This is a genomic window from Streptomyces sp. CA-106110, from assembly GCF_050936285.1.
GTDB lineage: Bacteria > Actinomycetota > Actinomycetes > Streptomycetales > Streptomycetaceae > Streptomyces.
This window is the reverse complement of record NZ_JBNJNB010000001.1, coordinates 5117598-5232940: the sequence shown is the minus strand read 5'-3', so window position 1 is coordinate 5232940 and position 115343 is coordinate 5117598. Positions and strand designations below refer to the sequence as shown.

The window sequence follows — 115343 nt, the reverse complement described above, 5'->3', positions numbered from 1 at the left end:
GGTACCAAGGCGTCCGAGCTGCGCGAGCTGGGCAACGAGGAGCTTCTGGACAAGCTCCGCGAGGCCAAGGAAGAGCTGTTCAACCTCCGCTTCCAGGCGGCGACGGGCCAGCTCGAGAACCACGGCCGTCTGAAGGCGGTCCGCAAGGACATCGCGCGGATCTACACCCTGATGCGCGAGCGTGAGCTGGGCATCGAAACGGTGGAGAACGCCTGATGAGCGAGAAGAACGTGACTGAGAACACTGAGGCGCGCGGCTTCCGCAAGACCCGCGAGGGTCTCGTCGTCAGCGACAAGATGGACAAGACCGTCGTCGTCGCCGTCGAGGACCGCGTCAAGCACGCGCTGTACGGCAAGGTCATCCGCCGTACGAACAAGCTCAAGGCGCACGACGAGCAGAACGCCGCGGGTGTCGGCGACCGCGTCCTCCTCATGGAGACCCGGCCGCTGTCCTCGAGCAAGCGCTGGCGCGTCGTCGAGATCCTCGAGAAGGCGAAGTAACAAGCGGGGCTGCAAAGCCCCGGCTGACCACCGCTGGGGGCCGTACCGTCAGGTTCCCGGCCCCCGGCGTGGGTTTCCGTCTGAAGAGGCGTAAGTAATTCCTGCGGGGCACCCCCCGCAGGACAGTTCCGCCAGGCTCTCCGGCCGCAACACCCGGAGGGAACCGGCAGACGATCAGGAGATAGACGTGATCCAGCAGGAGTCGCGACTGCGCATCGCCGACAACACTGGTGCGAAGGAGATCCTTTGCATCCGTGTGCTCGGTGGTTCCGGTCGCCGCTACGCGGGCATCGGTGACGTCATCGTCGCCACCGTCAAGGACGCGATCCCCGGTGGCAACGTGAAGAAGGGTGACGTCGTCAAGGCGGTCATCGTTCGCACCGTTAAGGAGCGCCGCCGTCCGGACGGCTCGTACATCCGCTTCGACGAGAACGCCGCCGTCATTCTGAAGAACGACGGCGACCCTCGCGGCACCCGCATCTTCGGCCCGGTCGGCCGTGAGCTGCGCGAGAAGAAGTTCATGAAGATCATCTCGCTCGCGCCGGAGGTGCTGTAAGCATGAAGATCAAGAAGGGCGACCTGGTCCAGGTCATCACCGGCAAGGACAAGGGCAAGCAGGGCAAGGTCATTGCCGCTTACCCGCGCGACGAGCGTGTCCTGGTCGAGGGTGTCAACCGGGTCAAGAAGCACACCAAGGCCGGTCCGACCGCCAGCGGTTCGCAGGCCGGCGGCATCGTGACCACCGAGGCCCCGATCCACGTGTCCAATGTTCAGCTGGTCGTGGAGAAGGACGGCAACAAGGTCGTCACGCGTGTCGGCTACCGCTTCGACGACAACGGCAACAAGATCCGCGTTGCCAAGCGGACGGGTGAGGACATCTGATGGCTACCACCACCACTCCGCGTCTGAAGCACAAGTACCGCGAGGAGATCGCGGGCAAGCTGCGTGACGAGTTCAAGTACGAGAACGTCATGCAGATCCCCGGTCTCGTCAAGATCGTGGTCAACATGGGTGTGGGCGACGCCGCTCGCGACTCCAAGCTGATCGAGGGCGCCATCCGCGACCTCACCACGATCACCGGTCAGAAGCCGGCCGTCACCAAGGCCCGCAAGTCCATCGCGCAGTTCAAGCTGCGTGAGGGCCAGCCGATCGGTGCCCACGTCACGCTGCGTGGCGACCGCATGTGGGAGTTCCTGGACCGCACCCTGTCGCTCGCGCTGCCGCGCATCCGCGACTTCCGCGGTCTGTCCCCCAAGCAGTTCGACGGCCGTGGCAATTACACCTTCGGTCTCACGGAGCAGGTTATGTTCCACGAGATCGACCAGGACAAGATCGACCGCGTCCGGGGTATGGACATCACCGTGGTCACCACGGCGACCAACGACGCTGAGGGCCGCGCGCTCCTTCGTCACCTCGGCTTCCCGTTCAAGGAGGCGTGAGCGAGATGGCGAAGAAGGCTCTGATCGCGAAGGCTGCTCGTAAGCCCAAGTTTGGTGTGCGCAGCTACACCCGCTGCCAGCGCTGCGGTCGTCCGCACTCCGTGTACCGCAAGTTCGGCCTGTGCCGCGTGTGCCTTCGTGAGATGGCTCACCGTGGCGAGCTGCCGGGCGTGACCAAGAGCTCCTGGTAACAGCCCTATTGGGTTGATGCAGGGCTCTCGGTAAGCATCTGGGTCGGCAGGCGGCCCAACTCACATGCATTAAGCTTGTGGGGTTGGGCGTCTGCCGCCCGTACGACTTACTACGCCGTAGGTCCACCGCGCCGCACCCGTCCCGTCTCGGATCGGGGAGAGGGATGGCGCACCAGGAAACCCCGGCGAGAGAGGCCGAAGGCCAATTCATGACCATGACTGATCCGATCGCAGACATGCTTACGCGTCTGCGGAACGCGAACTCGGCATACCACGACTCCGTGACGATGCCGGCATCGAAGATCAAGTCGCACATCGCGGAGATCCTCCAGCAGGAGGGCTTCATCACGGGCTGGAAGGTCGAGGACGCCGAGGTCGGCAAGAACCTCGTTCTCGAGCTGAAGTTCGGCCCCAACCGTGAGCGCTCCATCGCGGGCATCAAGCGGATCTCCAAGCCCGGTCTCCGGGTGTACGCGAAGTCCACCAACCTGCCGAAGGTGCTCGGCGGCCTCGGCGTGGCGATCATCTCCACGTCCCACGGGCTCCTCACCGATAAGCAGGCCGGCAAGAAGGGCGTAGGCGGAGAAGTTCTCGCCTACGTCTGGTAACGGAAGGGAACGGAGGAAACAGCTATGTCGCGCATCGGCAAGCTCCCCATCGCGGTTCCCGCCGGCGTGGACGTCACCCTCGACGGCAACACGGTCTCGGTCAAGGGCCCCAAGGGCACACTGACCCACACCGTCGTGGCGCCGATCGAGATCGCCAAGGGTGAGGACGGCGTTCTGAACGTCACCCGCCCCAACGACGAGCGTCAGAACAAGGCCCTGCACGGCCTGTCCCGCACGCTGGTGGCGAACATGATCACCGGCGTGACCCAGGGTTACGTGAAGAAGCTCGAGATCAGCGGTGTCGGTTACCGCGTGACCGCCAAGGGCGCGAACCTTGAGTTCGCGCTCGGCTACAGCCACCCGATCACCGTCGAGGCCCCCGAGGGCATCACCTTCAAGGTGGAGGCCCCCACCCGTTTCTCGGTCGAGGGCATCGACAAGCAGAAGGTCGGCGAGGTTGCGGCCAACATCCGCAAGCTGCGCAAGCCCGACCCGTACAAGGCCAAGGGCGTCAAGTACGAGGGCGAAGTCATCCGCCGCAAGGTCGGAAAGGCGGGTAAGTAAGCCATGGCATACGGACAGAAGATCCTCAAGGGCGACGCCTACAAGCGCGCCGCGATCAAGCGCCGTCACCTCCGGATCCGCAAGCGGATCTCGGGTACGGCGGAGCGTCCGCGTCTGGTCGTGACCCGCTCCAACCGGCACATCGTGGCGCAGGTGATCGACGACCTCAAGGGCCACACCTTGGCATCGGCGTCCACGCTGGACACCTCGGTCCGTGGTGGCGAGGGCGACAAGTCCGCGCAGGCCAAGCAGGTCGGCGCCCTGGTCGCCGAGCGCGCCAAGGCCGCCGGTGTCGAGGCTGTCGTGTTCGACCGTGGTGGCAACCAGTACGCCGGGCGTATCGCCGCCCTGGCGGACGCCGCCCGCGAAGCCGGGCTCAAGTTCTGAGCCTGCCGTAGCTAGCGGAAACAGAGAGAGGTAATTCCAATGGCTGGACCCCAGCGCCGCGGTGGCGGTGCCGGTGGCGGCGAGCGGCGGGACCGGAAGGGCCGTGACGGCGGCGCAGCTGCCGCCGAGAAGACCGCGTACGTTGAGCGCGTCGTCGCGATCAACCGTGTCGCCAAGGTTGTTAAGGGTGGTCGTCGCTTCAGCTTCACCGCGCTGGTCGTGGTGGGCGACGGTGACGGCACCGTGGGTGTCGGATACGGCAAGGCCAAGGAGGTGCCGGCCGCCATCGCCAAGGGTGTTGAGGAGGCCAAGAAGCACTTCTTCAAGGTCCCCCGGATCCAGGGCACCATCCCGCACCCGATCCAAGGTGAGAAGGCTGCCGGCGTCGTGCTGCTCAAGCCCGCGTCCCCGGGTACCGGTGTTATCGCCGGTGGTCCGGTGCGTGCCGTGCTCGAGTGCGCCGGTATCCACGACATCCTGTCGAAGTCGCTCGGCTCCGACAACGCGATCAACATCGTGCACGCGACCGTGGCGGCCCTGAAGGGCCTGCAGCGTCCCGAGGAGGTCGCGGCCCGCCGTGGTCTGCCGCTCGAGGACGTCGCTCCCGCGGCCCTGCTGCGTGCGCGTGCCGGGGCGGGTGCGTGATGGCTCAGCTCAAGATCACGCAGGTCAAGTCCTACATCGGTAGCAAGCAGAACCACCGTGACACCCTGCGTTCCCTGGGCCTCAAGCGCCTGGGTGACGTGGTCGTCAAGGAGGACCGCCCCGAGTTCCGCGGCATGGTGCACACCGTCCGCCACCTCGTGACGGTCGAGGAGGTCGACTGATCATGGCGGAGCAGAACCCGCTCAAGATCCACAACCTCCGTCCCGCCCCGGGCGCCAAGACCGCCAAGACCCGTGTGGGTCGTGGTGAGGCGTCGAAGGGTAAGACGGCCGGTCGTGGTACCAAGGGCACCAAGGCGCGCTACCAGGTTCCGGAGCGCTTCGAGGGTGGCCAGATGCCGCTGCACATGCGTCTCCCGAAGCTGAAGGGCTTCAAGAACCCGTTCAAGACCGAGTTCCAGGTCGTGAACCTCGACAAGCTGGCCGCGCTCTACCCCGAGGGTGGCGAGGTCACGGTCGAGGACCTGGTGGCCAAGGGCGCCGTTCGCAAGAACAGCCTGGTCAAGGTCCTGGGCCAGGGCGAGGTCTCCGTGGCGCTGCAGGTGACGGTCGACGCCGTCTCCGGCTCTGCCAAGGAGAAGATCACCGCCGCCGGCGGTACCGTCACCGAGCTCGTCTGATTCCCTCGGACGCCTCGATGACCTGAACGATCCCGCCGGGGATATCCCACATGGGGTATCCCCGGTTGGTCGTTCCAAGGGGGCAGTCTCGCCGGTAAGGTGGCCAGCACTGCCAACTTTCACAGGGCGCCGCAGTACGGGCACTCTGGGCGGTAGTCGACCGTTACTCATGTCGTTGTCCAGTCGGAATCTCAAGACCGTCACCCTTGACGCAGTCGCGCGGGGGTCGCAGGAGGCACCGTGCTCACCGCGTTCGCCCGGGCGTTCAGGACGCCCGACCTGCGCAAGAAGCTGCTCTTCACGCTCGGCATCATCGTGGTGTACCGGGTCGGTACGCACATCCCGATCCCGGGCGTCGACTACAAGAGCGTCCAGACTTGTATCGATGTCGCCAAGGGCAACCAGGGCCTGTTCGGTCTGGTCAACATGTTCAGCGGCGGCGCGCTGCTGCAGATCACGATCTTCGCGCTGGGCATCATGCCCTACATCACGGCGAGCATCATTCTCCAGCTGCTGACCGTGGTCATCCCCCGTCTCGAGGCCCTGAAGAAGGAGGGCCAGGCGGGTACGACGAAGATCACGCAGTACACCCGTTACCTGACGGTGGCGCTGGCGATCCTCCAGGGCACCGGCCTGGTGGCCACCGCCCGCAGCGGCGCCCTGTTCTCGGGCTGCCCGGTGGCGACCTCGATCGTCCCGGACCAGTCGATCTTCAGCACCATCACGATGGTCGTCTGCATGACCGCCGGTACGGCCGTCGTCATGTGGCTCGGCGAGCTGATCACCGACCGCGGCATCGGCAACGGCATGTCCATCCTGATGTTCATCTCGATCGCCGCGACCTTCCCCTCCGCGCTGTGGGCCATCAAGAAGCAGGGCACCCTGGCCGGCGGCTGGATCGAGTTCGGCACCGTCATCGCCGTCGGCCTGGTCATGGTCGGCCTGGTGGTCTTCGTCGAGCAGGCGCAGCGGCGCATCCCGGTCCAGTACGCGAAGCGCATGATCGGCCGGCGTTCCTACGGCGGCACGTCCACGTACATTCCGCTCAAGGTGAACCAGGCGGGTGTGATCCCGGTCATCTTCGCCTCGTCGCTGCTGTACATCCCGGCCCTGATCGCGCAGTTCGCCGGGGGCGGTTCCGGGTGGAAAGCCTGGATCCAGCAGAACCTGACCAAGGGCGACCACCCGATTTACATCACGATGTACTTCTTGCTCATTGTTTTCTTCGCGTTCTTCTACGTGGCCATCTCGTTCAACCCCGAGGAAGTCGCGGACAACATGAAGAAGTATGGTGGCTTCATCCCGGGCATCCGGGCCGGTCGGCCCACCGCTGAGTACCTCTCGTACGTGCTCAACCGGATCACCTGGCCGGGATCGCTGTACCTGGGCCTGATTGCTCTCGTACCGACAGTGGCGTTGGTTGGTTTCGGGGCGAGCCAGAACTTCCCGTTCGGTGGCACCAGCATCCTGATCATCGTGGGTGTCGGTCTCGAGACGGTGAAGCAGATCGAGAGCCAGCTCCAGCAGCGCAATTACGAAGGGTTCCTCCGCTGATGCGAATCGTCCTCGTCGGACCGCCCGGTGCCGGCAAGGGAACGCAGGCCGCGTTCCTCGCCAAGAACCTGTCGATCCCGCACATCTCCACGGGCGACCTGTTCCGCGCCAACATCAGCCAGCAGACGGAACTCGGCAAGCTGGCGAAGTCCTTCATGGACAAGGGCGAACTGGTACCGGACGAGGTCACTATCGGGATGGCCAAGGACCGCATGGAGCAGCCGGACGCGAAGAACGGCTTCCTGCTGGACGGCTTCCCGCGCAATGTGCAGCAGGCCGAGGCGCTGGACGACATGCTCAAGAGCGAGGGCATGAAGCTGGACGCGGTCCTCGACCTCGAGGTCCCCGAGGAAGAGGTCGTCAAGCGCATCGCGGGCCGCCGGGTCTGTCGCAACGAGCCGTCGCACGTCTTCCACGAGTCGTACAAGCCGCCGAAGCAGGCGGGCCTCTGCGACGTCTGCGGCGGCGAGCTCTACCAGCGCGACGACGACTCCGAGGAGACCGTCCGCAAGCGGCTGGAGGTCTACCACCAGCAGACCGAGCCGATCATCGACTACTACAAGGCGCAGGGCCTGGTAGCCACGATCTCCGCGCTCGGCAAGGTGGAAGAGGTCACCCGCCGCGCGATGGAGGCGCTCAAGCAGAAGGTCGACGCCAAGTAGTCGCCCTCACCGCTCACCGGCCGCGGTCCCCTCTCGGGACCGCGGCCGTGGTGTGCGGTCCCTCGGACGCGGCCGCGGCTTAAGGCCCCGGATCCCGGCCGACCCGAGCGGACCCCGGCACCGAGCGCGGCCGGGCAGGATCGGCCGCCCCTTATCGTTGATGGTGTCCGTCATCTCCAGGTCCAGAAAGGCCGCAGCCCCCATGGTGCAGATCAAGACCCCCGAGCAGATCGCCAAGATGCGTGAGGCGGGACTGGTCGTCGCCGCCGTGCATGCGGCTACCCGCGAGGCGGCCGTTCCGGGGGCCACGACGAAGGACCTGGACGAGGTGGCGCGCAAGGTCCTCGCCGAGCACGGGGCGAAGTCGAACTTCCTGGGCTACGGAGGCTTCCCCGCGACGATCTGCACCTCGGCGAACGAGGTCGTCGTCCACGGCATCCCCTCCGACGAGGTCGTACTCAAGGACGGGGACATCATCTCCATCGACGCCGGCGCCATCGTGGACGGTTGGCACGGGGATGCCGCGTACACCGTCTTCGTGGGGTCCGGTCACGCCCCGGAGCTGATCGAGCTGTCCCGGGTGACCGAGGAGTCGATGTGGGCCGGGATCGCGGCGGTGAAGCAGAGCAACCGGCTCGTCGACGTCTCCCGGGCGATCGAGACGTACATCCGCCGGCAGCCGAAGCCGGGCGGCGGCAGGTACGGGATCATCGAGGACTACGGCGGGCACGGCATCGGCACCGAGATGCACATGGACCCGCATCTGCTGAACTACGTCGACCGGCGCCGGGGCAAGGGCCCCAAGCTGGTTCCGGGCTTCTGCCTCGCCATCGAGCCGATGGTGTCGCTGGGCACGCCGAAGACCGAGGTGCTCGAGGACGACTGGACCGTGATCACCACGGACGGCACCTGGTCCTCGCACTGGGAGCACTCCGTCGCCCTGACGGAGCAGGGCCCGTTGGTCCTGACGGCCCCGGACGGCGGTAAGGCGAAGCTCGCCGAATACGGCATCACGGCGGCCCCGGACCCGCTGGCCTGAGTCCGGCGGCCCGAGGGGCCCCGCGCGCATGATGATCTCGCGCATGGGGCAGACTCCCACGATTCGTCTTTCCGAAAGGCCTGGCGTAGACTGACTCGTCGGCTCTCGTGTATCCGCATGTCCGCATGCGGGACCCTGAGTCGATCAAGGTAGTCGATTCGAAGGGCGAAGCGTGGCCAAGAAGCAAGGTGCCATCGAGATCGAGGGCACTGTCGTCGAGTCTCTTCCGAACGCCATGTTCAAGGTCGAGCTCCAGAACGGCCACCAGGTCCTGGCACACATCAGCGGCAAGATGCGTATGCACTACATCCGCATCCTCCCTGACGACCGGGTCGTGGTGGAGTTGTCTCCCTACGACCTGACGCGTGGACGGATCGTCTACCGATACAAGTAGATCTTGCCCGCACTCCGCTCCGGCGGGGTGGTGGCACTGACCCGGAGAACCTCAATCCCATGAAGGTCAAGCCGAGCGTCAAGAAGATCTGCGACAAGTGCAGGGTGATCCGCCGTCACGGTCGGGTCATGGTCATCTGTGAGAACCCGCGCCACAAGCAGCGCCAGGGCTGACGCACGACCGCACCTCTGCATCCGCAGAAATTCGCGCGACGCAAGCTGAATATGTTCATACGCAGTGCCCGGAGCCATGCGGCTCCGATACCCCCGGTTCGGAGGCCGGGGACCCGGTTCGTACCTCGTACGGCGGCCGGGAGCCGGCTCTGCGGAAGACCTCCGAAGATCACCAGGAGCCATTGAATGGCACGCGTTTCCGGTGTTGACATCCCGCGCGAAAAGCGCGTGGAGGTCGCCCTCACCTATGTGTTCGGCATCGGCCGGACGCTCTCCCAGCAGACGCTGGCGGAGACCGGCATCGACCCGAACACCCGCGTTCGCGACCTCTCCGAGGAGCAGCTCGTCGCGATCCGCGAGTACGTCGACAACAACATCAAGACCGAGGGTGACCTCCGTCGTGAGATCCAGGCCGACATCCGCCGCAAGGTGGAGATCGGCGCCTACCAGGGTCTCCGTCACCGTCGCGGTCTGCCCGTCCGCGGTCAGCGCACCAGCACCAACGCCCGTACCCGCAAGGGCCCGCGTCGCGCCATCGCCGGCAAGAAGAAGCCGGGCAAGAAGTAGTCCGCAGCGGACATCCGTCCACGGTCTTCGCTGTAGGACCGACCACCTCCCGTAGGAGTTAGTAGATGCCCCCCAAGGGTCGTCAGGGCGCCGCCAAGAAGGTGCGCCGCAAGGAAAAGAAGAACGTCGCTCACGGCCACGCGCACATCAAGAGCACGTTCAACAACACGATCGTCTCGATCACGGACCCGTCCGGCAACGTGATCTCCTGGGCCTCCGCCGGCCACGTCGGCTTCAAGGGCTCCCGGAAGTCCACGCCGTTCGCCGCGCAGATGGCCGCCGAGTCGGCCGCCCGCCGCGCCCAGGAGCACGGCATGCGCAAGGTCGACGTGTTCGTCAAGGGCCCGGGTTCCGGTCGTGAGACCGCGATCCGCTCCCTGCAGGCCACGGGCCTCGAGGTCGGCTCCATCCAGGACGTCACCCCGACCCCGCACAACGGCTGCCGTCCGCCGAAGCGCCGCCGCGTCTGACGCACGGCCGCTTCGCAGGACAGCGGTTACGGGCGGTACGGCTCCTTGGGGTCGTACCGCCCGTACCCTTGCAGTACCCGCACCCTGCCAGGTGCGGCTTGGTCGGGCGTCATATAGCGGGCGTCCACGACTGAAGGATCTGATCCACACATGCTGATCGCTCAGCGACCCTCGTTGACCGAGGAGGTCGTCGACGAGTTCCGCTCCCGGTTCGTGATCGAGCCGCTGGAGCCGGGCTTCGGCTACACCCTCGGCAACTCCCTCCGCCGCACCCTCCTGTCGTCGATCCCCGGCGCTGCTGTCACCAGCATCCGCATCGACGGCGTCCTGCACGAGTTCACCACCGTGCCGGGCGTCAAGGAGGACGTCACCGACCTGATCCTCAACATCAAGCAGCTGGTCGTCTCCTCGGAGCACGACGAGCCGGTCGTGATGTACCTGCGCAAGCAGGGCCCGGGTCTGGTCGCCGCCGTCGACATCGCGCCCCCGGCCGGTGTCGAGGTGCACAACCCCGACCTCGTCCTGGCCACGCTCAACGGCAAGGGCAAGCTGGAGATGGAGCTGACCGTGGAGCGCGGTCGCGGCTACGTCTCCGCCGTGCAGAACAAGCAGGTGGGCCAGGAGATCGGCCGTATCCCGGTCGACTCCATCTACTCGCCGGTTCTCAAGGTCACCTACAAGGTCGAGGCGACGCGTGTCGAGCAGCGCACCGACTTCGACAAGCTGATCGTCGACGTCGAGACCAAGCAGGCCATGCGTCCCCGTGACGCGATGGCCTCCGCCGGCAAGACCCTGGTCGAGCTGTTCGGTCTCGCCCGCGAGCTGAACATCGACGCCGAGGGCATCGACATGGGCCCGTCCCCCACGGACGCCGCCCTGGCCGCCGACCTGGCGCTGCCGATCGAGGAGCTGGAGCTCACGGTCCGCTCCTACAACTGCCTCAAGCGCGAGGGCATCCACTCCGTGGGTGAGCTCGTCGCCCGCTCCGAGGCCGACCTGCTGGACATCCGCAACTTCGGTGCGAAGTCCATCGACGAGGTCAAGGCGAAGCTGGCCGGCATGGGCCTGGCCCTGAAGGACAGCCCGCCTGGATTCGACCCGACCGCCGCCGCCGACGCCTTCGGTGCCGACGACGACGTGGACGCCGGGTTCGTCGAGACCGAGCAGTACTGAGAGCTCGGGCTCGACGGTCCGACACAGGGTGCGGGTGGACTGCCGCTTGTCGCGCAGTTCCCCGCGCTCCTTCCGGGAACGCCCCTCGGGGTGCTCGCGGATCTCCGACGGGCAACCGCTCGCTCGGATACTGACTCCGGTACCTGACACGGCCGGGGCAGATGACTAGGAGATCAACCATGCCGAAGCCCGCCAAGGGTGCCCGTCTGGGCGGCAGCGCCGCGCACGAGAAGCTGCTCCTCGCGAACCTCGCGAAGTCGCTGTTCGAGCACGGCCGTATCACCACCACCGAGGCGAAGGCCCGCCGCCTGCGCCCGTACGCGGAGCGTCTGATCACCAAGGCGAAGAAGGGCGACCTTCACAACCGCCGCCAGGTGCTCCAGGTCATCACGGACAAGGACATCGTCTACACGCTGTTCTCCGAGATCGGCCCGCGCTACGAGAACCGTCCGGGTGGGTACACCCGCATCACCAAGATCGGCAACCGCCGTGGCGACAACGCGCCCATGGCTGTCATCGAGCTGGTCGAGGCGCTGACGGTGCAGCAGAAGGCGGTCGGCGAGGCCGAGGCGGCGACCAAGCGCGCCGTCAAGGAGGCCGAGACCAAGGCCGAGGACACCAAGGTCGAGGACGCCACCGAGGCTCCGGCCGAGGAGGCCGCTGAGGAGTCCAAGGACGCCTGAGCCCGACCTCACCGGAAGCGGGTCCGTCCCTCGGGGGCGGGCCCGCTTCCGCGTTGCTGAGAGGATCTAGGGGTGAGTGACGAAGTACAGCCCGGACATGTCCGCATCCGGCTCGACCTCTCCTACGACGGAACCGACTTCCACGGCTGGGCCAAGCAGGCCGGTGGCAAGCGCACCGTGCAGGGGGAGATCGAGGATGCGCTGCGTACGGTCACGCGGTCCACACAGACCTACGAGCTGACCGTCGCCGGACGTACGGACGCCGGGGTGCACGCGCGGGGCCAGGTCGCCCATGTCGATCTGCCCCTGACGGTCTGGGGCGAGCACCGCGGGAAGCTGCTCAAGCGGCTCGCCGGCCGACTGTCCAAGGACGTCCGCGTATGGGCCCTCAGGGAGGCGCCCGACGGCTTCAACGCCCGTTTCTCGGCCGTCTGGCGGCGCTACGCCTACCGGGTCACGGACAACCCCGGCGGTGTCGACCCGCTGCTGCGCAACCACGTGCTGTGGCACGACTGGCCGCTCGACGTCGACGCCATGAACGAGGCGGCTCAGCGGCTCCTCGGGGAGCACGACTTCGCGGCCTACTGCAAGAAGCGTGAGGGCGCGACCACCATCCGCACGCTCCAGGAGTTGAGCCTGTTGCGCGGCGACGACGGGATCATCACGGCCACCGTGCGCGCGGACGCCTTCTGCCACAACATGGTGCGCTCGCTGATCGGGGCGCTGCTGTTCGTGGGGGACGGGCACCGGGCCCCGGACTGGCCGGGGAAGGTGCTGGCCGCGGGGGTGCGGGACTCGGCCGTGCATGTCGTACGGCCGCACGGTCTGACGCTGGAGGAGGTCGGCTACCCGGCCGACGAACTGCTCGCCGAGCGGAACAGGCAGGCGCGGAACAAGCGGACCCTGACCGCTTCGGGCGGCTGCGAAACCTGTTAGCTCCATCCAATGTTCAATGACGTTTCCCTCACATATATCCCTACCGGGACGTAATCCCCTTGTTGCCTCTTACATATTTTTCACCGTTCGACTACTCTTTCGACGCTTGGCCATTGGTTCGAATGGGGCGGCTGAGCACACGTGGGGGTGACGGGCCTTCTGTGGCCCGGGGCTGGATTGGTGATGAGTTCAGTTGGTCCCGTGCGGACCGGGGGACGCCGTACCGCACGTCAGGGCGGGGGGCGACGTAGGGCGGGACGTGGCGGCAACGCCGCGTTGGGACTGCTGCCGGTACCACCGACGCAGCGGGAGAAGTACGCGTATGTGAAGCGGCGCCTGTGGGTGCTGACGCTCGCGTCAGTCGTCAGCTTCGGCTGCCTGACCGTGAGCCAGGTGGCGCTCACCCAGGCCAGCCCGCTGATGTGGATCTTCGCGCCGCCGCTCGCCTTCACGGTGTTCTACTACCTCGTGTCGCTGAGGGTGAACGGCTTCACGCGGGACTTCGACTTCGCCCACCACCAGCAGTTGGTGCGCACCTGGCGACCGGCGGTCTATCCGAGCGTCGACGTCTTCCTGCCGGTGTGCGGGGAGCCGATCGAGGTGCTGCACAACACCTGGACCCATGTGAGGCAGCTCGCCGACCACTACCCCGGGCAGTGTGTGCCCTTCGTCCTGGACGACGGCGCCAGCCCTGAACTGGAAGCCATGGCGCGCGACTTCGGGTTCCGCTACGGCACCCGGGAGAACCGCGGGTGGTTCAAGAAGGCCGGCAACCTGCACTTCGGGTTCGGGCAGTCCGACGGCGAGTACATCCTGATCCTGGACGCCGACTTCACGCCGCGCGCCGACCTGCTCGAGGAACTGCTGCCGTACATGGACGCGGACCCGCGCATCGGCATCATCCAGTCACCGCAGTACTTCCGCGTGCTCGACTCGCAGAACTGGATCGAGCGCGGCGCGGGGGCCGTGCAGGAGCTGTTCTACCGGTCCGTACAGGTGTCGCGGCAGGGCAGCGACGGCGCGATCTGTGTCGGATCGTGCGCGATCTACCGGCGAGCCGCGCTGGAGACCAACGGTGGTACGACGCTGATCGAGCACTCGGAGGACGTGCACACCGGGTTCGATCTGCGAGGGCTCGGCTGGGACCTGAAGTACGTGCCCGTCGCCCTGTCGACCGGTGTGTGCCCGGACACGGCCGGGGCGTTCTTCAACCAGCAGTACCGCTGGTGCTCGGGCTCGATGTCGCTGCTCGGCAGCAAGAAGTTCTGGGACGCGCCGATCAGGTTCTCCAGCCGGCTCTGCTACCTCTCCGGGTTCTTCTACTACATCCACACGGCGCTGTTCACGTTCGTGGCACCGCTCCTGCCCATCCTGCTGCTGGTCACCAGCCCTGAGATGCTCCAGGTCAGGCATCTGGTGTGGGTGCTGCCGAGCATCGTGTACACGACCGTGATCTTCCCGATGTGGCACAAGTCGCCGTACCGGCTGGAAGCCTGGTCGGCGCGGATGATGTACGGCTGGGCGCACGTCTTCGCCATCTGGGACATCCTGCGCAAGCAGCGCATGGGCTGGCAGCCCACCGGGTCCAAGGGAGCGAAGAAGAACAAGACCCGACGGTTCTGGCTGGGGCTGTGGCTCTGGAGCGGCGGTACGGCCGTGGTCTGGGTCGGCGCCGCCGTGTACCGGCTGTTCACCGGCTATCCGCCGGACTTCGCCCTCATCCTGTCCTCCGGGCTGTTCTACGCACTCGTCGTCGCCCGCGCGCTGATCCAGCCCAAGGAGCACCACGCCGTGGTGGCAGTCGCATGATCCGCAGGTCCCTTGTCCGCCCGGCCGTGGCACTCTTCCTGGTCCTCTTGACGGGGGTCTCCGGCTGCGGTGTGTTCCAGAGCAACGACCCCGCCGACTCCGCCGCTCGTGCGCCTTCCGCCGACAGCACCGCCGGCAGCACCGAGCAGCAGGCGTCGTACGACGTGACACCGTTGCTGCATCCCGCGAAGAAGTACTTCGGGGTCGCCGTGGAGGGTGCGCCCAGCTCGATGGCGCCGGTCGACGCTTTCTCGAAGACCGTCGGCAAGAAGCCGAACATGGTCGGGTCGTACTCCTCGTGGGGCGACGGCTTCAATGCCGAGGGCGCCAAGAACGTCTTCGCGGACGGCGGACTGCTCTACGTCTCGTGGGAGCCGTTCAAGCCCGGCCTCGACAAGATCGCGGACGGTTCGCAGGACGCGTACATCACGAAGTTCGCGGCGAGTGTCCGGAAGACCAACGTGCCGGTCGCGATCAGCTTCGGGCACGAGATGAACGGCAACTGGTACCCGTGGGGGACCAAGAACACGACGGCGGCGACCTTCGTGAAGGCGTGGCGGCACATCCACGACGTCTTCGGGGAGGAGGGCGCCACCAACGTCATCTGGGTGTGGAGCCCCAACGTCGTCAACCCCGTCCCGGACGTGAAGCTCAAGCCGTACTGGCCCGGTGACGCGTACGTCGACTGGGTCGGGGTCGTGGGCTACTGGGCACTCACCGGAGCCCACACCTTCGACACCCTGTACGGGCCGACACAGCGGCAGGTGGCGTCGTTCACCGACAAGCCGGTGTTGATCAGCGAGACGTCGTCGGAGCCCGGCGAACGCCGGCGGGCCGATGTGCGCGGGCTGCTCCAGGGGATCGAGCAGGACAAGAACGTCCTCGGCTTCGTGTGGTTCAACATTCCCAAGCGGGCCGACTGGCGCATCCAGAGCAGCCCGCTCGCCCTGGCCGAGTTCAAGAAGCTGATCGCCCACGACGCCTTCGGATTCGAGGTGCCGCGGTCATGAGCAACGGTCAGCGAGGTCAGTACGGCGGCGGCCAGTACGACGGCGGTCAGTACGGGGGCGGGGGCGGCTGGTTCGAGGCCCCCGCCGCACCCCCGGCGGCTAGTCCCCAGCCGTACGGCCGACCCCAGTACGGCGGCGAGCCCGAGCCCGAGGCCGAGTACGCCGACTACTACGTGCCGCAGTACACGGTCCTGGACCCCGAGCCGGATCCCGAGCCCGAGCCCGGCTATGTGCTGCCCGAAGTCCCCGTCTCCGCCTGGTCGGTCGACAACAGCCGCTCGGCGTGGATCAGCCGTGGTGTGCTGGTGCTGATCCTGCTGGTGCAGGCGGGCCTGTCCTACCGACTGGACGGGAGCGCCTTCCCTCAGGAAGCGAAGTTCCTGATGTCCGACGGCAGGCTGTCCGGGCTGATCGCCGGTACGGGACTGACCGGGGCCCGCACGCTCAGTCTGGCCTGGGCGCTCGGTGCCACGGCGCTGCTGTTCGGGGCGACCCGGATGCTGTTCAACGAGCGCGCGGCCCTCGCGGCCGCCGCGATGTACTCCGTTCTGGAGTCGACCGCCTTCACCGGCCGGTACGCCTCCCTGCACTCCCTGTCCCTGTTCCTGCTCGCCGCGACCTTGTGGCTGCTGGCCAGGACTCGCCAGTCGAACCCCGCCGCCGTGCTGGTGGCAGCGCCCTTCGCCGCGGTCGCGCCCTTCGCCGCGTACTCCGCGGCGCTGTACCTGCCGACGCTCACCGTGCTCGCCGTGCTGACGGCGTACCGCTTCCGCGGGACCGGGGCCTTCCTCAGGGGTGCCCTCTTCGTGGTGGCCACCGGTGCTCTGTGCTTCGTGGGCGTCCAACTGAACGGCACGCCCACCGGGTGGAACACGCACGGCACGGACAGCGCGGCGCACCTGCTGAAGGAGAGCGCCGAGTGGGGTGGCGTCGTCCTGCTCGTCGCCCTGATCGGTGCCATCGGCTACATCCGCCGGGCCCGGATGGGTGAGATGCCCTGGGCCGAGGGCTCCGCGCCGGGCGCGATCCGTCGCTCTGCGCTGGGCCTCGCCCTGTGCGGTACCGCGCTGCTCGCGCCGCTGTACCAGGCGTACCTGGGCAACGGCAGTTCGCTGCACATACACGTCGGCTTCGGCCTGCTCTTCGCGGTTCCGATGGCGGGCCTCGGCATCTCCCGGCTGATGGGCGCGCACTTCCGGTATCCGCAGATAGGCATCATGATCTACGTCATCGCGCTGGTCGTGGGCATGGCGCAGACGCAGAACCTGTACCGGCCGCCGAACTCGGCCGGCATGATCGGCGCGCTGCGCGGGGTCATGGAGAACCGAGGAAGCAAGGGGAACTACCTCACCGACGAGCCCGAGATCTCCGCGTACTACCTGCGCGCGACGACCGAGCCCGGCCAGTGGCACCGGGCGCAGCACGGCGCCCCGCTGACGGCGGCTGTGAAGAAGGGCACCTACGACGCGATCGTGCTGCGGTCCGCCTCCGTGCCCGAGGTGCTGCGCGGCTCCACGCGCTACCGGCAGCTCACCGTGGTGAAGGCGGAGAGCGGGCAGGCGCCGTACCGGATCTGGGTGAAGCGATGACGGCGTACACATCACCGGTCGACGAGGCTCAGGCCCCGGACGCGGTCGAGAGCGAACACGTCCACCGGCGGCGGACCGAGCCCGGAAAGGGTACCGGGGTCCTGGTCTTCGTTCTGCCCCTGCTGGCCGCGCTCGCCTGCGTCCTGCCGGGGCTCGGCCACCGACAGCTGTGGCGCGACGAGCACGCCACCTGGTGGGCGTCCTCGCTGTCGTACCACGATCTCGGGCGGCTCATCGAGCACGTCGACGTCGTCTTCACGCCGTACTACGCGATCATGCACCTGTGGATCGCGGTGGCCGGTGACTCGCCGGCGGCATTGCGGCTGCCCGGCGCCGTGGCCATGGCGGTCTCGGCCGGTGTGGTCGGCCTGCTCGGGCGCCGGATGTTCACCGTGCGGACCGGGCTGCTCGCCGGGCTGCTGTTCGCGGTGGTCCCGGCCATCACGCGGTACGGGCAGGAGGCACGGCCGTACGCCTTCGCGTCCCTCTTCGCGCTGCTGGCGACGCTGATGCTGCTGCGCGCTCTGGACAGGCCGAGCCTGAGGGACTGGACGCTGTACGCCCTGGCGCTCGCGGCGACGGGCTTCGGGCACCTGGTCGCGATGTCGGTCGTCGCCGGGCACCTGGGACTGGTCGTGGTGGTGAAGAAGCGCGGCGACCGCATCGTGCACTGGGCCTTCGCGGGAGCCGCGGCGCTCGGCCTGTCCATCACGTTTCCGATGGTCGCGAGTGGGTCCGGGCAGACCGGGCAGATCGCGTGGAACGTGACCACGACCCAGGACCTGCTCGACTACCCGCAGGAGCTGTTCGGTTCGTGGATCACCGGTGGGGTGGTGCTGGGTCTCGGCGTGCTCGGGTTGCTCGCGGCCCGTCGCTATGCGCTGCTGCTCGGCACCTGGGCCGTCCTGCCGCCCGTCCTCACCTTCCTCACCGCCAACCAGCTCCACATGTTCTTGCCGCGCTATCTCCTCTTCACGATCCCTGCTTGGGTGCTGCTGGCCGCCGCCGGCATCACCCGTCTCACCGGGCGGCTCGACCCCGAGGCCCGACCGGGCGCCGCGGCCAAGGCCATGGGCGGCCTTCTGGTGGCGGCCGTCGCTGCCGGATACGCCTTCGTGGCGTGGCCCGCGATCGGCGTCGCCAAGCAGGACCTGCCCGACGAGCCGGACTACTCGGCCGCGGCCCGTGTGATCGTGTCGGGTGAGAAGCCCGGGGACGGAGTGATCTTCAACGGCCAGCTGTCGGAGCGCCGCGCCATGGCGTACGAGCTTCGGGACCGGAAGGCCCCCAAGGACGTCCTCATGGAGTGGACACCGCAGCAGAACGGGTCGTACGGCGCCAGCGAGTGCAAGTACACGGCGCGCTGTCTCCAGGGTGTCGACCGGCTCTGGCTGGTGTCGACGGTCGGCGACGGCCGGCCACCGCTCGACGGGGCGGAACCGAAGAAGGCCACCGCCATCGAGAAGTACTTCAAGGCCACGCGCACGGTGAAGCTGCACCGGGTCACCGTGCAGGTGCTGGAGCGCAAGTAGGGCCTACTCCGAAGAAGGCCGGAAGAACGGCCGGAGGAACCGGCCGGAGGAACCGGCCGAAGAGACAGGTCGCAGAAACGTAAGGAGGCCGCCCGCATGCGGCTCACCGTCATCGGCACCGGCTACCTCGGTGCCACTCACGCCGCCTGCATGGCGGAGCTCGGGCACGAGGTGGTCGGGGTCGATGTGGACGCCGACAAGGTGGCCGCGCTGAGCGCCGGCAGGGTGACGTTCCACGAGCCGGGGCTGGCCGAGCTGATCGCCCGCCACACAGCGAGCGGCCGGCTGCGCTTCACGACCTCGTACGAAGAGGCCGGTGCCTTCGGGCAGGTGCACTTCGTGTGCGTCGGCACTCCGCAGCGCAAGGAGTCCGGCGCCGCCGATCTGACGTACGTCGACGCTGCCTTCGCGGCGATCGCGCGGCACGCGGCGAAGGACGCCCTGCTGGTGGGCAAGTCCACCGTGCCGGTCGGCACGGCCGCGAGGCTCGCGGACGCCTGCGACGCCGAGGTCGCCTGGAATCCCGAGTTCCTGCGGGAAGGTTTCGCCATCGAGGACACCCTGCGGCCGGACCGGCTGGTGTTCGGGGTGGAATCCGAGCGGGCGGAGACCCTGCTGCGCGAGGTGTACGCCCCCGTCCTCGCCGCCGGAACCCCGCTGGTCACCGCCGACTTCGCGACCGCCGAGCTGGTCAAGACGGCCGCCAACGCCTTCCTGGCCACCAAGATCTCCTTCATCAACGCGATGGCCGAAGTGTGCGAGGCGGCCGGCGGTGATGTGCGGACGCTTGCCGAGGCGCTCGGCTACGACGACCGGATCGGCAAGAAGTTCCTGCGCGCGGGGGTCGGGTTCGGCGGCGGCTGTCTGCCCAAGGACATCCGCGCCTTCGCCCACCGGGCCGGCGAGCTGGGCGTCGACCTGGGCTTCCTGCACGCGGTGGACGCGATCAACATGCGGCGCCGCGACCGGGTGATCGAGCTGGCCCGGGAGCTGTGCGGGGGTGGACTGCTGGGGGCCCGCGTGGCCGTCCTGGGCGCGGCCTTCAAGCCCGACTCGGACGACATCCGCGACTCGCCCGCGCTGAACGTCGCCGCCCGCCTCGACCTCGACGGCGCCGACGTCACGGTCTACGACCCGGAGGCCATGGACAACGCCCGCAAGGCGTTCCCGCTGCTCGGGTACGCGATGTCGCTCGAGGAGGCCCTGCGTGGGGCCGATCTCGTACTGCACCTGACCGAGTGGCCGCAGTTCCGTGAGATCGACCCGGAGTGGGCCGGATCACTGGTGTGCCGTCCGCGGATCGTGGACGGCCGGGGGGTGCTCGACGCGGACCTGTGGACCGCGGCGGGCTGGCAATTCCGGGCGCTGGGGAGATCCGCGTCCCATAGGGGAGGGGTAGGGAGATGACGGACCAGGAGGCGTACGGCGACATACGGGTCACCGTGGTGATGCCGACGTACAACGAGGCGGCGAACCTGCCGCGCATGGCCGAGGCGGTGCTGGGACTGCCGCTCGACGGGCTGCATCTGAAGATCGTCGACGACTCCAGCCCGGACGGCACCGGGCGGATCGCAGAGGAACTGGCCGAGAAGTACAACTGGGACGGCCGGTGGCGGATGAGTGTCCTGCACCGCACCGAGAAGGACGGCCTGGGGCGGGCGTACATGGCGGGCATGAGCGCCGCGCTCGCCGAGGGCGCCGAGTACGTCGTCCAGATGGACGCCGACGGCAGCCACCCGGTGGAGGCGGTGCCGCGGATGCTCGGCACGGCCGTGGCGTCCGGGGTCGGCCTGGTCATCGGCAGCCGGTACGTCGAGGGCGGCTCGCTGGACGAGGAGTGGGGCAAGCACCGGGTGCTGCTGTCGCGCTTCGCCAACCGGTACGCCCGTACCGTGCTCGGCACCAAGATCCGGGACATCACCGCCGGCTTCAACCTGTGGTCCGCGCAAACCCTCCGGGACGTCGACCTGGCCACCCTGGACAGCGCCGGATACAGCTTCCAGGTGGAGTTGAAGTTCAAGGCCGTCCGCGCCGGTCACAGCGCGGTCGAGATCCCGATCCGCTTCGAGGAGCGCACCGAGGGCGTGTCCAAGATGAACCTCGGGACGCAGATCGAGTCGGCGCTGGTGCCGCTGCGACTGCGGCTGCGCAACCGGCGGAGTTGAACCGGAGCGCGTCGCCCAGCGGCCCGCCCGGAGGCCGGCCGGTGGGCGACGACCAGGACGACGAGTCACCAGAATCCCGAGACAAGGACAGGACTTCACCATGAGCGGACGACACGCGCTTCCCTCGCGGTTGGGGAATCTGTACCGCGAGATCGCGAAGTTCGGCCTGGTGGGGCTCTCGGGATTCGTGATCAATCTGGTGGTCTTCAACCTCATCAGGAATCTCGCCCACTGGCAGACCGTCAGAGCGAGCGTGGTGGCGACGGCTGTCGCCATCATGGGCAACTACCTCGGCCTGAGGTACTTCGCCTACCGGGACCGCGGCCAGGAGGACCAGCTCGACAAGAAGAAGGAGATGGGTCTCTTCCTCTTCTTCAGCGCGATCGGTCTGGTCATCGAGAACTCGGTGCTCTACCTGACCACGTACGGATTCGGCTGGGACGGCGCGCTCGCCAACAACGTCTGGAAGTTCGTCGGCATCGGCGTCGCGACCCTCTTCCGCTTCTGGTCGTACCGGACATGGGTCTTCAGGACCACCGGCCCTCAACCGGAACAGCCCCCGGTGGCCGTGCCCGGTGAAGCGCCGACCTACCGGGTGCCTGCGGCCGCGCCCACGGAGCCCCCTTTTTGGGGCGCGCCCGCGGCCGCGCCCACGGAGCCCTTCTGGAACGTCTCCTGGGAGCAGACATGACCGACCTGGCGTACCTGGCGGAGGCCGGCTGCTTCGGCGCCGTCTCGGCTGCGCACTGACGGCCTTACTGGAAGACAGAACACAGAGATCATGAGCGAAGCCATTCTCCTCGTCGGTGGCAAGGGCACCCGGCTGCATCCGCTGTGCACCTTCACGCCCAAGCCCCTGCTGCTCGTCGCCGGGGTGCCGCTGCTTACGCACCAGCTGGCCCGTGCCGCGGCGGCGGGGGTGACCCGGATCGTCTTCGCCACGTCCTACCTGGCGGAACTGTTCGAGCGGGAGTACGGGGACGGGTCCGGACTGGGCCTGGAGCTGGTCTATGTCACCGAGACCGAGCCCCTGGGCACCGGCGGCGCGATCCGCAACGCCGCCCGCCATCTGACCTGCGGCCCCGACGAACCTGTCCTGGTCTTCAACGGCGACATCCTCAGCGGCGTCGACATCCGGGGCCTCCGGGACGGTCACCGGGCCTCCGGCGCCGACGTCACCCTGCATCTGACCCGGGTCGCCGATCCGCGGGCCTACGGGCTGGTCCCGACCGACGAGCACGGCAGAGTCCTGTCGTTCCTCGAGAAGCCCGAGCGGCCCGAGGAGATCGTCACCGACCAGATCAACGCGGGCTGCTACGTCTTCACACGCTCCGTCATCGACGCCATCCCCGAGGGCCGGGTCGTCTCCGTCGAGCGGGAGACGTTCCCGGGGCTCCTGGCCGCGGGCGGCGTCCTGCGCGGCGTCGTCGACCAGACGTACTGGCTGGATCTGGGCACTCCGTCGGCCTTCGTGACGGGGTCCGCCGACCTGGTGCGCGGATACGTGTCCTCCCCGGCGCTCCCCGGCCCGGCCGGTGACGCCGTGGTCATGCCGGGTGCGCGCGTCGACCCGCTGGCGGTGCTGACGGCGGGGACGGCCGTGTGCGCGGGCGCCGTGGTGGAGGCGGGGGCCGTGGTCGAAGGCAGTGTCGTGCTGCCCGGGGCCGTCATCGGCCGGGCGGCGCTGGTCCAGCGGTCCGTGGTGGGCCGGGAGGCGGTCGTCGGCGAGGGCACCAGCGTCGTCGAAGCGGTGGTCGGTGACCATGCGCATGTCGGGCCGCACAATGAGCTCCCCGCGGGCGTGCGCGTCGACTGCGGCGTCCGCCTTCCCGAGCGGGCGGTCCGCGTCTCCGCTCCCACGTATCTCGTCTGACGTCCGGGAGGGCACCGGCCCACGAGTCTCAGGGCCGCGCAGGTCCGGGCCGGGCGGCGCTCCGGCCCTTCTCCGCCCGGCCCTGGACGTCGTACGTCCAGGGGTCCTGAAGCGGCACCGTCAGGACAGCGGTCGACCGCCCACCGTCACTGGGCCGAGGCGGCGGCCGCCTGTGCCTCGCCGCGGCGGCGGATCTGGCGGAAGGTGAACTCGGCCAGGTCGTCGCCGGCCGTGAAGACCTTCGTGTCCTTGGCCGTCACGTCCTTGCCGTTGGTGAAGCCGGCGAGCGTGAAGTAGGCGTAGCGGCCGTAGGAATTGGTGGTCGAGCGGCAGATCGTCGTGCGGCAGAAGGTGGGCACGCCCTTGCCGAAGAGCGACGTGAGGATGCTCTTGCTGTTCGCTTCCTGTTTGACCTTGCTCGCCTGGGCGGCGGTGTCGAAGAGGGCCACGCCGACCGTCACCGCGACGCCGTTCTTGGTGTAGGTGGCGCGGAAGACGTCGGTGCAGTCGTTCTTGGTCAGCACCGCGGGCAGCGTGCCCTGGACGGCCGACGCGCACTTCTTCGTGGCGGCCGCGGGACCCCGCTTGTAGATGTTCGTGCCCACGGTCAGCTGGGTGCCGGGGAACAGGGTGTCCGCGCTGACCGGGGCCGTGTCCTTCTTGGCGCTGGAGATGAAGTCCATCGGGTCCAGCGGGGGAGGGGCCGAGGTCGGGGCGAACGACGGGGCGGTGGCGGCGCTCTCGCTCGGGATGTCCGGGGTGCCCGGCAGGGCGCCGGCCGGCTTGTTCGAGGCCCCGGGGCTCCCGTCAGCGGACACGACGGCCACGGCGACGGCGGCGCCCACGGCCACCGTGGCCAGGGCACCGCCGAAGATCAGCAGCAGCCGGCGGCGCCTGTTGCGCGCCTCCGAGGCCTCGGCCAGCGCGGCCCAGTCGGGGGTGCCGCCACGGCCGTCCCACTGGGGCTGCTGGGAAGTCGGTTTCCAGGGATCCCACTGGGGCTCCCCCTGCCCATAACTCATGCGGCGCATCTTAGACGTGCCGTGGACTGTCATGTTCCCCCTCAGTAGGCACCACGGCGACGGCACAGCGAAGGCGGGGCAACAAAACGTCCCAGCCTGGGTGCGACCGGCCGGCACCCGAACGGCCGAACCCGCGGCGGCTCCCCGGTGGCGGCCCCGTTTTGACCCGTGTCGGTGCCGCCGTTATCCTGGCTGTTCGTTATGTGTATTGGCTTGCTCATTCTCACGTGAGGGGCCCTTACACCGGTCCGCCGGGCCGATGACCAGCGACCAGCACGCGGCTTGCGTCACCGCGGTGCGGTCAGGGCTGTCGTGATCGTCTTCGGTGACCTTGTCAGGATCCTCACTGAAGAAGCGAAGGCTACGAACCGTGCGTACGTACAGCCCCAAGCCCGGCGATGTGACGCGCCAGTGGCACGTCATCGACGCTCAGGACGTTGTCCTGGGTCGTCTCGCCACCACTGCCGCCACCCTGCTGCGCGGCAAGCACAAGCCGATCTACGCGCCCCACGTGGACGCCGGTGACTTCGTCATCATCATCAACGCGGACAAGGTCCACCTGTCCGGCAACAAGCGGACCCAGAAGATGGCGTACCGACACTCCGGCTACCCGGGTGGTCTGCGCTCCGTCCGCTACGACGACCTGCTGGCGAACAACCCGGAGAAGGCCGTCGAGAAGGCCGTCAAGGGCATGCTCCCCAAGAACTCCCTGGGCCGTCAGATGCTCTCGAAGCTGAAGGTCTACAAGGGTGACCAGCACCCGCACGCTGCCCAGCAGCCGGTGCCGTTCGAGATCACCCAGGTCGCGCAGTAAGTCCGGCCACCCCCTAAGACTGAAGAGAATCTGAGGAGAATCGTGGCCGAGACCACTGCCGAGCAGCCGCTCGAAGAGCTTGACATCGACAGCTACACCACCGAGACCGAGGTCCCGGTGGAGGGTGAGTACACCTCCGAGTCCCTCGCGTCCCGCTTCGGCGAGCCCCAGCCGGCCGCCGGCCTGGGCCGCCGCAAGAACGCCATCGCCCGCGTCCGGATCGTTCCGGGCACCGGGAAGTGGAAGATCAACGGCCGCACCCTCGAGGACTACTTCCCGAACAAGGTGCACCAGCAGGAAGTCAACGAGCCCTTCAAGGTGCTCGAGCTCGAGGGCCGTTACGACATCATCGCCCGCATTGCGGGTGGCGGCGTCTCCGGTCAGGCCGGTGCGCTCCGTCTGGGTGTCGCCCGTGCGCTGAACGAGGCGGACGTCGACAACAACCGTGGCCCGCTGAAGAAGGCCGGCTTCCTGCGCCGCGACGACCGCGCGGTCGAGCGGAAGAAGGCCGGTCTGAAGAAGGCCCGCAAGGCTCCGCAGTACAGCAAGCGCTGATCGCGTCCGCTGGTCGCGGCAGGCGTCGCACCGCCTGAAGCACGCACGCATCGCCCCGGCAGCACGCTCTGTGCAGCCGGGGCGGTTCGTTTCGGGGGGAGTCGCTTATCACAGGCTTATGGAGCAATCCCGACAGGCGCGGGAGAGCTGCGGGGGATAAGCCTGAAGAGGGGCCCGAGGGTGTACGCATCCCGTCCCCGTCTGAACACTCGGCAAGAGCCGCACATAGGCAGCAAGGTTCGGAGGACACCACAGTGGGACGACTCTTCGGCACGGACGGCGTGCGCGGCGTCGCCAACGCGGATTTGACGGCCGAGATGGCGCTCGGTCTCTCCGTCGCGGCGGCGCACGTACTCGCCGAGGCGGGTACCTTCGAGGGCCACAAGCCGACGGCGGTGGTCGGACGGGACCCGCGTGCGTCCGGGGAGTTCCTGGAAGCCGCGATGGTGGCCGGGCTCGCCAGCGCCGGCGTGGACGTGCTGCGCGTCGGTGTGCTGCCCACCCCGGCCGTCGCGTACCTGACCGGCGCGCTCGGCGCCGACCTGGGCGTGATGCTCTCCGCCAGCCACAACGCCATGCCCGACAACGGCATCAAATTCTTCGCCCGCGGCGGGCACAAGCTCGCCGACGAGCTCGAGGACAAGATCGAGGCCGTCTACGAGGAGCACCGCACCGGCGCTCCCTGGGACCGGCCCACCGGCGCCGGGGTCGGCCGGGTGAAGTCCTACGACGAGGGCTTCGACCAGTACGTGGCCCACCTCCTGGACGTCCTGCCGAACCGGCTCGACGGCATCAAGGTCGTCCTCGACGAGGCGCACGGCGCGGCCTCCCGGGTCTCGCCGCAGGCCTTCGCGCGGGCCGGTGCCGAGATCGTCACGATCGGTGCGGAGCCGGACGGGCTCAACATCAACGACGGGTGCGGCTCCACCCACCTGGACAAGCTGAAGGCAGCCGTGGTCGAGCACGGCGCCGACCTCGGCATCGCGCACGACGGCGACGCCGACCGCTGCCTCGCCGTGGACCACACGGGCGCGGAGGTGGACGGCGACCAGATCCTGGCCGTGATCGCGCTGGCGATGCGGGAACGTTCCGCACTGCGCTCCGGCACCGTCGTCGCGACCGTCATGTCGAATCTGGGCTTCAAGCTGGCCATGGAGCGCGAGGGCATCCACCTGGTGCAGACCGCGGTCGGCGACCGGTACGTGCTGGAGGAGATGAAGGAGAAAGGCTACGCCCTCGGCGGGGAGCAGTCCGGCCACGTCATCATCCTCGACCACGCCACCACCGGCGACGGCACACTGACCGGCCTGATGCTGGCAGCCCGGATCGCGCAGACCGGCCGTACGCTCAGGGACCTCGCGTCCGTGATGGAGCGACTGCCGCAGGTCCTCGTGAATGTCCCGGACGTCGATAAGTCCCGGGTCGCCACCTCCGCGGAGCTGGCCACCGCCGTCACCGAGGCCGAGCGTGAACTGGGCACCACCGGGCGGGTGCTGCTCCGGCCGTCGGGCACCGAGCCGCTCGTCCGGGTCATGGTCGAGGCCGCCGACATCGAGCAGGCGAGGTCCGTGGCGGGCCGGCTCGCGGACGCGGTGAAGTCGGCGCTCGGCTAGAACTGCCCGGCCCTGAGGGTACGTTCGCGCTGTCTGGCCCAGAACAACTTCTGGGCCAGCAGGGTGAGCGTGCCGGCGAGCACGATGCCCAGCAGGTTCAGCAGGAGCTGTTCGCTCGATCCCCACGCCTGGCGGTACTCGTCGTAGGTGAAGGCGACGGCGGCGTTCGCGGCGGCCGGGACCGTGGTCACCGAGATCGCCACGCCGACCAGCGCCCCCGACTTCGCCGACGTCAGCGAGAGCGTGCCGGCGATCCCGGCGAGGACCGCGACGACGAACGAGAACGCGTCCGGCCGGTAGATGAAGTTGGTGTTGGGCCGCTCGGCGTCCAGCTTGACCCGGCTGAACAGATCCACGGCGTCCATGAAATACGTGAACCCGACGGTCACCAGCATGGCCACCGCGAAACCGACCAGGAGCGCGTTCATCGAGCGGAGGGCCAGTCGGGGCGCCCGCCGCACCAACGCCGTGCTCAGCCCCGCCAGCGGGCCGAACTCCGGGCCCACCGCCATCGCGCCGACGATCAGGATCGCGTTGTCGAGGACGACACCGCAGGCCGCGATCATCGTGGCCAGCGTCAGGAAGGCGACATAGGTGACCGAGAGCGTCGACTCCTCGTGCGTGGCGTCCGCGAGGTGCTCCCAGAGCACCGCGTCGGCGCCCTCGCCGGGGGCCTCCTCCTCGGCCTTCTCGCCGCGCTTCGAGATCGACAGGTCGATGTTCTCCACGGCGATCGAGCCGGTCCCGTCCAGCCCCGATCCCCGTAGTGCACCGATCAGTTCGTCGCCCGCCTCACGGGCGACGTCGCACATCACGACGTCGCCGGCAGGATTGCGGGCGGCGCCCGGTATCACGACGAGGTGCGTGGTGCCGACCGTCCTCTCGACCAGACGCACCACGTCGTCCGTACGCTCGGCCGGGGTGATGAGACGCAGATGCAGCATGACGCCTTTTTAACAGGCTCCGGCGAACCGGTTCACCGGGTTCCTCCGAGGATGCCCCGGCCTTCAGGCCGGGGAGGAATGGGACTCCTGCGGAGCAGGGCGGGGAAAGGGCAATCGCCGCCAGGGTGATTGGCCGTCCACCACGGGGCGGGGTGAGTAGGCCCGCTTTGATCAAGAGCTCTCAACTGTCAGTCCTCCCGGATAGATTCGGGTTCATGACGACGGACGCGACGACGGATGGGGATGCCGGGCATGCCCGGTACACGTATCGTCTTCGTGTGTCCGCCGGCGCGCGGGCTGCGCTCGAAGCGGAGTGGGACCGGTGCCGCTGGATCTGGAACGAGTGCGTGGCCAAGTCCAAGGCCGTGTACCTGCACAACAAGGTGCGTTCCGCGGACAAGCTGACGTGTGGTCCAGCGCAGCTCGACAAGATGCTGACCCAGGCGCGTCGGGTGACGCCGTGGCTCGCGCAGGGCACGAGCGTGCCGCAGCAGCAGGTCATACGCGACTTCGCGACATCGCGGGCGAAGGCGCTGGGGGACATCAAGGCCCGGCTGCCGATGCGGCAGCGTGCGGGGATGCCCCGCTGGAAGAAGAAGCGGGAGGCCGATCCGTCGTTGAACTACACCCGGCGTGGGTTCCGTTTCAAGGACGGGCGCCTGTACCTGGCGGGCGGGATCGTGCTGACGGTGGTGTGGTCGCGCCGGCTGCCCAAGGCGCCGTCCTCGGTGCGCGTGTACCGCGACAGTATCGGGCATTGGTATGCGTCCTTCGTGACCGCCGCCACCACTGAGCACCTGCCAGAGACCGGCCGCGTGATCGGGATCGACTGGGGCGTCAAGGAGAGTGCGACCACCACGAGCGACGATTACGACCTTCCCCACGCCCAGCATGGGAAGAAGGCCCAGGCGAAGCTCTCGCGCTATGACCGGATGATGGCCCGACGCCGACCGGCCAAGGGGCAGGCCGCCTCGAAGGGCTACCGCGAGGCGAAGAAGCTGCGCGCGAAGGCGTACGCCAAGGTCGCCGGGCAGCGTCAGGACACCGGCCGCAAGTGGGCCAAGTCCGTGGTCTGCGACCATGACCGGATCGCGGTGGAAGACTTCCGCCCGAAGTTCCTCGCGAAGACCACCATGGCCGAGAAGGCGGCCGACGCCGCTATCTCGGCAACCAAGCGCGCCCTGATCGAGATGGGCCGCAAGCATGGGCGGGATGTGCGCCTGGTGCATCCCGCGCACACCACGATGGAGTGCGCAGACTGCGGAGCGAGAACCAAGCACGCGCTGCTTCTCTGGGAGCGAACGTATACCTGCACGCGATGCGGAGCCGTGCGCCCTCGGGACAAGAATTCCGCGTTCGTGATGCTGGTCCGGGCGGGTTGGTGCCCGGCAGGTGCTGAGGGCGTAAGACCTTCCGGGCCGCCGGCCCGGAAGGCTGCCTGAGCCTGGAATCCCCACACACGCCCGAAGGCGCCCCGCAAGGGGCGTCCGGCCGCAAGGCCGGACGGGAACCCCCCGCCTTCAGACGGGGGAGCCTTCAAAGCTTGCGCAGGCTGAGCCGCTGCACCTTGTGGTCCGGGCCCTTGCGCAGCACCAGGGTCGCGCGGCCGCGCGTGGGAGCGACGTTCTCCACCAGGTTCGGCCTGTTGATGGTCCGCCACATGGTGCGGGCGTAGTCGAGGGCCTCCTCCTCGGCGACCTGGGTGTACTTGCGGAAGTACGACGACGGGTCCTGGAAGGCCGTCTGACGCAGTTTCCGGAACCGGTTGAGGTACCAGCTCTCGATGTCCTCGGTGCGGGCGTCGACGTACACGCTGAAGTCGAAGTAGTCCGCGAGGGCGACGCGGGTGCGGCCGTCCTTGCCGGGGAGGGCGGGCTGGAGCACGTTGAGGCCCTCGACGATGAGGATGTCCGGGCGGCGGACGGTCAGCTTCTGGCCGGGGACGATGTCGTAGATCAGGTGGGAGTAGACCGGGGCCGTCACCTCGTCCTTGCCGGCCTTGATGTCGGCGACGAAACGGGTCAGCGCCCGGCGGTCGTACGACTCGGGGAAGCCCTTGCGCGACATGAGCCCACGGGCCTGGAGTTCCTTGGTGGGCAGCAGGAAGCCGTCGGTGGTGACGAGTTCCACGCGCGGGTGTTCGGGCCACCGGGAGAGCAGGGCCTGGAGCAGGCGGGCGACGGTCGACTTGCCGACCGCCACGGAACCCGCCACGCCTATCACGAACGGGGTACCGGACTGGGAGCCCTGCTCACCGAGGAAGGTGTTCAGGGCACCTCTGAGGCCGTCCGTGGCGCCCACGTAGAGGTTGAGCAGCCGGGACAGCGGCAGGTAGATGTCCCGCACCTCGTCGAGGTCGATGACGTCGCCCAGACCGCGCAGCTTCTCGACCTCCTCGGCGGTCAGCGGCAGCGGCGTCTTGTCGCGCAGCGCGCTCCACTCGGCACGGGTGAGGTCGACGTAGGGAGTCGCCTCCGGCTTGGGCCGGTGGGCGCTCCGGGGCATCGAGGAGACCGGAGAGATCACAGTCCATTGTTAACGGAGTTTGAACTGGACTGTGGGTGGGGTGCGTCACGTGGGCGCCAGGGATCCGTAAGCGATCACGGCCGAGCTGCTGGAGAAGAAGCAGCGGTCCTTCGGGCCCCGCTCTTCTGCTCACGTGGCGGAAGGCAGGTCGGGCCGGTGTCGAGGGCCGATCTCGCGACTGCGTCTGGCTCAGGCGGGGGCCTCGCCATCGCGGGATTCCTGCGCTCGCACCGCGAGAGATGACGATCTTAGATCGAAGTGTGCGCAAGTGGTGTGGTAATCGGCCATTCGATGGTATGAACAACCACTTGTTCTTCACGTTTGTGTCGTGCCTGTGACCACTCCGGGCGCGAATATCGGAGGGGGTCCGGTTTGGCCGGGTTTTTTGCGTCCGCACGCCGCGGGCGCAATCGCGAGCGGCGACACAGACGGCTGTTCGCCATGGCAGCTGTGGCTGGTGCGGCACTCATCGGAACGTTGATCGGTCCGGCGATACCTTCGGCCCAGGCCGACCAGACCACGCAGGGCGTCGAGAACTTGCGCACCAACTGGGACCAGAACGAAGCCGGGCTCTCCCCGGCGGTTGTCCAGTCGTCTGCCTTCGGCCAGCTCTTCGCCACCAAGTTGGACGGGCAGATATACGCCCAGCCGCTGGTGCTGGGTGACCAGGTGATCGCGGTCACCGAGAGCAACACGGTGTACGGCCTCGACCGCACCACCGGGGCGATCAAGTGGAGCAAGAACTACGGACCGGCGTGGCCGGCCTCCGCGATCGGCTGCGGTGACCTGGTGCCCAATGTGGGGGCGACCGCGACCCCCGTCTACGATCCCGCCACCCATGCCCTCTACTTCACGACCAAGGTGGACGACGGGACGTCCACGCACCGCCATCCGAAGTGGCTGATGCATGCGGTGGACCCGACATCAGGAACCGAGCTCTCGGGGTGGCCGGTCACCATCAGCGGGAGCCCGAGCAATGACCCGAGCAACAGTTTCGACGCCTACTACGAGCAGCAGCGCCCCGGCCTGCTGCTGATGGACGGTGTTGTCTACGCGGGCTTCGGCGGCCACTGCGACGCATGGCCGTACCGTGGATACGTGGTCGGCGTGAGCACCACCGAACACCACATCACCTCGATGTGGGCCTCGGTGACCGGTGCCGGCACGGGTGGCGCCGGCATCTGGCAGGCGGGCGGCGGCCTGGTCTCCGACGGTTCCGGCCGGATCTTCTTCAGCACCGGAAACGGCATCAGCCCGGCCCCTGGGTCGGGCAAGACCGTGCAGGGAACCCTGGCCGAGTCCGTCGTCCGCCTCCAGGTCAACGCGGACAACAGCCTCAGTACGGCTGACTTCTTCAGCCCGAGCAACGCCTCCACCCTGGACCTGAACGACCAGGACATCTCCTCGGGCGCCCCGATGGCACTGCCGGACGGCTTCGGCACCAGCGAGCACCCCCACCTGCTGGTCCAGCAGGGCAAGGACGGCCGGGTGTTCCTGCTCGACCGCGACAACCTCGGCGGCATGGGCCAGGGAGGCTCGGGCGGCGACGCTGCGGTAGGCGTGTCCGGCCCCTACCAGGGAATGTGGGGGCATCCCGCGTTCTGGGGCGGTGACGGCGGCTATGTCTATGTCGTCGGCAACTACGGACCTCTGCGCGCACTCAAGTACGGCGTACGCAACGGCGGCACGCCCGCGCTCACCCTCACCGGCCAGAGTCAGGACACCTTCGGCTACACCAGCGGCTCTCCCCTCGTCACGTCCAACGGCAGGGACGATTCCAGCGCCCTGGTGTGGGTGGTCTCCGCGAGCAACGCTTCCGGGGCCAACGGCACCCTGCGCGCCTACAGCCCCACCCCGGACGGCAACGGCCTGCTGCAGCTGCTGTGGTCCGCACCGATCGGCACGGCAACGAAGTTCAGCACTCCGACCGCCAACAACGGCAAGGTCTACGTCGGCACCCGCGACGGTGTGCTCTATGGTTTCGGCAGCCCGGCCAGGACCGCCCTGACCGCGGCCTCTCTCGACTTCGGCCAGATCGGTGTGGGCAGCAGCAACTCGGCCGACATGAAGCTGACAGCCACGCAGGACGTCAGTATCACCGGCCTCAAGGCCTCCAACGCGTTCTCGGTCGACCCGTCCGCCGTGCCCACGCCTGAGCAGCCCACGGCGCTGGCGAAGGATGCCACGCTGGATGTACCGATCAGCTTCGCTCCCACGACCACCGGCGGCATCAACGGCACACTGACAGCGAATCTGTCGGACGGCCAGAAGCTGGTCTTCGCACTCCACGGCGTCGGCACCAGGCCCGGTCTCGGGGCGGCACCAGGCGCCATGGACTTCGGGGAAGTGCCCACCGGCAGCACCTCGACGCTGAACCTGCAGATCACCAACACCGGTACCGAAGCGGAGTCGATCGACTCGATCGCCCCGCCCACCGGCTCGTTCGCCGCCTCGGGCCTGCCGAGCGCGGGCACGCTCGTCCCAGCCGGTGGTTCGTTCGTGCTCTCGGTCACCTACAGGCCGGTCGGCAGCCAGGATGACAGCGACGCACTCGTCGTCAGCAGCAGCAGCGGCGGCGCCGCGCACACTCTGAGCGTGCCGGTCAACGGAACGGCCATCACGGGACAGGGGCACCTGGAGTTCTCCACGAGCTCGCTGGACTTCGGTTCGGTCCCGATCGGCAGCTCGAAGTCGCTCTCGTTCACCATCACCAACACCGGCAACATCCCGGTGACCGTGACCAAGGCCAAGGCGCCGACGGGTGACTTCAACAGCCCGATGCAGCTGTCCGAGGGCCTGGTCATCGGTCCCGAACAGACCGCCGTGCAGAGCGTGACGTTCACTCCGCGCTCGGCCGCGGATCTGAGCGCCTTCTACGAGGTCACCGGAACCGGCGTCGACGCGAACGGAACCGCCCAGGGCGCCATGTACGTGTCGATCAAGGGCACCGGCACCGGTACCGCCACGAGCACCTCGGCCAAGGACGGGCTGTGGCAGGCCAACGGCTCGGCGGTGCCGGCCGACGACGGCAGCGTCCAGCTGACCCCGGCCACCGGCAACCAGGCGGGCACGGTGGTGTACACCAAGCCGCTGCGCACCGAGGGCCTGCGGGCCACCTTCACCGCGAAGTTCGGCCCTGGTAGCGACGGGAACGGCATGACGCTCTCCCTCCTCGACCCCGCCCAGAACTCCGCCTCGGCACTGGGCGCGGCCGGCGGCGGCCTCGGCATCGCGGGGCGGCCGGGCGTGGTGATCGCGCTCGACACCGCCTGGAACAGCACGCTGCGAACGATGAACTTCGTGGGTGTCGGCTACAGCTCAGCGAACTCATCGGCGATCGACTACCAGTCGGTGGCGAAACTCAGCACCTCCCTGCGCCAGGGCACGCACCAGGTGGACGTCCAGGTCGACGCCGGCCATGTGTACGTCTGGGTCGACGGGACGCAGGTACTGGACGCAACACCGAAGCTGACCTCCAGCGCACTCGTCGCCTTCTCCGGCGCCACGGGCGACAGTGCTGACGCGCAGACCGTAAGCGGCCTGGTCGTCAGCGAGGCGCCTACGGCACCGCAACCCAAGGCGGCAACCTCGCTCAACCTCACCGCCCCGAGCACGGGTGTCCCGGGCCGGCCGTTGACCGTCGGCGGCACGCTGACGTCGTCCGCGGCGCTTCCCGCGGGTCAGGTCGTGCACATCACGCGGAACGGAGCGGCACTGAGGGATGCGACGACGGCGACGAACGGCTCCTTCACGTTCAGCGACATTCCGCCGGCGGAGGGCACCTACACCTACGCTGCCGGTTACGCGGGGGACGCGACCCACGAGACGGCAAGCGCTGCGAGTCTCGTCCAGGTGTCCAAGCTGACCACCTCGGTCACTCTGACGGCTCCGGCCACGGCGACCCGCGCGCGCGCACTTACCGTGTCCGGGAAGCTCTCCGGCTCGCCCTTCGCCGCCGGTGGGGTCGTCAAGGTGACGAAGACCGACCTCGCCCACTCGTCCGGTGTCGCACTCGCCGACGCGAAGGTCGCCGCGGACGGTTCGTTCAGCTTCTCGGACACCCCGCAGGTCGGCGGCGCCAACACCTACAAGGTGGCCTACAACGGCGATATTTCACACAAGCCGAGCAGCCGCAACGCCACCGTCCAGGTCTCCCGGGCCTCGACGTCCCTGACCATCGCCACCGACCACTCGACGTACAAGTACGGCCAGTACGGGAAGGTCACCGCCCACCTGGGCACGACCAACAACCTGCGTGCGGTGGCGATCTACGCCCAGCCGTACGGCGGCAAGACGGTCCTGGTGAAGTCGGGCACGGTGGACTCCCACGGCAACTTGACGGGGTCTTACAAACTCACTCGCAACACCACGTTCAGCGTGGTGTTCGCCGGCGACTACCGCTACGCCCCGAAGACCGTCGCCCGAAGCGTGCACACCTCTGTGGGGATCTCGGAGAAACTGTCCGGTTACTACACGAACACGCACTACGGCAGCACCCTCTACCGGGTGTACCACCACACGGCCAAGGAGCAACTCGCCGTCACCGTCTCACCGAACAAGGCCGGCCAGTGCGTCGTCTTCCGCGTGCAGCGGTACTACAGCGGCGCCTGGCACACGCAGAGCACCACCCCCTGCTCCTCCCTCAGTTCCACCAGCACCGGCCACCAGCAGATGTCCCTCACCAAGGCCGTCAACAGCAGGTTCCGCGTGGCTGCGGAGTACGTCCACAGCAGCAAGGACAACACCAACCTCACCACCTGGGGCGCCTGGCAGTACTTCACCGTCAGGCAGTGAGCGGCGAGTCCGGTCCAGTGAAAGCCCCGCCCTGGTACAGCAGTACAGGGCGGGGCTTTCACTTGTCCGCCAGAGCCGGTGGGCTCGCGCGGGCGCCCGGCGAAGGCGTCGCGTAGGCCGGGCGTGGTCATGCCGCATGGGCTCCACGCATACGTGCCGGCCCACGACCGATCGGAACAAACCTGTGTTCGAAACCGTGGCTCGCCGAGCGCGGCCGGCCGCAGTTCCCGCCCGAGCGTTCGTACCCCGGTGGGAATTTCCGATTTCGGGCAAGTTCCGGGAGGTCCGGGCGCCACTCGGACCGTAGGCTGCGGCACATGTGCGGAATTGTGGGATACGTGGGACCGCAGTCGGCTCTCGACGTTGTCGTGGCGGGACTGAAGCGGCTTGAGTACCGGGGTTACGACTCGGCGGGCGTCGCCGTGCTCGCGGACGGGGGCCTGGCCGCCGCCAAGAAGGCGGGGAAGCTGGTCAACCTGGAGAAGGAACTGGTCGACCGGCCGCTGCCGACCGGCACCACGGGCCTCGGGCACACCCGCTGGGCCACCCACGGCGCTCCGACCGACGCCAACGCCCATCCGCACCTCGACAACGCGGGCCGCGTCGCCGTCGTCCACAACGGGATCATCGAGAACTTCGCGCTCCTGCGGTCCGAGCTGGAGGAGCGGGGCCACGCGCTCGGCTCGGAGACGGACACCGAGGTGGTCGCGCATCTGCTGGCGGAGGAGTTCTCCGCGACCGCGGACCTCGCGGAGGCGATGCGGCTGGTGTGCCAGCGGCTGGAGGGTGCGTTCACGCTGGTCGCGGTGCACGCCGACGAGCCGGATGTGGTCGTCGGCGCGCGCCGGAACTCGCCGCTCGTGGTGGGTGTCGGGAAGGGCGAGGCCTTCCTCGCCTCGGACGTGGCGGCCTTCATCGCCCACACCCGGTCGGCGATCGAACTGGGCCAGGACCAGGTGGTGGAGCTGCGCCGGGACGGCGTGACGGTCACCGGCTTCGACGGCCGGCCCGCCGACGTGCGCTCGTACCACGTCGACTGGGACGCCTCGGCCGCCGAGAAGGGCGGCTACGACTACTTCATGCTCAAGGAGATCGCCGAGCAGCCGAAAGCGGTCGCCGACACGCTGCTGGGCCGGATCGACACCGCAGGTTCGCTAAGGCTGGACGAGGTGCGGATCTCCACCGCGGAACTGCGCGAGGTCGACAAGATCGTCGTCGTGGCGTGCGGTACGGCCTTCCACGCCGGGATGATCGCCAAGTACGCCATCGAGCACTGGACCCGGATCCCCTGCGAGGTGGAGCTGGCCAGCGAGTTCCGCTACCGCGACCCGATCCTCGACCCGCGCACGCTGGTCATCGCCATCTCCCAGTCCGGCGAGACGATGGACACGCTGATGGCGCTGCGGCACGCCCGCGAGCAGGGCTCCAAGGTGCTGGCCATCTGCAACACCAACGGCTCGACGATCCCCCGGGAGTCGGACGCCGTGCTGTACACGCACGCGGGTCCGGAGGTCGCGGTCGCCTCCACCAAGGCGTTCCTGACCCAGCTCGTCGCCTGCTACCTGGTGGCCCTCTACCTGGGCCAGGTGCGCGGCACCAAGTGGGGCGACGAGATCCACGTGGTCATCCGCGACCTGTCGCAGATCTCCCGCCAGGTGGAGAAGGTCCTCGAGACCATGGAACCGGTACGGGAGCTCGCACGCTCGCTCGCGGGCAAGAACACCGTGCTGTTCCTGGGCCGGCACGTCGGCTACCCGGTGGCCCTCGAAGGCGCCCTCAAGCTCAAGGAACTGGCCTACATGCACGCCGAGGGATTCGCGGCGGGCGAGCTGAAGCACGGGCCCATCGCACTGATCGAGCAGGACCTGCCGGTCGTCGTGGTCGTACCCTCGCCGAGCGGCCGTTCGGTCCTGCACGACAAGATCGTCTCCAATATCCAGGAGATCCGGGCGAGGGGTGCGCGCACGATCGTGATCGCGGAGGAGGGCGACGAGGCGGTGGCTCCGTACGCCGACCATCTGATCCGCATCCCGGTGACACCGACGCTGCTTCAGCCGCTGGTCGCGACGGTGCCGTTGCAGGTGTTCGCCTGCGAGCTGGCAACGGCCCGCGGGAACGAGGTGGACCAGCCGCGCAACCTGGCGAAGTCGGTGACGGTGGAGTGAGCTTCTAGTCCTTCGACGAAGGTGCTGAAGGCTCCGGCCGGGAAGGAGAGAGTGGCCCTGGCCGGGGCCTTCTAGTCGCGGATGGCTAGGTACAGCGAGGCTCACCGTCGACCCCGGTCAGCGGCGTCGGACATGGCCTGCCTTGTACAGCGCCCAAGTCACCAGAACCAGCGGCGCCTCGGGGATGAGGACGGCGATCACGATGTCCTACTCCGGCTGAGGGTCGATGAGTTCGTCGGCGAGGACCATTCCGGCGACGAGGCCCCACACGGTGGCCATCGCCCCGATGAGCCCAGCAGATGCCGAGGGTCCAACCGTTGCCGAGACCGTAGTCAGGTCTCGGCCTTCCGGGCATTCCTGCCCGGAAGGTCCGTCACATCACCAAAGCGTGAGAGCTTCGGCGTGAGTACGGTCTCTCGTTTCTGTCTGCCGCTGGTGCGGCAGGGGTGCGCCACCTGCCCGCCCCGCCCCGGCCTTGCGGCTGCGGCGGGTGGTGCGGGTCTTGTGGTCGGCTCCACGAGGCTTCGACACCCGAGGGGCGTCCTGGTCTCCGGCCACTCCGGTACCAGTTGCTGCTGCCGCGAGGGCGGCGAGATTGCGGGCCGCGTTCTCGTCCCGGTCGAGGACCAGGCCGCAGACATCGCATCGGTAGGTCCGGACGTGCAGCGGCAGCTTGGCTTTCACCGCGCCGCAGCCGGAACAGGTCTTGGAAGAGGGGAACCAGCGGTCGGCGGCCACGATGCGGCAGCCATCCCGGCGGGTTTTGTAGGTGAGCTGGCGTCGGATCTCGCCGAATCCGGCGTCGGCGATGTGGCGGGCGAGGTGCCGGTTGCGGAGCATGCCGGCGACGTTGAGGTCTTCGACCACGACGGTGCCGTACTCGGCGGCCACGGCGGTGGTGAGCTTGTGCAGGGCGTAGGCACGGAGGTTTGCCACCCGGTGGTGTACCCGGTTGCGGGCCGCGTTGGCCTTCTCCCACCGCCTGGACGCCTTCTGTCCGGTGCGGCGGTCAGGGCCGCGGCGGCGGGAGACGACGCGGGATGCCCGGCGCAGCCGCTTCAGCGCGGCATCGAGGTGCCGGGGGTTGGGGACGGTGCGGATCTCTCCGTGGCTGTCGGCCATCACGGCGAGCGTCTTCACTCCAAGATCGACACCGGCTGCCGCACCTGGGCGGGCCACGCGCTGGATGTCCCGCTTCACCTCCACCTGGAAGGCGACGAACCACCGGCCACGCTCGTGCCGCGCGGTCGCCGACAGGATCCGGGCGGTCCCGGCCTGCACGCGAGTCAGGAGCTTGTGCGTGGGCTCGTGGGTGCGGATTGTGCCCAGCCGCGGCAGCGTCACATGCCTGCCATCGCCCTCGACACGGATCGTGCCGGTGGTGAATCGGCACGCCAGACCGCCTTCCGCTTCGACTTGAACCGGGGCATCTGGACCTTCTTGCCGCGCCGCTTGCCCTGCTTGGACTTGGCGTAGTTGTCGAACGCCACCGAGGCGTTGGCCAGGCCGGTGTTGTACGCCTCTTTGGAGTTCTCCTCCCACCACCCGGCGAACCTAGGGTCGGTGTGCTTGGCGGTGTTGAACGCCTTCCGCAGGGCGGGAAGCGACCAGGGCCGCCACTGCGTCAGCCCGGCCTCGGGCACGCCGTAGGTCTCCTCAGCCTTGCGCTGCCACCACGAGGCGCTCACCCAGCCCACCGCCCAGTTGTACGCGGCACGCGCCGCGCCGCAGTGCGAGACCAGCGCGGCCTGTTGGGCGGCGTTCGCATCCAGCGCGAATCGGAACGCCTGCACCACGAACCCGGGCTGCGGCTGGAACTTCTTCACTCCGCGGCCTCGCCCACCGCCACGGCCACCGCGCGTTCAGCACGGTTCTTCGCCGCCCGGCGCCCGTACAGGGGCGCGCACATCCAGGTCAGCACCTCGGTGATGTCGCGCACCAGGTCCTCGGTGGTCTCGGAAGCCTCGAGGACGAGCAGGCGCCGGCCGGACGCCGACAGGGCGGCTTCCAGGTGCTCGACGCCGAACCGAGCGAGGCGGTCGCGATGCTCGACCACGATCACGGCCGCGCTGGTATCCGCCAGGAGCCGGTGCAGCTTGCGGCGCCGCCCGTCCAGCCCGGACCCCACCTCCCTCACGACCTCGGCCACGGCCAGACCCTGCTGGTTCGCACCGGCCACGACGCGGGCAGCCTGCCGATCCAGATCCGCCTCCTGGTCGGCGGACGACACACGGCAGTACGCCACTACACGCCCGGACAGCCGGGCAGCGGGCTCGTCGACCAGCCACGTCCCCGACGGCGCCTGACGGACAGGAACGGGCATCTTCCCGTCCTTCACCCAACGCCAAGCCGTCTGGTAGCTCACACCCTGCTGACGCGCCCACTCCGAAAGCTTCACCCGGCCAAAGATAGACGACCAGAGATGACAACAGATGACTAGAAAATCTGTAGCAGTGGCTCGACCGGGCCAGCACCGTCGCGCAGGCGGAGGAGCTGTTCGGTGAGGACCCGGAGGGTCCCGGGTCCGCCGTGGGCTGACCGGATCCACGCACCGTCGATCGGTCGGACGCAGGCAGTCACCCAGACCTTAGGGTGCTCGGCATGAGCATCATCGGGGTCGGAATCGACGTGGCCGAGATCGACCGGTTCGCGGCGTCCTTGCGGCGTACGCCAGGGCTGGCCGAACGGCTGTTCCAGGAGAGCGAGTTGTTGCTGCCCAGCGGCGAGCGTCGGGGTATCGCCTCGCTCGCGGTCCGGTTCGCCGCGAAGGAGGCGCTCGCCAAGGCCCTCGGCGCCCCGGGGGGCCTGTACTGGACGGACGCCGAGGTGTTCGTCGAGGACAGCGGCCAGCCCCGGCTGCGGGTCACCGGGACCGTGGCGGCGCGGGCGGCCGAGTTGGGGGTGCGGTCCTGGCATGTGTCGCTCAGCCATGACGCCGGGGTGGCGTCGGCCGTGGTGATCGCGGAGGGCTGACGCCGAAATCGCGGCAACCCGTGCGCATCCGGGGCAGACTCGACCGCATGCGTACTGCTTACAGCGTCGACACCGTAAGGACAGCCGAACGAGAGCTCATGGCGCGGCTTCCGAAAGGCGCGCTCATGCAGCGCGCCGCCGCCGGACTGGCCGCCGCCTGTGCGGACTTGCTCGGCCGGGTGTACGGCAGCCGCGTCGTGCTGCTGGTGGGGAGCGGGGACAACGGCGGTGATGCCCTCTACGCCGGAGCCCGGCTCGCCCGGCGGGGCGCCGGGGTCACGGCCGTGCTGCTCGCCCCCGACCGTGCACACCCCGGCGGGCTGGCGGCGTTGCGCCGGGCGGGCGGGTCCGTGGCGCAGCCCGGGGCGGCCGAGGAACTGATCGAGCACGCCGACCTCGTCGTCGACGGAATCGTCGGGATCGGCGGCAAGGGCGGCCTCAGGCCGGACGCCGCACGGCTGGCCGCACTTGCCGGGGAGTCCGGCGCGGCCATCGTCGCCGTCGACCTGCCGAGCGGCGTGGAGGCCGACACCGGCGAGGTGCGCGGCCCCGCCGTACGGGCCGATCTGACGGTGACGTTCGGCACCCACAAGCCGGCCCTGCTCATCGACCCGGCCCGGGAGTACGCCGGTTCCGTACGGCTCGTCGACATCGGGCTCGCCTTGCCGGAGGAGCCCGAGCTGGAGGCGCTGCAGCACGCGGACGTGGCGGCGCTGCTGCCGCTGCCGCAGGCCGAGAGCGACAAGTACCGGCGCGGGGTGGTCGGGATCGCCGCCGGATCCGCGCGCTACCCGGGGGCGGCCGTGCTCGCCGTGGCGGGGGCGCTGCGGGGCGGCGCGGGAGCCGTGCGGTATGTGGGGCCCGCCGGGGGCGCGGTGATCTCCCGTTTCCCGGAGACCCTGGTCTCCGAACGGGGGCCCGCGAAGGCCGGCCGGGTGCAGGCCTGGGTCGTGGGGCCGGGCGCCGGGGACGACGCGGCGACCGTGGCGGAGGTGCTGGAGGCGGAGGTGCCGGTGCTCGTCGACGCGGACGGGCTGCGGCTGGCCGACCGCGACGCCGTACGCGGCCGGGGTGCGCCGACGCTGATGACCCCGCACGCCGGTGAGGCCGCCGCGCTGCTCGGGGTCTCGCGCGAGGAGGTCGAGGGGTCCCGGCTCACGGCGGCGCGGGAGCTGGCGTCGCGCTATGGGGCGACCGTGCTGCTCAAGGGGTCCACCACGCTGGTCGCGGACCCCGGCGGCGGCCCGGTGCGCGTGAACGCCACCGGCACTCCGTGGCTCGCGACCGCCGGCAGCGGGGACGTGCTGTCCGGGTTGTCCGGCTCGCTGCTCGCCGCGGGCCTGTCGACGCGGGACGCGGGAAGCGTGGCGGCGTATCTGCACGGGCTCGCGGGCCGGTACGCGGCGGACGGCGCCCCCGCCGGGGCCCATGACGTGGCGGACGCGCTCCCGGAGGCATGGCGGGACGTACGGGACTGAACAGGCGCGGCACGCCCCTTTCTTGGTGCCGCGGCGCTGCGTACGGGGGACCTGTCAGCGCGGCGCCCGGGCGTCCGCCGGACTCCGCGTTTTGCTGATCGCGTGCGCGCCCGCGGCACCCGCGGTGGCGCGGGCCCTGTACGCGGAAGGCCACGGGCGGGACCGGCGCCGCAGCCGCGTCGGACCCCTCTGAGACACTGGGGGCGCGATGACAAGTTCTGAGACAGCACCCCTGCGTGCCTGTGCCGAAATCGATCTGGGGGCCCTGCGGGCGAACGTCCGTTCCCTGCGCGCCCTCGCGCCCGGCGCCGCCCTGATGGCCGTGGTGAAGTCGGACGCGTACGGCCACGGGGCGGTGCCGTGCGCCCGCGCCGCGCTCGAAGCCGGTGCCGAGTGGCTCGGCACCGCCACGCCCGAAGAGGCGTTCGCGCTGCGTGAGGCCGGCCTGCCGGGGCGCGTTCTGTGCTGGCTCTGGACCCCCGGCGGCCCCTGGCGCCGTGCGATCGAGGCGGACGTCGACGTGTCCGTGAGCGGCATGTGGGCGCTGGAGGAGCTGCGCGAGGCGGCCGCCGCCGCGGGCGCGCCCGCCCGCGTCCACCTCAAGGCCGACACCGGCCTCGGCCGCAACGGCTGCCAGCCCGCCGACTGGCCGGAACTCGTCGCCGAGGCCCTGCGGGCCCAGGCGGACGGTCTGCTCACGGTCGTCGGACTGTGGTCGCACTTCGCCTGCGCGGACGAGCCAGGGCACCCCTCCGTACAGTCCCAGCTCGCCCGCTTCCGCGAGATGGTGGCGTACGCCGAGGAGCAGGGCGTACGGCCCGAGGTGCGCCACATCGCCAACTCGCCCGCCGCGCTGACCCTGCCCGAGTCCCGCTTCGACCTGGTCCGCACGGGCATCGCGATCTACGGTCTCTCGCCCAGCCCCGAGCTCGGCACCCCGGCCGACCTCGGGCTGCGCCCGGTGATGACGCTGAAGGCTTCGCTCGCCCTGGTGAAGCAGGTGCCCGGCGGTCACGGCGTCAGCTACGGACACCGGTACACCACTCCCGGCACCACGACTCTCGGCCTGATCCCCGTCGGCTATGCGGACGGCATTCCGCGCCATGCCTCGGGCGCCGGACCGGTCCTCGTCGACGGCAAGCTGCGCACGGTCGCCGGCCGGATCGCCATGGACCAGTTCGTGGTGGACCTGGGCGGCGATCAGCCCCCGCCCGGCACGGAGGCCGTCCTGTTCGGCTCCGGCGACCGCGGCGATCCCACCGCCGAGGACTGGGCGCAGGCGGCCGGAACCATCGCTTACGAAATCGTGACCCGGATCGGAACCCGAGTTCCCCGCGTCTACGTGAATGTGGATGCGGAACAAGTTGGGTAGCCCACACGGGTGAACCTGGGTAACCGAAGGCCGGACGGGCGGAGCCCCCGGCGGGGAGGAAGCGGGACGTGAGCGAGAGCAGTGCCGAGGCCGTGGAGGCCGTCGCCGGCGCCACTGCCTCTGGCTTCGGGAGCTGGCGTGTGGCCGGCCTCGCCGGCGCCGCGATAGGCGTGGTCGCGGCAGGCGCAGCCGCCGGAGTCGCGATAGAGCGGATGACGGTCGGCCGCGGTATGCGCCGCAAGGCGCGGCTCGCCCTCGACTCCGCGGGACCGTACGGCACACTCCGCGGCACCCCGGGCAAGGCGTACGCGGACGACGGCACCGCTCTGTACTACGAGGTCGACGACGTCGAACCGGAGGGCGGCCCCGCACCCCGCCGCCGCCGGCTCTTCGGCCGCAAGACCCCCGCCCCGGTCACCGTCATCTTCAGCCACGGCTACTGCCTGAACCAGGACTCCTGGCACTTCCAGCGCGCGGCGCTGCGCGGCGTCGTCCGCACGGTGCACTGGGACCAGCGCAGCCACGGCCGTTCGGCGCGGGGAATGGCCCAGGCCGAGGGCACGCCCCTCACCATCGACCAGCTCGGGCGCGACCTCAAGGCCGTGATAGACGCGGCCGCTCCCGAGGGACCCCTCGTGCTCGTCGGCCACTCCATGGGGGGCATGACGATCATGGCCCTGGCCGACCAGTACCCCGAACTGATCCGCGACCGGGTCGTCGGCGTCGCACTCGTCGGCACGTCGTCCGGGCGGCTCGGCGAGGTCAACTTCGGACTGCCGGTCGCGGGCGTCAACGCCGTCCGGCGCATCCTCCCCGGTGTGCTCAAGGCGCTGGGGCAGCAGGCCGAGCTGGTGGAGAGGGGGCGCAGGGCCACCGCCGACCTGTTCGCGGGGATCATCAAGCGGTACTCGTTCGCCTTGCGGGACGTCGACCCGGCCGTCGCCCGGTTCGCCGAGCGGATGATCGAGAGCACTCCGATCGACGTGGTCGCCGAGTTCTATCCCGCGTTCGCCGACCACGACAAGACGAACGCGCTGGCCTGCTTCGCGGACATGCCCGTGCTGGTGCTCGCGGGCATCAAGGACCTGGTCACGCCCAGCGAGCACAGCGAGGCGATCGCCGGTCTGCTGCCGGACGCCGAACTGGTGCTGGTGCCGGACGCCGGGCACCTGGTGATGCTGGAGCACCCGGAGGTCGTCACCGACCGCCTCGCCGACCTCCTGATGCGCTCGGGAGCGGTTCCGGCAGGGGCTACCGTGGGTGGCTATGGAAGCAGCAGCACCGTACAGCCCGGCTGACGCCCCGATGCCGGGCGTCACCATCGAGTTCACCGTCACCTCCCCCGAACAGATGCAGGAGCTGGGGTGCCGCCTGGCCAAGCTGGTGCGCGCCGGCGACCTCGTGATGCTGAACGGCGAGCTGGGCGCGGGCAAGACCACGCTGACCCGAGGGCTCGGCGAGGGGCTCGGAGTGCGGGGCGCGGTCACCTCGCCGACCTTCGTGATCGCCCGGGTGCACCCGTCCCTGGGGGACGGACCGCCGCTGGTCCACGTGGACGCGTATCGCCTGGGTGGCGGCCTCGACGAGATGGAGGACCTGGACCTCGACGTCTCGCTGCCCGAGTCCGTGGTCGTCGTGGAGTGGGGCGAGGGCAAGGTCGAGGACCTCACGGACGACCGGCTCCACGTGGTCATCCACCGTGCCGTCGGGGACACCACCGACGAGGTGCGGCACGTCTCCGTCACCGGAGTCGGACGGCGCTGGGCGACCGTGGATCTGACGGTGCTGTCGGCCTGACAGCCGTCACCGGGCGCCGCCCTGAGCCCCGGGACACCGCGTGCGGTCCCGGCGGTCGTTCCCTTCCGGGCCGTCTGCGCTGGTCGCACCGTCCCGGGCCGCTTGATGCCCCACGTCCCGACAACGCGTCGGGAAAATCTTGCGCCGCAGGTGCCGGGCATGGTCCCATGGACATCAGTCCATGGTTAGGCCTACCTAACCATGCCGCCCCCGCGACATCAGGAGGCGTCCATGTCGGCTTCAGAACGAGACGAGGCGCTGCCGCGCGTGGTGGCAGGGGCGGCCGGAGTGTCGATGCGGGACCTGCTGGCGTCGTGCGCCGCCGCGAAGGCGGTCTCGACACCGCCGCGGGACCCGGCTCCCGAGGTGCCGGCTGCGGCGCGGGGGCCCGAGAAGGACCGCAGGGCCGCGTAGCCGCCCCGGTACTGCGCAGCCCGGGGCTACTTGACGACGACGACCTTCTGGTCGCTCGTCGCGAACTCCCACATCGCGGTGCCGTCCGCCCGGGACTCGCGGATACCGCCCAGCTTCTTCGAGGTGTCGGGCTTGGGCGTCGAGCCGTCGATCGCCGCGCTGAAGCCGATCACCACGCCCCCGTTGCTCGCGAACCGCACGATGTGCTCGACCGGCGTCCCGTCCGAGCCGGGGCCGGAGGCGGTCCGCGAGGTCACCGGGTACGTGCCCGGCAGCGGGTCCACCGTCCCCGGGGTGACCTTGAAGGTGCGCTGCACCTTGTTGCCCGCGCCGACCAGCCACACCCGGTCGTCGCCGATCGAGTACACGACCCGCTCGCCGGTGCCGGAGCCGCCGGGCAGGACCGCCGGCTTCTTCTTGTTCTGCTGCGGCCCCTTGGACGTGGTGACCGGCGCCGACTTCTTGGCCTGCGGCTTGCCCAGCGAGTCGGGCACGTTCGCCGACGCCTGGTAGGCCAGGAAACCGACCACGGCGATCGCCGCCACGGTGAGCCCGGCCACGAATCCCGAGCTGCTCCTAGCCACCTGTGCCCACCTCTCGTCCCCGTACGCGGAAGGACTCGTCACCCGTATCCGTCCGTACGACCTTCCGATCGGTCCACCGGTCGCGTCGTACGTCTTCGCTGTGACGGTAGCAGCAGGCCCGGGCCGCATCGGGTCGGCCGTGTGTCGGGCGTGGGCGCCGTACGCTGTTTGCGTGCTCTTGCTCGCTCTGGATACCGCCACCCCCGCCGTCACGGTCGCCCTGCACGACGGCACGTCCGTCGTCGCCTCGTCGAGCCAGGTGGACGCGCGCCGGCACGGGGAACTCCTGCTGCCCGCCGTCGACCGGGTCCTCGCCGAGGCGGGTACCCGGCTCGACGCCGTCACCGGCATCGTCGTCGGCGTGGGCCCCGGCCCCTACACCGGACTGCGGGTCGGCCTGATGACCGCCGACACGTTCGGGCTCGCGCTCGGCGTCCCCGTGCACGGCGTGTGCACGCTCGACGGGCTCGCGTACGCCTCCGATCTCCATGTGCCGTTCGTGGTCGCCACGGACGCGCGCCGCAAGGAGGTCTACTGGGCGCGGTACGACGACTCGCGCACCCGCGTGACCGGGCCGGCCGTGGACCGCCCCGCCGACATCGCGGAAACGGTCTCGGGCCTGCCCGCCGTCGGGGCCGGCGCGCTGCTCTACCCGGACACCTTTCCGCAGGCGCGGGAGCCCGAGCACGTCTCGGCGGCCGCGCTGGCGTCCCTGGCGGCCGAGAAGCTCGCGGCCGGCGAGGAACTGCCCGCTCCCCGTCCGCTGTATCTGCGCCGCCCCGACGCGCAGGTGCCCAAGAACTACAAGGTGGTCACCCCCAAGTGACGGCCGCACCCGTGACGCCCACGCTGCGCGAGATGCGCTGGTGGGACATCGATGCCGTACTCGAGCTGGAGAAGGACCTGTTCCCCGAGGACACCTGGTCCCGGGGCATGTTCTGGTCCGAGCTGGCGCATTCCCGGGGCTCGGAGGCGACGCGGCGGTATGTCGTGGCCGTCGAGGGCGAGCGGATCGTCGGGTATGCGGGGCTGGCCGCCCAGGGCGACCTCGGTGACATCCAGACCATCGCCGTCTCCCGGGACCACTGGGGCACGGGGCTCGGCGGACAGCTGCTGACCGAACTGCTGCGGGCCGCGACCGCGTTCGAATGCGCCGAGGTCATGCTCGAGTGCCGGGTCGACAACGTGCGCGCCCAGAAGCTCTACGAGCGCTTCGGATTCGAGCCCATCGGCTTCAGGCGCGGCTACTACCAGCCGGGGAACGTGGACGCCCTGGTGATGCGGCTGACCACAGCGCCCGACGGCGGCTCCGCCGCGGGCACCTCCTCCCTACAAGGAACCGAGAACAATGGCTGACGAACCCCTGGTTCTGGGGATCGAGACCTCCTGCGACGAGACCGGTGTCGGCATCGTCCGCGGCAACACCCTCCTCGCCGACGCCGTCGCGTCCAGTGTCGACGAGCACGCACGCTTCGGCGGCGTGGTGCCGGAGGTCGCCTCCCGCGCGCACCTCGAGGCGATGGTGCCCACGATCGACCGCGCGCTGAAGGACGCAGGGGTGAGCGCGAGGGACCTGGACGGCATCGCAGTCACCGCCGGGCCCGGTCTCGCGGGCGCGCTGCTGGTCGGCGTCTCGGCGGCGAAGGCGTACGCGTACGCGCTGGGCAAGCCGCTCTACGGGGTCAACCACCTCGCCTCCCACATCTGTGTGGACCAGCTGGAGCACGGCGCGCTGCCCGAGCCGACGATGGCTCTGCTGGTGAGCGGCGGGCACTCCTCGCTGCTGCTGTCCACGGACATCACCTCCGACGTCCGGCCGATGGGCGCGACGATCGACGACGCGGCCGGCGAGGCCTTCGACAAGATCGCGCGCGTACTGGACCTCGGTTTCCCGGGCGGTCCCGTCATCGACCGGTACGCGAAGGAGGGCGACCCGGGGGCGATCGCGTTCCCGCGCGGTCTGACCGGTCCCCGCGACCCCGCGTACGACTTCTCCTTCTCCGGCCTGAAGACCGCCGTGGCCCGCTGGATCGAGGCGAAGCGCGCGGCGGGGGAGGAGGTGCCGGTGCGCGATGTGGCGGCGTCCTTCCAGGAGGCCGTGGTGGACGTGCTGACCCGCAAGGCGGTGCGGGCCTGCAAGGACGAGGGCGTCGACCATCTGATGATCGGCGGCGGTGTGGCGGCCAACTCGAGGCTGCGTGTGCTGGCCCAGGAGCGCTGCGAGGCGGCCGGGATCCGGCTGCGGGTGCCCCGTCCCAAGCTGTGCACGGACAACGGTGCCATGGTCGCGGCGCTCGGCGCGGAGATGGTCGCGAGGGGACGGTCCGCGTCCGACTGGGACCTGTCGGCGGACTCTTCGCTGCCGGTCACGGACCCGCATGTGCCGGGCACTTCGCACTCCCACGACCACGTGCACGAGGTGAGCCGGGAGAACCTGTACTCATGACGGTCGCGCTGATGTGGGAGGCCCGGGCGGTCGCCGGACGCGGCGAGGAGCTGCTGTCCTGGGCGCTGGCCCAGGAGTTGACGCCGTCGCCGCTGCGCCGTGAGACGTTCCGGGCGCCCCAGGACCGTGTGCTCGTGATCACCTGGTGGGACGCGGACGACACCGCCGACCTTCCTGAACTCCCCCAACCAGGTGCGGAGTTCGTCACCCGGGCGGTGCACCGCTGGCGCTTCGAGTCGGTGGCCACGGCCTGATCCCGGGCTGAGACCCCGGCGAGAAAGGTGAGATTTTCTGAAGAATGGTGCTCAGGAATCCCTGCTCACCATAATTCGGATTTACGTTCCTCCGCGTGACTTCAGAAGACGAGCGCGGGGACGGCAACGGGGACACCGAGGGACACAGCGGCCGGCGGCCGCGTCTGGTCAAGGCCGTCGGCGCCGTACTGGCCTGCGGCCTCGTGCTCGCGGTGGCGGGCGCGGGCTGGGCGTATTGGCACCTGAACGACAACATCCGAAGCGTCGACATCGACGGCGCGCTGGGCACCGGCCGTCCGGTGCGCGCGGCGGCGCCCCCGGCCGCCTCGGCCTCCGCGTCCGCCTCGCCCCTGCCCGGCGGCGCCCTGAACATCCTCGTCCTCGGATCGGACTCGCGCAGCGGCGAGGCCAACGCGGCACTCGGCGGCGGCCACAGCTCCGGTGCCCGCTCGGACACGGCGATGGTCGTGCACATCGACGCGGGCCGTACCGCGGCGACGGTGGTGAGCATCCCGCGCGACACCCTGGTCACCCGGCCTTCCTGCCCGCTCGGCTCGGGCGGTGCGACGGCGGTGACGTACAACGCCATGTTCAACAGCGCCTACTCGGTGGGCGGCCCGGTCTGCGCGGTCAAGACGGCGGAATCGATCACGGACATCCGGATGGACCACTACCTGGAGATCGACTTCTCGGGTTTCGCGAAGCTGGTCGACGCGGTCGGCGGGGTCACGGTCACCACCGGCCAGGACATCGACGACGACAAGAGCCATCTGCATCTGAAGGCGGGCACCCACCACCTGGACGGCGAACAGGCCCTGGCCATGGCCCGTACACGCCACGGCATAGGCGACGGCAGCGACCTGGGCCGCATAGGGCTCCAGCAGCAGCTGGTGAAAGCGCTGCTGGAACAGATCGCCTCGAGGGACCTGCTGACCGACCCCGGCAAGCTCTACCAGGTCGCCGACGCCGTCACGGGCAGCCTGACCACCGACACCGGCCTCGACTCGCTGCCGGAGCTGATACGCCTCGGCGAGAGCCTGAAGGGCCTGGCGGCGAAGAACGTGAAGACGGTGATGATGCCGGTGGTGACGGCCCCCTCGAACCCCAACCGAGTGGTCGCGAAGGAGCCCACGGCGAGCGAGCTGTGGGCGTCGCTGCGGTGAGGAGCCGACCGCAGACGCGCCTCTGACCTGGACGAACAGCTCCGGGAAAAAATTCTTCGAAAAAGTCCCCGGGTCGTGTCGATCCGCGTCGCCCTCGTTCGACGCACTGGGTGAGAGGCCGGAAGGAGCCCGGCCGTCACACCTGAGGAGACACCAATGCCGCGCTATCTGTCGCTTGTGCGCATCGACGAGACCACCGCGCCCGCCGAGGGCCCGAGCCCCGAGCTGATGCAGCGGATGGGCGAGCTCATCGAGGAGGTCACCAAGGCCGGGGTGATGCTCGACACCGCCGGTCTGACGCCGACCGCGCAGGGCACCCGGGTGCGCTGGGAGGGCGGGAAGATCTCCGTCACGGACGGCCCGTTCACCGAGTCCAAGGAGGTCGTGGGCGGTTACGCGATCATGCAGTGCAAGGACAGGGCCGAGGCCATCGAGTGGACGACCCGGTTCCTGAAGGTCCACGAGGAGTACTGGACGGTGACCTGCGAGGTGCGGGAGATCGCCGAGGGGTGACACCGCCTTGGCGCCCGGCCGCCGGGGGTGTTGCATGGTGGGTTGTGGAACAGCAGCCCACCGCCGCCCCGCCCCCCGACGGCCCCGCCGGTGCCATCGAGACCGTCTTCCGGATCGAGTCGCCCCGTGTGATCGCCGGCGTCGCCAGGATCGTCCGGGACGTCGGCATCGCCGAGGAACTCGCACAGGACGCGCTGGTCGCCGCGCTGGAGCAGTGGCCGCGGGACGGAGTGCCCGACAACCCAGGCGCCTGGCTGATGGCCACCGCCAAGCACCGCGCGATCGACCTCGTCCGCCGTCGCGAGCGGTACGCGCGCAAGCTCGCCGAGGTCGGGCGGGAACTGGAGGCGGCGCCGTACCACATCGACGAGCCCGCCGACCCCGAGGACATCGACGACGATCTGCTGCGGCTCGTCTTCACCGCCTGCCACCCCGTGCTGTCCGCCGAGTCCCGCATCGCGCTCACCCTGCGTCTGCTCGGCGGCCTGACGACGGCCGAGATCGGCCGGGCGTTCCTCGTGCCGGAGGCCACCGTCGCCCAGCGCATCGTCCGGGCGAAGCGGACGCTGGCCGCACAGGGCGTGGCCTTCGAGGTGCCGTACGGGCCCGAGCGGGAGGCGCGGCTCGGGTCCGTCCTCGAGGTCATCTACCTGATCTTCAACGAGGGGTACGCGGCCACCGCCGGCGACGACCTGCTGCGCCCCGCCCTGTGCGAGGACGCGCTGCGGCTGGCCCGGGTGCTGGCCGAGTTGATGCCCAAGGAGCCCGAAGTGCACGGCCTGGCCTCGCTGCTGGAGTTCCAGGCCTCCCGCGCGGCCGCCCGCACCGGACCGGACGGCGGGCCCGTGCTGCTCGAGGACCAGAACCGGGCCCGCTGGAACCGCCTGCTCATCGCCCGCGGCATCGCCGCCCTGGGCCGCGCCGACACGGTCGCCGCCGGCGCCCCGGGCCCCTACGTTCTCCAGGCCGCGATCGCCGCCTGCCACGCGCACGCGTACGCCTACGAGGAGACGGACTGGGCGCGCATCGCCGTCCTGTACGGCCTGCTGGCCGCGCGGACGCCCTCGCCGGTCGTCGAGCTGAACCGGGCCGTCGCCGTCTCGATGGCCGAGGGCCCCGGCCCGGCGCTGGAGATCGTCGACCGTCTCACCGCAGAACCGGCCCTGCGCGACTACCACTTGCTGCCGAGCGTCCGCGGCGACCTGCTGGCCCGCCTGGGGCGCACGGCCGAGGCCGGCGCGGAGTTCGAGCGCGCCGCCGGCCTCGCCCGCAACGAACGGGAACGGGAGCTGCTGCGGGCACGGGCGGAGGCATGCCGCCGGGCAGGGGACTCCGGCTAGACCGGGTGCCCCAGGAGCATCGTCGGCGCGCCCGCCACCCGGGTCAGGAACACGGTCAGCGCGTGGGGCCCGTGCGGCTTGGGCAGGACCTTCCTGCGGAGTTCCTCCGGCTCGACCGCGGAACCGCGCTTCTTCACGGTCAGGACCCCGACCTCCCGCTCCCGCAGCAGCGCCTTCAGCCTCTTCACGTTGAAGGGGAGCCGGTCGGTGATCTCGTACGCGGTGGCGTACGGCGAGTGGCGGTGCTCGTCCGCCGTCACATACGCGATCGTCTCGTCGATCAGCCCGCCGTCCAGCTCCTTCGCCACCTCCGCCACCAGGTGCGCACGGATCGCCGCGCCGTCGGGTTCGTAGAGGTAGCGGCCGGGCGTGCGCACCGGCGGATCGGGCAGCCCGCGGCCGTGCAGCACGCGCGGACCCGGCAGCAGGGTGGCCCGTACGTGGCCCGGCTGTGTGCCGAACCAGAGCACCGCCTCCTTCACGTCCCCGCCGTCCGAGATCCACTCGGCCTCGGCACCGGCGGGCACCGCCTCGTGCGGAATGCCCGGGGCGACCTTCAGCGCGGCGTGCGGCGCTTTCTCGGCCGTCGCCACGGCCCAGGACAGCGGGGGCGAGTACGCCTCCGGGTCGAAGATCCTGCCGCGCCCGCCGCGCCGCGCCGGATCCACGAAGACGGCGTCGTACGGGGACACGTCCACCTCCGTGACGTCCGCCTCGCGCACCTCGATCAGCGCGGACAACCCCAGCGCCACCGCGTTCGCCCGTGCCACCGCCGCCGTCAGCGGATCGCGGTCCACGGCCAGGACCCGGATCCCGGCCCGGGCGAACGCGATCGCATCACCGCCGATGCCGCAGCACAGATCGGCGACGGAGGCCACGCCAAGGGCCCGCAGCCGCTCGACGCGGTGGCTCGCCACCGCGGCCCTGGTGGACTGCTCCACGCCGTTCGGGGTGAAGAACATCCGTTGCGCGTCCTCGGCGGCGAACTTCGCCGCCGCACGTTCGCGCAGCCGCGCCTGTGCGAGGGCCGCCGAGACGAGCTCGGCGGGGTGCGTACGGCGCAGCCGGGTCGCGACGGCCAGCTCCTGCGCGGGGTCGGTGCCGCGCACCTCGTCCAGGAGAGCGCGGCCCTCGGGGGTGAGAAGGGAGGCGAAGGAGAGGTCGTTCACGGGATCATTGTCGGCCAGTCGGTGGACGGCGTGCGTCCGGCCGCGGTGTCGGCCCGCCGCGGCCGTCCGCGGCTGGAAGGATCCGACACCATGCGGCCCGTACGACAAAAGTACAAAAAGCGCGTAAAGCGCCTCTGCGGACCAGTGAAGTTGCCGCTGATCGAGTCCCCGCTTTCGGCGAGGAAGGTGCGGCCCCTGATCGCCGGGGCGCTCGCCGTCGTGCTCCTGTCCGGCTGCGCCCAGTCCGTGGACCCCATCGAGCGGCTGGGCAGGAAAGCGGCGCAGAAGGTGCACCGGCCGCACAGGCGGATCGACCGTACGTTCCGCCACTGGGGCCTCACCGCCCCCCTCGCCCCGGCACCCCGGCCGGCTCGTCCCCGGGCCGGCAGTGCGGGCCGGCCCGGAGCGGGGCTGCCAGAGGTCCTCGACCATGTCCCCACTGATGACAGGGTCGTCTTCCTGACGTACGACGAGGGCGTCCAGGACGATCCCCGGTTCGCCGACATGGTCCGTGAACTGCGGCTGCCGGTCAGTGTGTTCCTCACGGACCGCGCCGTGGAGCCGGGGCTCGCGCACGTCGCACGGCTCCGGGAGGCCGGTGCGGCCATCCAGAACCAGACCCTGGACCACACTCCGCTGCGCGGCCGCATCTACGACGAACAGCACACCGAGATCTGCGGCCAGCGGGACCGGCTGGAGGCGCGCCTCGGCCTGCGCCCGCACCTGCTCCACCCGCCCTACGGCGCCTACGACCGCACCACGCTCCGCGCGGCGGCGGACTGCGGCATCACGGCCCTGGTCCTGTGGCGCACGGCATCGGAGCGGCACGGCCGGGGCAGGTTCGTCTGCGCGGGCGACATCGTCCGGCCCCACGAGCCGGGCCGTCCCCTCGCCTCCGTGACCGTAGAGACGAGCCATCTCCTGCGGCGCATCCAGGCGAGGGGGCTCACGGTGGCCCGCCTCGAGGACTACGTGTAGTCCGCTCGCGCGCCGCGCCGAGCCCGCGTGCCCCGGAGACCCGGGCGGTACGGAGCCGGGCATTCCGCGGACCTGTCCGGCGTTCGAGGACAAGGTGGTTCAGGCCGATGAAGAGGGTCAGGCGGCGCCGTCGCCGTCCGGGAGGCACCGCCCCGGGACGCCGGACACAGGCCCGGCGACCCCGGCCGGCCACGCCGCGACGCGGGCGACTGGCACTCCGCTTGACCGAGTGCTAATCGCGGTCATAGTCTCGGCCCTGGCACTCGCCACTGGAGAGTGCCAACAAAGCGACGGGCAGGTCCGGCACCCGCGACGACGGATCGACCTGGTCGCCACCTCAGACAGTTGACCCCGTGAGATCTCCGAAGGGGGAGGTCGGATCGTGACGACCACCAGCTCCAAGGTTGCCATCAAGCCGCTTGAGGACCGCATCGTGGTCCAGCCGCTGGACGCCGAGCAGACCACGGCCTCTGGCCTGGTCATTCCGGACACCGCCAAGGAGAAGCCCCAGGAGGGCGTCGTCCTGGCCGTGGGCCCGGGCCGCTTCGAGAACGGCGAGCGCCTTCCGCTCGACGTCAAGACCGGCGACATCGTGCTGTACAGCAAGTACGGCGGCACCGAGGTGAAGTACAGCGGCGAGGAGTACCTCGTCCTCTCGGCTCGCGACGTGCTCGCGATCATCGAGAAGTAATTCACCGAAGAAGACTGCTTCGAGCTGCGCCCCTGGCCCCCGCGACCGATGATCAGCCGGGCGCCGGGGGCGCGGTTCGTTCTTCACCGCGATGGCGGCCGTCCTGCGGGGGCGGCCGATGATCGCATTCGAGAGGACTGAAACGCTCCATGGCGAAGATCCTGAAGTTCGACGAGGACGCCCGTCGCGCCCTCGAGCGCGGCGTCAACAAGCTTGCCGACACGGTCAAGGTGACGATCGGCCCCAAGGGTCGCAACGTCGTCATCGACAAGAAGTTCGGCGCGCCCACCATCACCAACGACGGTGTCACCATCGCCCGTGAGGTCGAGGTCGACGACCCGTACGAGAACCTCGGTGCCCAGCTGGTGAAGGAGGTGGCGACCAAGACCAACGACATCGCGGGTGACGGTACGACCACCGCCACCGTGCTCGCCCAGGCGCTGGTGCGCGAGGGCCTGAAGAACGTCGCCGCGGGTGCCTCCCCGGCCGCCCTGAAGAAGGGCATCGACGCCGCCGTGGCCGCGGTCGCCGAGGACCTCCTCGCCACCGCGCGCCCGATCGAGGAGAAGTCCGACATCGCCGCCGTCGCCGCGCTGTCCGCTCAGGACCAGCAGGTCGGCGAGCTCATCGCCGAGGCGATGGACAAGGTCGGCAAGGACGGTGTCATCACCGTCGAGGAGTCCAACACCTTCGGTCTGGAGCTGGACTTCACCGAGGGCATGGCCTTCGACAAGGGCTACCTGTCGCCGTACTTCGTGACGGACCAGGAGCGTATGGAGGCCGTCCTCGACGACCCGTACATCCTCATCCACCAGGGCAAGATCGCCGCCATCGCGGACCTGCTGCCGCTGCTGGAGAAGATCATCCAGGCCGGCTCCTCCAAGCCGCTGCTGATCATCGCCGAGGACGTCGAGGGCGAGGCCCTGTCCACCCTCGTCGTGAACAAGATCCGCGGCACCTTCAACGCCGTCGCCGTCAAGGCCCCCGGCTTCGGCGACCGCCGCAAGGCGATGCTGCAGGACATGGCGGTCCTCACCGGCGCGACCGTCATCGCCGAGGAGGTCGGCCTCAAGATCGACCAGGTCGGCCTGGACGTGCTGGGCTCCGCCCGCCGCGTGACGGTCACCAAGGACGACACGACCATCGTCGACGGCGGCGGCAAGTCCGAGGACGTCGTGGGCCGCGTCGGCCAGATCAAGGCCGAGATCGAGACCACGGACTCCGACTGGGACCGCGAGAAGCTCCAGGAGCGCCTCGCCAAGCTGGCCGGCGGCGTGTGCGTGATCAAGGTCGGCGCCGCCACCGAGGTGGAGCTGAAGGAGAAGAAGCACCGTCTGGAGGACGCCATCTCCGCGACCCGCGCCGCGGTCGAGGAGGGCATCGTTTCCGGTGGTGGCTCCGCGCTGGTCCACGCCTCCAAGGTGCTGGCCGAGGGCCTTGGCAAGCAGGGCGACGAGGCCACCGGTGTCGCGATCGTCCGCCGCGCGGTGGTCGAGCCGCTGCGCTGGATCGCCGAGAACGCCGGGCTCGAGGGCTATGTCATCGCCTCCAAGGTCGCCGAGCTCGAGAAGGGCCAGGGCTACAACGCCGCCACCGGCGAGTACGGCGACCTGATCAAGGCCGGCGTCATCGACCCGGTCAAGGTCACCCGCTCCGCCCTGGAGAACGCCGCCTCCATCGCCTCCCTGCTGCTGACGACCGAGACCCTGGTCGTCGAGAAGAAGGAAGAAGAGGAGCCGGCCGCGGCCGGCCACGGCCACGGTCACTCCCACTGATCCAGGCGCCAAGCCGTACTGAGCGAGGCCCGGCACCCCTTCGGGTGCCGGGCCTTCGCCCTGTCTAGGTCTCCAGCGCGTCCAGCGCCCCCAGTTGTTCCATCAGTCCCAGCCGGTCGTACTGCCACCAGCCCTCGACGATCTTCCCGTCGGCTCCGCACCGGAAGACGGTCGTACCGGTCATGGTGACGTTTTTGCCCGTGGGCGGGATTCCGAGGAACTCGCCGGTGTGCCGGGCGTTCCAGGTCCACCGGGTGCACACCTGCTCGCCCGCGGCGATCTGGTCCTCGATGGTGAACGCGAAGTCGAAGCCGTCCCGCCACACCCGTATCTCACGGCGCATCGCGTCCATGCCGAGGGCGTCCTGCTCGTTGGCGGGATCGTGGTCGTGGTAGTGCTCGGTGAGCAGCCCGTCCAGCGGCGGCAGATCGCCCTTGGTCGCGATGACCTCGAAGAACCGCCGTACGGTGGCCGCGTACAGCTGCTCGTCCTGCACCACGTCCAGATCCGTGAAGGTGGGCATCCCGTCGCAGAGGGCGGTCATGTCACGGAAGATCTGGTCGGTCTCCGGAAGGCGGGAGGTCCGCATCGCGTACTCGTACGAGGGGAACTCCACGATCTCCACGAAGTGCGAGGCGTCGGACCTGTCCTTGCCGATCAGACTGTGTCTCGCGCTCCGCTTCCCGCCGGTCTGCTCCAGCCATGTGTCCACGAGCTGGTTCATCTCGTCGAACCGGCTGGTCTTGCAGTCGATGAGCTGCACAAATGTCATGACGCCGCCTCCGGCCCCCCTGGGTCCGGCAGATACGCCCAGTTTCCCACCCGAGGGGCGGCGTCACCCGTCCTGCCGCGACCCGCACCCGGGCCGCCCGCTGTGCCGACCGGGCACTACTGCGGCCCGTACTTGCGTCCCGTGCGCGAGCTGATCCCACCCAGCAGCGCGCGCGGCGTCACCTTCACCACGCCCATCAGCGCCTTGTACCGGGGGTCGGGGATGGAGACCGTCCTGCCCCGGGCCAGGTCCGCGAGGGCGGCGGTGACCACATTGTCCGCGTCCAGCCACATCCAGCCCGGGATGTTGTCCGTGCCCATTCCGGCGCGCTCGTGGAACTCCGTACGGACGAATCCCGGGCACAGTGCCATCAGCCGTACGCCCGACCCGGCCAGATCACGCGCCGCGCCCTGCGTGAACTGCACGACCCACGCCTTGGACGCGCCGTACGTGCCGCGCGGGACGAACGCCGCCACCGAGGCCACATTGACGACCCCGCCGCGGCCGCGGGTGCGCATCGACTCCGCCGCCGCGCTCGTCAGCCGCAGCACCGCCTCGCAGTGCACCTTGAGCATCCGCAGCTCGTCCGCCATCGGCACCTCGAGATAACGGCCCTTGTTGCCGAAGCCCGCGTTGTTCACGAGCAGGTCGACGGGGTTCTTGAGATCGGACAGACGCGTGGCCACCGCCTCGATGCCCTCGTCGGTGGCCAGGTCGGCGGTCAGCACCTTCGCCTCGATGCCGTGCCGGTCGTGCAACTCGGTCGCCTGTTCCCCCAGTCGCTTGGTGTCGCGTGCCACCAGGACGAGGTCGTGGCCGTCGGCGGCCAGCCGCCGTGCGAACGCGGCGCCGATGCCCGCGGTCGAACCCGTAATCAGAGCCGTTGTCATGGGCCAACGATAGTGACCCGGAACGACCGAGTCCGCCTCCCGGACCGGGCATCGCCAAGGCTCCGCGACCGGTCTCCGCGAACCGGGGCTACTTCCCCGCGGGGTGCTTCAGGGCGTACTGACGTGCAGCGACCGCGACCTCCGTGTGCAGCGCGTCACCCGCCGTCAGCAGCCGGGGCAGGAGATGCCGTTCCGTGGTGGACGCACGGAACTGGAGGGCCACCGTCACATCGTGATCGGGGCGGTGCACGATCGTGACGGGGTCTCCGGCCCGGATCTCACCCGGCTCGATCACGCGCAGGTACGCGCCGGGCGCTCCTTGGTGCGTGAACCGCTTGACCCAGCCGCGCTCGCCCAGATGTGCCTGGAAGGTGCGGCACGGGATACGCCCGGAGGTGACCTCCAGGACCAGGTCGGACCCGATGCGCCAGCGCTCGCCGATGCGCGCGCCGGACACGTCGAGGCCCACCGTGGTGAGGTTCTCGCCGAAGGAGCCGCTCGGCAGCGCGCGGCCCAGCTCGCGCTCCCAGGCGTCCAGGTCCTCGCGTGCGAACGCGTACACCGCCTGGTCGTCGCCGCCGTGGTGCCGCAGATCGCACACCGCGTCCCCCGCCACCCCGCTCGCGCCGGTCCCCTTGGGCCCGGGCGCGGCCACCCGCACCGGTCCGTCCACCGGCCGCTTGTCGATGCCGGTGACTCCCTCCGCCTGGTCGGTGTAGTCGACGGCCACGGGCCGGCCCACGTTCAGTGACAGAAGCTTCATGCCGGCACGGTAGGCGACCGAAGGTCAAAGCGGCGACGCAATATTCGTCACGGTACCCAAGGTTCGCTTATGCTCACGGCGTGATAGAGGCCCGACATCTCCGTGTGCTGCGCGCCGTCGCCACCACCGGCTCCTTCTCGGCGGCCGGCCGCGAGCTGGGCTGCACCCAGCCCGCGGTCAGCCAGCAGATGAAGGCGCTCGAGACGTCGGTCGGCACGCCGCTGCTGGTCCGCACCGGCCGCGAGATGCGCCTGACCCAGGCCGGTGAGGCGCTGGTGCGGCATGCGGCCGGCATCCTCGCGGGGCTGACCGCCGCCGAGGAGGAGGTCGCCGCCATCGCCGGTCTGCGGGCCGGCCGTGTCCGCCTCGTCTCCTTCCCGAGCGGCAGCTCCACATTGGTCCCCACCGCTCTCGCCGCACTGCGCGCCGCGCACCCCGGCACGCGGGTCTCCCTCGAGGAGGCCGAACCGCCGGAGTCGGTGGAGAAGCTGCGTGCGGGGGACTGCGACATAGCCCTCGCGTTCCGCTACGAAGGGGCGGCCGGCGCCGAGGAGTGGGACGACCTGGTGGTCCGTTCGCTGCTCGTCGACCGGCTCGTCGGCCTCGTCCCCGCCGCGCACCGGCTGGCCGGCGCGGAGTCGGTGGCCATCGGCGAACTCGCCGGGGAGTCCTGGATCGCGGGGTGCCCGCGCTGCCGCGGTCAGCTGGTGGAGGCGTGCGAGAGCGCGGGCTTCACGCCCCGTATCGACTTCGCGACGGACGACTATCCGGCGGTGGTGGGCCTGGTCGGCGCCGGTCTCGGCGTGGCGGTGCTGCCGCAGCTCGCCATCGAGTCCGTACGGCCGAGGAGTGCCCGCCCGGTCACGCTGGAGCCCGCGGTGCGGCGGGAGATCGTCGCGCTCACCCTGCCCGACCTGGCGCATGTGCCGGCGGTGGAAGCGACGCTGGAAGAACTGGCGCGAGCGGCCGCGCGATAGGTCACCGGAGCCCGATCCTGGGCGGATCACCGGCCCGAACCCCCTGGCCTCTGCCGAACCCCCGAAGCCGTCCCCCTGTGTGTTCACACCCCCCGAGCGACCCCCTGTGGTGTGCTGCCCACCTCAAAAAGGGCACACACATGCGTGCCCGTGGTGAAGAAACGTTCCTTCAGTTGTTCGAGGTGGCGCTGCCCCCGCTACTCGTGGACGCCGGTACCAGCCGGTTCCGTGCTCGTCCCATGAGCTCTTCTCGTTCGTCCTCGGTCAGACCGCCCCACACGCCGTACGGCTCGCGCACCGCCAGTGCGTGGGCCGCGCACTCCGCGCGTACGGGGCACCTCATACAGACCTCTTTGGCCGAGTTCTCGCGAGCGCTCCGGGCCGCACCGCGTTCGCCCTCCGGATGGAAGAAGAGCGAGCTGTCGACCCCACGGCAGGCCGCATGGAGCTGCCAGTCCCACAGATCCGCGTTCGGACCGGGAAGGCGGGAGAAATCTGCCATTGCGTGTCCCCTTGTTGCCGTTCTGGGCGGATACCTGAGTCTTTGACCGTACAACGACGATCTTAGGAGATGAAAATATGACTCATTGCGAATCTAGCTCCAGACACCAGCAAACGGGAAGAAAAGCGGCTAAATGGGGCATAGGTTGTGATGAAAGTTCGAGGGTCCGCCGCGCATGTATGCACCGTGTCCGGACCCTCACGTACAGTGCCGAAGATGGCTTGCTGCACCGTAACTCTTTCGAGTGACCATCGTTGAGAGTGCGGAGGCGGTTGAAAGAACAAGCGCTCGGGCAGGCGTCCGAGGGCGTCGACCGCACAGGTGACGATTCGTACCAGCCTGGAGGCTCAAGGTGACGCGCATCAGCTGCGGAGGGCGGTCATGACATCCGTCCTCGTCTGCGACGACTCCCCGCTTGCCCGAGAGGCGCTCCGCCGCGCGGTGGCGACCGTGCCCGGTGTCGAGCGCGTGACGACGGCGGCCAACGGCGAGGAAGTCCTCCGCCGCTGGGGGGCCGACCGTTCGGACCTGATTCTGATGGACGTACGCATGCCCGGTCTGGGCGGCGTCGAGACCGTACGGCGCCTGCTGTCCGCCGACCCCGGTGCGCGCATCATCATGCTCACCGTCGCCGAGGACCTCGACGGTGTCGCGCTCGCGGTGGCCGCCGGCGCCCGCGGCTATCTGCACAAGGACGCCTCGCGCGCCGAACTGCGGGCGACCGTCACGCAGGCCCTCGCCGACCCGACCTGGCGGCTCGCCCCGCGGCGGCTGCGCTCGGCCGAGATGGGTGCCGCGCCCACGCTCACCGCGCGCGAGATCCAGGTCCTCGAGGGCATGAGCCACGGCCGCTCCAACGCGGAGATCGGCCGTGAGCTGTTCCTCTCCGAGGACACGGTGAAGACGCACGCCCGGCGGCTGTTCAAGAAGCTCGGCGCCTCCGACCGCGCGCACGCCGTGGCGCTCGGCTTCCGGTGGGGCCTGGTCCGCTAAGTGGGTCGTCGCGGGGCTACGCGGATCCCCGCCTACCGCACGGTGGGCGGGGTTGGCAACGGGACCCGCCGGGTGCCCGCTGCTCGTTTCGCCGCGGATGCCGCATCCTTGGAGGTGTGGAGTTCCTCGGGGACGAGTCGATCGAGCGGAAGGGGAGGGCGCAGGAGATGAGTTCCGGCGCACCTGCTCATAACGCTTCGGTGCACAACTACGGACGCGGTGCCACGGACCGGACTACGCCAAGGCACCATGGACCGATGCGCGACGACGAGACAACGGTGATCGGTGCGCTCGTCCATCGTGCCGTCGACGGCGACGAGCAGGCGACCCATGACCTGCTCGCCCGCGTTCACCCGTTGGCGCTGCGCTACTGCCGTACCCGTCTGTCCCGACTGCCTGGCGACGCCCGGCACTTCGTCGAGGACCTGGCGCAGGAGGTCTGCGTCGCCGTCCTCCTCGCCCTGCCGCGCTACAAGGACACCGGGCGGCCCTTTGAGGCGTTCGTCTTCGCGATCGCCGCGCACAAGGTCGCGGATCTGCAGCGCGCGGCGATGCGGCACCCCGGCTCGACGGCGGTCCCGTCGGACGAGATGCCGGAGCGCCCGGACGACTCCCTGGGGCCCGAGGAGCGGGCGCTGCTCAGCAGTGATGCTGAATGGGCCAAGAAACTCCTGGCCAACCTCCCGGAGAACCAGCGAGAGCTGCTGCTGCTCCGGATCGCGGTGGGCTTGACCGCGGAGGAAACGGGTCAGATGTTGGGAATGTCACCGGGCGCGGTCAGGGTGGCCCAGCACCGGGCCCTGAGCAGACTGCGGGCGCTCGCGGAGCAGTAGGCGCGTCCTGCCGCCGGCCGGGGCGATCAGTGGCGTCGGCGCGTTCGCGCGCTGCCGTCCCGGTGGTTCCGGGTTCCGTGCCCGCGCCGGCCGGTCACGGCGACCTGTCCACCGGCCCTCATATGAACAGGCGGAACCTCCTTTTCGTACGAACATATGAAGCCGGAGGGCATCGCTAACTGTGGAATGAGACGCCCGTGCTTCCCGTTAGCATGGACATCCGCACCGATCAAGGCCATTTGGGGAAGGTGTCATGACTGCCAACGTCGACGGAGTGCCCGAGAAATTCGCGACACTCGGGCTGACCTACGACGACGTGCTGCTGCTGCCGGGCGCGTCCGACATGGCGCCCGACGAGATCGACACCACCTCGTACGTCTCCAAGAACGTCCGGGTCAACATCCCGCTTCTGTCCGCCGCCATGGACAAGGTGACCGAGTCGCGCATGGCGATCGCGATGGCCCGCCAGGGTGGCGTCGGCGTACTGCACCGCAACCTGTCGATAGAGGACCAGGCCAACCAGGTCGACCTGGTCAAGCGCTCCGAGTCCGGCATGGTGGCCAATCCGATCACCATCCACCCGGACGCGACGCTCGCCGAGGCGGACGCCCTGTGCGGCAAGTTCCGCATCAGCGGTGTCCCGGTCACCGACGGCGCCGGCAAGCTGCTCGGCATCGTCACCAACCGCGACATGGCCTTCGAGAACGACCGCTCCCGCCAGGTGCACGAGGTCATGACCCCGATGCCCCTGGTCACCGGCCACGTCGGCATCTCCGGCACCGAGGCGATGCAGCTGCTGCGCCGCCACAAGATCGAGAAGCTTCCGCTGGTCGACGAGGCGGGCATTCTCAAAGGTCTGATCACGGTCAAGGACTTCGTGAAGGCCGAGCAGTACCCGAACGCCGCGAAGGACGCCGAGGGCCGTCTTATCGTCGGCGCCGCGGTGGGCGTCGCGGGCGACTCGTTCGAGCGCGCCCAAGGCCTGATCGAGGCGGGCGTCGACTTCATCGTCGTCGACACCGCGCACGGCCACTCCCGGCTGGTCGGCGACATGGTCGCCAAGATCAAGTCGAACTTCTCGGGCGTCGACATCATCGGCGGCAACATCGCCACCCGCGAGGGCGCCCAGGCGCTCATCGACGCCGGCGTCGACGGCATCAAGGTCGGTGTCGGCCCGGGCTCCATCTGCACGACCCGTGTGGTCGCCGGCATCGGCGTACCCCAGGTGACCGCCATCTACGAGGCGTCGCTCGCCGCCCGGGAGGCCGGTATCCCGGTCATCGGCGACGGCGGCCTGCAGTACTCGGGTGACATCGCGAAGGCCCTGGTCGCGGGCGCCGACACGGTGATGCTGGGCTCGCTGCTCGCGGGCTGCGAGGAGTCGCCGGGCGAGCTGCTCTTCATCAACGGCAAGCAGTTCAAGTCGTACCGCGGCATGGGCTCCCTCGGCGCCATGCAGTCCCGTGGCGACCGCAAGTCCTTCTCCAAGGACCGCTACTTCCAGGAGCGCATCGCCTCCGACGACGAGCTGATCCCCGAGGGCATCGAGGGCCAGGTGCCCTACCGCGGCCCGCTCGCCTCGGTTGTCCACCAGCTGGTCGGCGGTCTGCGCCAGTCCATGTTCTACGTCGGCGGCAGGACGGTCCCCGAGCTCCAGGCGAAGGGCCAGTTCGTCCGGATCACGTCCGCGGGCCTGAAGGAGAGCCACCCGCACGACATCCAGATGACGGTCGAGGCGCCGAACTACAGCGGGAAGTGATCCACGCGCGCGTGAAGCGCGCGGAAAGCTCGTCCGAGGGCGGTCCCGGAACGTCCGGGGCCGCCCCCGAAGTGCGTCCCGGCGCCCCCCGGCACGGCGGTCGGCGATACTGGAAGACGCTGAAACGCATCAGGGAAAGGCCACAGACGTGACTGAGATCGAGATCGGGCGCGGCAAGCGCGGCCGCCGGGCGTACGCCTTCGACGACATCGCCGTCGTCCCCAGCCGCCGTACGCGGGACCCGAAGGAGGTCTCGATCGCCTGGCAGATCGACGCCTACCGCTTCGAGCTGCCCTTCCTGGCCGCCCCCATGGACTCGGTCGTCTCGCCGGCCACCGCCATCCGCATCGGCGAGCTCGGCGGCCTCGGCGTGCTGAACCTCGAGGGTCTGTGGACGCGGTACGAGGACCCGCAGCCGCTCCTCGACGAGATCGCCGGGCTGCCCGCCGAAGCCGCGACCCGCCGCCTCCAGGAGGTCTACGCGGCCCCCATCAAGGAGGAGCTGATCGGGCAGCGCATCAAGGAGGTGCGCGACTCGGGCGTCGTCACCGCGGCCGCACTCTCCCCGCAGCGCACGGCCCAGTTCTCCAAGGCCGTGGTGGACGCGGGCGTGGACATCTTCGTCATCCGCGGCACCACGGTGTCGGCGGAGCACGTCTCCCACTCGCACGAGCCGCTGAACCTGAAGCAGTTCATCTACGAGCTCGACGTCCCGGTCATCGTCGGCGGCTGCGCCACCTACACCGCCGCCCTGCACCTGATGCGCACCGGTGCGGCCGGCGTGCTGGTCGGCTTCGGCGGCGGCGCCGCGCACACCACGCGCAGCGTGCTGGGCATTCAGGTCCCGATGGCCACGGCGGTCGCGGACGTCGCGGCGGCCCGCCGCGACTACATGGACGAGTCCGGCGGCAGGTACGTGCACGTGATCGCGGACGGCGGCGTCGGCTGGTCCGGCGACCTGCCGAAGGCGATCGCCTGCGGCGCCGACGCCGTGATGATGGGCTCCCCTCTCGCCCGCGCCACCGACGCGCCCGGCAAGGGCCACCACTGGGGCATGGAGGCCGTCAACGACGAACTCCCGCGGGGCATGAAGGTCGACCTCGGTACGGTCGGCACGATCGAGGAGGTCCTCACCGGCCCCTCGCACACTCCGGACGGTTCGATGAACTTCTTCGGCGCCCTACGCCGCGCGATGGCCACCACCGGCTACAGCGAGCTGAAGGAGTTCCAGCGGGTCGAGGTGACGGTGGCGGACTCGCAGCACCGGCGGTGACGTGACCCTGCGCGCGGCTTGAGCCGACGAAGGGGCCCGTTCACCCCGATGGGTGAACGGGCCCCTTCGCGTGCCCAAGTTCCCAGGTAGGGGCGCTCTTTGCGATACGGGTGCACACGGTTGCCTTCGGGGTGAATGCGCGTCGTACGGCAGTTGCGAGCCGATGGCGTCCGTGTCCGGCGACCCCGTTCTCTGGGGCGCCCCCTTCCAAGGACAAGGTTCCGGACCCCGGCCGTCGGGGCCCGGCCCGAACTCCGATGGACCGTCCACCGGGTACTGGGCGGTGTCATGGAAGGGGGGGCGTGCCCATGGGCCGTCACCGCAAGCCCACCCGCTGGGACCGGATCCGTCTGTGGACGGTGAAGTGCCGGAGGAAGTGGATCTTGCGGATGTTCGGATGGTGAGCGGCCACCCCTACAGAGACTAGGGGTGGACACTCCGTTCACCGTTCGGGAGCGTCTCTGACTGGCTTAGCGAGCCTGAGCGTTGCTCAGCCTTGGGAGCCAATCGCCTTCGTGCCCTGGTGCTGAACGACAGGAGTCGCCAGTCCGCGTGGCACGTCCCTCCGGATGCTGGTCGACCGGGCCGCAAGACCCGACCGAGGAGGGTGCCCGACGTCGCTTGGGCGCCGGGCGTGCGCGTAGCACTCTGCCACAGGTTCACTACGCTTCGCTAATCCAACTGGTGAGCCTGCCGCAGTACCCGCTGCAGTGGACTCCACCTGCTCGTACGGTAGCGGCGCGGCCGCCCCGTACGCCACCGGCCCCGGAGGTCAGGCCATCCCCATGCGCCCCCTTCACAACCTGTGCGCCGCCCCGGTAGGCGTGGCGCCCCGTGTGTCCAGCAACAACTGTGCCTTCACCGACAGGCCCTGCAGGTCGTACGTGCGGTGGTGCTGGAGCAGGATCGTCAGGTCGGCGCCCGCCGCCGCCTCGTAGAGGGAGTCCGCGCGCGGGATCGGGCGGTCGAGGACGCTCCACGCGGGGACGCGCGGGTCGTGGTAGCTGACGGACGCGCCCAGTTGCATCAGACGCAGCGCGATCTCGTGCGCGGGTGAGCCCTGCTGGTCGGCGACGTCCGGCTTGTAGGTGACGCCCAGCAGCAGGACGCGGGCGCCGCGGGCCGACTTGCCGTGCTCGTTCAGGAGGGTCGCGGCACGCTGGACGACGTACCGGGGCATGTTGCCGTTCACCTGCTCAGCCAGTTCGACCATGCGGAGGCTGCGCCCGGTCAGGCCCGCCAGGTCCTGGGGGACGGCGTGGCCGCCGACACCCGGACCGGGACGGAAGGCCTGGAAGCCGAACGGCTTGGTCTCCGCGCAGCGGACGACGTCCCAGAGGTCGACGCCCAAGTCGTGGCACAGGACCGCCATTTCGTTGACCAGGGCGATGTTGACCTGCCGGTAGTTCGTCTCCAGGACCTGTACGGTCTCCGCCTCGCGGGGTCCACGCGCGCGTACCACCTTGTCGGTGAGGCGCCCGTAGAAGGTGGCCGCGGACTCGGTACAGGCCGGGGTGAGGCCGCCGATGACCTTGGGAGTGTTGGCGGCGCCGAAGGCACGGTTGCCGGGGTCGACGCGGCTGGGCGAGTAGGCGAGGTGGAAATCGCGGCCCGCGCGCAGACCGGACCCTTCTTCCAGGAGGGGGCGCAGGAAATCCTCCGTCGTGCCGGGGGGCACCGGTGACTCCAGGATCACGGTGGTGTGCGGGCGCAGCCGTTCGGCGAGGGTGAGGGCGGCGGCCTTGACCTGGGTGAGGTCGAGCGCGCCGTCGGCCCCGCGCGGGACGGGGGCGCAGATGACGGCGGTGCGGACGCGGCCGAGTTCGGCGGGGTCGGTGGTGGGCCGGAAACCCCGCGCGAGCATCCGGCGCAGTTCGGCGGCGGTGAGGGGACCGGCCTCGGGTCCCGTCCGGTACCCGAGGGTCGAGACGCCGGCCGCGACAGCGGCCTGGGCCAGGGGCAGGCCGAGATGACCGAGTCCGATGACGGCGAGATCTGCGGGCATGGAGTGGGCCGTCCTTCCCAGTAGCCGAAGCGGGACAGGTGCGCAAGTTCTGTGGACAGAAAGAGCGAGCGCAATGTCACACTAGGAGTAAATATGACCTACTTGCGGGATTGACTGAGGGAATTTCCGCGAGTGTTGTCCACAGGCTGCGGGTGCGTGGTGGCCGAAGTCGGGCATCCCGGTCAGACTTTGGGAATGGGGGAGACGAACCGGGCTTCGCCGGAAAGGTGTGGCCAGCGCGACTGACCGGGAGGCAGCGGTGAGGACAGGGACACTGGGGCCGGCGCAGCGCGCCGAGTCACTGGCGGCGATGACCGAGCGTGAGCTGGACGTGCTGGTGGTGGGCGGAGGCGTGGTCGGCGCGGGCACCGCGCTGGACGCGGCGACCCGTGGTCTGTCCACGGGCCTGGTGGAGGCCCGTGACTGGGCGTCCGGCACCTCCAGCAGGTCCAGCAAGCTGATACACGGCGGACTGCGCTATCTGGAGATGCTCGACTTCGCGCTCGTGCGCGAGGCGCTGAAGGAGCGGGGGCTGCTGCTGGAGCGTCTGGCACCGCACCTCGTGAAGCCGGTGCCCTTTCTGTATCCGCTGCAGCACAAGGGCTGGGAGCGGCTGTACGCGGGCTCGGGCGTCGCGCTCTACGACGCCATGTCGATGGCCCGCGGCCACGGCCGCGGACTTCCGGTGCACCGTCATTTGACCCACCGTCATGCCCTGCGCATCGCTCCCTGCCTGAAGAAGGACGCGCTGGTCGGTGCGTTGCAGTATTACGACGCGCAGATGGACGACGCCCGCTATGTGGCCAACTTGGTGCGCACGGCCGCGTGGTACGGCGCGAAGGTCGCCAACCGCGCCCGGGTGACGGGCTTCCTGCGCGAGGGCGAGCGTGTCGTCGGCGCCCGGGTGCAGGACGTGGAGGGCGGCGGGGACTACGAGATCCGGGCCCAGCAGATCGTCAACGCCACCGGGCCGTGGACCGACGACACCCAGGCGATGGTGGGCGAGCGGGGCCAGTTCCACGTCCGGGCGTCCAAGGGCATCCACCTGGTCGTGCCGAAGGACCGGATCCACTCGTCGACGGGCCTGATCCTGAGGACAGAGAAGTCCGTCCTCTTCGTCATCCCGTGGGGCCGACACTGGATCATCGGGACGACGGACACCGAATGGAACCTCGACAAGGCACACCCCGCGGCCTCCAGCGCGGACATCGACTACCTGCTGGAGCACGTCAACTCGGTCCTCGCCGTGCCCCTCTCGCGCGACGACGTCGAGGGCGTGTACGCGGGCCTGAGGCCCCTGCTCGCCGGGGAGTCCGACGCCACCAGCAAGCTGTCCCGCGAGCACATAGTGGCGCATGCGGCGCCCGGTCTCGTGGTCGTGGCGGGCGGCAAGTACACGACGTACCGCGTGATGGCCAAGGACGCCGTCGACGAGGTGGTACACGGCCTCGACCGGCGGGTCGCCGAGTGCGTCACCGAGGACGTCCCGCTGCTGGGCGCCGAGGGATACCGGGCGCTGTGGAACGCGCGGGCGCGCATAGCGGCCCGCACCGGGCTGCATGTGGTGCGGGTGGAACACCTGCTCAACCGCTACGGGTCGTTGGCGGAGGAGGTGCTCGACCTGATCGTGGCCGACCCTTCGCTCGGCGAACCGCTCCGGGCGGCCGACGACTACCTGCGGGCCGAGGTCGTCTACGCCGCCTCGCACGAGGGCGCGCGGCACCTGGACGACGCGCTGACCCGGCGGACGCGCATCTCGATCGAGACGTTCGACCGCGGCACGCGCAGCGCCCGGGAGGCGGCCGAGTTGATGGCGCCGGTGCTCGGCTGGGACGCGGACCAGATCGAGCGCGAGGTCGAGCACTACGAGAAGCGGGTGCAGGCGGAGCGGGAGTCGCAACGCCAGCCCGACGATCTGACCGCGGATGCCGCGAGGCTGGGCGCGCCGGACATAGTGCCGCTCTAAGAGCCATCACGTAATGCTGTGATGTCCGCCCGATGTCTGTGCGGAGCCGGCATGGCTGGGTGGCGTGCCGGCTCCGTGCAGCCGGCTGTTCCGACGTGGGCCTTGTGCCGCTCGTTCGCGGGTCGGGTCTCATTCGGGGTAAGTCCGGTACCGGGTGGTGGTGTTTTGTCGAGCAGAGGCCCGTGGCGGGAAGCATCCGGCTTGTGGGCTGCCGCGTGGGTGCGGCCCCGGCTGGGGCGGGCACCGCGCTGCGGTTGACTCGACAGGGCTTCTTGCAGCCCTTCATGGAACGCGATCTGTGTGTGGCGCGCCTGGACTGTGTCCAGGCGTGCGGTGCTTGGGTGGTCGGGGTCGGTGAGGTGGACGTGGGCGCAGAGGGCGGCGGAGACCTTGTCTCGGTCGCCGGTCAGCCCGCAGGCGGGGCAGTGGTGGATGCGGTCGGCGAGGGTTTTAACGACCTTTTCGCCGCAGAAGCAGGTCTGGGAGAGTGTGGTGGTGAAGGTGGAGGCCCGGAGCATCCGCCCGCCGGTCTTCTCGCATTCCCGGCCAAGAGCGGTGATGAGCCGTCCGGGTGTGGTGGCCTGCAGTGCTTTGCCCCACCTGCGGTACCAGGTGCGGATATCGCAGTCCTCGACGATCAGGTTCGCGCCGTGCTCGGCGGTGATCTCTTCGGCGATGCGGCGGGCGCGGTGGTCTTTTGCCGCAGCCTGGGTGGCGGCGGCTTCGGCAAGGCGAGCCCGGTCGAGCCGGAAGCCGGCTGACAGGCTGTCGCGCCGGTAGGGCTGCTTGGGCACCCCAGCCTTGTTCGCTGCCCTTGCCCCGCCGGGCGTTTCGACGATCCGTTGGGGAAGGCCCGCGGCCTGGCGCCTTTCGGCCCGGGCCTGTTGGCGTTTCGACGGCCGGTACTGGCCGGGGTTGGACGCTCGGCGGGAGCGGTCCAGGGCACGTCTGCGGCCGCGGTCCTTGCGCCGGGCTTTCGCCAGCGCGGCAAGCTCCGCGTCGCTTGGCTCGATGCGGGTTGTTTCGACGTCGCCGTCGGCGGGGTCGAAGGTGTGGGGGAAGGAGACGATGGAGAGGTTGGAGACGTTGCCGTCGATGCCACCGACCCGCTCGAGTGCGGCCGCCGCCGCACGCCGGGCCTTCGTGGCGGGGGACGCGTAGCCGCCGCTCAGGACCATCAGGTGGGCTTCGTAGGCCCACCCGCCCGGCGCTGAGGTGTCGCGGCGGCGCACGAGGTCGATCTTGTGCCAGGTAGCGGGATTGGTCAGGAAGTGCACCAGGCGCGGCCAGCGGCCCGAACCCGAGGGCAGCCGGACGGACAGGACCAGGTCACCACGACGTGAACCGGCGCCGCCGGTGAACACGACGGCCAAAGGCCCGGTGTGGTCCCACCACGTCGCGGCCCGCGTCTTCGTCGTGTCCTTCGCCGTCACCTCGCCCGTCTGAATACGTCCCGTAGGGCGCATAGGAGCAGGCAGGTGCCGAGGCTGCTCGAGCACCCCGGTCCCTGCAGGAAGCGCGGCAGCCTGCTCCGGGGTGGTGACCGTACGGTCGAGGTTGCGGTTGCGGTAGGTGTCCAGGTGCCCGGCCAGGGTGCCGTGCAGCCGGAAGGTCTCCCACTTCCGCGAGATGGTGTGGGAGCGAGCGCGGCCTGGGATGCGGGTGTAGTCCCACCACCGGCCCGCGCGGGGCCGGCCGTGCCTGCGGCCGGAGGCATCCGGGAACAGATGCCGGCTCACGGACGTCTCGAAGACCTCGTCGGCCTGGTGCATCACCAGTGCTTTGGTGACGTGATGGGCGAGGTGCCTGGAGTTTTCCATGTGCCGGTAGGCGCGGCGTTCCATCCCTTCCCGGGACAGACCCAGCTGAAGCCGCCAGGCTTTCGCGTCCCTCTCGCGGCGGACATCGCCGGCCCAGTACGCGTCGACGGCGTCCCGCGCGTCACGCTGCAGTGCGCGTTTGACGGACCACATCGCCGAGAACAGACCCTCGGTCCGGTGCCGGGCGCCGGGGTCGTGGACATCGAGCGGCAGACGGATCACCGCAACGTCGATGTCCTTATCCCGCGTCCAGCGCTTCCCCTTGTTCTTTCCCCGGTATCGACGGGCAGGAGGCGCACCGCCGGAGGCGGACACGGGCTTGCCCAATGCTGTGCTCACCGATGCTCCACCTCCTTCTTTGGCTCATGCCGGACGCCGTCACCTGTCCGCAGTTTGACCAGCACGGCAACCAACGCCAAAGCTACAAAACCCCACTGACAACGCCCCGTGCCATGAGGGGACTTCGGCCTCTGCGATGGCCGTCATGCGCCTGCGTCTTGCCCGCCGCACGTCGGCCGACCTTCGTGCCCGGACAGCACAGACCGGGCCGCACATGCAGCACCTCATCGAGCAGCTGTGGGAGCTCGCACCCGATACGGGCCGCGGTAGGCCCTGGTCACCGCCGTTCGCCGACCGGACCCTCCTCGTCCTCGCGTACCGGACCAACCTCACCATGCAGCAACTCGGCTCCCTCTTCGGCGTCTCCCACACGCCGGCCACCGGGTGATGACTCGGCTCGCCGAACCGCTCGCCGAGCTCCTCGGGCCACCGCCCACCGACCGGCGGGAGCTGTGGATGGTCGACGGAACGCTGATCCCCGTCCACGACCAGCAGCGCACAGCGAAGAGCAAGAACTACCGGCGCAGCGTCAACGTGCAGATCCTCTGCCGGGCCCCGCGACCGGAGAGTCGTCGCCGTCAAAGACGCCTGGCCCGGCAACCGCAACGACAATGTCGTTTTCCGCGAAACCCTCCAGAAAACACTCCCTGACCATCCCCGCCCGTCGGGCGACGGCGGCTACCGAGGCTGCGACCGCATCCGCACGCCACGCCGAGGCCTCGACGGTCGCCTCATCAAAGACCGCGCCTACCGCCGGTTCCGCAAACGCCGGGCCGTCGCAGAACACACCATCGCCCGGCTCAAAGACCACCAGATCCTCCGCCAACGCAGGCGCCGCGGCGAGGCGGTCCACCACGCCGTCGCCGGCGTCGCCGCACTCCACAACCTCAAGATCGACATCCCGTAAACGAAGCACCCCTGGCGGGGCAGCAGGCCCCGACCCGCATTACGTGATGGCTCTTAGCCCGGACGTCGCCTGCCGCCGGACGGAGCGTGCGGCGGACGTCGAAGGAATGTGCCGCCTGCCGCTGGAAGGAGGCCTCGCGGGCGCGATTCGCGCTCCTGGTCTGGGATCACTGACTGGGATCACTCGAACGAGTGGCGCAGTCCGGGATCTCCGTTCGGAACCGGCTCGTTCTACGGGGTGCGGGGGCAGAACGCGGCTGTGAGCAGGTCCCGTTCCAGTCCGGAGTTCGCGAACCCGTCCGTGTTCACACGGAAAGTGAGGACGCGACGGCCGTCGACGGTGGCTGCGGTGCGCACGTAGCTGCCGGAGATCCGTCCGTCGTGTCCCCACACCGTCGTGCCGCACGGAAGCTTCTGCGGAAACAGCCCCATGCCGTACGCGCCGTGTGCGGCACGGGTGTCGAGCATCTCGCGCAGCCATCGCGGGGGCAGCAGTTCGCCGCTCAGCAGTGCCGCGTAGAAGCGGTCGAGATCGGAGAGCGTGGTCACCAGCTCACCCGCCGCGCCGGCCACGCGCGGGTCGAGTTCGGTGACGTCGGAGCCGTCGGCGGCGTAGCCGCGTCCGTGCGGCGAGGGAAGCGTGGTGCGGGCGCCGGGGAAGGACGTGCCCGTCAGACGGAGGGGAGTGATGATGCGGCGCTCGGCCTCTTCGGCGTACGAGTGACCGGTGACCTGCCGGACGACCATGCCGAGCAGGACGTAGTTGGTGTTGGAGTACGAGAAGCGGCCCCGGGCGGCAGGAGGGTGGGTGAGCGCGACGCTCAGGGCCTCGAGCGGAGTGAGGGGGACGACTGCCCTGGTGTCCTTGATGAAGTCGGCCAGGCCGCTGGTGTGGTTGAGCAGGTCGCGCAGGGTCAGCGCGCGGCCGTCGTTGCCCGCGCCGCGCACCAGCCCCGGCAGATGGGCCTCCACCGTGTCCGACAGGGACAGTCGGTGCTCGGCCGCCAGTTGCAGCACCAGCGTCGCGATGAGGGTCTTGGTGATGCTGCCGGCGCGGAAGTGGTCGGCGCGAGCGATGCCCTGACCGGCGAGAACGAAGTGCGAACCCGATTCCCCACGGGTCAGCAGCGCGGCGGCGGGAGCCCGGCCCTCGGTGACGAACAGCGGGAGCACCGCGTCCGGCGTCGGGACCGCGGGGGTCGGGGGGTGGACGGGGGTGAGTCCGAGCAGGGCCAGGCACACCGGTACGGCCAATAGGGTCCGGGTCCGGGGTGTCCGGCGCAGCGGCATCGGCATCCTTCCTTGTCGCGGCCCATCATGGGGGACGACCCCTAGGCAGGGCCGGGCGGGGCCACCTTGCCGCCGGCTCCGGCGGCGGGGCCGGGGCGCCCGCGTCGGCGCGACCGGGTGCCGTGGCGCACGGCCGAGCCTCGTCGCCGCGGTGTCCGCTCCGCCGAGGCGCTCGCGGGAGCGGTGCGAGCCGCCGGATCAGGGGCACCCTGGGCGTCGGGTGGTCCGTGGGTGAGGGACAATGGAGGCTCTGTCAGGGCGGGTTGCATGAGGGGACGCATGTCGGAGGCGGAGCGGGCGGGGACATCCCGTCAGGACAAGAGCGAACGTCTCCTCGCCGGGCGGTACCGGCTGGGGGACGTACTCGGCCGCGGCGGCATGGGCACCGTGTGGCGGGCCAAGGACGAGACGCTGGGTCGTACGGTCGCCGTCAAGGAGTTGCGGTTCCCGTCGAGCATCGACGAGGACGAGAAGCGCCGGCTGATCACGCGCACGCTGCGGGAGGCCAAGGCGATCGCCCGGATCCGTAACAACGGTGCGGTGACCGTCTTCGACGTGGTCCACGAGGACGACCGGCCCTGGATCGTGATGGAGCTGATCGAGGGCAAGTCGCTCGCCGAGGCCATCCGGGAGGACGGCCTGCTGGAGCCGAAGCGCGCCGCCGAGGTCGGGCTCGCGATCCTCGACGTGCTGCGCGCCGCGCACCGCGAGGGCATCCTGCACCGCGACGTGAAACCGTCCAACGTGCTGATCGCCGAGGACGGCCGGGTCGTGCTCACCGACTTCGGTATTGCGCAGGTCGAGGGCGACCCTTCCATCACCTCCACCGGCATGCTCGTCGGCGCCCCGTCCTACATCGCGCCGGAGCGGGCCCGCGGGCACAAGCCCGGCCCGGCGGCGGACCTGTGGTCGCTCGGCGGACTGCTGTACGCGGCGGTCGAGGGCGTGCCCCCGTACGACAAGGGCTCGGCGATCGCCACGCTGACCGCCGTGATGACCGAGCCGGTCGAGGAGCCGAAGAACGCCGGCCCGCTGAAGAACGTCATCTTCGGGCTGCTGGCCAAGGACCCCCAGCAGCGGCTGGACGACGCGGGCGCGCGGACCATGCTCAACGAGGTGATCCACGCATCCGATCTCAAGAAGGAGCCGCCGGCGGACGCCACGCGGGTCGTGGCCCTGCCGCCGGTGCCCGAGGAGTCCCCGGGCAAGGGGACGCCCGGCAGCGCTGCGGGCGCCAAGCGGGGCGAGGAGGCGGCCGAGAAGCTGCGCGGGGCGCTGCGGTCCGTGCGCAAGGCCGCGACGTCGGCCGGCGCCGCCACCGCCGCCGCGGCCGCCCGGGACAAGGCCACCGGGACCACGGCCGGGGAGACGTCCGAGGACGTGTCGTCCCCGAGCGCGGCGGCCGCGCCCGCGGCCGGGACACCCGGTACGACCCGGGCGGCGACGTCGGACGGCGCACGCGACACGACCACCGATCTTGCATCGAACTCAGGTACAACGAAGCCCAGTTCGGGATGGCCGATCGTGCCCGACCCGGACCGTCCGGAACGGCCCGCACAGCCGCCCCGGGCCCCGCTCACCGACGTCGTGCCGAAGCGGACCCTGGTGCTGGTCGCCGTGGTCGTGGCGCTCGCCGTGCTCGGGACGGTGCTCGCGCTCGCGCTCCGCGGTGGCGACGGAGGCTCGCAGGACAACAAGAAGGGCTCCACCAAGTCCGCCGCGTCCACCGGCGCGACCGCCGGGAGCGGAAGCAAGGGCGGCAGCGGCGGTTCGCACACGGACAGCGGCAGCACGCGCGACTCGGCGACGAAGGGCTCGGACGAGCAGAACACCGGCGACGCCTCGCCGTCCGCGAGCGTCGGCGCGAGTGGCGGTGCGCCGTCCGGATCGTCGGACGACACCGCCGGGACGACGCCGTACAAGGGCGGTCAGGGGTACTCGATCGGGCTGCCGGCGGGCTGGAAGTACCAGTCGTCGGATTCCGCCGGGGACCGTTTCACCGGCCCCGACGGCCAGAAGTTGCTTGTGGCCTGGACGTCCACCCCGAAGGACGACCCGGTGGCGGACTGGCAGAGCCAGGAGCACTACATGACGCGCGCCCAGTACAAGCGGGTCCGTATCGAGAAGGTGGACTACCGCGACTGGAACACGGCCGACTGGGAGTTCACCTACGCCGACGGCGGTACCACCTACCGGGTGATCGACCGCGGGTTCGTCGTCAACTCGCATCAGGGCTATGGACTCATGTACACGGCGAAGGCCTCCGGCTGGGACGGTGATCTGCGCAAGGGGACCTGGGAGGCACTGACCAAGACGTTCCAGCCGAAGTCGTGATGTGACCGCATACGTGACGGGCGTCCGGCACGGTTGGGTCGTGGCGACAGTCGCGGGGAGATATGACATCCCCGGGTTGCAGATTGCCTCCGGCACGTATCGTGAGGGATTGCGGACCGTACGCATTCGGAACGGGACGCCGGGCGAACGGAATTGACCAACCGGGCAGCCGGGGGAGGCATCGTGGACGACTATGCGGGACGGGTACTCGCCGACCGCTACCGCCTGCCGCTGCCGCCCCCGGACGAGTACGAACTCGCCGAGACCCGGGCGTTCGACACCTACAGCGGACAGGAAGTCCGTGTACGGCAGGTGCCGTTGCCCGAGGTCGTCGAGGCCGAGGTGCTCGGTGCCGACGGCCTGCCCGAGGGGTTCGTGGCACGCGACGGCAGGTCCCGCGGCGGCTCGCCCCGGACGGGGACGGCCACGCGGCGGCCCCCCGACCCGGCCGTACGGCGGGCGATCGAGGCGGCGCAGGCCGCCGCACAGATACCCGACCACCCCCGGCTCGACCAGGTCTTCGACGTGTTCGCCGAGGGCGGTTCGCTGTGGATCATGAGCGAACTGGTGCCCGCACAACCGCTGGCGACCCTGCTCGCGGAGAAGCCGCTCACGCCGTACCGGGCGGCGGAGGTCGCCTCCGACATCCTCACCGCGCTGCGCGCCCTGCACGCCCACGGCTGGGTGCACCGGAACATCACGGCGCGCACGGTGCTCGTCTGCGACGACGGCCGGGTGGTGCTGACCGGCCTGGCCGCCGGGGCGGCGGAGGAGGCACTGTGCGGGTACGACCCGGTGCTGGCCCGGGACGTCGAGCCAGGCGACGGGACCCCGGGCGGTAACGCCGGCATTCCGGGGGCCCGGACCGGCGGCCCGTCGGGCACCGGCACCGGCGGCCCCCTGGGGGACGGCGGCAGCGGACCGCCCCGTGGCGCGCCCGGCAGCGGCACGTTCGGTTCCGTGGGCGCGACCGCGCGGGGCATGGATCCGGAGGCCGCGCGCCGGGCCGCGATCGAGGCGCGGGCGAACGGTGCGTCCACGGGCGACGGCGCGCCCGGCCAAGGGGCGCCCGCGGTGGGGCCCCGTGCCCTGGAGTCCACCGGAGACGTACGGGCCGCACGAGCCGGGGCGATCGCGGCCTACCGCGCGGGAGCCCGAGCCGCGGCCCGGGTGCAGGAGGAACAGCGCGGCGGACGCCCGGCGTTGCCCGCACCCCGCGCGTCCGACCCGGGCACCGTGACACCGCCGCAGGCACCCGGGCCGACAGGAGAGCGCACCCCCGGCACATCGCCGCCGGGACAGATCGCCGACCCGTACGGAGTGGGCGGTTCGGCCTCCTGGCACGGTGCGGTACCGCGCCCCGCCGCGCCCACCGTGGAGAGCCGGGGCCGCACCGCGCTGCCCCGCGGTACCTCCGCGCCGGGGGAGAACGGCGGCGGACCCCACGGAAGCGGCACGCACAGGCCGGGTGCGGCCACCACCTCGCACCACGGCGCCATGCCCGGCGGGGCAGAAGGCGCCCCGGGTTCGGGTGCGGGCACCGCTCCGGCCCCCTGGATCCAGCGCGGCCCCGCCACCGCCCTGGTCGCCGAGCGGGCCAGGCAGGCCCGTATGGCCGTCGTCGGGCCGGTCACCGAGCGATGGGCGCCCGAGCAGGCCGGGCCGGTGCACGAGAACTGGCAGCTGGCCGCGCCGATCGGCCCCGCGACCGACCTCTGGGCGCTCGGCGCGTTGCTCTTCCGGGCTGTGCAGGGGCACGCGCCGTACCCCGAGGAGAACACCGCCGAGCTGGTCCAGCTCGTCTGTGCCGAGCCGCCCGCCTTCGCCGAGGAGTGCGGGCCGCTGCGTCCGGTCGTGGAGTCGCTGCTGCGTCAGGACCCGACCGAGCGGATCGACTTCGAGGAACTGCGTGGTTGGCTGCGTTCCCTCGTCCGGTCCGCGCCCGAGCCCGACGCGGGCGCGCACGTCATCGCGGCGCCTCCTGTCGACCTCGGGCGGCTGCCGGTGGTCCGGCGCCGGGGGGAGCTGGTCCGCAAGCGCCGTGCCAGGCTGCCCGCGACCGCACCGGCTCGTCACAAGCGCGCCAAGGACGGCCGCCCGCCGGGGCCGCGCAGACTCGGCCGCACCCTTCTTCTGCTCATCCTGCTCGCGCTGGCCGCGGCGATCGCGTACGCCATGGCGTTCATGCCGAAGGCCGATTCCGGCAACGGCAGGGGTGCCGGTACGTCGGGGGACCGCACCGGTGTCGCCGGCGAGGTCGGCCCCGCCCCGCAGCAGTCCGGCCGGGGCGGTACGCGGCAGCCCGGCGGCCAGGTGTCCAAGAGCCCCTCGCCGTCGGCCGGTTCCGCGCAGACGCAGACCAGCGAGACCCAGGTCGCGCAGGGCTTCACCCTCCGCAGCGACCCAGAGGGCTTCCGCGTCGCGGTGGCGAACGGCTGGGACCGTACGCCGAGGAACGGCAGCGGGCAGGTCGTCTACTCTCAGGGCGATTTCGAGCTCATCGTCGTGCCCGGACGCGACAGCACCGGCAGGTTCGGCAGCGATCCGCTGACGTACCAACGGGAGTCGGAGCCCGAACTGCAGCCGTTCCGCGACTCGACCTGGGCCACCTCCAGCGGGATGCGGCGCATCGACGTCGGCGGACGGACGATGGTCGAGGGCCAGTTCACCTGGACGGACGGGGACGGGCGGGAGCTGTTCGTGCGGAACCTCGTCCTCCTCGTGGGCGGCCGCTACCACGTGGTGCAGGTGCGTGGCCCGGAGGCCGAACGCGACGAGGTGACGCGACTGTACGAGCAGGCGGAGCAGACGTACCAGGCCACGGGCTGACCACTCCGCGTCACCATCCGGCCCCCGCCGCGACCCCGTCTCCGCCTCGCCGGACCCGCCCAACACCCGGGCGACGGCGTCCGATTGCGTTGAGTGTGCGGTGGTTCCGTCCCGTACGTGGAAGCGAGAACCGTCACAGTGCGGTCTCCGTTCCACCCCCGCCCGTTCCCTGCGCGAAGGCCGCTCTCTAATGTGACTTCGTCAAGAGCATTGCGGGGAAACGTGAATCAGATGCAGGGCCTGCTCCTCGCGGGCCGCTACCGGCTCGTCGATTCCATCGGCAGCGGCGGCATGGGCCGGGTATGGCGCGCCCACGACGAGGTGTTGCACCGCGCGGTAGCCATCAAAGAACTGACGGCGGCTCTGTACGTCACAGAAAGTGACCGAGCGGTTCTTCTCGCCCGGACCCACGCCGAGGCACGCGCCGCCGCGCGCATCAACCACTCCGCCGTCGTCACCATCCACGACGTCCTCGAGCACGACAACCGTCCGTGGATCGTCATGGAACTGGTCGAGGGCGGCTCGCTGGCCGACGCCGTGAAGGAACGCGGCCGTATCGACGCCACCGAGGCCGCGCGCATCGGTCAGTGGGTGCTGCGCGCGCTACAGGCCGCGCACTCCGCGGGCGTGCTGCACCGCGACGTGAAGCCGGGCAACGTCCTGCTCGCCACCGACGGACGTGTGCTGCTCACCGACTTCGGCATCGCGCAGGTCGAGGGCGACTCGACCATCACGCGTACGGGGGAGATCGTCGGGTCCGTCGACTACCTCGCTCCCGAGCGGGTCCGCGGCCACGACCCGGGCCCCGCCTCCGACCTGTGGGCGCTCGGCGCCACGCTGTACACGGCGGTGGAGGGAAGGTCGCCGTTCCGGCGGACCTCGCCCCTGACGACCATGCAGGCCGTCGTCGACGAGCACCCCGCGCCGCCGCAGTTCGCGGGCGCCCTGGAGCCGGTGATCGCGGCCCTGTTGTGCAAGGACCCGGCGCAGCGGCCCGACGCGGCACGGCTGGAGCAGATGCTGGCCGAGGCCGTGGAGGGCAGGCGGCCGAAGGCGGCACAGGAGTACGTGTCGACGATGCACGTGAACCTGCGTGCCGAGGAGCACACGACCGCGAACGTGCCGCGCCGGGCGGAGACAGGCGATCCGCGCACGAGCGGCGGCACCCTGCCTCAGTCCGCTCCGCCGCCCGCGCCCCGCAGACGCCGCCGAGGTCGTACGATCGCGCTCGTCCTCACGGTGGCCGCGGTCGTCGGCGTGGGCGGTGCGGTGGCCGCGAACCGCCTCGGCAACCGGCACGTCGGCAGCGGCGGGTCCGTCGCCACGGGCAGCCCCGGCGACTCCGCCTCTGGATCGTCGGCTTCGAATGCCAGTGCCACGCCGAGCGACGACGGCGGTCAGGAGGCGGTCCCCGCCGATTGGAAGCGGCGCAACGACCCGGTGGGCTTCAGCATCTCCCTGCCCAAGGGGTGGAAGCGGTCCGTCTCCATCGACCAGGACGGCCTCCGGCAGGTCGACTACTCGCCCGACAAGGGCAAGCACCTCGTGCGGGTCGCCGTCGACACCGCGCCGGACTTCCGCACCTCGTACGAGCACATGAGCTACCTGGAGCAGCGGGTCTCACGGCGGCTGCAGGACTACCAGCAGCTGAGCCTCAAGGAGGAGCTTTTCCGCGACCTGCCGGGCGTCCGCTGGGAGTACACGTGGGACGCGCTGGCCAAGGACCCGCCGCACTACTTCCCGGGGCCCTACCGTGCGATCGACGTCGGGTACATGGAGAGTGACGGCACCGAGTACGCCATCTACGCGGCCTCGCCGGCTGACGACTGGGCCACCACCAGTAAGCAGTTCGACTGGATCCTGCGGGGCTTCCAGGAGGGTTGATCCGAGTGGAACAGAAGGTTCTGCTGTCACTGTGGTCGCTCTCATCGCCCCGGCGCGGGTGTGGGGGAAGCGGCCGGGTCCTGCCTCCGCTCTCCGGTCGCTTGGCGTGGTGCTGTACGCGGTGACGGAGGGTGTCTCGCCGTTCCGCCGACTGCCCCGGCTCCGTGCGGGAGTACACGTGGACCGCGCTGGCGAAGGACACGCCCTTCCCCGGGCCGCGCCTCGCGATCGAGCAGACCTACATAGGCCGCAACGGTGTCGAGTACGCCATCTACATGTCCGGTCCCGCGGCGGACTGGGACACGACGCGTCAGCAGTTCGACGAGGTGCCGCGGGCGTGGCGCCAGCCCACGAGCTGACAGCCGGGGCGGCTACGCCCCCGCGTGCGGCCCGGGCTCGGCACCCTCTCGTACGCTCCGGCGCCGGCACGCCCCCTCGTACGCCCCCGAACGTCCGCCGCACCCCGCCCGCACGCCCTCTTGCGTCGCTTGTCGGCCACCGTCTCGGCAGCGTCCCGGAGGGGCGACCTCCGGTGCGGCATGATGGGGCTTATGGGGACCGAGGGGGAGAACGTCCGTGTGATAGCGGGCCGCTACCGGCTCGAGGAGCGGATCGGCCGCGGCGGCATGGGCGTCGTGTGGCGGGCGACCGACCAGTTGCTCGGCCGTCAGGTGGCGGTCAAGGAACTCGTCCTCGACACCTCGCGCTCCGTCGAGGAGCTCCGTCGGCAGCGGGAGCGCACCCTGCGCGAGGCGCGCGCGGTGGCGCAGTTGCACCACCCCCACATCATCGTCGTCCATGACGTCATCGAGCACGACGAACGTCCGTACATCGTGATGGAGCTGATCGACGGCGGCTCGCTGGCAGAACACGTCGCTGCCCACGGTCCCGTCGACGCCCGTGAGGCCGCCCGGATCGGCATCGCCCTGCTGGGCGCGCTGCGCCGCGCGCACGAGGCGGGCGTGCTGCACCGCGACCTCAAGCCGGCGAACGTCCTGATGGAGGAGGGCACCGACCGTGTCGTCCTCACCGACTTCGGCATCGCACAGGTCGCCGGGGCCACGACGCTGACCGAGAGCGGTTCCTTCGTGGGCTCGCCCGAGTACACCGCGCCCGAGCGGATGTCCGGCGAACGCACCGGACCCGCGTCCGACCTGTGGTCGCTCGGCGCGCTGCTGTGCGCCGTGCTGAGCGGCGAGTCGCCGTTCCGCCGCGACTCGTTGGGCGGCATCCTGCACGCGGTGGTGGCGGACGAGATCCGTCCGCCCGCGCAGGCCCAACCGATCCTGCCCGTGGTGCGAGGGCTGCTGGAGCGCGATCAGGACCGGCGCCTGGACGCGGCGGAGGCCGAGCGGCTGCTCCAGGAGTTCCTGGAGACCGGACGTACGCCACGCGTGCCGGTGGCGTACACGCCGCCACAGGGGGACATCCCCCGGCGCGCGGCGCCCTCGCGGGAGGCACCCGAGTCGGCGACACCGTCGGTGGGCGCGGTGCCGCGGCCCGGTGGAATCTCCGCCCGCGGCGTGCTCATCGCGGCCGCCCTCGTCGCCGCGATGGCGGGTGCGGGCGTCTCGGCGGCGACGTTGCTGATCCGCGACGGCGGCAACGGTGGTGGGGTGCCCGCGAGTTCGGGACCGCCTGGCACATCTGCGAGCACCCGTCCGTCGAGTTCTCCGGCCACGGGGCCCTCGCCCGCGCCCACCGTGACGGTGACGAAGTCGCCGTCCTCGGGACCGGCTTCGGCACCGCGCGCGCCCCGCACGGCTCCCTCCGGGTACCGGTCGGTCCAGGATCCGGACGGTTTCTCGCTCGCCGTGCCGGAGGGGTTCACCCGGGCCCCTCAGGGTGAGCGGATCTTCTACATGTCGCCCGGGCAGACCTTCCGCATCGGCATCAAGGCCACCGATCCCGAAACAGGTGGCCCCCTCGCGGTGATGCGGAGCGCGGACGCCAAAGGGCCCGCCAACAACCCCGGTTATCGCGACGGCCGGGTCACCGGGACGTCGCACCACGGGAATTCGGCCGCGCTGTGGGAGTTCACCTGGGACGGTTTCACGGCCGCCGAGGGACCGCGGCACACCTACGACCTGTGCTGGGAGGAGAACGGCCGGATGTACGACGTCTGGGTATCGGCGCCGGTCGGGAAGGTACGGGAGGCGAAGGAGTACTTCGACGTGGCGGTTGACACGTTCGTACCGGCGTAGTACCGCTGTCGCCTTCGTGGCCGCGCAGTTCGGCCAGGGCGCGTTCGTAGCCGCGCAGTCCGGCCGCGCCGCGTTCGTACTGGCGTGAACCGGAGACAAGTTGCGCGGTCGGTCACGGATCTGTGACCGGTGTCGGGCAGGGGTGGCTGCCGAAGGGCCCGCGTATAAGGATGAACGCATGAGCAGCAACGGGGGAGGGCCGCACCGGTCCGACGAGACGACGAGTTTCGGACTGCAACCGCCACGGCCGGCCGTGCCGTATCCGGGGAACCCGTACGCGCGGCCGCAGTCCGCACCGGCGGACGCGCAGCCCCAGGCGGTCCCCACCCAGGTCGTGCCCGACCGGGCGGAGGACCCCGGGGCCGGGCGGCTGATCGCCGGACGCTACCGGCTGCTCGCCAAGCTCGGCCACGGTGGCATGGGCACGGTGTGGCGGGCCAAGGACGAGACCGTGGACCGTGAGGTCGCCGTCAAGGAACCCCGGATCCCCGGCCACCTTCCCGAACGGGAACAGGCCAACGTCTACGAGCGGATGCGCCGTGAGGCCCGGGCCGCCGCGCGCCTCGACCACCCGGCCGTCGTCGACGTGCACGACGTGGCGGTGGTCGACGGCAGGCCGTGGATCGTGATGGAGCTGGTGCGCGGCCGCTCCCTGGGCGATGTACTCCAGGAGGGCACGCTCGGGGTGCGCGAGGCCGCGAGGATCGGCCTCGAGGTGCTCGGCGCGCTGGAGGCCGCGCACACGGCGGGCATCCTGCACCGCGACGTGAAGCCCGACAACGTGCTGCTCGGCCGGTACGACCGGGTCGTCCTCACCGACTTCGGCATCGCGCAGATCGAAGGCGAGACGAACCTGAGGGACACGGGCGGCTTCGTCGGCTCGCCCGAGTACATCGCGCCCGAGCGGGTGCTGGGCCACCGTCCTGGCCCGGCCTCCGACCTGTGGTCGCTGGGCGTGGTGCTGTACGCGGCGACGGAGGGCGTCTCGCCGTTCCGCCGCACCAACACGCCCGCCACCCTCCAGTCCGTCCTCCACTCCACGCCCGCCGCCCCGGCGTCGGCCCGGGGCCCGCTCGCCGAGGCCATCAACGGCCTGCTGCAGAAGGACCCGGCACGCCGCCCGGACGCTGCCGAGGTCCGCCGGCTCCTGCGAGAGGCGGCGAAAGAACCGCAGCCGGTCCCGCCGACCCAGCCGGCCGTCCCCGTCCCCGTCCCCGTCCCCGGTGGCGGGGGCGTCCGCCTCGGCCGCAAGGCACTGCTCGGGATCGGCGCCGCGGTGGTCGCGATGGCGGTGGCGGCGTACCTCGTCCTCGCCGACCCGTTCGCGGGACCGCTGCCGGACGGCTGGCAGCAGCGCCGGGCCGAGGCACTGGGCGCGACGCTCGCGGTGCCCGCGGACTACCAGGTGACCAGGCCCGGGAAGAACGACACCGACAAGAACTGGGTGACGTACACCGACTGGAGCGGCAGCATCTGGATCGGACTGCACCTCGCGAGGAAGTCCGAGGACTCCTCCCACCAGATCAAGGACTCCTCGGCCGCCGAGATGTACGCCGACAACGGCGAGTTCAAGGACACCGGCGCCTATGAGCTGGCCATGGCCGCGGGCCCGAAGAAGACGGAACCGAAGGAGACCGGGTACCACGGCAAGCAGGCCGCCGAGAACACGGTCTCCTACACGACGAACGACAGCCAGAATCCCCGGCCCCGCGAGCTGCAGATCTTCTACTACAAGAACTCCGCGGGCGATATGTACAAGCTCACGGTCAGCTACCCGGGCAAGGGCGACTTCACGGACCGGGGCCGCGAGGTGGCGCGCGCGGCCATGGCGAACCTGGACATCGACAGGCTCTGAGCGGTCCGCACCGCACCGTGGCGGCGCCCGCTCCACGACCCGCGTCGACAAGTGGGCGCCCTCCCGCGATACTCATGGGGCATGAGCAACGGCGGGTGCCGCACGGGCGCGGAGGGGCGGCTGGTCGGCGGACGCTACCGGCTGATCGAGCGCATCGGCTCCGGAGGCATGGGCACGGTGTGGCGGGCGCACGACGAACTGGTCGAGCGGGACGTCGCCGTCAAACAGCCCCAGCTTGCGGGGGATCCCGAGGACGAGGGCCACCAGCGCGCCGCCCACCGGCTCTACCGCGAGGCCCGGGCCGCCGCCCACGTCGACCATCCCTGCGCCGTCTCCATCCACGACGTCGTCGTCGAGGACGGACTGCCCTGGATCGTCATGGAGCTGATCCGCGGTCAGTCGCTGCACGAAGTGCTCCGGCGCGGCCCTCTCGAACCCGCCGAGGCCGCGCGGATCGGCCTCGCCGTCCTCGGCGCGCTGCGCGCCGCCCACGCCGTCGGCATCGTGCATCGCGATGTGAAGCCCGCCAACGTCCTGCTCGGCCCGCACGGCCGTGTCGTCCTCACCGACTTCGGGATCGCTCATATCCAGGGTGAGGAATCCCTCACCGTGAGCGGCGAGTTCGTCGGCTCGCTGGAGTTCATCGCCCCCGAGCGGATGTCCGGCCCGGGCGCCGCGGGCCCCGCTTCCGACCTCTGGTCGCTGGGCGTGCTGCTGTACGCCGCCGTCGAGGGGTCGTCCCCGTTCCGCCGTACGACGCCGGAGGCCACGCTCGCCGCGATCCTCGCCGCCGCTCCGCCCGAGCCCACACAGGCAGGACCGCTCGCGCCGCTCGTCGTAGCGCTGCTGCGGAAGGAATCGTCGCGGCGGCCGGGCTCGGAGGAGGCCGCGGCGGTACTGGAGGCGGTGGCCGAGGGGCGCCCCGTACCGGACACGGCATACGGCGAGGTGCCCGAAGAGCAGGAGGCCTCCGGTCCGCGGAAACTCACGGACGACATGGGCACGTTGCGGCTGACGAGCGAGCAGGGCTCCGGGGCTTCCGCCGGCGTCGGCTCGGCTTCCGAACGAGAGTCCATACCGGTCCCCGAGCCGCGGACCGCCCCCGAGCGCCGCGCGCCGGGGCGCCGCCGCTCCTCTCGCCGGCCCCTCTCCACCATGCTGCTCGGCGCTCTCCTCCTGGGCGGCCTGGGGCTGGGCGCGGCCGACTTGTGGGCCCGGACCGCCGACGGCTCGGCCACGGAACACACCGCCACCTACAACTCGGCTCCCGCCGTCACCTCCCCGGGTTCCGCCACCGGCACCTGGACGGCCCATCGCGAGCGACGGCTCGACGCGATCGTGTCCGTGCCGGCCGGCACCCCGCGCCGGACGTCGACGGACCGCGCGGTGACCTACGGAGACGACGACCTCAAGCTCCGACTGACCCGTGAGGAGAACGCCCCCGCCCCGCTCCGGGCCTGGGCCCGGCAGGAGACCGCCGCCTGGTCCGGCGACGACGCGACCACGCTCTACAAGCCGACGAACTTCCATGGCGACGAGGCCATGCTCACCGACACCACCTACACGGCGCGCCGGCACCGGTTCCGGGTCCTGCAACTGCTCATCGTCACGCCCGCCGGGGAGCACTACACGCTGCGCGTCGACATGCCCAGGGGCACCGCGGAGGAGAGACGGGGCACGTCTTTGTTCACGGGCGCCCGTGCCCGTCTGAAAGTCGGCATCAGCACGCTGGGCTCCTGACAACGCCCTGATCAGCGGGTTTGCTGCCAGCGATCACTGGCGCGGTGTGGACACCCCGTGAAAGCCCGTTACCGACGGGTACCCAAACGCCCCGGCCCGGCATACCCTGCGCGTCATGACGGACTCCCAGGCCCCGGAGAAGGCCACCGACACGACCGGTGCGGGCACGGCCGGCACGAACCCTCTCGCACCCGCCCCCGCCGGCGCCCGCACCGCCGTCGACGTGGTCACCCCGGAGCTGGTCGCCCAGCTCACCAAGGGCGTGGCCGGCTCCGGCCGCACCGCCAACCACACGCCGTTCACCGGCGAGAAGCTGGCCGACCTGCCCGAGTCCACCCCCGAGGACGTGGCGGAGGCGTTCGCCCGGGCCCGCACGGCCCAGCAGGCCTGGGGCGCCACTCCCGTACGGCAGCGCGCCGCCGTGCTGCTCCGTTTCCACGACCTGGTGCTGGAGCGGCAGGCCGAGGTCCTCGACCTGATCCAGCTGGAGACCGGCAAGGCCCGGCTCCACGCCCACGAGGAGGTCCAGGCCGTCGCCGTAGCGGCCCGGCACTACGGCCGCATGGCCTCCTCGTATCTGAAGCCCAAGCGGCACACCGGCGCCGTGCCCACGCTGACGCGGGTCACCGAACTGCGCCACCCGCGCGGCGTCGTCGGTCAGATCGCCCCCTGGAACTACCCGCTGGAGCTGTCGGTCGGCGACGCGCTGCCGGCCTTCGTCGCGGGCAACGCCGTCGTGATGAAGCCCGACACGGAGACGTGCCTGACCGCGCTGTGGGCCCGCGACCTGCTGATCGAGGCCGGGCTGCCCGCCGACGTCTTCCAGGTCGTCATCGGTGACGGTCCGGTCGTCGGACCGGAGGTCGTCCGGCACGCCGACTATGTCTCCTTCACCGGCTCCACCCGCACCGGCCGCGAGGTCGCGCAGGGTGCCGCCGCCCGTCTCGTCGGCGTCTCGCTCGAACTCGGCGGCAAGAACGCCATGCTGGTCCTCGAGGACGCCGACATCGAGAAGGCGGCCGCCGGCGCCGTGCGCGCCTGCTTCTCCTCGGCGGGTCAACTCTGCATCTCCATCGAGCGGTTGTACGTCCACGAGTCGATCGCGGACGCCTTCGTGGAGCGGTTCGTGGCCCGCACCAAGGCCATGCGCCTCGGCAGCTCCCTCGCGTACGGCGCGGAGATGGGCTCGCTCGTCGGCGAGCGGCAGCTGGAGACCGTGAGCCGGCACGTCGAGGAGGCCGTCGCCAAGGGCGCCAAGGTCCTGGCCGGCGGAGTGGCGCGCCCCGACATCGGTCCCTTCTTCTTCGAACCCACCATCCTGGACGGTGTCGAGGCACCGATGTCGGTGTGCGCGGAGGAGACCTTCGGCCCGGTCGTGTCGATCTACCGCTTCACGACGGAGGACGAGGCGGTCGAGCGCGCCAATGCCACCCCCTACGGCCTGAACTCCTCGGTCTGGACGAAGGACGGCCGACGCGGCCGCGCGATCGCCGCCCGGCTGCGCACCGGCACGGTCAACGTCAACGAGGGCTACGCGTCCGCGTACGGCAGCGTCCAGTCCCCGATGGGCGGCATGAAGGACTCCGGTCTCGGCCGCCGCCACGGTTCCGAGGGCATCCTCAAGTACACCGAGGCCCAGACCGTCGCCCACCAGAGACTGCTGCCGATGGCCCCCTCGCTCGGCATGGACGACGAGAAGTACGCGGCGCTGATGAGCCGCAGCCTGAAGCTGATGAAGGCGTTCCGCCTCCGCTAGACCACGACGGTTTCCGCAGAACCACACCCGTTCTCAACGAGGAGAGCACGTGTCGCAGGAGAAGTCTGTCCAGGCCCGGGACGAGGACGGGTACGACTACGACGTCATCGTCGTGGGGTCGGGGTTCGGCGGATCCGTCTCCGCGCTCCGTCTGACCGAGAAGGGCTACCGGGTCGGCGTCCTGGAGGCCGGCCGCCGTTTCACCCGTGATTCCCTGCCGAAGAACTCCTGGGACCTGAAGAACTACCTCTGGGCCCCCGCGTTCGGCATGTACGGGATCCAGCGCATCCATCTGCTGGGGAACGTGATGGTGCTGGCGGGCGCCGGGGTCGGCGGCGGCTCCCTCAACTACGCCAACACGCTCTACGTACCGCCGAAGGCCTTCTTCGACGACCCGCAGTGGCGGGACATCACCGACTGGCACGAGGAGCTGAAGCCGTACTACGACCAGGCGCAGCGCATGCTCGGTGTCCGGCTCAACCCGACCATGACCCCGTCCGACGTGCACCTGAAGGCGGCGGCGGAGCGGATGGGCGTGGGCGACACCTTCCACATGGCGCCGGTCGGGGTGTTCTTCGGTGACGGCGAGGACGCCGACGGCTCCGCGAAGGGCAAGCCGGGGCAGCAGGTCGCGGACCCCTACTTCGGCGGCGTGGGACCGGAGCGCAAGGCCTGCACCGAGTGCGGCGAGTGCATGACGGGCTGCCGTCACGGCGCGAAGAACACCCTGAACGAGAACTACCTCTACCTCGCCGAGAAGGCGGGCGCGGTTGTGCACCCCATGACGACCGTCGTGTCGGTCACGGACGACTCGCGGGGCGGGTACGCGGTCGCCACCCTTCCCACCGACGACCGCCGCAAGGGCCGGGGGAAGCTCTTCACGGCCCGCCGGGTCGTCCTCGCCGCCGGTACCTACGGCACCCAGACCCTGCTGCACCGGATGAAGGCGGCCGGGCAACTGCCGTACCTCTCCGACCGCCTGGGTGAACTGACCCGCACCAACTCCGAGGCGCTGGTCGGGGCGCAGACCGACAACCGGCGCTACCACAAGGCCACGGGCGAGCCGAAGGCCGACTTCACGCGCGGTGTCGCCATCACGTCCTCGATCCACCCCGACGAGAACACCCATATCGAGCCGGTCCGCTACGGCAAGGGCTCCAACTCGATGGGCGGCCTTTCGATACTCCAGGTCCCCTACGCCGACGGCTCGTCGAGGGCGGCGGCCTGGCTGCGCAACGCCGCCCGCCACCCCGTCCTCGTCCTGCGCTCCCTCTCCAACCGCCGCTGGTCGGAGCGGACCATCATCGGCCTGGTGATGCAGTCGCTGGACAACTCCCTGACGACGTACCTGAAGCCGAACGGAGTGGGCAAGGGTCTGCTGACCGCGCGCCAGGGCCACGGATCCCCCAACCCCAAGCAGATCAGGGCGGCCTCGGAGAGCGCCGCGGCCCTCGCCGCCGAGATCAACGGTTTCCCCGGCTCGAACGTCGGTGAACTGATGGGCACCCCGCTGACGGCCCACTTCCTCGGCGGCTGCCCGATCGGCTCCTCGCGGGAGACGGGCGTGATCGACCCGTACCACCGGCTCTACGGCCACCCCGGCATCTCGGTGGTCGACGGTGCGGCAGTCTCGGCGAACCTCGGCGTCAACCCGTCACTGACGATCACCGCTCAGGCCGAGCGGGCGATGTCGTACTGGCCGAACAAGGGCGACGAGGACCCGCGTCCGGCGCAGGGGACCTACGAGCGGCTGAAGGCGGTCGAACCGACGGCGCCGGCGGTCCCGGCGGAGGCCTTCGGCGCGCTGCGCCTGCCGTTCCTGGGGATGCCGGCGGTGCCGCCGAAGAAGTAGCGACGGCGCCGGCGGACGACACCGCCGCGCAAGGTGAAAGAAAGAAGGACCTGTGCCCCCCTCCGAGCTCAGGTCCTTCTCTCTTGTGTGCGAGGCGTACGGGACGCCTGACGCAGTTTGTGTGCGGGTCCGCAGGCCTTACGCGGCCTGGCCACCCGTCTTGCGGCGACGCAGGGCGAACACCACACCGCCACCGGCGACGACCGCGACACCGCCGACGAGGGCGATGGTCGGAAGCGCGGAGGACGAACCGGTGGAGGCGAGGCTGCCGGTGGCCGGGATCTCCTTGGCGCCGCCCTGCGGCTCCTTGCCGCCGGACGGCTTGTCGCCCTTGCCGGGCTTGGCCTGACCCGGGTTCTCGTTGTCGCTGCCGGGCTTCAGGACGGTGAACGTGTAGATGGCGAACGCGCTGTGCACGCAGTTCTTCTCCTGGTCCACGTATCCGCCCAGGCCCACGCTGTAGCCCTCGCCGGCGGGGGCCTTCGCGGTGATGTCGACCCGCAGCTTGATGTCGACCGTCTGCTTGGGGCCGAGGTTCGTCTCACCGAAGTAGACGCCGTTGCCGATCTCGTCCGCGACGGACTGCCAGGACTTGGTCGTCGGGTCGAAGTACTCGAGCAGGGCGTAGGTGCTCAGCCAGTCCTTCTCGTCGTCGCTCGCCGTGTCGTTGTCGATGAGCGCGAGCCACTCCACCTGGCCGAGGGACTGGTCGCTGTGGTTCGCCGCGGTCAAGGTGAAGTTGTGCCAGCCGCTGCCCGCGACGATCTTGCCCGGCAGGCCGGAGACGGCGAGGGACAGCTGGGAGTCGGGGTCGACCTCTTCGTCGGTGCAGGGGGTCGGCTCGGCGGTGGGCACCGCGCTCTCGGTGGGCGTGGCCGGCGGGGTGACCGACGAGGACGCGGACGAGGACGCGGACGACTGGCCCGCGGGGGCCGCGGCGGGCGCGCTCGACGAGGACGTCGCCGTGGACTCCTCGCCGGCCGGCGTCGTGGTGCTGGTGTCCGGCGCGGGGCTGGTCGGCGACTCGGTGCCCGTGGTCTCGGTCGCGGCGGCGGAGGTCGTGGGCGTTTCGTCCGCGAACGCCGCCGGAGCGGACAACAGTGCGAGGGGGGCTATGGCAGCCGTCGCGGCAGCGGCGGCCAGTGCACGGCGAAACTTCATGAAGACCTCGAAAGTCAGGCATGCCGCGACGGCGCGGCACGGTTCGGGGAGGCCTCCGCGTGTGGGGCGCGGCTGTGGCCCACGATTCGGTAGGTGTGACCTGCGAAGCCCGTGAACGGTTGCAACGTATTCACACGTTCTTTATGTGGCCTGGGTCACAATCCGCTGAGGCGTGCGATCGCCCGCGCCTGAGGGCAAGCGAAGGGCCCCGCGGCGGGGTCCTCGCCCACGGCCGCACATGGCCGGGGGGGCGAGGAGAATCCGCGGGGCCCTTCTCCGTCGGCACCGACGTCAGGGCAGCGTCGGTACCCGGAGCGGCGCCGGGGGGTTACGCCGCTTGTCTGTGTGACCGCTCGGGTGCGCCCGGCGTACTCGGGGCGCGCGCCTGGTGCCGACCGGGGGAGCCGGGTGCGGGAGCGGTGCGGTTGTCTGAATTCCGCCGGTCGGCTCCGGGCGTCCCCGGAGCCGACCGTTCTCTGGTGACCGGGCTGCTGTCCCCTGCCGTCCGGTCACAACCCTGGGGCGAGGTCCCACGACGCACGGCTCGATCCGCACGTCTCATCGCCCCAGCGGAGCCACGCGTGGTTCTTTCGGGCCCGCCCCTGGCTGGCACGGACACCGAGAACAACGAAGTGTGCGTGAGACCGGTCACGCGCCGTACGGGTGAGAGGGCGTGCGAACGTGGGTGCGCCGGACGTCTGTCGCATCACGAGGTGGCCGGCCGGTCGTCAGACGCGGCCCCGGCACAGCTCGAGCAGGGTCATGGCGAGGGCGGTGCCGGGTTTGCCGAGAGCGTCCCGGTAGTGGCTGAGGATCTCCATCTCGCGGGTGAGGTTCACGCGCCGGCCGCCGGAGCCGATGCGGGCCTCCTGGATCACGGCGGAGACCGCCATGCGCTCCTGGATGAGGCCGATGATGCGGTCGTCGAGCGCGTCGATGCGCTCGCGGGCGCCGGTGATCACATCGGCGGCCTCGGAGGTACGGGCGCCGGTCTTCTCGGTGGCCCTCTGCTCGGTGGTGGCGGTCGTCACGGGGATCTCCTCGGTGTCGGGATGAGGAGCCCCGGATCGGCACGGTCCGCAAACGTCAGGCGCCCCGGACCGTATCGGCCCGGGGCGCCTGGGAAGTCGCTTGTCAGTAGCTCAAGCAGCACGACCATGGCAGCCGGTGGGCCGGTTGCCATAGGTAAAGACGAAGGCGTACTGCGTGAGCATGGACCCAGTATGCCCCGGGCACGGGCGGTGTCCAACCGGGGCCGGATGGTGAGACGGGAGGTGTCCCGCAAGCACCCCGTTAGAATCGGTACCGAGACCCCCGCCCCACCGCCGGAAGGCACCCTGTGTCATCAGCGACCTCCGCTGCCGCCGCCCCCGACACCGTCCTGGTCGTCGACTTCGGCGCGCAGTACGCCCAGCTCATCGCCCGTCGCGTCCGCGAGGCCCGGGTCTACAGCGAGATCGTGCCGAGCACCATGCCGGTCGAGGAGATGCTCGCCAAGAACCCGGCGGCGATCATCCTCTCCGGCGGCCCCTCGTCGGTCTACGAGGAGGGCGCCCCCACCGTCGACCGCTCCCTGTTCGAGGCCGGCGTCCCCGTCTTCGGCATGTGCTACGGCTTCCAGCTGATGGCCCAGGCCCTCGGCGGCAGGGTCGACAACACGGGTGCGCGCGAGTACGGCCGGACGGCCATGACGGTCTCGCGGCCGTCCTCCACCCTCTTCGAGGGCACCCCTGCCGACCAGTCCGTCTGGATGTCCCACGGCGACGCCTGCTCCGCGGCCCCCGAGGGCTTCACCGTCACCGCGTCCACGGACGTCGTGCCGGTCGCCGCCTTCGAGGACGACGAGCAGAAGCTCTACGGCGTCCAGTACCACCCCGAGGTCATGCACTCCACGCACGGCCAGCAGGTGCTGGAGCACTTCCTCTACCGCGGCGCGGGCCTGACCCCGACCTGGACCACGGGCAGTGTGATCGAGGAGCAGGTCGAGGCGATCCGCGAGCTGGTCGGCGACAAGCGGGCGATCTGCGGTCTGTCCGGCGGTGTGGACTCCGCCGTCGCCGCCGCTCTGGTGCAGAAGGCCATCGGCTCCCAGCTGACCTGCGTCTACGTCGACCACGGCCTGATGCGCAAGGGGGAGACGGAGCAGGTCGAGAAGGACTTCGTCGCGGCCACCGGCGTCCAGCTGAAGGTCGTCGACGCGGAGGAGAGGTTCCTCACCGCGCTCAAGGGCGTCTCCGACCCCGAGGAGAAGCGGAAGATCATCGGCCGTGAGTTCATCCGGGTCTTCGAGCAGGCCCAGGCCGAGATCATCGCGGACGAGGGTCCCGCGGTCGAGTTCCTCGTCCAGGGCACGTTGTACCCGGACGTGGTCGAGTCCGGCGGCGGTAGCGGCACGGCCAACATCAAGTCCCACCACAACGTGGGCGGCCTCCCCGAGGACCTCGAGTTCAAGCTGGTCGAGCCGCTGCGCAAGCTGTTCAAGGACGAGGTCCGGATGGTCGGCCAGGAGCTCGGGCTCCCGGAGGAGATCGTCCAGCGCCAGCCCTTCCCGGGCCCGGGCCTCGGCATCCGCATCGTCGGCGAGGTCACCAAGGAGCGGCTCGACCTGCTTCGCGACGCCGACGCCATCGCACGCGAGGAGCTGACCGCGGCCGGCCTCGACCGCGAGATCTGGCAGTGCCCGGTGGTCCTGCTCGCCGACGTCCGCAGCGTCGGTGTCCAGGGCGACGGCCGGACGTACGGCCACCCGATCGTGCTGCGCCCGGTCTCGTCCGAGGACGCCATGACCGCCGACTGGTCCCGGCTGCCGTACGACGTGCTGGCGAAGATCTCCACCCGGATCACGAACGAGGTCCGTGACGTCAACCGCGTCGTCCTCGACGTGACCTCGAAGCCGCCGGGGACCATCGAGTGGGAGTGAGCCCCGCGGCTCACCTCCGCCGGACGGTGCGCACCGGCTCTCCGGGCTTCCAGATCTCGACGACCAGATAGGTGTCGTCCTCGACGTAGGTCCGTACGACCTCCGTCAGCTCGGTGCGGAAAAGGTGGAACGGCTCCGGCGGTTCCACCTTCTGCACATACGCGGCCTTCGTCTCCGGGTCCTCGACCTCGTGCGCCCGCCCGCTGATCCGCACATCACCGCCGCCCATCCCCGTCCCCGCCCCGGGATTCGCCTGGAGCGCGAGGCGCGGGTCGCGGCGCAGGTCGAGCGCCTTCAGCGAGTCCGGCATCATGGCCAGCCACAGCTCGCCGTTCAGGAAGCGGACCTCCATGCCGGAGGTGCGCGGGGAACCGTCCTTGCGCAGGGTCGAGAGGACGTGGTGGGTGAAGGCGCCGAACCGCTCCTCGACGGTCCGGGCGAGATCCGGTGCGGCGGCGACGAATGCGAACCAGTTCACGGGGCCCATGGGGCTGACAGCGCTCATGCAAAGGAGTCTCTCGCCTATACCCGACAACTTCTGTCAGGTATTTCGGCGAGGGAGACGTGGCGTGCGACGGTGCCCGGAGCGACCGCGCCCCCACCACGCGTAACGGTTGCGCACCACCTTCACTGAACGACCCTGTTTTCCTGCGGGGACCGGCGGTAACTTTCCGCTCCGTACAGGAACCCAGTGCTGGAGGACGAATGCACGGGCCGACCCCGCCGCTTCCCCTGCCCACCGACCAGCTGCGGTTCGCCATGCCGCCGATGCACGAATCGGCGGCCGACGAACGGCAGCACCGCAAGGAGCGGCTGGCCGGGGCGCTGCGGATCTTCGGAAGGCTCGGATTCGAGGACGGGGTCTCCGGGCACATCACCGCTCGCGACCCGGAGTTCACCGACTGCTTCTGGGTCAATCCGTTCGGGATGCCCTTCCGGCACGTCACCGTGAGCGACCTCGTGCTGGCCAACCAGGACGGGCAGGTGATCGAGGGCAGCTACCACGTGAACCAGGCGGCCTTCACCGTGCACGCCCAGGTCCATGCCGCCCGCCCGGACGTCGTCGCCGTCGCCCACTGCCACTCGGTGCACGGGCGTGCCCTCGCGGCGCTCGGCGATCTGCTGGATCCCATCACCCAGGAGTCCTGCGCCTTCTACGAGGACCACGCCGTCTACGACGACTACACCGGCGTCACCGTGGACGCCGAGGAAGGCCGCCGGATCGCGACCGCGCTCGCCAGCCGCAAGGCGCTGGTCCTGCGCAACCACGGGCTGCTGACCGTCGGCGACTCGGTGGACGCGGCGGCCTGGTGGTTCCTGTCGATGGAACGCTCCTGCCAGGTGCAGCTCACCGCGAGGGCGGCGGGACGGCCGGTCCTGATCGACCACCGGCAGGCGGTGGCGACGCGCGAGCAGCTCGGCGGCGACCTGGTGGGCTGGATCAACTACCAGCCCCTGTGGCAGGACATCACCCGGAGCGAACCCGATCTGCTCAGCTGACAGCGGTTCCCCGGCCCGCTGAGGCGGGTTGCGGGCGCTCGCTGTGGTCCGCCGCGCGGGTGGGCGGAGGCGGCTTCCGGGCGACGGGCAACCGGGGGCTCGCTGTTTCACCCCTCCTGACCGGACCTGGCGGACGCGGGGTGTGTTCCGTACGGCACAATGCGCTGTCATCGTCTGCCAGTTGCGCGGGCGGGGGCGGTTCGGCGATCTGGCGCGGGGAAGGCGGCAGCGGGCGTGGCGGTGCAGGAGGCGAGGCAGGGCGCGGGTGGCAGCGGTCCGGGTGCGCACAAGGGTGGCTGCACCTGCGGGGACTGCCCGCACGGCGTACGCGAGGGGCACCGGCGTGCGGTCGCCGAATTCCTCGCGAAGCGTGAGGAGTTCGCCTCCGGGCGGGGGTTGCCAGCGGCGGTCGCGCACTCCGCGTCCGCGTCCCGCCAGTGGGTGTCCGACGAGCTGACCCAGTCCGCCGACCTTGTGGCCGAGTGCGGCCGGGCCGACGGCGAGGCATGGCTCGGCCGGCTGTGGCGGCGTACGGCGGCCTGGGTGTGGGGCGCGGTGGGCGTCCTGCTGCTGGCGCAGGCGCTGACGGCCATCGGCGCGGGGTGGACCCTGGCACGGACGGCGGGGCTGGTCGCGGCCGTGCTGGTGGGCGCCGCACTGACCGGCGCGGGGTATCTGCACCGGGCACGCGGCGGGGTGATCGCGCCCCTCGTCGGGGAGGACAACCGGCTGTCGACCTCGCGTGCGCTGGCGGCGAGCTGGGTGCTGTTCGTGGTGTACGCGGTGCTGGTGCTGGCCACCGAGCTGGCGGCGGCCTCGACGCACGACAAGCGTGACGCGCTGATCGCCGGGCTCGACCTCGCGCGCGGAGTGGGTGTGGTGTCCGTGGTCGCCGTGGTGTGCGGGATCGCCGTGGTGGTCCGGCGGGTGGTCGGACTGCGTGTGCTCGGCCAGCGTCTGCAGAAGGTACGCGCCGACCGGCCGCGGGCGGCGGACCTGCTGACCGACGACTCGGGGCGCGGCAGCTTCACGGACATCCAGTACGTCGTGATCAGCGCGGTCGCCCTGGTGTTCGCGGCGGTACGACTGGCCCGCCGCCCCGACCGGCTCCCGGATCTGCCCTGGGGCCTCGCCCTGCTGGTCCTGGTCTCGGCGGCCACCTACCTCGCCGGGAAGTACGCCGAGGGCGGCCGTCCGGTGATTCTCTCGGTGGTGCGAGCGCGGGAGGCGGGCGACCTGGACGCGCCGATCCGCACGGGCGACGACATCGAGATCCGCGGCGCCGGCTTCGTACCGCCCGGTGCCCAGAGAGCGGACCGGCTCGCCCGAATGGTGGTCCGCATAGGCGCGGTCCATGTCCACGTACCCCTCGTCCCGGTCGCGGGCGGCTTCAGCAACCCGACCGACTCGCTCCTGACGGTCCCGGTCCCGGCGGACGTGGAGCCCGGCAGGGTCGAGGTCCAGGTGGTGACGGCCGCGGGAGTCGAGACGAACCCGGTGGCCATCGACGTCACGGAGTGACGACCACCATGACGCGGTGACGTGTCCTGCTCCAAGGCGAGCCGCAGTCGTTGCCGGGGCCGGGTCGGCGCCGCGTCGGCAGGTCCGGCCGCAGCGGCCGGGCGTCGGTCGAGTGGCCTAGGCCTGCGGTCTGAATATCGGCTGAGCTGGGGGATATGTCGGCAGGGTCCCTTCCGCTGTCCCGGTGCGCCGCTGCCGGATAGCCGCGGGTCTGCCCCAGTGCGGCGAGGCCGGGCGTGTGGCCCGACAGGGCCGGGCCGCTCGGAGCCGGCAGGAACGACCGGGGCCGGATGTCACGAGCACGGAAAGCAGGAAAATTCAGCGCGCAGCAGTTGAGCGCGCGCCCCCGTTCCTACGTATGGTCTGTTGCGGAGTCAACGGCAGGGCGGGCGAGAGGCGGCGGACACGATGACTCACGGCATTCGCATGGACTCCCACACCTCCTATCTGGACGAGCGCCGCGACTGGCGGGACAGCGCCACGCGGTATGCGCTGCTACCTCTGCGCATCTTCCTCGGTGTCACCTTCATATACGCGGGCCTGGACAAACTCACCAGCAGTGCCTTCATGCACAGCTCGGGCGCCGGCTCGATCGGCGACCTGATGCACTCCGTACGGGACACCTCGGCGATCCCCGCCCTGGTCGACCTGGCGCTGAAGAGTCCCGTGGGCTTCGGTTACGCCATAGCCTTCGGTGAACTCGCCGTCGGCATCGGCACGCTCATCGGACTGCTGTCCCGCCTGGCGGCGTTCGGCGGTGCGCTCATCTCGCTGAGCCTGTGGCTGACCGTGAGCTGGGCCTCGAGCCCCTACTACTACGGCAACGACCTCGCCTATCTGATGGCCTGGATCCCCCTGGTGCTCGCCGGTGCCCCGGTGCTCTCCCTGGACGCGGCCATCCGTATCCGACGGCGGCAACGCGCGAACGCGTACCGGTAGGACGCGTGCTCCGGAGCCATCCGGGGCCAAACCCGACGGACCCACGCGTACTCCGGATCCACTCCGGAGTTACGGGGTCGTCGCTCCGTCCCGCTCGGCACGCGGTTTCCCGCGGACCGGGCGGGACCTGCGTAGCGCACGGGCCAGCAGGCCGCTCACGGCCGCGAGGCAGAGGCCCCCGCAGATCAGTGGGATGAGTGCGAACCACGGCGTCGTCCAAGCGCCGTTCGCGTCGCCGAGGTAGACGACGCCCGCGCCGGTCAGGGCCATGCCGGCCACCAGTCGGCCGGGCTGGAACTCATGACGCAGCACGGGTTACCTCCACCTGTCCCAAGCCGACCTCCAGGCGGAGGCGGAGTGTGGCCGCCTTCTTCGTCCCCGGCACGGGATCGAGGGTCACCTGCTTGTGCCGGCCTGGTTCCACGTCCACGTCCTTCTCCGATTCGCCCGGCAGCTGAATGTCGCCGATACCTGTGTCGATCTTCAGCGCCACCGCGACGTCCTTCGGGACCACCACCTTCAGCTGGCCCACCCCGACCTCGGCCCGGGTCGTCACGGTCTCGCCCTTGGCGAGCCGCAGCCGGGTGAGGTCCAGGGTGCCGACGCCGGTGCCGAGGTCGTACTTCTCCCGGACGGCTGCCGCCGAGGCCGGTGCCCATGTCGTGCGCGTCCAGTGCGTGCTGATGTCCTTCGGCAGGGCCACCGACGCGGCGAGCAGCCCCGCCGTCACTATCGCGATGAAAATCGAGCCCGCCCCGGTGCGCCCGAGGAAGGAGCTGATCGCGATTCCCACGCCGAACACGGCGAGCGCACTGGCCAGACCCGTCTGCAGGCTTGTACCCAGCGCCTGGCCGTCCCAGGTCAGACCGGTGCCGAGACCGCCCGCCAGCAGGGCGAGCAGGAACACCCAGCCGCCGATCCAGCGCGGCCCGGGCAGCCTCGGCCGGTCCGCGTCCCGTGTCTGCTGGGCGTACGACGAGCCCCGGGGGCTGTCGACGGCCGCGGCGATGTCACGGCCAGGGGTGTCGCTGGGACCCCACAGATAGCCGGTGCCGCCCACGTGGGTGCCGTCTTTGACGATGGGGTCGCGCCACCAGGACGGGTAGGAGGCGGCAATGGGCGGCGCCGTGGCCTCCGGTGGGGCGTCGGCCACCGCCTGCGCGGCGAGCGGGTCGGGGTCGGTGGCGCCGCGCTGCCGTGACCAGAAGCCCGCACCGGCGAGGAGCAGGGACAGGATGGTGGCGAAGGTCAGCACCCCACCGTTCCTCAGCATCGACAGGAAGACTCCGCAGCCTACGAGCGCGAACAGAACCGCGGCCAGGCCCTGGCCGTCGACGCGGCCGGTCAGCAGCTTGCGGATCTCGTTCTCCTCCTCGTCCTCGTACGGGACGAGGAGCCAGACGAAACCGTAGAAGATGAGTCCGAGGCCACCTGTCGCGGAGAGCACCGCGAGCACGATGCGGAAGATCACCGGGTCCATGTCGCACTGCCGGGCGAGCCCTGAGCAGACGCCTCCCAGCATCTTGTACTGCCGGTCACGCCGGAAACGCCCATGACCCCGGACCGGGCCTGGGCCGTCACCCTCCGGGCCGTCCTCAGGCCGGGGCCCGTCTCCGCCCCCGACAGGCCCGCCTCCGCCTTCTCCGGGGCCACCCGGACTTCCCGGACCGCGTCCGGCTCCCGATGCCGGCCCAGGGGCGCCGAGGCCTTCGGGCCCGCGTCCGCCTTCGGGTGCGCCTGGGTGCCCGGGTCCTAGGGGTCCTCCGGAGGGGCCCCCGCCGTCGGCGCGGTCACGGGCCGCCGTTCCGGTGGGTGCGTCCCCGCGCTCGCTCCGGCCCGGGCCCTGCGGTGCGCCGGTGCCGCCGCGGTCGTGCTCGTCGTGGACCGGAGCGCCCCCGAAGTTCTCCTCGTTCCGGTGCACGCCCGCATCCCCGTCCTCGGCCCGCCCCTCCCGCACGGCCGCATCCTGCCGCACGGTCGCGTCCCCGGATGCGCGCGCCTCGCCCCTCGGGGTGGAGCCCGGCCCGGCGCCGGGGCCGTGCCCCGGGCCGGGGCCCCGCCCCACTGCCGCGCGCTGCTGATCCGTCATGCGTCCATGGTCTCCGGCGCGGCGGCCCAGCGGCAGGCGGGACGACCCTGGCAGAACCCTGAAATCTGCCCCGACAGCCGGCGAGGGAAGTGTTCGATCGCCGAATTCGAAGATCAGGGGAGTCTAGGGGCCCGACCCTGATGTCCCGGTGGGCCGTACGTGTGACCATCAATGGCATGCCGGACGCCGCAGCAGGGCCCCTCGACGACCCGCGGCCGCCGCGCAAGCTCTACCGCAGCAGCGACGGACGCTGGCTCGGGGGCGTGGCGCGGGGGCTCGCCGGGCACCTCGGCCTGCCCGTGATCTGGGTCCGCCTCGTCTTCGTCGGGCTGATGACGGCGGACGGTCTGGGCGCGCTGCTGTACGCGGCGTTCTGGTTCTTCGTCCCGCTCGGCGTCGGCGGTGTCGACGACCGTCGTTCCCCGTCCCTGGTCGGCACCGAGACCTCGCCGGACGGCCGGCGCAGACTGGTCGCCCGCAGACCCGACCGGGGCCAGATCGTCGCCCTGCTGCTCATGGTCGTCGTGGCGCTGACCTTCGTGCGCAGTGTGAACGTCGGCGGCGCGGCCAAGGCGTACCTCATTCCCGCCGTCCTCGTCGCCGCGGGTGTCGCCCTGGTCTGGCGCCAGGCGGACAACGCGCGGCGGGCCCGCTGGATGGAGGTCGGCAGCCGTCGGCGCACCCTGACCCTGCTCCGCGCCGCCGCCGGTGTCCTGCTGGTCACCGCGGGCGTCTCCGGCATCTTCGTGCTGCAGGGCTCCGCCGCCCACCTCGGGTCGGTCCTGCAGGCGGCGCTCGCGGTCCTCGTCGGCGTCACGCTGCTCGCGGGCCCCTATCTCGTCCGGATGACCCAGGACCTGTCGGAGGAGCGCCTAATGCGCATCCGCGCCCAGGAGCGCGCGGAAGTCGCCGCCCACGTCCACGACTCGGTCCTGCACACCCTGACCCTGATCCAGCGCAACGCGGAGAACGCGAGCGAGGTGCGCCGCCTCGCCCGCGCCCAGGAGCGGGACCTGCGCGCCTGGCTCTACAAACCCGAGGGCACCGGCAAGGACGAGGACGAGGAGCCCGACACCCTCGCGGAGGCGGTCCGGCGCAACGCGGCGGAGGTGGAGGACAAGCACGGCGTGCCCATCGAGGTCGTCGTCGTCGGCGACTGCCCCCTCGACGAACGGATCGGCGCACAGATGCAGGCCGCGCGCGAGGCGATGGTGAACGCCGCCAAGTACGGTGGCGAGGGCGGTGCCGTCCAGGTCTACGCCGAGGTCGAGGGAAGGACGGTCTTCGTCTCCGTCCGCGACCGCGGGCCGGGCTTCGACCTCGACGCGATTCCCGCAGACCGCATGGGTGTCAGAGAATCGATCATCGGCCGTATGGAGCGCAACGGCGGAACGGCACGGCTGCGCGCCGTTCCCGGCGGCGGCACGGAAGTCGAGCTGGAGATGGAGAGGGTGGAGAAGACGTCATGAGCGACGCGAACGAGTCGGCCGGCCCGGCGGAGCCGGAGCGCGCGAGCGGGGGCGGCACGGAAGAGCGGCGCGTGCGGGTCGTGCTCGTCGACGACCACCGGATGTTCCGTACGGGAGTCCGGGCCGAGATCGGGCAGACCGAGCGGACCGGGGTCGAGGTCGTCGGCGAGGCCGCGGACGTCGACCAGGCGGTGAGCGTCATCACCGCCAGCCGCCCCGAGGTGGTCCTCCTCGACGTCCATCTGCCGGGCGGCGGCGGGGTCGAGGTGCTGCGGCGGTGCGCGCCCCTGATGGCCGACGCGGAGCAGCCGGTCCGCTTCCTCGCCCTGTCCGTCTCGGACGCGGCGGAGGACGTGATCGGGGTCATCCGCGGCGGTGCGCGCGGCTATGTCACCAAGACGATCACCGGCTCGGATCTGGTCGACTCCGTCTTCCGCGTGCAGGACGGCGACGCGGTGTTCTCCCCGCGTCTGGCCGGCTTCGTCCTCGACGCCTTCGCCTCGACCGACGCCCCGCCGGTCGACGAGGACCTCGACCGCCTCACCCAGCGCGAGCGCGAGGTGCTGCGCCTGATCGCCCGCGGTTACGCCTACAAGGAGATCGCCAAGCAGCTGTTCATCTCGGTGAAGACGGTCGAGTCCCATGTCTCCGCGGTCCTGCGTAAGCTCCAGCTGTCGAACCGGCACGAGCTGACACGCTGGGCGACGGCACGACGGCTGGTGTGACGGCCCGCGCGCCGCAGCCGGCCCGGTGTGCGGCTGACGGGCGGGCGGCTCACACCACCCGGGTGGCCCCGGCGAACGGCATCAGGTCGATCGGTGCGAGCCGGACCGGCGCCGACGGGTTGGGCGCGTGGATCATCTGGCCGTTGCCCACGTAGATGCCCACGTGGCTGACCCCCGAGTAGAAGAACACCAGGTCGCCAGGGAGGAGTTCGGCGCGCGAGACACGGCGTCCGGCGCCGATCTGGGCGTACGTCGTCCGCGGCAGCGAGATTCCCGCCGAGCGGTACGCGGCCTGCACCAGGCCGGAGCAGTCGAAGGCGTCAGGACCTGTCGCACCCCAGACATAGGGGCTGCCGAGCTTGCTGTACGCGTACGCCAACGCGGCCGCCGCCCGTGGGCCGGGGGCCATCGCGGTCGACACCGCGAGCGACACCGGCCCCAGGTCACGCGCCGCGTCCCGCGACGCCCGCCCGTCCACGCCGAGCCCGGCCCGCTCGCTCCACGTCAGCCCGGCCAGCAGTTGCCGCGCCTCGCCCAGCTTCTCGGTGATGGTCCGCTTCTGCCGGCTCAGCTCGGCCTGCCGCGACTTCAGGGAGGCCAGCTCCACCCGGGCCGCCCCGCGCAGCTGCTCGATCTCCCGCAGTTGCGTCCGCACCCGCCTTACGGCTGCCGCCTGCCGGCCGTCGAGCCGCTCGGCGAACGCCGCGTCATCGAGGTATCGCCCCGGATCCGAGGAGAGCAGGAGCTGTACCGAGGGGTCGATGCCTCCGTTGCGGTACTGCGCCGCCGCGGCCGAGCCCAGCGCCTCACGTGCCGAGTTGAGCCGGTCCGTCCGGCGGGCCGCCTCGTCCCGCAGCGCGTTGAGACGCTGCTGGGTCTCGGCCGCCTCCTCCTTCGCCCCGTCGTACTTCTCGGTGGCGACCTCCGCCTCCCGGTAGAGCTTGTCGACCTTGGCCTTGACCTGGGCCGGGGAGAGCGGGGGCTCGGCGTGCCCCGTTCCGTCGAAGGCGGTCGCGGTCGCCGCTCCCGCGAGGGCGATCGTGGCGGCGGTGCGGGCGGTGTTGCCGCCGAGCAAACGCTGTCTGGGCTTGCGGTGCGTTGCCACCTGACGTCCCGTCCTTTCGTACGACCGCCGGGGCCGGGGCCCCGGCGGTTCGTGCGTCCGGCGGCGGCCCGCACAGGGGGAACGGGCCGCCGCCGGACTTCTCGGCGGTGGTGTCCGACGGCCGCCCCTGGCCCGGGCGGCGGTGGGGAGCCGGTCACCTGGTGGAGGACGTTAAACCTCACCGTGACCGTCTTGTGACGCAAAGTACGGAAGTGACCCGACTGGACTGACGGTGACCGTATGTGAGCGTTATCCCGACATAACTGGGCCGACATCACGCTCTGCGATGACCGATGCGGTGGTTCCGGGAGCGGGATAGCCGACGGAGTGCTAAGGGGCGCATATATGCGTGATCCAGTGGCCGTGTGAGCGGCCTGACATCCGCGGGGCCGGTGTCAGGGGCCCTGCGCACCCCTGATTAGGCTCCGCCCCATGGACGTACTCATCCATCTCTTCGTCGGCCTGCACATTGTCGGCATCGCCGCGCTCCTCGGCGGCTTCCTCACCCAGATGAAGGCGATGGGCCGGGGCACCGCCCGCTTCGTGCCCGGCATGCTGCACGGCGCGCTGACCATGCTGGTCACCGGCGTCGTCCTGGTCGGCCTCAACCAGGCGGACCATCACTCGGTCAACACGTTCAAGATCGGTGTCAAACTGGCCCTGCTGATCGTGATTCTCGGCCTGGTCTACGTGAAGCGGGACGAGGAGAAGATCGAGAAGGGTCCCTTCGCCCTCGTCGGTGCGCTGACCACCGCGAACATCTTCATCGCGGTGCTCTGGACCTGAGGCCTCCCAGGATCGACGAGACCGCCCCGGCGAGGACCACGCACCAGACGGCCACCGCGATCCACAGCAGGACCTCGCCGAGGCCGCGCAGCCAGGACACCCCGCGGGTGGCGGCGACCGACAGGCTCGCCACCGCCGTCATCCCCAACGGGAAGACCGTCGACCAGCGCCGCGTGTCATAGCGCAGCCGCGGCCGGAGCAGCTCGGCCGCCGCCAGCACGCAGTAGAAGACGAGGGCGAGGACGAGGAGGGCGAGGGTGACTCCCCGCAGGACGTTTTTGTCGTCGTTGCTCCAGAGATAGCGCCCGCTGTGCCCGGCTGCCACGAGCCGGGACCCGGCCAGCGCGGAGATGGCGAGCGCGCCGCCCGCGATCCAGTGGTCTCCGGCACCGGTCGCCGTCTGCCGCAGGTCGAAGCACCGCAGCCCGATCAGGTAGAACACCAGCCCGAGCCAGAAGAGCACCAGCGCCGTGTGCACGAGCCATGCCGTCCCCACCGTCGCCCCGAGCAGTGCCGCGAGCACGGCGACCCCCTGCGTGGCCACGCACCCGAGGAACACGGCCCCGGGCATAGGCCGCTCCCAGCGCAGTGCGACCGGGAGGAGCAGGCCCACCCACAGCGCGAAGGCCAGCGCGAGAAGCGCCTCGGCGAGCGGCCGCCCGCCCTGCATGGACACCCCCGTGCCCAGCGTGGCGGTCGCCGCCACAGGGGCGAGCGCGGCCGCCGTGAGAGCCTGCTGAGCCCACCGGTCGCGCTCCCACAGCACCCGTACGCCGACGTCGACGACGAGCCCCAGCCAGGCGGCGGCCGTCAGGGCGAGGGCGATACGGGAGAGGACCCCGTACCCGGTCAGATGCAGCCCGACCGACAGGATGCCGGTCGCCATCACGGCGGCCCCGGTGGCGGGCGGACGCTGTGTCCACCAGGTGCGGAGCTCGGAGGTGCCTGACATGCGCCTGATGCTAGGGACGCACACGCGCAATGGGTACGGGGCACGCGCGCGGCAGGGCCGAAAACAACCCCACGCGCGCGTGCCCCGTACCGGAAAGGGAAACCGGCCTCAGCCGGGCCGCACCACGCTGTGGATGATCGAAGCGCCGCCGTAGTAGACCGACTCCTCGCGGACGTACGCGCCGGGCTTCGGGGCGTGGATCATCATGCCGTTGCCGATGTAGATGCCGACGTGGCTGATGTCGTCGTAGAAGAAGATCAGGTCACCGGGCTGGGCGTCGGTGAGCGAGACCGTCGTGCCGGCGTTCACCTGGTCGTACGTGGTGCGCGGGAGCGACACCCCGGCGGCCTTCCAAGCGGCCTGGGTCAGCCCCGAGCAGTCGTACGAGTCCGGTCCGGTGGCGCCCCACACGTAGGGCTTGCCGATCTGGGCCCGGGCGAACGCCAGGACCTGGTCCGCCTTCGTCGCGTTCGAGGAGCCCGTGGCGGACGTGTCCGTCGAACCGGTCGTAGTGCTCGGCGTGCTCGACTGCGCCTTCTGCTGGGCCGCCTGGCGCTGCGCGGCCTCTCGCCGCGCCGCCTGCTGCCGTGCCAGCTCCTCCGCCTGGCGCTGAGCCTCTTCCTGCTTCTTCTGCTCGATCGCGGCGAGCCGCGCCTTCTCCTCGGCGGTCAGATCCGACAGCAGGTTCCGTGCGGCGGCGAGCTTCGTCTGGATGGTCGTCTTGCTCGACCTGAGGGTCTGCTGCGACTCCGTGAGCGTCTGCAGGCTCTGGGTGGCCTCGCGCCGCTTGTCCATCGTCGCGGCCTGGTCGGTGGTGTACTCGTCGACCGCCTGCTTCTGGCGACTGGTGAGCCGGCCCATCAACTGGGTCTGGTCGAAGTAGTCCTGGGGCGAGTCGGCGAGCAGGAGCGTGGCCGTGTCGGGGGCCGCGGCCCCGGTGCGGTACTGCGCGGCGGCGAACGAACCCAGCTTGTCCCGCGCCTCGTTGAGACTCTGTGTGCGTCTGGCGACGTCGTCCAGGAGCGTGTCGACGCGCTTGCGTTGGCCGGCCGTCTTCTCCTTTGCGGCGTTGTACTTCTCGGTCGCCGACTCGGCCTGGCGGTAGAGGTCGTCGACCTTTTTCTCGACCTCTTCGATGCTCGGCTTGCCGTCGGTGGAGGGCGCGGCGTTGGCCGTCTGGGAGAGCAGGGCCACGGAGGTGAGGGCCGCCGTCGCGAGGGCGGGGGTCCGTATGCCTGCGATGCGCGTGCCTGAGGGGCGGGCCTTGCGGTGCGGCGCCATGGGAGGCGACTCCTTCCGTACTCCGCCTACCGAGTTAGCTGTCGGGTTCGGGCGGGTGGTTCGGAAGGCGTGCCCTACGGCCTTGCCCCGAAAGGCGGTCGGCCGATTCACCCCAGGATCGGGTGGGTCCCCGGCTCCGGCTGCCACGAGGGCGCACCGGACTCGGCGGAAGCCGCGCGACCCGGCGACCTTCGCCGGTGGGGGTCGTACGGCCCGCCGGGAACGGTAGCCAACTGATGTGGTCCGTGTGAAGGTTGATGTTCGATATGCCCGATACATTTTCGTGACCTGGCTCATGAATCCGCCGGCCCGTGGTCAATATGGGCAGGTCTGTGATGAGTTGACTCGTTTCTGACGCGGCTGCCGGAGGGGTGTCGTCTGCCTGTCCGCACGGGCTCGAGCGGGGTCCTGGGCAGGCATGTCCGCCCCATACGATCCGTTTCCGCTGGTGACCGATCGATCCCGGAAGGTGACGCAGTCCTTGTGGTCGATTTCGGAAGATCATCCGTCGGGGAGCCCAGGCGGGCCGGTGTGTTTCCCGGGCGGCGGTCGGTTGTCGGTCGGGCGGCCTAGACTCGGAGAGCGATGAGCAGCCTCTTTGACGACAGCTTCCTGGCGGACCTCAAGGCCACCCCGGCCGCTGAGGAGCAGCCCCCGCCACCCGAGGACGATCACGCTCCGGAACCGGTTCCGGACGATCTGTTCGGCGGGCGTTTCGACGTACCCCCGGACCGTGAGGCGTACTACAGGGACGGCGCGCCCCGCCCGGTCATCGACCCCCAGGCACTGCTCCAGGGGCTCAACGAGAACCAGCGCGCGGCCGTTGTGCACGCCGGCTCCCCCCTGCTCATCGTGGCCGGCGCCGGCTCGGGCAAGACCCGTGTGCTGACGCACCGCATCGCCCATCTGCTGGCCGAGCGCGGCGTCCACCCCGGGCAGATCCTCGCGATCACCTTCACCAACAAGGCCGCGGGCGAGATGAAGGAGCGCGTCGAGCACCTCGTCGGCCCGCGCGCGAACGCGATGTGGGTGATGACCTTCCACAGCGCGTGCGTCCGCATCCTGCGCCGGGAGAGCAAGAAACTCGGCTTCACATCCTCGTTCTCGATCTACGACGCGGCCGACAGCAAGCGGCTGATGGCGCTCGTCTGCCGCGACCTGGACCTCGACCCCAAGCGGTACCCGCCGAAGTCCTTCAGCGCCAAGATCTCCAACCTGAAGAACGAGCTGGTCGACGAAGAGGACTTCGCCGCGCAGGCCGCCGACGGATTCGAGAAGACCCTCGCCCAGGCGTACGCGCTCTACCAGTCCAGGCTTCGCGAGGCGAACGCACTCGACTTCGACGACCTGATCATGACGACGGTGAACCTGCTGCGCGCCTTCCCGGACGTCGCCGAGCACTACCGCCGCCGCTTCCGCCACGTCCTCGTGGACGAGTACCAGGACACCAACCACGCCCAGTACGCCCTCGTCCGGGAGCTCGTCGGCACCCGTGAGCACCCCGTGGACGTACCACCCGGCGAGGACGAGTTGCAGCCGGCCGAACTGTGCGTCGTCGGTGACGCCGACCAGTCGATCTACGCCTTCCGCGGTGCGACCATCCGCAACATCCTCCAGTTCGAGGAGGACTACCCGGACGCCACCACGATCCTGCTGGAGCAGAACTACCGCTCCACGCAGACGATCCTGAGCGCCGCCAACGCGGTCATCGAGCGCAACGAGTCCCGCCGCCCGAAGAACCTGTGGACCAACGCGGGCGCGGGCGCGCGGATCACCGGCTACGTCGCCGACACCGAGCACGACGAGGCCCAGTTCGTCGCCGAGGAGATAGACCGCCTCACCGACACGGGCGAGGCGAAGGCGGGCGACGTCGCCGTCTTCTACCGCACGAACGCCCAGTCCCGTGTCTTCGAAGAGATCTTCATCCGCGTCGGCCTGCCCTACAAGGTCGTCGGCGGCGTCCGCTTCTACGAGCGCAAGGAGGTCCGGGACGTCCTGGCGTACCTGCGGGTGCTGGCGAACCCGGAGGACTCCGTGCCGCTGCGGCGGATCCTGAACGTGCCGAAGCGGGGGATCGGCGACCGTGCCGAGGCGATGATCGACGCCCTGGCCCAGCGGGAGAAGATCAGCTTCCCGCAGGCGCTGCGCCGCGTGGACGAGGCGTACGGCATGGCGGCCCGCTCGACCAACGCGGTCAAGCGGTTCAACGCGCTGATGGAGGACCTGCGGACGATCGTGGAGTCCGGCGCGGGACCGGCCACCGTCCTGGAAGCCGTCCTCGAACGCACCGGCTATCTGGCGGAGTTGCAGGCCTCGACGGACCCCCAGGACGAGACCCGCATCGAGAACCTCCAGGAACTCGCCGCCGTGGCCCTGGAGTTCGAGCAGGAGCGCGGCGAGGGCGCCACCGGGGCCGCCGCACCCGGCGGCACGCTGGCCGACTTCCTGGAGCAGGTCGCCCTGGTCGCCGACTCCGACCAGATCCCCGACGAGGAAGAGGGCGGCGGTGTCATCACGCTGATGACCCTGCACACCGCGAAGGGCCTCGAGTTCCCGGTGGTCTTCCTGACCGGCATGGAGGACGGCGTCTTCCCGCACATGCGCGCGCTCGGCCAGACCAAGGAGCTGGAGGAGGAGCGGCGCCTGGCGTACGTCGGCATCACCCGTGCCCGGGAGCGGCTGTACCTCACGCGGTCGGCGATGCGCAGCGCCTGGGGCCAGCCCTCGTACAACCCGCCCTCGCGCTTCCTGGAGGAGATCCCGGACCAGCACGTGGACTGGAAGCGGAAGGGTGCCATCTCCGCCTCCGTGCCGACGGGTCCGCTCTCGGGTGTGGCGGCCTCGCTGTCGTCCTCCCGGTCGCGGTCCTCGGCCGCGGGCGCGTCCGGGTTCGCCACCAGGCGGGGCGGTGCGACGGAGAGGCCGGTCGTCTCCCTGGCGGTGGGCGACCGTGTCACCCACGACCAGTTCGGCCTGGGCACGGTCGTCGGGGTGAAGGGCACGGGCGCCAACGCGGAGGCGACGATCGACTTCGGGGAGACCAAGCCGAAGCGGCTGCTGCTGCGGTACGCGCCGGTGGAGAAGCTCTAGTCCGCGGGTCCGAAGAGGGAGCCCTCGCCGAACGGCGGGGGCCCGGCGGCGGGGGAGCGGGTCAGGTCGGGTCCAGCCCGTGGCTGCGCAGCCACGGCAGCGGGTCTACCGCGGCGCCCCCGCCCGGCCGCACCTCGAAGTGCAGGTGTGGTCCGGTGGAGTTGCCCGAGTTGCCGGAGTATGCGATCGGGTCGCCGGCCTTCACGGTCGTCCCGCTCGCGACCCGGTAGCTGGAGAGGTGGCAGTACCACGTCTCCGTACCGTCCTTCGCGGTCACGATCATCATGTTGCCGTACGCGCTGTTCCACTGCGTGCGGACCGTGCCGTCGGTCGCGGCCATCACCGTCGTGCCGTACGAGACCGGGAAGTCGATACCGGTGTGCACGGACATCCAGTTGATACCCGCCTGCCCGAAGTAGGCGCTGAGCCCCTTCTGCAGGACCGGCAGGACGAACTTCGGACGCAGCCGCTCCTTGAGCGCCGCCTCCGCCGCCGCCTTCTTCAGCTCGGCCGCCTGCTGGGCCTTGAGGTCGATGCGCTCCTGCGTGCGGCTCGCCCGGTCGGCGAAGTCGTTCGCGCCCGCGGAGAGGCTCTGGAGCTGTGAGTCCAGTTTGATGTTGGCGGCGGACGGTTTCACCGGAGTGGCGGCGGAGGCGCTCGTCGTGCCGGTGTCCTCTCCGCCGGTGCCGACGGACGCCGCAGCGATCCCGGCGACTCCCATCACGCACACCGACGGTACGGCGACCGTCAGCAGTGCGGAACGCCTCGCGGGGGGACGGCGCCGGGACCGGTTCGCGCCGCGGGAGGCGGCACGCGGTCCCGGGACCGGCGCGAACTCCTCCTGCTCTTCGAGCAATGGAGCGTCGTCGGGTGCGCCGTCCGCCGGTCCCTCGTCGTCGGCGGTTGTGTCCTCGTACGGGAAGTCGTCGAAGGACTCGGCCGCTTCGAAGGTCGCGGTGGCCTGCTGGTCGAACGGCTCGGCGTGGTCGAACGCGTCCGTCTGGTCGAACTGCTCGGCATGGTCGAACGCGTCGGCCTGGTCGAAGGACTCCGGGACCGCGTGCTCGAAGGTGGCCGTCGCGGCCGCCGCCTCGGTCTGCTGGTAGTGCGCCTCGTGCTCGGTGGTGGCGCCCGAGTTCCACTGCGTGGCGTCGTAGGCACCCGTGTCGTAGGACTGCGTGCCCCACTCCCACTGCTGGGTCGGGTCCGCCTGCCGGCCGCCCTCGAGCCAGGCTTGGGCGTCCCACTGGCCGGTGCCGTCGGCGGGCGCGGCCTGCGCGGGGATTCCGGCGAGGTGCTGGTAGCCGGCCGCCCAGGCCGATGTGTCATGGGCGCCGGTGTCGTACGCGGCGTAGTGCTGGGCGGCGTACCCGTCGTAGTGCGCCGTCTGGTGCGTGCCGGTGTCGGGGCGCGTGTGGGCGTCGGCGGACCACTGAGTGGCGTCGTAGGAGCCGGTCGAGCCGCCGCCCGGGAGGTCGCCGAAGAGGGGGTCGGTCGCGAAGCTCGCGGTCGCGTGACCACCGGCGCCGTAGGCGGCCGCGGTGGTGTCGGCGTACGTGGTGAAGTCACCGTACTGGCCGCCCTGCCCGCCGTACGACGCATAGTGCGCCGAGGAGGCATCGGAGGCCGGAGCCGGGGGAGTCGCGGTCCCCGACGGGTGACGGTCGTTCACCAACTTCTCTTTCGCCTCGACAGCAGGGCTGGCAGAGCAGTGCGGTGACTGTACCCGGCGGTATGCGGGCGCGACAATGTTCTGCAGGTTTCCCTCCGGCAGGAAACGGGCATTCGGCCGTGTTTCGGCGGCTAAAGGCAAGGCTTTGGCTCTTCGTTCGATGAATGTTCGAGGTTGTGAGGGTGTCCGGGGGTTGTCCGACAGCTGTATCGCGGCTGTGCCAGGCGTGGTTGAGGGCTGTGTTCCGGCCGGGGGAGGACCGGATCGTGCCGGCCGCCGTGGACAGTGGCCGCGCCCGGGGGGGCTACGCCACCGTGAGGCCGCCGGTGGGGGCGGCGGCCGTTCCCGGCTGCTCGAGGTCCAGTGCCTGCCGTATCCCGGCCGCGACCGTGGGGTGCACGGGCAGGGCGAGATGGCCGATGCCACTGACCCGTATGTTCTGCGCGAGCAGGTCCGGGTGGTCGACGCAGGCCGTCTCCAGCGGATCCATGAGGGGATCGAGGTCGCTCCAGAAGCTCACGAAGTGCGTGCGGCAGCCGGGGGCCGGTTCACGCAACTCCTGGATCAGCTCGGAACCGGGGCGCATCTGGCGGACGATCGGGTGTGCGTTGGCGAGCGGCGCCACCCGGGTGCCCGAGTGCGGCGTACCCAGCGTGACGAGCGTGCGGACGTGGAGGTCGCCACCGAGGCGCTGCACGTAGTATCGCGCGATCAGTCCGCCCAGGCTGTGCCCGACGACGTCCACCTGATCCTGTCCGGTGCGCTCGCAGATCTCCTCGATGTGACGGCCGAGAAGCTGGGCGGCGGTCCGGATGTCGCAGGTCAACGGAGAGTAGTTCAGCGACTCGATGTGCTGCCGTCCGTGCTGGGTGAGGTTGCGGCGCAGCAGGACGAAGACCGAGCGGTTGTCGATGAACCCATGGAGGAGGATCACCGGGGGTTTGGCCTTGGTCGGCAGCGTGGCGGTGTCCGGGGGGAGTGCCAGCGGCTCCGCGTGGCGCTCCTGGATGATTCCCGAGGGGTACAGGAGCAGATGCCCGGCGAGTATCGCGAGCTCCAGGGCGGTCGCCTTCAGGAGGGCTATGGAAAGTCCGGCCAGTCTGATCGGGAACAGGCGCTGGCACAGCGGAAGCAACGGCTGCAAGGGCTGCACTGCCCTGGTAACCATCATGGCCGACCTCCCGTCGGCACACCGAGGACGCCTCTGTCCCCCGTGAGCCCTTGTGGAAAGCCGAGTGGCGGTGGCCTGCGGGGCCGGTGCCGCGGGTTCGCCGTGCCGCCGATGCGGCACGTACGGCGCCGGTGACGGGCGCCTTTTCGTCGCGATGACGCGACCTGGGCCGTCCGTGTGGCGCGGTTCCCGTCCTCCTCGTACGGGTCTGGCTCCCCGCTGTCGTGCCCTTGCACATCCATTCGCCGAGGAGCCCCACCACCACGGCGCCCCGCCGGCGATACGGTGATGCGGCCGCCTCGTTGCGGCTCTCCTTGCGCACGGTCTCCTCGGTGCACGGCGCGCGAGCCGCCGGTGAATGCGGCGCGTGTGCCGCGGAGAGGGGAGACCCTGCGCGGCGAATGTGTCCCACTGTGTGATTTCCCCCTCGGTCTGCACCGTGAAACTGCCGGTTGCGGGATGCTGGCGATAACGTTCGTTCACTTCCCGGGTCGGTACGATGCGGGGCGCCTGTGCCGTGAGGTGTGCTGCGCGCCTGTTCTGCGGGACCGTAGGGGCGGGCGGAACCGCCCGTTTGCCGGTGCGGTACCGCCGACCGTGCGGTCCGCGTGTCCGCCGGTGCGGTGGTGTGGCGGCAGGGCGGTAGATCGGTACAGGGTGGAGTAGTCGCTTCATGGAGGCAGTGATGGGTGTGGCAGCCGGTCCGATCCGCGTGGTGGTGGCCAAGCCGGGGCTCGACGGCCACGATCGCGGAGCCAAGGTGATCGCGCGGGCGCTGCGCGACGCGGGTATGGAGGTCATCTACACCGGCCTCCACCAGACTCCCGAGCAGATCGTCGACACGGCGATCCAGGAGGACGCCGACGCGATCGGTCTGTCGATCCTGTCCGGCGCGCACAACACGCTGTTCGCCGCGGTGATCGCGCTGCTGAAGGAGCGCGACGCGCAGGACATCCTCGTCTTCGGCGGCGGCATCATCCCCGAGGCGGACATCCCTCCGCTGAAGGAGAAGGGCGTCGCGGAGATCTTCACGCCCGGGGCGACGACTGCCTCGATCGTGGACTGGGTACGGGCGAACGTCCGCCAGCCCGCGGAGGCGTAACGCTCCGCGCACGGCGCCGTTTCGCCCTGGGGGCGGGCGGCGCCGTTTCGTCTCTCCGGCCGCGGGGGTCCGCGTCCGTCATCGGTGTGCCGCCGTTCGAGTGATTCCGGGTCGGCGGGCGGAGAGCCCGGGCGTCGGCTCCGGTGGTCCCGGACCGTCCGTCCGCCTTCGGCTCTGGTGGTCCCGGACCGTCCGGGCGCCTTCGGCTCCGGTGGTCCCGGACCCGTCCGTCCGCCTTCGGCTCTGGTGGTCCCGGACCCGTCCGTCCGCCTTCGGCTCTGGTGGTCCCGGACCGTCCGGGCGCCTTCGGCTCCGGTGGTCCCGGACCCGTCCGTCCGCCCCGTGCCTCACCTCATGTCCCGCCCAGTTCCTCCCGCATCGTGGCGCGCAGGCGCAGCGTCGTCGTCAGACGCTGGAAGGCCTCTGCCCAGTAGCCCCCGGCGCCCGGCGACGCGTCCGCCGGCTCGTCGGGTATCGCGGTCAGCGCATCGAGCCGGCTCACCTCCGCAGGGTCGAGGCAGCGTTCCGCCAGCCCCATCACACCGCTGAAGCTCCACGGGTAACTCCCCGCGTCCCGCGCGATGTTGAGTGCGTCCACGACCGCCCGTCCCAGTGGAGCGGCCCAGGGGACCGCGCAGACCCCGAGGAGCTGGAACGCCTCCGACAGGCCATGGGTGGCGATGAACCCCGCGACCCAGTCGGCTCGTTCCGCCGCCCCCAGCGTCGACAGCAGCTTGGCCCGCTCGGCCAGGGACACCGCACCCGGGCCCCCCGCCTCCGGTGCCGAGGGCGGACCGAGCAGCGCCCGGGACCAGCCGGGATCCCGCTGCCGCACGGCCGCCCGGCACCAGGCCGCGTGCAGTTCGCCCTGCCAGTCGTCCGCCACCGGCAGTGCGACGATCTCCTCCGGCGTCCGGCCCCCGAGCCGTGCCGTCCACGAGCCGAGCGGCGCCGCCTCCACCAACTGGCCCAGCCACCAGGACCGCTCCCCGCGGCCCGCGGGCGGCTTCGGCACCACCCCGTCCCGTTCCATGCCCGGATCGCACTCGTGCGGTGCCTCGACCACGATCGCGGGCTCCCCCCGCGTACGGTCGACCGCCACGCAGGCCGCCGCCCGCGCAGCCATCCGCCCGGTCAGGGCCGAATTCGGCAGCGCAGACAGCAACTCCGCGGCCGTCGACCGCACATTGCGGCTCCGGTCCGACAGCGCCTGCTCCAGGAACGGCTCGTCCGGCTGCTCCAGCCCCGTGCGGAGCGAGTCGAGGAACATCAGACGGTCCTCGGCCCGCTCCGTGGCCCAGGTGGAGGCCAGCAGCTCGCGGGCGGCGGCCGGCCGTCGCCCGCGCAGCGCGGTGAGCAGCGCGACCCGCTCCGCGAACAGGCCCTCCTGCCACAGGGCTAGGACGCGGTCCCGCTCCTGCGGCGGCGGCTTGGACCCGCCGGGCGTGGAGCGCAGTGCGAAGCGCCAGTCCGGGTTCAGCCGGGCCAGCCACAGGGCGCGCGGACCGGCGAAGGCCAGCGCGGCGGGACGCAGGTCCGTACGACCGCGAGCCGCGTCCAGGAGCGCGGGCAGCGCTTCCGGGGGCGGCGCGAAGCCCCGGGCATTGGCCAGGGACAGCCACTGCGGCAGCAGCTCCATGAGGTCGGGCGCCGACCCGCGGCGGCCGCTGCCGCCCGTCCCGGGGCGGTCGGACAGCAGCACGGCCAGTCTGCGGGCCGCGGCGGGCGGCAGCGGCGGGCGCGGATCGGCCGCCGCCGGCTCGGGCGGTGGCCCTGCCAGTGCAGGCCGCAGACCTGCCCTGCGGCGCACCGTCTCCACGGCGGCCAGGTCCAGCACTGCCGTCGGCGCCTCACGGCCCGGCGGCAGCCCCTGCGGAGCGCGCCGGTCGGTACCGAGCAGTGCCGCGGTCACCAGCTCCTCCCAGGGCACGGCACTGTGTGTGCCCGGCGGGGCGGGGGTCGCACTCATGTCAGTCCCTTCCAGGTCGGTTTCGGCATGGCTCGGGGTGTCGTCAGCACAGCGGGACCGCCTCTCCCGCGCCCTCCGGCCAGGCGGTGAGCGGAGTGAAGCCGCGGTGGCCGCACTCGCCGAAGACCGTGACCGGGGCGCCGCCCGAGAGGGCGACCATGCGCCACAGACCCGGGCGGGCGCTCGCCGAAGGGGTGAGCGACAGTGCCGTGCCGCCGTCCGCGTCCGCCAGCTGCCAGGACTCCTCGACGGGCGTCGGTATGACCCGGCTCAGCGTCACCGGGACCGAGTCCAGCCACGGATCGGCCTGCAGGGCCTCTCCATAGCGCGCCGCCGCCGCGGCGGTGGTCACACCGGGCGGCCGTA

103 protein-coding genes, 2 pseudogenes and 1 riboswitch (2 of these 106 cut by a window edge) are annotated in these 115343 nt (G+C 70.4%); of the genes and pseudogenes, 78 read left to right on the top strand and 27 right to left on the bottom strand.

Annotation, left to right across the window (positions count from 1 at the left end; all coding sequences use genetic code 11):
- From rpmC to ACQEXA_RS23825, 30 genes are all read left to right on the top strand, one after another.
- Window positions 1–216, top strand: partial view of a 50S ribosomal protein L29 gene (rpmC, locus tag ACQEXA_RS23970; protein WP_054217228.1) — the 3' portion only. The gene continues 9 nt to the left of window position 1, outside the view; only the last 216 of its 225 coding nucleotides appear in the window; its start codon lies beyond the left edge, outside the window; it ends in the stop codon at window positions 214–216.
- Window positions 216–500: a 30S ribosomal protein S17 gene (rpsQ, locus tag ACQEXA_RS23965; RefSeq protein ID WP_359396276.1), complete on the top strand. Its 285-nt coding sequence runs from the start codon at window positions 216–218 to the stop codon at window positions 498–500. Before rpmC ends, rpsQ begins: the two co-directional genes overlap by 1 nt.
- 187 nt (window positions 501–687) lie before the next feature.
- Window positions 688–1056, top strand: coding sequence for a 50S ribosomal protein L14 (gene rplN, locus ACQEXA_RS23960; RefSeq protein ID WP_359396279.1), 369 nt, complete (start codon window positions 688–690; stop codon window positions 1054–1056).
- Between the two features lie 2 nt (window positions 1057–1058).
- The gene (gene rplX / locus ACQEXA_RS23955; protein WP_359396282.1) at window positions 1059–1382 is read left to right on the top strand and encodes a 50S ribosomal protein L24; all 324 of its coding nucleotides are present in this window, start codon (window positions 1059–1061) and stop codon (window positions 1380–1382) included.
- A complete protein-coding gene (gene rplE, locus ACQEXA_RS23950) occupies window positions 1382–1939 on the top strand; it encodes a 50S ribosomal protein L5 (RefSeq protein ID WP_359396284.1) in 558 nt (185 codons plus the stop codon). The genes rplX and rplE overlap by 1 nt, the downstream gene beginning before the upstream one ends.
- Before the next feature lie 5 nt (window positions 1940–1944).
- Window positions 1945–2130, top strand: a complete 186-nt coding sequence (locus ACQEXA_RS23945; RefSeq protein ID WP_059127180.1) for a type Z 30S ribosomal protein S14 — start codon at window positions 1945–1947, stop codon at window positions 2128–2130.
- A 209-nt stretch (window positions 2131–2339) separates the two neighbouring features.
- Window positions 2340–2738, top strand: coding sequence for a 30S ribosomal protein S8 (rpsH, locus tag ACQEXA_RS23940; protein WP_007384075.1), 399 nt, complete (start codon window positions 2340–2342; stop codon window positions 2736–2738).
- A 24-nt stretch (window positions 2739–2762) separates the two neighbouring features.
- Entirely contained in the window at window positions 2763–3302 is a 540-nt protein-coding gene (gene rplF / locus ACQEXA_RS23935) for a 50S ribosomal protein L6 (RefSeq protein WP_359396286.1), read from the top strand.
- A 3-nt stretch (window positions 3303–3305) separates the two neighbouring features.
- Window positions 3306–3689: a 50S ribosomal protein L18 gene (rplR, locus tag ACQEXA_RS23930; RefSeq protein WP_359396288.1), complete on the top strand. Its 384-nt coding sequence runs from the start codon at window positions 3306–3308 to the stop codon at window positions 3687–3689.
- A gap of 39 nt (window positions 3690–3728) precedes the next feature.
- The gene (gene rpsE / locus ACQEXA_RS23925; protein WP_007494753.1) at window positions 3729–4334 is read left to right on the top strand and encodes a 30S ribosomal protein S5; all 606 of its coding nucleotides are present in this window, start codon (window positions 3729–3731) and stop codon (window positions 4332–4334) included.
- The gene (gene rpmD / locus ACQEXA_RS23920) at window positions 4334–4516 is read left to right on the top strand and encodes a 50S ribosomal protein L30 (protein ID WP_030174559.1); all 183 of its coding nucleotides are present in this window, start codon (window positions 4334–4336) and stop codon (window positions 4514–4516) included. The genes rpsE and rpmD overlap by 1 nt, the downstream gene beginning before the upstream one ends.
- Before the next feature lie 2 nt (window positions 4517–4518).
- Window positions 4519–4974, top strand: a complete 456-nt coding sequence (rplO, locus tag ACQEXA_RS23915; protein WP_265566063.1) for a 50S ribosomal protein L15 — start codon at window positions 4519–4521, stop codon at window positions 4972–4974.
- 240 nt (window positions 4975–5214) lie between these two features.
- A complete protein-coding gene (gene secY, locus ACQEXA_RS23910) occupies window positions 5215–6528 on the top strand; it encodes a preprotein translocase subunit SecY (RefSeq protein ID WP_432931477.1) in 1314 nt (437 codons plus the stop codon).
- Window positions 6528–7190, top strand: coding sequence for an adenylate kinase (locus tag ACQEXA_RS23905; protein ID WP_432931479.1), 663 nt, complete (start codon window positions 6528–6530; stop codon window positions 7188–7190). Before secY ends, ACQEXA_RS23905 begins: the two co-directional genes overlap by 1 nt.
- A gap of 202 nt (window positions 7191–7392) precedes the next feature.
- Window positions 7393–8229 carry a type I methionyl aminopeptidase gene (map, locus tag ACQEXA_RS23900; RefSeq protein WP_432931481.1) on the top strand — a complete coding sequence of 279 codons (837 nt, stop codon included), beginning with the start codon at window positions 7393–7395 and terminating at the stop codon, window positions 8227–8229.
- Window positions 8230–8401: 172 nt separating this feature from the next.
- Window positions 8402–8623, top strand: a complete 222-nt coding sequence (gene infA / locus ACQEXA_RS23895) for a translation initiation factor IF-1 (RefSeq protein ID WP_003948620.1) — start codon at window positions 8402–8404, stop codon at window positions 8621–8623.
- A gap of 59 nt (window positions 8624–8682) precedes the next feature.
- Complete coding sequence (gene rpmJ / locus ACQEXA_RS23890) at window positions 8683–8796, top strand: 50S ribosomal protein L36 (protein ID WP_003998809.1); 114 nt, start codon at window positions 8683–8685, stop codon at window positions 8794–8796.
- 186 nt (window positions 8797–8982) lie between these two features.
- Entirely contained in the window at window positions 8983–9363 is a 381-nt protein-coding gene (gene rpsM, locus ACQEXA_RS23885) for a 30S ribosomal protein S13 (RefSeq protein WP_432931483.1), read from the top strand.
- A gap of 65 nt (window positions 9364–9428) precedes the next feature.
- Window positions 9429–9833: a 30S ribosomal protein S11 gene (gene rpsK, locus ACQEXA_RS23880; RefSeq protein ID WP_003956432.1), complete on the top strand. Its 405-nt coding sequence runs from the start codon at window positions 9429–9431 to the stop codon at window positions 9831–9833.
- 150 nt (window positions 9834–9983) lie between these two features.
- The gene (locus tag ACQEXA_RS23875; RefSeq protein WP_433130974.1) at window positions 9984–11006 is read left to right on the top strand and encodes a DNA-directed RNA polymerase subunit alpha; all 1023 of its coding nucleotides are present in this window, start codon (window positions 9984–9986) and stop codon (window positions 11004–11006) included.
- A gap of 179 nt (window positions 11007–11185) precedes the next feature.
- Window positions 11186–11689: a 50S ribosomal protein L17 gene (gene rplQ, locus ACQEXA_RS23870; RefSeq protein WP_432931486.1), complete on the top strand. Its 504-nt coding sequence runs from the start codon at window positions 11186–11188 to the stop codon at window positions 11687–11689.
- A 72-nt stretch (window positions 11690–11761) separates the two neighbouring features.
- Entirely contained in the window at window positions 11762–12625 is an 864-nt protein-coding gene (gene truA, locus ACQEXA_RS23865) for a tRNA pseudouridine(38-40) synthase TruA (RefSeq protein ID WP_432931488.1), read from the top strand.
- Window positions 12626–12808: 183 nt separating this feature from the next.
- A complete protein-coding gene (locus ACQEXA_RS23860; RefSeq protein ID WP_433130972.1) occupies window positions 12809–14434 on the top strand; it encodes a glycosyltransferase family 2 protein in 1626 nt (541 codons plus the stop codon).
- Entirely contained in the window at window positions 14431–15444 is a 1014-nt protein-coding gene (locus ACQEXA_RS23855; protein ID WP_433130970.1) for a glycoside hydrolase family 26 protein, read from the top strand. Before ACQEXA_RS23860 ends, ACQEXA_RS23855 begins: the two co-directional genes overlap by 4 nt.
- The gene (locus ACQEXA_RS23850; RefSeq protein ID WP_432931492.1) at window positions 15441–17033 is read left to right on the top strand and encodes a glycosyltransferase family 39 protein; all 1593 of its coding nucleotides are present in this window, start codon (window positions 15441–15443) and stop codon (window positions 17031–17033) included. The genes ACQEXA_RS23855 and ACQEXA_RS23850 overlap by 4 nt, the downstream gene beginning before the upstream one ends.
- On the top strand, window positions 17030–18565 hold the full coding sequence (locus ACQEXA_RS23845; RefSeq protein ID WP_432931494.1) for a glycosyltransferase family 39 protein: 1536 nt from the start codon (window positions 17030–17032) through the stop codon (window positions 18563–18565). Before ACQEXA_RS23850 ends, ACQEXA_RS23845 begins: the two co-directional genes overlap by 4 nt.
- A 96-nt stretch (window positions 18566–18661) precedes the next feature.
- Entirely contained in the window at window positions 18662–19972 is a 1311-nt protein-coding gene (locus ACQEXA_RS23840) for a UDP-glucose dehydrogenase family protein (protein WP_432931496.1), read from the top strand.
- On the top strand, window positions 19969–20730 hold the full coding sequence (locus tag ACQEXA_RS23835; protein WP_359396312.1) for a polyprenol monophosphomannose synthase: 762 nt from the start codon (window positions 19969–19971) through the stop codon (window positions 20728–20730). Before ACQEXA_RS23840 ends, ACQEXA_RS23835 begins: the two co-directional genes overlap by 4 nt.
- Window positions 20731–20830: 100 nt before the next feature.
- On the top strand, window positions 20831–21421 hold the full coding sequence (locus ACQEXA_RS23830; protein ID WP_432931498.1) for a GtrA family protein: 591 nt from the start codon (window positions 20831–20833) through the stop codon (window positions 21419–21421).
- Between the two features lie 90 nt (window positions 21422–21511).
- Window positions 21512–22603, top strand: coding sequence for a sugar phosphate nucleotidyltransferase (locus ACQEXA_RS23825; RefSeq protein WP_432931500.1), 1092 nt, complete (start codon window positions 21512–21514; stop codon window positions 22601–22603).
- 146 nt (window positions 22604–22749) lie between these two features.
- Here ACQEXA_RS23825 and ACQEXA_RS23820 read toward each other — a convergent pair whose 3' ends face one another.
- A complete protein-coding gene (locus ACQEXA_RS23820) occupies window positions 22750–23625 on the bottom strand; it encodes a hypothetical protein (protein WP_432931502.1) in 876 nt (291 codons plus the stop codon).
- A gap of 370 nt (window positions 23626–23995) precedes the next feature.
- Between ACQEXA_RS23820 and rplM the strand changes: the two genes are divergently transcribed.
- From rplM to glmM, 3 genes are all read left to right on the top strand, one after another.
- Window positions 23996–24439, top strand: coding sequence for a 50S ribosomal protein L13 (gene rplM, locus ACQEXA_RS23815; protein WP_146463583.1), 444 nt, complete (start codon window positions 23996–23998; stop codon window positions 24437–24439).
- A gap of 42 nt (window positions 24440–24481) precedes the next feature.
- Window positions 24482–24994: a 30S ribosomal protein S9 gene (gene rpsI / locus ACQEXA_RS23810; protein WP_359396322.1), complete on the top strand. Its 513-nt coding sequence runs from the start codon at window positions 24482–24484 to the stop codon at window positions 24992–24994.
- A gap of 254 nt (window positions 24995–25248) precedes the next feature.
- Entirely contained in the window at window positions 25249–26607 is a 1359-nt protein-coding gene (gene glmM, locus ACQEXA_RS23805) for a phosphoglucosamine mutase (protein ID WP_359396325.1), read from the top strand.
- Here the strand turns inward: glmM and ACQEXA_RS23800 are convergent.
- On the bottom strand, window positions 26604–27551 hold the full coding sequence (locus tag ACQEXA_RS23800; RefSeq protein WP_432931505.1) for a DUF389 domain-containing protein: 948 nt from the start codon (window positions 27549–27551) through the stop codon (window positions 26604–26606). The two genes, glmM and ACQEXA_RS23800, sit on opposite strands and share 4 nt — an antisense overlap.
- A 215-nt stretch (window positions 27552–27766) precedes the next feature.
- Between ACQEXA_RS23800 and ACQEXA_RS23795 the strand changes: the two genes are divergently transcribed.
- Window positions 27767–28993 carry an RNA-guided endonuclease InsQ/TnpB family protein gene (locus ACQEXA_RS23795; protein ID WP_433130968.1) on the top strand — a complete coding sequence of 409 codons (1227 nt, stop codon included), beginning with the start codon at window positions 27767–27769 and terminating at the stop codon, window positions 28991–28993.
- Between the two features lie 94 nt (window positions 28994–29087).
- Here the strand turns inward: ACQEXA_RS23795 and coaA are convergent, their stop codons facing one another.
- Window positions 29088–30056, bottom strand: a complete 969-nt coding sequence (coaA, locus tag ACQEXA_RS23790; RefSeq protein ID WP_433134604.1) for a type I pantothenate kinase — start codon at window positions 30054–30056, stop codon at window positions 29088–29090.
- Between the two features lie 462 nt (window positions 30057–30518).
- On the opposite strand from coaA, the gene ACQEXA_RS23785 reads away from it, so the two are divergent.
- Together ACQEXA_RS23785 and glmS are read left to right on the top strand one after the other, a co-directional pair.
- Window positions 30519–34871, top strand: coding sequence for an Ig-like domain-containing protein (locus tag ACQEXA_RS23785; protein ID WP_432931512.1), 4353 nt, complete (start codon window positions 30519–30521; stop codon window positions 34869–34871).
- A gap of 317 nt (window positions 34872–35188) precedes the next feature.
- The gene (glmS, locus tag ACQEXA_RS23780; RefSeq protein WP_432931514.1) at window positions 35189–37036 is read left to right on the top strand and encodes a glutamine--fructose-6-phosphate transaminase (isomerizing); all 1848 of its coding nucleotides are present in this window, start codon (window positions 35189–35191) and stop codon (window positions 37034–37036) included.
- 378 nt (window positions 37037–37414) lie between these two features.
- Here glmS and ACQEXA_RS23775 read toward each other — a convergent pair whose 3' ends face one another.
- From ACQEXA_RS23775 to ACQEXA_RS23765, 3 genes are read right to left on the bottom strand one after another with little or no spacing between them, the layout of a single operon-like run.
- Window positions 37415–38380, bottom strand: a complete 966-nt coding sequence (locus ACQEXA_RS23775; RefSeq protein ID WP_433130966.1) for an RNA-guided endonuclease TnpB family protein — start codon at window positions 38378–38380, stop codon at window positions 37415–37417.
- The gene (locus ACQEXA_RS23770) at window positions 38377–38862 is read right to left on the bottom strand and encodes a helix-turn-helix domain-containing protein (RefSeq protein ID WP_432936869.1); all 486 of its coding nucleotides are present in this window, start codon (window positions 38860–38862) and stop codon (window positions 38377–38379) included. Before ACQEXA_RS23770 ends, ACQEXA_RS23775 begins: the two co-directional genes overlap by 4 nt.
- On the bottom strand, window positions 38859–39434 hold the full coding sequence (locus ACQEXA_RS23765; protein WP_432936871.1) for an IS607 family transposase: 576 nt from the start codon (window positions 39432–39434) through the stop codon (window positions 38859–38861). The genes ACQEXA_RS23770 and ACQEXA_RS23765 overlap by 4 nt, the downstream gene beginning before the upstream one ends.
- A gap of 203 nt (window positions 39435–39637) precedes the next feature.
- Here ACQEXA_RS23765 and ACQEXA_RS23760 point away from each other — a divergent pair, with 203 nt between their 5' ends.
- From ACQEXA_RS23760 to ACQEXA_RS23735, 6 genes are all read left to right on the top strand, one after another.
- Window positions 39638–40009: a holo-ACP synthase gene (locus ACQEXA_RS23760; RefSeq protein WP_432931522.1), complete on the top strand. Its 372-nt coding sequence runs from the start codon at window positions 39638–39640 to the stop codon at window positions 40007–40009.
- A gap of 47 nt (window positions 40010–40056) precedes the next feature.
- Window positions 40057–41487, top strand: a complete 1431-nt coding sequence (locus ACQEXA_RS23755) for an NAD(P)H-hydrate dehydratase (RefSeq protein WP_432931524.1) — start codon at window positions 40057–40059, stop codon at window positions 41485–41487.
- Window positions 41488–41695: 208 nt separating this feature from the next.
- Complete coding sequence (alr, locus tag ACQEXA_RS23750; RefSeq protein WP_432931526.1) at window positions 41696–42859, top strand: alanine racemase; 1164 nt, start codon at window positions 41696–41698, stop codon at window positions 42857–42859.
- 68 nt (window positions 42860–42927) lie between these two features.
- Complete coding sequence (locus ACQEXA_RS23745; protein ID WP_432931528.1) at window positions 42928–44157, top strand: alpha/beta fold hydrolase; 1230 nt, start codon at window positions 42928–42930, stop codon at window positions 44155–44157.
- Window positions 44126–44656, top strand: a complete 531-nt coding sequence (gene tsaE / locus ACQEXA_RS23740) for a tRNA (adenosine(37)-N6)-threonylcarbamoyltransferase complex ATPase subunit type 1 TsaE (protein WP_433130964.1) — start codon at window positions 44126–44128, stop codon at window positions 44654–44656. The genes ACQEXA_RS23745 and tsaE overlap by 32 nt, the downstream gene beginning before the upstream one ends.
- Before the next feature lie 231 nt (window positions 44657–44887).
- Window positions 44888–45070, top strand: coding sequence for a hypothetical protein (locus ACQEXA_RS23735; protein WP_432931532.1), 183 nt, complete (start codon window positions 44888–44890; stop codon window positions 45068–45070).
- Window positions 45071–45096: 26 nt separating this feature from the next.
- On the opposite strand, the gene ACQEXA_RS23730 is transcribed toward ACQEXA_RS23735, so the two are convergent.
- Window positions 45097–45654, bottom strand: coding sequence for a hypothetical protein (locus ACQEXA_RS23730; protein ID WP_432931534.1), 558 nt, complete (start codon window positions 45652–45654; stop codon window positions 45097–45099).
- A gap of 172 nt (window positions 45655–45826) precedes the next feature.
- On the opposite strand from ACQEXA_RS23730, the gene tsaB reads away from it, so the two are divergent.
- The 7 genes from tsaB to ACQEXA_RS23695 all read left to right on the top strand — a co-directional run bounded on the left by tsaB (window position 45827) and on the right by ACQEXA_RS23695 (window position 51370).
- Window positions 45827–46480, top strand: coding sequence for a tRNA (adenosine(37)-N6)-threonylcarbamoyltransferase complex dimerization subunit type 1 TsaB (tsaB, locus tag ACQEXA_RS23725; protein ID WP_432931536.1), 654 nt, complete (start codon window positions 45827–45829; stop codon window positions 46478–46480).
- Window positions 46481–46512: 32 nt separating this feature from the next.
- A complete protein-coding gene (rimI, locus tag ACQEXA_RS23720; RefSeq protein WP_432939452.1) occupies window positions 46513–47010 on the top strand; it encodes a ribosomal protein S18-alanine N-acetyltransferase in 498 nt (165 codons plus the stop codon).
- Window positions 47003–48100: a tRNA (adenosine(37)-N6)-threonylcarbamoyltransferase complex transferase subunit TsaD gene (gene tsaD / locus ACQEXA_RS23715; RefSeq protein ID WP_359396357.1), complete on the top strand. Its 1098-nt coding sequence runs from the start codon at window positions 47003–47005 to the stop codon at window positions 48098–48100. The genes rimI and tsaD overlap by 8 nt, the downstream gene beginning before the upstream one ends.
- Window positions 48097–48354 carry a hypothetical protein gene (locus ACQEXA_RS23710; RefSeq protein ID WP_433130963.1) on the top strand — a complete coding sequence of 86 codons (258 nt, stop codon included), beginning with the start codon at window positions 48097–48099 and terminating at the stop codon, window positions 48352–48354. Before tsaD ends, ACQEXA_RS23710 begins: the two co-directional genes overlap by 4 nt.
- Before the next feature lie 95 nt (window positions 48355–48449).
- Window positions 48450–49517, top strand: a complete 1068-nt coding sequence (locus ACQEXA_RS23705; RefSeq protein WP_433130961.1) for an LCP family protein — start codon at window positions 48450–48452, stop codon at window positions 49515–49517.
- Window positions 49518–49673: 156 nt separating this feature from the next.
- Window positions 49674–50030, top strand: a complete 357-nt coding sequence (locus ACQEXA_RS23700) for a YciI family protein (RefSeq protein ID WP_360990603.1) — start codon at window positions 49674–49676, stop codon at window positions 50028–50030.
- Window positions 50031–50074: 44 nt separating this feature from the next.
- Window positions 50075–51370, top strand: coding sequence for an RNA polymerase sigma factor (locus ACQEXA_RS23695; protein ID WP_433130959.1), 1296 nt, complete (start codon window positions 50075–50077; stop codon window positions 51368–51370).
- On the opposite strand, the gene ACQEXA_RS23690 is transcribed toward ACQEXA_RS23695, so the two are convergent.
- Window positions 51367–52539 (bottom strand): THUMP-like domain-containing protein, encoded by a 1173-nt coding sequence (locus ACQEXA_RS23690; protein ID WP_432931545.1) that lies wholly within the window; start codon window positions 52537–52539, stop codon window positions 51367–51369. The genes ACQEXA_RS23695 and ACQEXA_RS23690 overlap by 4 nt on opposite strands.
- Window positions 52540–52689: 150 nt before the next feature.
- Between ACQEXA_RS23690 and ACQEXA_RS23685 the strand changes: the two genes are divergently transcribed.
- The 3 genes from ACQEXA_RS23685 (at window position 52690) to groL (ending at window position 55983) form a co-directional block, all read left to right on the top strand.
- Window positions 52690–53517, top strand: a complete 828-nt coding sequence (locus tag ACQEXA_RS23685; protein WP_433134602.1) for a polysaccharide deacetylase family protein — start codon at window positions 52690–52692, stop codon at window positions 53515–53517.
- A 382-nt stretch (window positions 53518–53899) separates the two neighbouring features.
- Window positions 53900–54208, top strand: a complete 309-nt coding sequence (gene groES / locus ACQEXA_RS23680; RefSeq protein WP_019066754.1) for a co-chaperone GroES — start codon at window positions 53900–53902, stop codon at window positions 54206–54208.
- Between the two features lie 149 nt (window positions 54209–54357).
- Window positions 54358–55983, top strand: coding sequence for a chaperonin GroEL (groL, locus tag ACQEXA_RS23675; RefSeq protein ID WP_432931547.1), 1626 nt, complete (start codon window positions 54358–54360; stop codon window positions 55981–55983).
- 64 nt (window positions 55984–56047) lie between these two features.
- Here the strand turns inward: groL and ACQEXA_RS23670 are convergent, their stop codons facing one another.
- From ACQEXA_RS23670 to ACQEXA_RS23660, 3 genes are all read right to left on the bottom strand, one after another.
- Window positions 56048–56755 (bottom strand): ester cyclase, encoded by a 708-nt coding sequence (locus tag ACQEXA_RS23670; protein WP_433130957.1) that lies wholly within the window; start codon window positions 56753–56755, stop codon window positions 56048–56050.
- Between the two features lie 116 nt (window positions 56756–56871).
- Window positions 56872–57645: an SDR family NAD(P)-dependent oxidoreductase gene (locus ACQEXA_RS23665; RefSeq protein ID WP_432931551.1), complete on the bottom strand. Its 774-nt coding sequence runs from the start codon at window positions 57643–57645 to the stop codon at window positions 56872–56874.
- A gap of 88 nt (window positions 57646–57733) precedes the next feature.
- Window positions 57734–58408, bottom strand: coding sequence for an MOSC domain-containing protein (locus ACQEXA_RS23660; RefSeq protein ID WP_432931553.1), 675 nt, complete (start codon window positions 58406–58408; stop codon window positions 57734–57736).
- Between the two features lie 80 nt (window positions 58409–58488).
- Here ACQEXA_RS23660 and ACQEXA_RS23655 point away from each other — a divergent pair, with 80 nt between their 5' ends.
- A complete protein-coding gene (locus tag ACQEXA_RS23655; protein ID WP_433130955.1) occupies window positions 58489–59385 on the top strand; it encodes a LysR family transcriptional regulator in 897 nt (298 codons plus the stop codon).
- A 169-nt stretch (window positions 59386–59554) separates the two neighbouring features.
- Here ACQEXA_RS23655 and ACQEXA_RS23650 read toward each other — a convergent pair whose 3' ends face one another.
- Entirely contained in the window at window positions 59555–59887 is a 333-nt protein-coding gene (locus tag ACQEXA_RS23650) for a WhiB family transcriptional regulator (protein ID WP_390742939.1), read from the bottom strand.
- A gap of 381 nt (window positions 59888–60268) precedes the next feature.
- Between ACQEXA_RS23650 and ACQEXA_RS23645 the strand changes: the two genes are divergently transcribed.
- The 4 genes from ACQEXA_RS23645 to ACQEXA_RS23630 all read left to right on the top strand — a co-directional run bounded on the left by ACQEXA_RS23645 (window position 60269) and on the right by ACQEXA_RS23630 (window position 64745).
- On the top strand, window positions 60269–60880 hold the full coding sequence (locus ACQEXA_RS23645; RefSeq protein WP_003948568.1) for a response regulator transcription factor: 612 nt from the start codon (window positions 60269–60271) through the stop codon (window positions 60878–60880).
- 257 nt (window positions 60881–61137) lie between these two features.
- Entirely contained in the window at window positions 61138–61713 is a 576-nt protein-coding gene (locus ACQEXA_RS23640) for a sigma-70 family RNA polymerase sigma factor (protein WP_030571403.1), read from the top strand.
- 253 nt (window positions 61714–61966) lie between these two features.
- A complete protein-coding gene (gene guaB, locus ACQEXA_RS23635) occupies window positions 61967–63472 on the top strand; it encodes an IMP dehydrogenase (protein ID WP_432931558.1) in 1506 nt (501 codons plus the stop codon).
- Window positions 63473–63620: 148 nt separating this feature from the next.
- Window positions 63621–64745: a GuaB3 family IMP dehydrogenase-related protein gene (locus ACQEXA_RS23630; RefSeq protein ID WP_432931560.1), complete on the top strand. Its 1125-nt coding sequence runs from the start codon at window positions 63621–63623 to the stop codon at window positions 64743–64745.
- Between the two features lie 796 nt (window positions 64746–65541).
- Here ACQEXA_RS23630 and ACQEXA_RS23625 read toward each other — a convergent pair.
- A complete protein-coding gene (locus ACQEXA_RS23625) occupies window positions 65542–66750 on the bottom strand; it encodes a nucleotide sugar dehydrogenase (RefSeq protein ID WP_433130953.1) in 1209 nt (402 codons plus the stop codon).
- A 259-nt stretch (window positions 66751–67009) separates the two neighbouring features.
- On the opposite strand from ACQEXA_RS23625, the gene ACQEXA_RS23620 reads away from it, so the two are divergent.
- Window positions 67010–68716, top strand: a complete 1707-nt coding sequence (locus ACQEXA_RS23620; RefSeq protein WP_359398081.1) for a glycerol-3-phosphate dehydrogenase/oxidase — start codon at window positions 67010–67012, stop codon at window positions 68714–68716.
- Here ACQEXA_RS23620 and ACQEXA_RS23615 read toward each other — a convergent pair.
- Window positions 68713–70875, bottom strand: a complete 2163-nt coding sequence (locus ACQEXA_RS23615) for a zinc ribbon domain-containing protein (protein WP_433130951.1) — start codon at window positions 70873–70875, stop codon at window positions 68713–68715. The two genes, ACQEXA_RS23620 and ACQEXA_RS23615, sit on opposite strands and share 4 nt — an antisense overlap.
- Window positions 70876–71020: 145 nt before the next feature.
- On the opposite strand from ACQEXA_RS23615, the gene ACQEXA_RS23610 reads away from it, so the two are divergent.
- Window positions 71021–71263, top strand: a complete 243-nt coding sequence (locus ACQEXA_RS23610; protein WP_433130949.1) for a transposase family protein — start codon at window positions 71021–71023, stop codon at window positions 71261–71263.
- 231 nt (window positions 71264–71494) lie between these two features.
- A pseudogene (locus ACQEXA_RS23605) lies at window positions 71495–71782 on the top strand (transposase); the annotation flags it as partial.
- Between the two features lie 230 nt (window positions 71783–72012).
- On the opposite strand, the gene ACQEXA_RS23600 reads toward ACQEXA_RS23605, so the two are convergent.
- Entirely contained in the window at window positions 72013–73071 is a 1059-nt protein-coding gene (locus ACQEXA_RS23600; protein WP_433130947.1) for a serine hydrolase domain-containing protein, read from the bottom strand.
- 279 nt (window positions 73072–73350) lie between these two features.
- On the opposite strand from ACQEXA_RS23600, the gene ACQEXA_RS23595 reads away from it, so the two are divergent.
- From ACQEXA_RS23595 to ACQEXA_RS23555, 9 genes and pseudogenes are all read left to right on the top strand, one after another.
- Complete coding sequence (locus tag ACQEXA_RS23595) at window positions 73351–75405, top strand: serine/threonine-protein kinase (RefSeq protein ID WP_432931570.1); 2055 nt, start codon at window positions 73351–73353, stop codon at window positions 75403–75405.
- Between the two features lie 183 nt (window positions 75406–75588).
- The gene (locus tag ACQEXA_RS23590) at window positions 75589–78234 is read left to right on the top strand and encodes a protein kinase (RefSeq protein WP_433130945.1); all 2646 of its coding nucleotides are present in this window, start codon (window positions 75589–75591) and stop codon (window positions 78232–78234) included.
- Window positions 78235–78465: 231 nt separating this feature from the next.
- Window positions 78466–80118 (top strand): serine/threonine-protein kinase, encoded by a 1653-nt coding sequence (locus ACQEXA_RS23585; protein WP_432939456.1) that lies wholly within the window; start codon window positions 78466–78468, stop codon window positions 80116–80118.
- Between the two features lie 149 nt (window positions 80119–80267).
- Window positions 80268–80477: pseudogene (locus ACQEXA_RS23580) on the top strand (serine/threonine-protein kinase); the annotation flags it as partial.
- A gap of 192 nt (window positions 80478–80669) precedes the next feature.
- Window positions 80670–82322, top strand: coding sequence for a protein kinase domain-containing protein (locus ACQEXA_RS23575; protein WP_433130943.1), 1653 nt, complete (start codon window positions 80670–80672; stop codon window positions 82320–82322).
- 178 nt (window positions 82323–82500) lie between these two features.
- The gene (locus tag ACQEXA_RS23570; protein ID WP_433130941.1) at window positions 82501–84177 is read left to right on the top strand and encodes a serine/threonine-protein kinase; all 1677 of its coding nucleotides are present in this window, start codon (window positions 82501–82503) and stop codon (window positions 84175–84177) included.
- 81 nt (window positions 84178–84258) lie between these two features.
- A complete protein-coding gene (locus ACQEXA_RS23565; protein WP_432931578.1) occupies window positions 84259–85917 on the top strand; it encodes a serine/threonine-protein kinase in 1659 nt (552 codons plus the stop codon).
- Window positions 85918–86032: 115 nt separating this feature from the next.
- Complete coding sequence (locus ACQEXA_RS23560) at window positions 86033–87673, top strand: succinic semialdehyde dehydrogenase (RefSeq protein ID WP_432931580.1); 1641 nt, start codon at window positions 86033–86035, stop codon at window positions 87671–87673.
- A gap of 49 nt (window positions 87674–87722) precedes the next feature.
- Window positions 87723–89525: a GMC family oxidoreductase N-terminal domain-containing protein gene (locus ACQEXA_RS23555; protein ID WP_433130939.1), complete on the top strand. Its 1803-nt coding sequence runs from the start codon at window positions 87723–87725 to the stop codon at window positions 89523–89525.
- A gap of 138 nt (window positions 89526–89663) precedes the next feature.
- Here the strand turns inward: ACQEXA_RS23555 and ACQEXA_RS23550 are convergent, their stop codons facing one another.
- Together ACQEXA_RS23550 and ACQEXA_RS23545 are read right to left on the bottom strand one after the other, a co-directional pair.
- Complete coding sequence (locus ACQEXA_RS23550; protein ID WP_432931584.1) at window positions 89664–90686, bottom strand: LPXTG cell wall anchor domain-containing protein; 1023 nt, start codon at window positions 90684–90686, stop codon at window positions 89664–89666.
- A 728-nt stretch (window positions 90687–91414) separates the two neighbouring features.
- Window positions 91415–91723 (bottom strand): chorismate mutase, encoded by a 309-nt coding sequence (locus tag ACQEXA_RS23545; protein WP_432939458.1) that lies wholly within the window; start codon window positions 91721–91723, stop codon window positions 91415–91417.
- Window positions 91724–92025: 302 nt separating this feature from the next.
- Between ACQEXA_RS23545 and guaA the strand changes: the two genes are divergently transcribed.
- Window positions 92026–93606: a glutamine-hydrolyzing GMP synthase gene (gene guaA, locus ACQEXA_RS23540; RefSeq protein WP_433130937.1), complete on the top strand. Its 1581-nt coding sequence runs from the start codon at window positions 92026–92028 to the stop codon at window positions 93604–93606.
- A gap of 10 nt (window positions 93607–93616) precedes the next feature.
- Here guaA and ACQEXA_RS23535 read toward each other — a convergent pair whose 3' ends face one another.
- Window positions 93617–94093 carry a pyridoxamine 5'-phosphate oxidase family protein gene (locus tag ACQEXA_RS23535; protein ID WP_433134600.1) on the bottom strand — a complete coding sequence of 159 codons (477 nt, stop codon included), beginning with the start codon at window positions 94091–94093 and terminating at the stop codon, window positions 93617–93619.
- A gap of 218 nt (window positions 94094–94311) precedes the next feature.
- On the opposite strand from ACQEXA_RS23535, the gene ACQEXA_RS23530 reads away from it, so the two are divergent.
- From ACQEXA_RS23530 to ACQEXA_RS23520, 3 genes are all read left to right on the top strand, one after another.
- Window positions 94312–95106, top strand: a complete 795-nt coding sequence (locus ACQEXA_RS23530) for a class II aldolase/adducin family protein (RefSeq protein ID WP_432931589.1) — start codon at window positions 94312–94314, stop codon at window positions 95104–95106.
- Window positions 95107–95340: 234 nt separating this feature from the next.
- Complete coding sequence (locus tag ACQEXA_RS23525) at window positions 95341–96627, top strand: hypothetical protein (protein ID WP_432931591.1); 1287 nt, start codon at window positions 95341–95343, stop codon at window positions 96625–96627.
- Window positions 96628–97035: 408 nt separating this feature from the next.
- Entirely contained in the window at window positions 97036–97566 is a 531-nt protein-coding gene (locus ACQEXA_RS23520) for a DoxX family protein (protein ID WP_432931593.1), read from the top strand.
- A 69-nt stretch (window positions 97567–97635) separates the two neighbouring features.
- Here the strand turns inward: ACQEXA_RS23520 and ACQEXA_RS23515 are convergent, their stop codons facing one another.
- Window positions 97636–97878, bottom strand: a complete 243-nt coding sequence (locus ACQEXA_RS23515) for a hypothetical protein (protein ID WP_432931594.1) — start codon at window positions 97876–97878, stop codon at window positions 97636–97638.
- The gene (locus ACQEXA_RS23510; protein WP_433130935.1) at window positions 97865–99088 is read right to left on the bottom strand and encodes a PspC domain-containing protein; all 1224 of its coding nucleotides are present in this window, start codon (window positions 99086–99088) and stop codon (window positions 97865–97867) included. The genes ACQEXA_RS23515 and ACQEXA_RS23510 overlap by 14 nt, the downstream gene beginning before the upstream one ends.
- A gap of 707 nt (window positions 99089–99795) precedes the next feature.
- Between ACQEXA_RS23510 and ACQEXA_RS23505 the strand changes: the two genes are divergently transcribed.
- Both ACQEXA_RS23505 and ACQEXA_RS23500 read left to right on the top strand, forming a co-directional pair.
- On the top strand, window positions 99796–101124 hold the full coding sequence (locus ACQEXA_RS23505; protein ID WP_432931598.1) for a PspC domain-containing protein: 1329 nt from the start codon (window positions 99796–99798) through the stop codon (window positions 101122–101124).
- Window positions 101121–101849 (top strand): response regulator transcription factor, encoded by a 729-nt coding sequence (locus ACQEXA_RS23500; protein WP_359398050.1) that lies wholly within the window; start codon window positions 101121–101123, stop codon window positions 101847–101849. The genes ACQEXA_RS23505 and ACQEXA_RS23500 overlap by 4 nt, the downstream gene beginning before the upstream one ends.
- A 49-nt stretch (window positions 101850–101898) precedes the next feature.
- Here ACQEXA_RS23500 and ACQEXA_RS23495 read toward each other — a convergent pair whose 3' ends face one another.
- A complete protein-coding gene (locus ACQEXA_RS23495; RefSeq protein ID WP_433130933.1) occupies window positions 101899–102954 on the bottom strand; it encodes an NlpC/P60 family protein in 1056 nt (351 codons plus the stop codon).
- 432 nt (window positions 102955–103386) lie between these two features.
- On the opposite strand from ACQEXA_RS23495, the gene ACQEXA_RS23490 reads away from it, so the two are divergent.
- The gene (locus ACQEXA_RS23490; RefSeq protein ID WP_433130931.1) at window positions 103387–103740 is read left to right on the top strand and encodes a hypothetical protein; all 354 of its coding nucleotides are present in this window, start codon (window positions 103387–103389) and stop codon (window positions 103738–103740) included.
- Here the strand turns inward: ACQEXA_RS23490 and ACQEXA_RS23485 are convergent.
- Together ACQEXA_RS23485 and ACQEXA_RS23480 are read right to left on the bottom strand one after the other, a co-directional pair.
- The gene (locus tag ACQEXA_RS23485; RefSeq protein ID WP_432931606.1) at window positions 103718–104692 is read right to left on the bottom strand and encodes a tellurite resistance/C4-dicarboxylate transporter family protein; all 975 of its coding nucleotides are present in this window, start codon (window positions 104690–104692) and stop codon (window positions 103718–103720) included. The two genes, ACQEXA_RS23490 and ACQEXA_RS23485, sit on opposite strands and share 23 nt — an antisense overlap.
- A 108-nt stretch (window positions 104693–104800) precedes the next feature.
- The gene (locus ACQEXA_RS23480; protein ID WP_433130929.1) at window positions 104801–105973 is read right to left on the bottom strand and encodes an NlpC/P60 family protein; all 1173 of its coding nucleotides are present in this window, start codon (window positions 105971–105973) and stop codon (window positions 104801–104803) included.
- Between the two features lie 8 nt (window positions 105974–105981).
- Window positions 105982–106151, bottom strand: a riboswitch (cyclic di-AMP (ydaO/yuaA leader).
- Between the two features lie 407 nt (window positions 106152–106558).
- Here ACQEXA_RS23480 and pcrA point away from each other — a divergent pair.
- Window positions 106559–109063, top strand: a complete 2505-nt coding sequence (pcrA, locus tag ACQEXA_RS23475) for a DNA helicase PcrA (RefSeq protein WP_433130927.1) — start codon at window positions 106559–106561, stop codon at window positions 109061–109063.
- 61 nt (window positions 109064–109124) lie between these two features.
- Here the strand turns inward: pcrA and ACQEXA_RS23470 are convergent, their stop codons facing one another.
- Together ACQEXA_RS23470 and ACQEXA_RS23465 are read right to left on the bottom strand one after the other, a co-directional pair.
- Window positions 109125–110735, bottom strand: coding sequence for a M23 family metallopeptidase (locus ACQEXA_RS23470; RefSeq protein ID WP_433130925.1), 1611 nt, complete (start codon window positions 110733–110735; stop codon window positions 109125–109127).
- A gap of 304 nt (window positions 110736–111039) precedes the next feature.
- A complete protein-coding gene (locus ACQEXA_RS23465; protein ID WP_432931612.1) occupies window positions 111040–111906 on the bottom strand; it encodes an esterase/lipase family protein in 867 nt (288 codons plus the stop codon).
- A 685-nt stretch (window positions 111907–112591) separates the two neighbouring features.
- On the opposite strand from ACQEXA_RS23465, the gene ACQEXA_RS23460 reads away from it, so the two are divergent.
- Window positions 112592–113008, top strand: a complete 417-nt coding sequence (locus tag ACQEXA_RS23460; RefSeq protein WP_359398034.1) for a cobalamin B12-binding domain-containing protein — start codon at window positions 112592–112594, stop codon at window positions 113006–113008.
- A gap of 352 nt (window positions 113009–113360) precedes the next feature.
- Here the strand turns inward: ACQEXA_RS23460 and ACQEXA_RS23455 are convergent, their stop codons facing one another.
- Complete coding sequence (locus tag ACQEXA_RS23455) at window positions 113361–114977, bottom strand: DUF5691 domain-containing protein (RefSeq protein ID WP_432931614.1); 1617 nt, start codon at window positions 114975–114977, stop codon at window positions 113361–113363.
- A 43-nt stretch (window positions 114978–115020) separates the two neighbouring features.
- On the bottom strand, window positions 115021–115343 hold the end of the coding sequence (locus tag ACQEXA_RS23450; protein WP_433130923.1) for an SWIM zinc finger family protein. The gene runs 1030 nt beyond the window's last position; the window shows 323 of its 1353 coding nt (coding positions 1031–1353); the start codon falls outside the window, past its right edge; it ends in the stop codon at window positions 115021–115023.

Coding starts and splice junctions, on each gene's coding strand:
- ACQEXA_RS23595 (WP_432931570.1), top strand. CDS start 73,351: ATGTCGGAGGCGGAGCGGGCGGGGACATCCCGTCAGGACAAGAGCGAA.
- ACQEXA_RS23455 (WP_432931614.1), bottom strand. CDS start 114,977: ATGAGTGCGACCCCCGCCCCGCCGGGCACACACAGTGCCGTGCCCTGG.
- ACQEXA_RS23585 (WP_432939456.1), top strand. CDS start 78,466: ATGCAGGGCCTGCTCCTCGCGGGCCGCTACCGGCTCGTCGATTCCATC.
- ACQEXA_RS23800 (WP_432931505.1), bottom strand. CDS start 27,551: ATGCTGCATCTGCGTCTCATCACCCCGGCCGAGCGTACGGACGACGTG.
- ACQEXA_RS23610 (WP_433130949.1), top strand. CDS start 71,021: ATGCGCCTGCGTCTTGCCCGCCGCACGTCGGCCGACCTTCGTGCCCGG.
- ACQEXA_RS23760 (WP_432931522.1), top strand. CDS start 39,638: ATGAGCATCATCGGGGTCGGAATCGACGTGGCCGAGATCGACCGGTTC.
- ACQEXA_RS23505 (WP_432931598.1), top strand. CDS start 99,796: ATGTCCCGGTGGGCCGTACGTGTGACCATCAATGGCATGCCGGACGCC.
- ACQEXA_RS23480 (WP_433130929.1), bottom strand. CDS start 105,973: ATGGCGCCGCACCGCAAGGCCCGCCCCTCAGGCACGCGCATCGCAGGC.
- rpsM (WP_432931483.1), top strand. CDS start 8,983: ATGGCACGCGTTTCCGGTGTTGACATCCCGCGCGAAAAGCGCGTGGAG.
- ACQEXA_RS23700 (WP_360990603.1), top strand. CDS start 49,674: ATGCCGCGCTATCTGTCGCTTGTGCGCATCGACGAGACCACCGCGCCC.
- ACQEXA_RS23665 (WP_432931551.1), bottom strand. CDS start 57,645: ATGACAACGGCTCTGATTACGGGTTCGACCGCGGGCATCGGCGCCGCG.
- ACQEXA_RS23660 (WP_432931553.1), bottom strand. CDS start 58,408: ATGAAGCTTCTGTCACTGAACGTGGGCCGGCCCGTGGCCGTCGACTAC.
- rpsH (WP_007384075.1), top strand. CDS start 2,340: ATGACCATGACTGATCCGATCGCAGACATGCTTACGCGTCTGCGGAAC.
- ACQEXA_RS23565 (WP_432931578.1), top strand. CDS start 84,259: ATGAGCAACGGCGGGTGCCGCACGGGCGCGGAGGGGCGGCTGGTCGGC.
- ACQEXA_RS23500 (WP_359398050.1), top strand. CDS start 101,121: ATGAGCGACGCGAACGAGTCGGCCGGCCCGGCGGAGCCGGAGCGCGCG.
- ACQEXA_RS23840 (WP_432931496.1), top strand. CDS start 18,662: ATGCGGCTCACCGTCATCGGCACCGGCTACCTCGGTGCCACTCACGCC.
- rplX (WP_359396282.1), top strand. CDS start 1,059: ATGAAGATCAAGAAGGGCGACCTGGTCCAGGTCATCACCGGCAAGGAC.
- rplR (WP_359396288.1), top strand. CDS start 3,306: ATGGCATACGGACAGAAGATCCTCAAGGGCGACGCCTACAAGCGCGCC.
- ACQEXA_RS23945 (WP_059127180.1), top strand. CDS start 1,945: ATGGCGAAGAAGGCTCTGATCGCGAAGGCTGCTCGTAAGCCCAAGTTT.
- rpsK (WP_003956432.1), top strand. CDS start 9,429: ATGCCCCCCAAGGGTCGTCAGGGCGCCGCCAAGAAGGTGCGCCGCAAG.
- ACQEXA_RS23855 (WP_433130970.1), top strand. CDS start 14,431: ATGATCCGCAGGTCCCTTGTCCGCCCGGCCGTGGCACTCTTCCTGGTC.
- ACQEXA_RS23570 (WP_433130941.1), top strand. CDS start 82,501: ATGAGCAGCAACGGGGGAGGGCCGCACCGGTCCGACGAGACGACGAGT.
- tsaE (WP_433130964.1), top strand. CDS start 44,126: ATGGAAGCAGCAGCACCGTACAGCCCGGCTGACGCCCCGATGCCGGGC.
- rpsQ (WP_359396276.1), top strand. CDS start 216: ATGAGCGAGAAGAACGTGACTGAGAACACTGAGGCGCGCGGCTTCCGC.
- ACQEXA_RS23830 (WP_432931498.1), top strand. CDS start 20,831: ATGAGCGGACGACACGCGCTTCCCTCGCGGTTGGGGAATCTGTACCGC.
- tsaD (WP_359396357.1), top strand. CDS start 47,003: ATGGCTGACGAACCCCTGGTTCTGGGGATCGAGACCTCCTGCGACGAG.
- ACQEXA_RS23670 (WP_433130957.1), bottom strand. CDS start 56,755: ATGACATTTGTGCAGCTCATCGACTGCAAGACCAGCCGGTTCGACGAG.
- ACQEXA_RS23905 (WP_432931479.1), top strand. CDS start 6,528: ATGCGAATCGTCCTCGTCGGACCGCCCGGTGCCGGCAAGGGAACGCAG.
- ACQEXA_RS23845 (WP_432931494.1), top strand. CDS start 17,030: ATGACGGCGTACACATCACCGGTCGACGAGGCTCAGGCCCCGGACGCG.
- glmS (WP_432931514.1), top strand. CDS start 35,189: ATGTGCGGAATTGTGGGATACGTGGGACCGCAGTCGGCTCTCGACGTT.
- ACQEXA_RS23530 (WP_432931589.1), top strand. CDS start 94,312: ATGCACGGGCCGACCCCGCCGCTTCCCCTGCCCACCGACCAGCTGCGG.
- ACQEXA_RS23645 (WP_003948568.1), top strand. CDS start 60,269: ATGACATCCGTCCTCGTCTGCGACGACTCCCCGCTTGCCCGAGAGGCG.
- ACQEXA_RS23755 (WP_432931524.1), top strand. CDS start 40,057: ATGCGTACTGCTTACAGCGTCGACACCGTAAGGACAGCCGAACGAGAG.
- ACQEXA_RS23710 (WP_433130963.1), top strand. CDS start 48,097: ATGACGGTCGCGCTGATGTGGGAGGCCCGGGCGGTCGCCGGACGCGGC.
- ACQEXA_RS23625 (WP_433130953.1), bottom strand. CDS start 66,750: ATGCCCGCAGATCTCGCCGTCATCGGACTCGGTCATCTCGGCCTGCCC.
- ACQEXA_RS23860 (WP_433130972.1), top strand. CDS start 12,809: ATGAGTTCAGTTGGTCCCGTGCGGACCGGGGGACGCCGTACCGCACGT.
- ACQEXA_RS23640 (WP_030571403.1), top strand. CDS start 61,138: ATGCGCGACGACGAGACAACGGTGATCGGTGCGCTCGTCCATCGTGCC.
- ACQEXA_RS23520 (WP_432931593.1), top strand. CDS start 97,036: ATGACTCACGGCATTCGCATGGACTCCCACACCTCCTATCTGGACGAG.
- ACQEXA_RS23795 (WP_433130968.1), top strand. CDS start 27,767: ATGACGACGGACGCGACGACGGATGGGGATGCCGGGCATGCCCGGTAC.
- ACQEXA_RS23825 (WP_432931500.1), top strand. CDS start 21,512: ATGAGCGAAGCCATTCTCCTCGTCGGTGGCAAGGGCACCCGGCTGCAT.
- rimI (WP_432939452.1), top strand. CDS start 46,513: ATGCGCTGGTGGGACATCGATGCCGTACTCGAGCTGGAGAAGGACCTG.
- rplF (WP_359396286.1), top strand. CDS start 2,763: ATGTCGCGCATCGGCAAGCTCCCCATCGCGGTTCCCGCCGGCGTGGAC.
- guaB (WP_432931558.1), top strand. CDS start 61,967: ATGACTGCCAACGTCGACGGAGTGCCCGAGAAATTCGCGACACTCGGG.
- rplQ (WP_432931486.1), top strand. CDS start 11,186: ATGCCGAAGCCCGCCAAGGGTGCCCGTCTGGGCGGCAGCGCCGCGCAC.
- ACQEXA_RS23875 (WP_433130974.1), top strand. CDS start 9,984: ATGCTGATCGCTCAGCGACCCTCGTTGACCGAGGAGGTCGTCGACGAG.
- rplO (WP_265566063.1), top strand. CDS start 4,519: ATGGCGGAGCAGAACCCGCTCAAGATCCACAACCTCCGTCCCGCCCCG.
- rpsE (WP_007494753.1), top strand. CDS start 3,729: ATGGCTGGACCCCAGCGCCGCGGTGGCGGTGCCGGTGGCGGCGAGCGG.
- ACQEXA_RS23850 (WP_432931492.1), top strand. CDS start 15,441: ATGAGCAACGGTCAGCGAGGTCAGTACGGCGGCGGCCAGTACGACGGC.
- ACQEXA_RS23820 (WP_432931502.1), bottom strand. CDS start 23,625: ATGAGTTATGGGCAGGGGGAGCCCCAGTGGGATCCCTGGAAACCGACT.
- pcrA (WP_433130927.1), top strand. CDS start 106,559: ATGAGCAGCCTCTTTGACGACAGCTTCCTGGCGGACCTCAAGGCCACC.
- ACQEXA_RS23550 (WP_432931584.1), bottom strand. CDS start 90,686: ATGAAGTTTCGCCGTGCACTGGCCGCCGCTGCCGCGACGGCTGCCATA.
- alr (WP_432931526.1), top strand. CDS start 41,696: ATGACAAGTTCTGAGACAGCACCCCTGCGTGCCTGTGCCGAAATCGAT.
- rplE (WP_359396284.1), top strand. CDS start 1,382: ATGGCTACCACCACCACTCCGCGTCTGAAGCACAAGTACCGCGAGGAG.
- groL (WP_432931547.1), top strand. CDS start 54,358: ATGGCGAAGATCCTGAAGTTCGACGAGGACGCCCGTCGCGCCCTCGAG.
- ACQEXA_RS23465 (WP_432931612.1), bottom strand. CDS start 111,906: ATGATGGTTACCAGGGCAGTGCAGCCCTTGCAGCCGTTGCTTCCGCTG.
- ACQEXA_RS23560 (WP_432931580.1), top strand. CDS start 86,033: ATGACGGACTCCCAGGCCCCGGAGAAGGCCACCGACACGACCGGTGCG.
- ACQEXA_RS23600 (WP_433130947.1), bottom strand. CDS start 73,071: ATGCCGCTGCGCCGGACACCCCGGACCCGGACCCTATTGGCCGTACCG.
- ACQEXA_RS23835 (WP_359396312.1), top strand. CDS start 19,969: ATGACGGACCAGGAGGCGTACGGCGACATACGGGTCACCGTGGTGATG.
- coaA (WP_433134604.1), bottom strand. CDS start 30,056: ATGCCCCGGAGCGCCCACCGGCCCAAGCCGGAGGCGACTCCCTACGTC.
- ACQEXA_RS23650 (WP_390742939.1), bottom strand. CDS start 59,887: ATGGCAGATTTCTCCCGCCTTCCCGGTCCGAACGCGGATCTGTGGGAC.
- ACQEXA_RS23510 (WP_433130935.1), bottom strand. CDS start 99,088: ATGCTGGGAGGCGTCTGCTCAGGGCTCGCCCGGCAGTGCGACATGGAC.
- ACQEXA_RS23490 (WP_433130931.1), top strand. CDS start 103,387: ATGGACGTACTCATCCATCTCTTCGTCGGCCTGCACATTGTCGGCATC.
- rpmD (WP_030174559.1), top strand. CDS start 4,334: ATGGCTCAGCTCAAGATCACGCAGGTCAAGTCCTACATCGGTAGCAAG.
- map (WP_432931481.1), top strand. CDS start 7,393: ATGGTGCAGATCAAGACCCCCGAGCAGATCGCCAAGATGCGTGAGGCG.
- ACQEXA_RS23535 (WP_433134600.1), bottom strand. CDS start 94,093: ATGGGCCCCGTGAACTGGTTCGCATTCGTCGCCGCCGCACCGGATCTC.
- ACQEXA_RS23575 (WP_433130943.1), top strand. CDS start 80,670: ATGGGGACCGAGGGGGAGAACGTCCGTGTGATAGCGGGCCGCTACCGG.
- ACQEXA_RS23735 (WP_432931532.1), top strand. CDS start 44,888: ATGTCGGCTTCAGAACGAGACGAGGCGCTGCCGCGCGTGGTGGCAGGG.
- ACQEXA_RS23460 (WP_359398034.1), top strand. CDS start 112,592: ATGGGTGTGGCAGCCGGTCCGATCCGCGTGGTGGTGGCCAAGCCGGGG.
- rpmJ (WP_003998809.1), top strand. CDS start 8,683: ATGAAGGTCAAGCCGAGCGTCAAGAAGATCTGCGACAAGTGCAGGGTG.
- ACQEXA_RS23785 (WP_432931512.1), top strand. CDS start 30,519: ATGGCAGCTGTGGCTGGTGCGGCACTCATCGGAACGTTGATCGGTCCG.
- ACQEXA_RS23485 (WP_432931606.1), bottom strand. CDS start 104,692: ATGTCAGGCACCTCCGAGCTCCGCACCTGGTGGACACAGCGTCCGCCC.